Genomic DNA, 112,635 nt, shown 5'->3' with positions numbered 1-112,635 from the left:
CGGTCGATAACCGACGAGGAGGAGTTCTCGGACCTCGTCGCCAAGCACGGCCTCGACGTGACCAGCCTGAACCGGCTCCGGCGCACTCTGAAGGACCAGCTCGGCGAGCAGGAACTGGAGGACGCGGTGTACGGCCGGAACCCCTACCGCGACCCGAACCTGCCGAGCCTCGACGCTCGCCGGGCGGACGAACCGCACGAGAAGTGAGGACTGGCGGAGAAGAGTCCGCGAGAACGGGAGAAGACGGCGAACGCAGCGCGGAGAAAACTTCCTCGTATCTACCCGTTATCGCTAGAGGCACTTAAAGAGCGCTCGCCACTTGCCCGACTTCCGTCGCATGCCGAGCGCAGTTTCGACTGACAAGCGGACCCACTACGGTCGAACCGTTCGGAGCAGAGACCGACGGCTCACGAATCGAGTTCCGTCAGAACGAGGCCGCCTTCCCTCGTATCTACCCCTTGTCGCCAGAGCTACTTAAACGAGGTCCGCAGCGGTGGCGGGCCCTCGTCGACGGCACTCGCTCCCCTCGCGAAGACCTGATCCACTCCCACGATTCATCCGGTTCTGGTCGCCTTCTCGATGTACTTCATCTCGGTTCCGTGATTACTCGTCTCCGCTCGAACTCCGGGCGCCAACCACACAATCAAGTCCCCCCGGCGAACACTGGCCAATATTCCGATGATAGAAGTGAAGAATCTGCGGAAGGTGTACGGCGGATTCACCGCCGTCGAGGGGAGCAGCTTCTCGGTCCCCGAAGGCGAGGTGTTCGGCGTCATCGGCCCGAACGGCGCGGGCAAGACCACGACGCTCAAGATGCTGTCGGGGCTCGTCGAGCCCACCTCTGGCTCGGCGACCGTCGCGGGCTACGACGCCCAGGACCCCGAGATGCGCGAGCACCTCGGCTTCCTCCCCGAGGAGTCGCCGCTGTACGAGGACATGACCGCGGTCTCCTACCTGGAGTTCTTCGCCGACCTCTACGACGTACCCGGCGACGTCGCGAGCGAGCGCATCCACGACACGCTCGACCGCCTCGACCTGGCCCACCGCGACCGGAAGATCGGCGACATGTCGAAGGGGATGACCCGGAAGGTCGCCATCGCGCGCTCGCTGGTCAACGACCCAGACGTGCTGATCTACGACGAGCCGGCGAGCGGCCTCGACCCCCTGACCACGAACTACATCATCGAGTTCACCCGCGACCTCGCCGAGTCGGGCAAGACGGTGGTGTTCAGCGCGCACAACCTCTTCCACGTCGAGAGCATCTGCGACCGCGTCGCGGTGATGAACGACGGCCGCATCGTCGCCCGCGGCAGCGTCGAGACCATCCGCGAGGAGCACGGCCGGACCGAGTACCGCGTCTACACGACGGTCGAGGTGGAGGACGCGACGCCGGTCGAGGACGACGCCGGGGTCGGCGGAGCGCGAGCGAAGCCCGGAGCGAGTACCGCGACGGCGAGCGCGGAGTCGGCGGGCGCGGTCCGGGAGGACGAACTCACTCGGTACTGTCGGGTCGTCGAGAGCATGGACGCCGTCGAGGAGACCCGGGAACTCGCCGAGGCCGCGGGCGGCGAGGTGGCCGACATCCAGACCCACACGCCGAGCCTGGAGGACATCTTCCTCGACCTGGCGAAGGAGTCGCCGGGCGTGGAGGGCCGGCCGTGAAGCCGCGCAAGACCCTCCGGATCGCGCGCTGGGAGGTCTCGAGGAACGTCGGTCAGTTCGACCGGCGAACCGTGGCTGTCGCCGCGGTCGTCTTGCTGGCAGTGGGCGCGCTCACCCCGATGGTCGCCAGTCAGGGTATCACCCTCGACGATGGCATCTACCGCGTCGGCGTCTCGCAAGACAGCCCGTATTACGACCCGGTGGCGCAGGACCCGACCTTCGTCGCGGTCGAACCGAACGCCCAGCGGTTCCCCGAACGAATGGACGTCCTCGTCCAACGGGGTCAGCCGATAGTCGCGGCCGACTCGTCGAAGGGGAAGGCCGCGCTCGCGGAGTTCCGGAAGACGGTCAAGCGGTACAACGACGCGCTCATGGCCGACGAGGACGACCGGGCCGCCGCCTTCCCCGTGGAGGTGTCGGTGCGCTACCGGGCCCAGGACCTGGCCGGCGCGTCCGGCGGTTCCGGCGCGGGCGGCGCCGACTCGGCCGCCACGCGCACGACTCGCGAGGGCGAGATGCGACTCGGCGGGGGCTCGGGCGGCGGAACCGGAAGCGGCGACTCCGACAGCGAGGGGTCCGCGACCGCATCACCCGGCGCAGGTGGCGACGCGGGCGACACCGACGGCGCCGTGCAGGCGCCCTCGGTCGGGAGCGGCGGGTCGCTGTTCGGCGGGAACGCCCGGGCAGGCACGCCCTCGGACATCGCGCCGCCGTTCCCCTTCGAGTCGCTGGTGCTCGCGTTCGCGTTCATCCTGCCGATGAACTTCGTCATCCAGGCGTACGCGTCGACCATCCTCGACGAGCGGATCAACGAGCGCGGCGAGCTCCTGCTGGTCTCGCCGGTCTCGCGGGGCGACATCATCGCCGGCAAGACCCTGCCGTACCTCCTCGGGATGGTCGCCATCGCGTCGGTCACGGCGGTCGGCATCGCGGTGCTGACGCCCGCGGCAGACGGCGCGCTCGCGGTCGCCGAGACCGCCGCCGCGTCGGTCGCGGCCGTGGTCCCCATCGCGCTGCTGTTCCTGGCGTCGGCGTTCGTCGGCGGGATGTTCGCCCGGTCGTTCAAGGAGCTCACCTTCGTCACGGTGACGCTGTCGGTGTTCCTGACCTCCTACGCGTTCATCCCGGCCATCTTCACCAACGTCCACCCCATCGCGGCCATCTCGCCGCTGACCCTCGTGGTCGAGGCCCTGCAAGGCAGCGGCTTCTCGGCGGGCGACTACGCGTTCTCGACCGGCCCGCTCTACCTCTCGGCCGGCGTGCTGTTCGCGCTCGGCGCGGGCGTCTACCGCGAGGAGGACATGTTCACCCAGCGGTCGGTCCCGCTGAAGTTCCTCGACGCGCTCGACGGCCAGATAACCGGGCGGCGCTCGGTCGCCAAACTGAGCGCGCTCTCAATCCCGTTCGTCTTCGTCGGCGAACTCCTCGTGGTGGCGGTGCTGTTCGCGCTTCCCGTCTCGCTGTCGATGCCCGTGCTGCTGGTCGCCATCGCCCTGGTCGAGGAGATCGCCAAGAGCGTCCACGTCTACGCCGGCTTCGCCCACTCGCGGTTCGAGCGGACGTTCCGGTCGGCCGCGACGCTCGGCTTCCTGTCCGGGCTGGGCTTCTTCGTCGGCGAGAAGGCGACCGCGGTCGCCCAGCTGGTCGGCCTGCCGAACCAGGAGCTCGGCAAGGCGGCGTTCGGCACCGTGACGAGCCTCGGCATCGAGGCCTCGCCGGCGGTGCTGGTCGCGCTCTTCCTCGCGCCGCTGGCGCTCCACACCGTGACGGCGACGATGACCGCGGCCGGCGCGACTCGCGACCGCAACTGGTACGTCGGGACGCTGGCGGCGGCGACGCTCGTTCACGCCGCCTACAACCTAACGGTGGTGAGCTACCTTGGGTAAGCGCCTGACGGTCGCCGGACGGGAGCTCTCGTCGCTCCGGAGCGAGAAGACCATCGTGCTCGCCATCCTGATCCAGCTGTTCGTGGCGGCGTTCTCGTCGTTCCTCGCGGTCGGGCTGGTGTCGCTGTACGACCCCGGCTCGGTGTCGAACCAGTTCGTCGTCGAGTTCGGCGTCACCGGGGACGCGGGCGACGACCTCGCGCCCGTCATCGAGCGCGAGGACGGCTGGCGCGCGCTGGAGTACGGCACCCAGGAGGCCGCGATGACCGACTTCCGACGGGGGGAGATCCACGCCGTCCTCCGGATCGACCGCCTCCCGGACGGGAGAGCGAGGGTGCGTGCAATCGCGCCCGACGGCAACGTCCGGACGACGCTGGTGGTCACCCAGATAAAGGGCGTGATGGAGGCGTTCGAGCGCCACGAGCGCGGTCGGCTCTCCAGTCGGCTGGAGCGCCAGCCGGTCGAACTGCCGCCCGACTCGTCGTCGAGCCCCTACTTCGGGTTCACCTACACCGTGCTGGTGCCGCTGCTGACGTTCCTGCCGGTGTTCCTCAGCGGGAGCGTCGCGGTCGACGCCATCGCCGAGGAGTTCGACCGGGGCACCCTCGAACTGCTCCGGGTGACGCCGCTGACACCGACCGACATCGTCGACGGCAAGATGCTGGCGATGGGTGCGCTCGCGCCGGTCCAGGCGGGCGCGTGGCTGGCGCTGCTGTCGTTCAACGGGACGGCGGTCGCCAACCCGGTCGAGATTCTCGTGCTGGTGACCGGGCTGTCGGTCGGCGTGGTCACGCTCGGCGCGACCGTCGCGCTGGCGGTCCGCGAGCGCAAGCAGGCCCAGTTCCTCTTCTCGATGGGCGTGCTGGTCGCGTTCAGCGCGACCTACCTGCTGCCCGAATCGCCGCCGAACGCGGTGGCGAAGCTCGCCATCGGGAGCCCGACCGGGCTGACCCACCTCTCGGTGGTCGCCTACGTGCTCGTCGCGCTGGTCGCGTTCGTCGGCCTCCGGCGGGCGGTCGCGGCGCGCGGGCTGGGAGAGTAAGTAGTCGGCTCTCGTCGTCGCAGGGATTCTCTCCTCACTTCTCGTCGCGGTCGCTTCCCCAGTGATTCCCGCGTTCGGCGTTCCCCGAAGCGTCGAGGTCGTTGTTCGGGGGTGCGCTGGGGTCGGTCTCATCGCTGCCGCGAGTGTCGGTATCGCGGCGGGCGACCCGTTCGGCCGATTCGCGGTCCATGACCCGGCGCTCGTTCTTCTCGGCGTCGACCATGGCGTACAGCAGCAGGCCGCCGCCGACCGTCAGCAGCAGCATCAGCGCGACGACGAACAGCTCGAACATCGGCGGAGCCGGGTCAGCCGAGGAACACGTCGACGACGTCGCTGCCCGCCGACCCGGTGTCGCGGTACAGTTCGGAGTAGCCGCAGTTCAGGCACGAGACGACCTGGAACTGGTTGGTCTGGATGTCGAACATCTTCGAGAGGCCGCCGCCGGTGGTCGAGATGGTGCCGACGTCGGTGTCGGTGTGGCCGCACTTCGGGCAACCTTCCTCGTCGCTCGCGGGGTCAGGGCTTTCGTCGAAGGGCATGTTCTGAAGTTCTTGCGGTGCTGTCAAGAACTTTGTGGAGAACCGGGTCGGGGGCTCGGAATGGTCCGTACATCGGACGCGTTGTGAACCCGAGATGGGTTGGAAATCGTTGCTAGCGCCGGCTACTTGGCACTGTAGCGCCTACCGGCAAGCATGACTCAGCGAGCGCGCGGTCGGGCCCCTCCCGGTCCCGACGGTCTCCCGTTCATCGGCAGCCTCCCGGCGTTCGCGCGCGACCAGTTCGGCTTCGAGCGCCGGATGCACCGCGAGTACGGCGACGTGGTCCGGTGGAAGTTCCCCGGCGGGTGGACGTACCACCTCTCGAACCCCGACCACATCGAGCACGTGCTGGTCCGGAACAACCAGAACTACGTGAAGGGCGAGGCGTTCCAGGAGACGCTCGGCCCGGTACTGGGCAACGGCCTGCTCAACAGCGAGGGGGAGTTCTGGCGGCGCCAGCGCCACCTGGTCGAGCCCTCGTTCCACCCCGACCGCATCGCGACGTACGCCGAGATGATGGTCGACGCCACCGAGCGCACGACCGAGACGTGGCGCGACGCGGAGACCCGGGACGTCCACTCGGAGATGACCGCGCTGACGCTCGAGATCGTCGGACGGACGCTGTTCGGCGTCGACCTCAGCGACGAGTCCGAGCGGGTCGGCGCGGCCCTGGAGGTCGTGATGGCGGCCTCGGAGTTCTCGATGACCGACCTGCTGCCCGAGCAGGTGCCGACCCCGCAGCGCCGCCGCTTCGAGAAGGCGGTCGAGACCCTCGACCGGGTCGTCGCCCGCATCGTCGCCGAGCGCCGGCGGAACCCGACCGACGAGGACGTGGTGTCGATGCTGCTCTCGGCCCGCGACGAGTCGGGCGAGGCGATGTCCGACCGGCAGGTCCGCGACGAGGTGATGACCCTGCTGCTGGCGGGCCACGAGACCACCGCGCTCGCGCTCACGTTCACCTTCTTCCTGCTCGCCCAGCACGGCGGCGTCGAGCGCAAGCTTGTCGCGGAACTCGACGAGGAACTGGGCGGCGAGCCCCCGACGGTCGCGGACCTCGACGACCTAACATACCTCGAGCAGGTGGTCACCGAGTCGATGCGGCTCTATCCGCCCGTCCCGGGCATCGTCCGCGAACCGGTCGAGGACGACCAGGTCGGCGACTACCGGATTCCCGCTGGCGTGACCGTGAGCATGAGCCAGCACGTCGTCCACCGCGACCCGCGGTGGTACGACGACCCGATGGCGTTCCGCCCCGAGCGCTGGACCGACGAGTTCCGCGAGTCGCTGCCCCGGCTGGCGTACTTCCCGTTCGCGGCCGGGCCGCGCCGGTGCGTCGGCGACCGGTTCGCGCTGCTGGAGGCCCGGATGGTGCTCGCGGCCATCCTGCAGGAGTACCACCTCGAACTGATTTCGTCGCCCGCGCTCGACCTGCGACCCAGCATCACCGCCCGGCCGCGGAACCCCGTGGAGATGAAGATCCACGAGCGGGCTGGGAGCCGGTGGGACGTCTCGGCGGGCGAGCGCGACGCCGAGGTTCCGATGGACTGAGCCGGTCGCGCGAACTGGACGGACGCTGACCGGTCAAACGTTTAAGCCGCCGCCGAACCACGGTAGCGTATGGCACACGACTGCTCGTTCCTCGCGGACCTCGCCCTCGACGGCGAGGCGTCGTTCGGCGACTCGGCCCGCGAGAACCACGCGACCGACTTCGGCGCCGAGGAGCGCGACCAGGGCGTCACCCCCGACGCCGTGGTCTGGCCGGAATCGACCGCCGACGTGTCGGCCGTCCTCGCGGCCGCGAACGACCGGCGGGTCCCCGTCACGCCCTACGCGGCGGGGACGAGCCTGGAGGGCAACGCCGTGCCCGCCCGCGGCGGCATCAGCCTCGATCTGTCCCGGATGGATTCGGTGCTCGAGGTCCGCCCGGACGACTTCCAGGTCGACGTCGAACCCGGCGTCTACGGCGCGGCGGTCGACGAGGCGGTGGCCTCGGAGGGGCTGTTCTTCCCGCCGCTGCCCTCGTCGGGCGACATCTCGACAATCGGCGGGATGATAGCCAACGACGCCTCCGGCATGAAGACCGTCAAGTACGGCGAGGTGAGCGACTGGGTGTTGGAGGTGGAGGCGGTCCTCGCCGACGGCTCGGTGATAACGGCGGGTAGCAGGGCGGTCAAGACCTCCAGCGGCTACAACCTCAAGGACGTGCTCGTCGGGAGCGAGGGTACCCTCGGGGTCGTGACGCGCGCGACCCTCGAACTCGCGGGCCGGCCGGAGCAGATACGGGGCGCCCGCGCGCTCTTCCCGACGCTGGACGACGCGGCCGCGGCCGTCTTCGACGCGGTGCGCTCGGGCGTGGACGTGGCGAAGATCGAGCTCATGGACGCCGACTCGGCCCGGATGGCCAACGCGTACACGGGTACCGACCTGCCCGACGTGCCCGCGGTCTACCTGGAGTTCCACGCCAACCACGGCGTCGAGCGCGAGATCGAGTTCTGCCGCGGCGTGTTCGGCGACCACGACGCCGAGCGGTTCGACGTGGCCGACGAAGACGAGATGGACGACCTCTGGGCGGCCCGCAAGGAGCTGGCCTACGCGGTCCAGCTCTGGGACCCCGACCTGTCGGCGCTCCACCCCGGCGACGTGACCGTCCCCGTCAGCGACTACCCCGAGATGGTGTCGTACGTCAAGGAACTCGCCGACGACCGCGACCTGGTGGTCCCGTGCTTCGGCCACGCGGGTGACGGCAACCTCCACTACACGGTGCTGGTCGACGAGGACGACGAGGCCCAGGTCGAAGCCGGCGCCGAGGTGTACGCGGCCACCGTCGAGAAGGCCATCGAGATGGGCGGCACCGCGACCGGCGAGCACGGCATCGGGCTCGGCAAGCGGAAGTTCCTGGAGGCCGAGCACGGCGCCGCGTCGGTCGAGGCGATGCGCCGGCTCAAGCGCGCGTTCGACCCGCGAGACACGCTGAATCCGGGCAAGATGTTCCCCGAGACCGCGGACGGCGGTCGGGTTCGCCTCGCAGACAACGCGGAAGTGGGTGGGAATACGTCGGCGCGCGGGGTCGGGGACGAGTCCGCGGAAGCCGACTCGGTCGCCGACCCCGGCGGCCCCGCCGAGGACTGAGAACCGGTCGCTGCGAGCGACCGGCGTATCGCCGATTCCCGGCTATCGCCCGCGGTTCCTCGCGACCCGCCACAGCACCCACGCCGCCAGCGCCGCGCCCGCGAGGCCGGCCACCGCGGGCCCGGCCGGATGTCGCTCGGTCGCGCCGCGGTACTCCGCCGGGAGCTCCTCGGCGCGGTCCATCCGGAGGTACTGGTCGGCGCCGGCGCGCTCGATGAGCCGCCGTTGCCACGCAGGGAACACCCCCGAGACGGCGGCCGGAGCCGCGAGTCGGGGCGATTCCGCGCGGTAGGCGTGCCCGCCGTAGATTACGACGCACTCGTCGGCCGCCCGGACGTTCCGGTACCAGTCCGTGTCGGTCCCGTACGGCAGGGGGACGACGAACCGGTCGCCGCGGGTCCCCACCAGCACGGGCGTGTCGTAGCGCTCCCCCGACCGCCGGCCGACGTGGCGGACGATGCCGTACGGCATCCCGCGCCGGCCGGCGAGTCGCATCGCCGCAGGGTTCAGATATCGCTTGTTGACGTCGCGGACGCGGTCCCGGGCCTGTCGGTCGCGTGCTTCGGTCTCTCCCGCCATGATGACTCGTCCCTACGGAAGGACGCTGACCGACTTAACCGTGTTCGCGGATTCTGGTGACGGTCGCGAACTTTGCAGACAGCGGGAGGACGTGCCCTACCGGCTGACCTTCGCGGTGTGCCAGGCGTTCGCGGCCAGCGCGTCGAACGCCTCGGCGGCGGCGTCGGCCATGGGGTACTCGCCGTGGTACGGGTCGGGGTCGTCCTCGACGCCGGTCACGGTGCGGACGGCGTCGGCTATCGACTCGTAGTTGTCGCCGACGATGTCCCGGACCAGCACCGGCATCCCGGCGCGGTCGCAGAGTTCGCGGGCCGCCTCCCGGCCGACGTAGACGCGCTGCTCGCGCTCGTCGGCGAACGCCAGCGCGAACGGCGCCTCGCCGAACTGGGCCTCGAGGAACGCCTGGGCCGGGTCGTCCGCCCACTCGATGGCGCCGACGCCCTCGACGCGCCGGAGCGCGGTGGCGGCCGCCGAGCAGAACGGGCACTCCCCGTCGTACACGAGCACGCCGTGGTAGTCGCTCATACCCGGCTGTACGGCGGGAAATCGTAAAACTGCGGTGGGGTGGACGGGAGGACGTCCGGCAGAAGAGAGTAGAGCTACGGGGGTCGGTCAGCGCTTCGACCGACCCGGCGGCCTGTCGTGGGCCGCGCGGTGGTCGAGCATCTCCTCGTACTGGCAGGCCCGAATCCGGAGGTCGGACTCGGGTTTGGCGGTGCAGGGCAGTATCATGCCGGCCTCCTCGTCCTCCTCGAAGTACCGCTGGGCGTCCGACTGGTCGACCTCGCCCTCCAGCAGTTCGGCGGCGCAGGTGGTGCACCACCCCTGCTGGCAGTCGGCCGGGAGCCAGACGCCCTCGCTCCGGGCGGCCGCGAGGACGTACTCGGTCTCGGGCACTTCGATCTCGACGGTCTCGCCGGCCTGCTCGACGTCGCAGTCGTCCGGAATCTCGATGGCGACGCTGTAGCTGCTCACGGACTCGCGTAGTGGTCACCGAGGGATGAACGTGTTGGGGCCCGGCCGAAAAAAGCGGCCACGACGCGAGTCGCGTGTCGGCCGTTACGCCGAGTGCGCTACCGCGTCGGTTACGCGGAGTCGTTGATGCGGCGGTTGGTCGAGTACGGCGCCTCGCCGGGTTCGCCGCGGACGAAGTGGCCCGCGGGGTTGGCCTCGCCGTCGCGCTCCATCGAGAGGAGCTCGACGAACCACGCCTCGTGCTCGATCTCCTCCTGGAGGATGCGGCTGGCCATGTCGTAGGTCCGCGGGTCCTTGCCGTGGGTCATGTCGCAGATCTCCGACCAGGTCCGGATGGCGCACCGCTCGGCCTCGAGGAGCGTCTCCAGGATCAGTTCGGCGTCGGCGTCCTCGCCGATCTCGTCGGGCTCATCGCCCTCGTAGGCCGTCGGAAGCTCCGCGTGCGGGCACGACGCCCGCCCCATGAAGTCGCCGATGTCGCCGGGGAGCGAGCCGCCGAGCTCGTACACCCGCGGCGCGACGAGCTCGAAGTGCGCGCGGTCCTCCAGTCGCGCGTCCTCGGTTATCTCCTTGTAGTCCTCGTGGCCGGCGAGGTGCATCCGGAGGTTGGTGTAGTAGTAGTACGTGCTGAACTCCGCGCCGATGGCGTCGATGAGTCGCTCCCGGAGCTCCTCCGGGTCGAGGCCGCGCTCCTTGAGTGCCTCCATTCCCACTCGCTTACTCGTATCGCCCGGTTCGACGCTGCCTGAGCCGTGTCGTCGTTCGTCGTCTGCCATTCGTGTCTCCCCCGGACGAACGGACGGCTCTCAATCCCTTAATATTTCATTCCAGATTACGAACACACGTTCCGAATCCGGAAACTCCGTTCGAGTCGCCGAGAGGTGGAGTCGGACGCGCCGACCGCTGGCCGACCGTCGCTCGCCAGACCGGGCCGATCAGCCGTCACCGCCGGTGTCGCCTGCCGGCGAGCGTCGCCCGTCCCGGACGACGTCAGAATCGCCACCGCCGGTGGTACCCCGGGAGGCGGTCTCGGGGACCACCTCGACGGTCGTCTCCCGGTCGCCCGCGACCGAATCGAGCCCGAGGCGCACCCGCTCGGCGTCGGGCGAGTCCGGCGCGTCGACGGTCCACGTCCGCTCGCGTCGCTCGCCCGCGGGAACAGCCACCGACGTCCGATGGGGGCCGTGCTCCGGCCCGAGTTCGTTCAGACTGGCCCGGAAGACGCCGTCGCCCTCGCCGACGTTCTCGACCCCGACGGACACGTCGAACGACGCGCCGCGGGCGACTCGCTCCGGCGCGTCGAACCCGGTCAGTTCGAGGTCGGCGGGCGGCGCGCGCAGGGCCGACACCACCGACGCGCCGAGCGACCGGTCCCGGCCGTCGTAGGTCAGCGCGACCGCGTCGGCGTCGAGCGGGTTCGGCACCTCGAAGGCGACCCAGCCCGCCGACGCCTCGGCGGCCCGGTAGACCGACCCCAGGTCGGTGAGTCGCCGGGGACCGCCGACGTCGCCCGGCGCCAGGGTCCCCCAGAAGTGACGCCCGTCGGCGACCAGCGCGAGGTCGCTGGGTCGGGGCGAGTCGGTCCGCGGGCGGACCCGGACGAACGCGAACTGGACCCCATCGTCGGCCTCGACGCCGACGGCGTCCGGGCTCTCGAGGTAGAAGAACGACGACCGGACCCCGACCGGGTCGAGTTCGACCGCCGGCGCCTCGGCGGTCGGCGTGTCCGTCGTCCGCCGCGTGCCCTGCCCCTCGGTGGTATTGTCGGGCCGATGGCTCTCGGTCCCGGTCCCGTCCGGCCAGCCGTCGAGACCGCCGAGGCACCCGGCGACGCCGGTCATCGCGAGCGCACCGGCTCGGAGGAGGGCCCGCCGACTCCGACGTCCTGTCATTCGAACCTAAATTAGAGAATCGCCAAGATAAGTTTTGTGACATCCCAATTCGGTCGAACGCGACGCCGCCGCGCCGGAGAGGTCGGACGCTGGCCCCGCACGAACCTTGAAATGCGAAGGCGCGACCAACCCCGGCCGTGACGTGAGATTCGCCGCGAGGAGAACAGCGGGAGCACGGCACGACTCCTCGCGCAGATGGGTGCAGGTGCCGTCTGTTCGCCAGGAGAAGTTCTCGCTGAGCCCTGTCGCCCATTCGGAGGCGAGTCGCGACCGTCTCGATTATGCGCTCGGCGCGTCGGCCTCGTCGTTCGCCGCCGGTCGTTCACTTTCGCTCCGCGGCGAAAGCGGTTAGGTACCCCGACCCTATCGCGGAGGCGTGGACGAGACTATCGACTGGCTCCGGGGTCGGCCCTACTACGACGGGCAGGTCGAGGCCCGCCGGACGCTGCCCGGCCGGAACGGCGACTTCCGCGATATCGACCTCGAGCCGCGACTGGAGGGCGCGCTCGAATCGCGGGGCATCGACGCGCTCTACCGCCACCAGGCCGAGGCGGTCGAGGCGGTCCGCGAGGGGCGGAACGCCGTCCTCGCCACGCCGACCGCGAGCGGGAAGAGCCTCGCGTACACGGTGCCGGCGTTCGAGCGTGCGATGGACCACGGCGGCCGGACCCTCTACGTCGCGCCCCAGAACGCGCTCATCAACGACCAGGAGGAGACGCTCTCGGAACTCGAACGCGACCTGGGATTCGGGAGTCGGGTCTCGGTCGCCCAGTACACGGGACGACTCGACAAGGGCGAGAAGCGGGCCGTCAGGGACCGTCAGCCGACGGTGGTCCTGACGAATCCCGACATGCTCCACTACGCGCTGTTGCCCCACGCCCACCGGCTCTGGGACTGGTTCTTCGGCGGGCTCGAGACGGTCGTGCTCGACGAGGTTCACGAGTACCGGGGGGTGTTCGGCAGTCACGTCGCGCTGGTACTCCGACGACTCCGACGGGTCTGCGACCGATTCGACGCCGACCCCCAGTTCGTCTGCTGCTCGGCGACCATCGGCAACCCCGTCGAGCACGCCGCGACCGTGACCGGAACCGCCGAATCGAGCTACGAACTGATCGACGAGGACGTGAGCGACACCGGTCCGACTCACTGGCTGCTCTGGAACCCGCCGGAGTACGAGAATCCGCAGGCGGGCACCTCGGGTCGCCGGAAGTCGAACCACGCCGAGACCAAGCGCCTGTTCGCCGACCTCGTCTCGAAGGACCACCAGACGCTGACGTTCACCCGGGCCCGGCAGGCCGCCGAGCAGTGGGCGATGGAGAGCGCCAGCGCGCTCCGCGAGCGCGGCCGGGGCGACCTCGCGCCCGACGTGACCGCGTACCAGGCCGCGCTCGGCAACGACCGGCGCAAGGAGATCGAGGAGGGACTCAACGACGGCGAGGTCCGGGGCGTCTGGAGCACCAACGCGCTCGAGCTCGGCGTCGACATCGGCGGCCTCGACGCCGTGTTGCTCGACGGCTACCCAGGCACGCGGATGGCGGCGTTCCAGCAGGCCGGCCGCGCGGGCCGGGGCGACGATCCGAGCCTCGTCGCGCTCGTGGCCGGTGAAGACCAGCTCGACCAGTATTTGATGGCCAACCCCGGGGACCTCTTCGAAGGCAACCCCGAGCGCGCGGTCGTCAACCCGGCGAACGACCAGCTGCTGCCGGACCACGTGCTGTCGGCCGCCCGCGAGACGTGGCTCTCGCCCGACGACGAGGAGTACTTCGGGGCGACGTTTCCGGATCTGGTCGCCAACCTCGAAGAACGGGGACTGCTGGAGCGCCGGACCACCTCCGGGGGAGTCCGCTGGACCTACGACGGTGACGGGAGTCCCCAGCACGAGATGAGCCTGCGGTCCATCGACGACCGCGAGGTGAACCTGGTCGACCGCCGAAGCGGCAGAGCCGCTTCGAGCCCACCTTCACAGAGTTCAGGCGGACGCTCCAACGGCGAGACCATCGCCAGCCTCCCCTTCGAGGACGCGCTGACCGACGCCCACCCGGGCGCCATCTACCACCACCAGGGCCAGTCCTACGAGGTGGTCGACCTCGACCTCGGCAAGGAGGTGGCCGAACTCTCGCCGACGTGGGCCGACTACCACACCAGGGTGCTCCACGAGAAGCAGATCACCGTGGAGGAGGACCTCCGGGAGAAGCGGCTCTCGACCCGCGATGACGTGCCGGTCCGGTTCGCCGACGTGACGATGCGCAAGCAGATCACCGGCTTCGAGCGCCGCGACCGGTCGGGCGAGACGCTGGCCCGCGAGTCACTGGACCTCCCGGAGCTGTCGCTCCGGACGAAGGCGCTGTACTTCACGGTGCCCGGTGACGTCGAGAGCGCGATGCGCGAGGCCGGGGACTTCGACGGCGGCATCCACGCCGCCGAGCACGGGATGATCTCGCTGTTCCCGCTCGAACTGCTCTGCGACCGCGGCGACATCGGCGGCCTGTCGACGCCGCTGCACCCCCACACGGGACGGAGCACGATCTTCATCTACGACGGCTACCCCGGCGGCGTCGGCCTGGTCCGGGAGGGCTACGAGACGGTCGAGGCCCTGATGGCCAACACGGCCGAGATGATCGCGGCCTGCGACTGCGAGTCGACCGGCGGCTGTCCGGCCTGCGTCCAGTCGCCGCACTGCGGGAACGCCAACGATCCGCTGGACAAGGAGCAGGCGCAGTTCCTGCTGGAGGAACTGACCGGAACTGACGGCGATTCGAGCGCCAGCAGGGACCGAGCGAAGCACCGTCAGGACTGACAGGCGCGGTCGGCCGTCTGCGAGCACGGTCCGCGCGGTGCTGCTGGTCAGCGACGGATTATCGGGGCTGAGAAGCGGACCGCAGAACTAAGTCACCCCCTTCACAACCCCCGAACACCGATGGACGAGGAGTTCGAATCGGTCCGGGAGAAGAAGAAGCGCGAGCTCATGCGGGAGCAGGGCCTCGGCGCGCCCCCGGCGCCGGTCTACGTCGACGGCTCGACGAACTTCGAGCAGACCGTGGCGGCCCACGAGGTCGTGCTGGTCCACTACTACGCCGACCGCGGGGCCGGCCAGCGCCTCCACCCGGTCGTGGAGTCGGTCGCGCGCGAGACGTTCGCCGCGGTGGCGAAGGTGAACGTCGTCCACCACCAGAAGCTGGCGCTGGAGCAGGGGGTCGAGGGAACGCCGACGTTCGACGTGTACGCCGACGGCGAGCGCGCCGAGCGCCTCGAAGGCGCGGTCGAGAAGGCCGAGCTGGTCGCGCTGCTCGACGAGTACACGCCGTTCTGACCGCGCCGTCCCGGATTACGGCCCGCGTCACCGCCTCCGATAGCGACGGCAACACCCGGGCCGAACCGCCCCGACCGAAACCTCTTTTAGGCCCACCTAACATAGATTAGGCCAGCCTAAACCATGGTCGACGCCCTCGAAACCATCCGCCGGAACATCGGCGAGCTAGCCGACGACGACGGCGACTTCTACGTCGCGTGCGCCGAGACCGACGAGTGCCCTGCGCCGCTGACCGGCAGGCGGTTCCCGACCGAGGACGCCGCGCGCGAGGCCGCCGCCCTCGCCCGGACCTACCGCGAGACGCTCCGGGAATCGGACCCCTCCCTCCCCGAGTACTGCCTCTCGGTGTACGAGCGCTCGGGCGACCCGCTCACCCTGGTCTCGACCCGGGAGCGGGCGGCGGGCCAGCGCGCGAACGGGCTGCCCCGGACCTCCCGGTCGGTGACCCTCTCGGGCGCCGGCGAGCGCGAGTGGCTCCGGATGGACAACGCCCCGCTGGTCCACGTCCGCCGGAACGGCGAACCGCTCCCGGACGACGCGGTCGAGCGCCAGCTCGACTCGAAGCTATGACCGTCGACGTCCCGGCGGCCGCCGAGGGGGTGGTCGACCTGCGGACGCCCGAGGCGGTCGAGCGGGCGGCGGCCGAGCGCGACCGGATCGAGGAGAAGGTCGAGGCCTTCGACGCGTTCGGCGACCGGGTGGCCGGCGTGTCCGCCGAGGCCGGCCGGCAGGCCGGGACCGCGAACACGGCGGCCGCGAGGGCGACCGAGACCGCCGTCGTCGCGTCCGGGACGCCGGCGCGGTCGGCCGGCGCCGCCGAGAGCGTCCGCGAGGCGTTCCGCGAGACGGTGGTGCCCTACGCCGAACCCGAGTCGCTCCAGCAGGCGATGGCCGACGAGCTGTCGCCGGAGCTGACGACCGCGCTCTCGCCGGCGGCGGGCGGGCTCACGCCGGGGCTGAAGTCCCAGCTGGTCTCGCGGGCCGAGCAGCGGCGCCGGGAGTGCCGGCTGCTCGCGGACGCCATCGAGTCCGAGCGCGAGCGGCTGGCCGAACTGGGCGACGAGCTCGAGCGGATCGTCGACGAAGTAGTCGGCGCCGACGAGACGCCGCTGCTCCAGCTGGGCTTCGAGGAGCTGCGCGAGCGCCACGACCGGCTCGCCGAACTCCGGGCGACGTGCGACCGGCTCGCGGCCGACCGCCAGGCCGCGATCCGCGGCGCGCGCCACGACGGGTTGACCGGAATCCGCCAGTCGGAGCTGCTCGATCACCTCTACGTCGACCTCCCGGACGACCACCCGGGGCTGGCGGACCTCGCCCGGCTCGACGCGGTCCTCGCCGACTGCCAGCGCGCGGTCCGCGACCACCTCTGCTCGCGGGTCTGAACGGGACGAACGTCGGGTCGGACGTTCCTGTCAGTATCGCGGCCGATGCCGATTCCGAAACCTCTTAGCTGCTGGTCGGCAGTGTCGCACCCGAACCGCCATGCCGGACCGCCTTGAACCCCTCCGCAGCCGGATCGACGAGCTGACCGACCCCGACGGCGACTTCGCGGTCGTCTGTCCGCTCTCGGACAAGCGCCCCGTGCCCGTCCGCGGCGCCTCGTTCCCCTCCGCCGACGCGGCCGAGACCGCTGTCGGACTCGTCCGCGAGTACCGCGAGGTGCTGCGCGAGGTCGACCCGCACCTCGAGGCCATCCCCATCGTCGCGTCCGAGGTCGGCGCCGACCCGCTGACTCTCGACGGCGCGTCCGAATGTCTCGGCAGATCCTCGGGATCGGTGACCGTCTCGGGCGAGGGCGACGGCGAGTGGCTCCGGATGGACGACGCGCCGGTGGTCCACGTCCGTCGGGACGGCGAACTCCTCGACGACGACGCCGTCACCCGGCAGCTCCGCGCGAAGCTGAAACGCTGAGGGCCGGGCCGCCCGCCGGGACTCCTGCTACGAGCCCCCATCGTCGACGGCTCTCGAAGCCTACCTACCGGAACCGACTGGTCCCCGAGCTCCCGCCCTCGCGCACGTCTCGCCGGAGCTCGGGAATCAGGTCGAGGTCCGGCTCGACGTCGCCGAGGACGAACAGCGAGTGGTACCGGAGGAACGTCTGGACCGGCACGAACGCCACCGCGATGGCGGCGGTCACGAGCGCGACGTAGACGAGCAGGGCGCCGACGCCGACCGCCAGCGCGGCCGGGTTCGCCAGGACCGCCTCCGGACCGCCGAGCAGGGGGACCGACACGAGTCCCAGTATCGCGAGCGGCACCGCGAGCAGCACGCCGACGACGGCGCCGGCCATCGAGGCCAGCGCGCCCGCGAGGAACGAGAGGCCGATCCGGACGAGGAGGTAGACGCCGAACTCGTCGAGGTGGTCGGTCAGCGCGGGCCGGAACTGCCGCCACCCCTCGACGACGCCGACGTTCCGGAGGACCATCACCGGGACGACGAAGTTGACCGTGAACCCGTCGACCAAGGCGACGAGGACGCCCGCGACGACCAGCAGGGGTACCAGTAGCAGGACCAGGCCGTCGCCGACCCCCTGGCCGGCGGTCGCGAGCGACACCGCGCCGAGCACCAGTCCGAGCGCGGGCACCGCGACGACCAGCCCCAGCAGGGCCCGGAACGCGAACAGCCGCACGGCCCGCCCGAAGTGCTGGCTGGCGTACCGGCGGATGCCGACGCGCCGGCGGCGGAGCGACTCCACGAACACGAACTCCATCGTCGACCCGACCAGCGCGTACAGCAGGCCCACGACCAGCGCGAGCGCGACGGCGACCGCGAGCACGGGCAGCACCTCCTGGAAGGTGAACGGCAGGTCCGGCTCGACACCGGGCGGGACGGGCAGGTCGCCGCTCCCGCCCGACGACGCGCTGGTCGAACTCCCGGCCGACGCCGAGCCCCCGCCGCCGCCACCGGTGCCCAGGAAGAAGACGACGACCGCGAGCGTGAGCCACTGGCGGGCGTCCACCGGTAACAACAGCTCCTTCGTCGCATCGAGCGCGTCGTCCAGCGCCGCCACCGCGAGCCACGACATGCGGTGGGGTACGCGGTCGACCGAGAAAACTGTCGGGGTATCGATGGGAAGTCGACCCCGGGAGAGGGGACGGTCCTACAGGTCGCGCTCAGGCCCGTTCTCCCGGACGCAGTCGACGAACGCGGCGGGCGCCGGCTCGGTCGAGACCGCGCCCACGATGTCGCCCGGACCCTCGTCGTCGAGCCCGCGGACCGGGAGCGTCGTCTCCGTTCGGACGTCGGTAGGGCGTCGAGCGAGGTGAATTCCGAAAATGGGGGAACGGATTGGCACGTCGCGGGGCGTTCTCGTCCCGGCGCTCGACTTCGACGGAATCGGGGGCGTCAGCGAGCGTCGTCCGCCAGCAGGTGGGCGTCGATGTAGTCGTCGAGTTCGCGCCGGGTCGCCCGGAGCACCTCGGCGTCGTCGTCGGTGGTGACCCGGCCGAGCATCGACCCGTTGACGGTCGTCACCAGGAGCGCGGCGGTCCGTTCGGGGTCGACCTCGCGGAAGACGCCTCGGTCGACGCCGTCCCGGACGACGTCGGCGATCTTCTCGCGGAGGTACCGGTCGGTCCGGGTGAAGTGGTCGCGGTAGGCCTCGTCGTGGGACGCCTGCGCCCGGAGTTCCATCATCGCGCCCGTGAACTCGTAGTGCTCGTCCTCGATCGCCGGGTCGAGGATCTGGTCGAGCATCGTCCGGAGGTGCTCCTCCGGGTCGTCGTGATCCTCCCTCGGGACGTTGGCCTGGAAGTCCTCCAGCATGTACTCCAGGAACTCCACGAGCAGTTCGTCCTTGCCGTCGTAGTGGTGGTAGAGCAGCGACTTGCTCTTCGCGAACTCGTCGCCGATGCGCTGGATGGTGAGGTTGGCGTAGCCGTGCTCGCAGAGGGCGAGGAACGTCGCCTTCATGATGGCGGTCCGGGTGTCGTCGGGGGCGTCCTCGAAGAGGTGGGCCGGCGGCATGTGATTGAATATTCAATCACGGCATTTAGGGGTTCGCATCCGCTCGTCCCGAAGCGGCCGTCAGTGGGTCGCAGACCGCTCGACGACGTATGATTGAATGTTCATTCAAAAGGTATTTGTGGGTCAGTCTGCTCTTCGGTACTGTGAACGCAATCGACGCTCAGCACCTCGCGCTGACGTACGCCGACGGGACGGAGGCCGTCAGGGACGTCTCGTTCTCCATCCCCGAGGGCGAGTTCTTCGGCTTCCTCGGCGCGAACGGCGCGGGAAAGACCACGACGATAAAGATGCTCGTGACGCTGTTGCACCCGACCGAGGGGAGCGTGACCGTCAACGGGTACGACGTCGAGGACGAGCCCCGGGCGGTCAGGGAGTCGATCGGGTACATGGCCCAGGAGACGAGCATCGACCCCGAGCTCACCGCGCGCGAGAACATCGAGTTCGCGTGCGGCGCCTACGGAGTTCCCCGGGGCGAGCGGGGCGACCGCATCGACCGCCTGCTGGACCTCGTCGACCTCGCGGACGTCGCCGACAAGCAGGCCAAGGGCTTCTCCGGCGGGATGAAGAAGCGCCTCGACGTCGCCACCGCGCTGGCCCACGAGCCGCCCGTCGTGTTCCTCGACGAGCCCACGACCGGGCTCGACCCGAAGGCGCGCAACCGGCTCTGGGACTACTTCGAGCGCATCAACGACCGGGGGACGACCATCTTCCTCACCACCCAGTACCTCGAGGAGGCCGACCACCTCTGCGAGCGCATCAGCGTCATCAAGGACGGCGAAATCGCGATCACCGGGTCGCCGAGCGAGCTCAAGTCGCAGGTCGGCGGAGACGTCCTCGAGATCGAACTCGACGAGCCCACGGACGAGGACGTCGAGCGCGCCCGCGACATCGCCGTCGAGTCCCGCCTCGTCGACGACGAGGAGGCGGTCGAGCCGACCGACGACGGCATCCTCGTCACGTCCTCGGAGGCCCGTCGGCACGGCACCGACCTGCTGGTCGCGCTCCGGGACGCCGGCCTCACCATCGTCGGGTTCAACGTCCGGAGCCCGACGCTCGACGACGTGTTCCTCGCGATCACCGGCGAGGAGTACGACCCCGAGGCCGACGCGGACGATGGGGACGCCGGGGCCGAGCGGAGCGCGCGGTCCCCGGGGGTATCGCAATGAGTGCGGACACCGAGACGGACGGTGGGACCGCCGCCGCCGGTGCCGAGCGCGGCCGGAAGACCACCGGGAACGGCTTCCTGACCGACACCTGGGTCAACCTCAAGCGCTGGCTCCGCAAGACGGTCCGGAACCCGTTCGTGATGACGTTCTCGCTACTGAACCCCATCATGTTCCTGGTGCTGTTCACCGAGGTGTTCGGCCAGATCACCGGCGGCGCCATCGGTCGGAGCGTCGGCGCCGACGTGAGCTACGTCACCTACCTGGTGCCGGCCATCGCGATCCAGGTGTCGCTCATCGCTGCGACCACCTCCGGCATCGGGCTGGTCGAGGACATCGAGTCGGGGATGTTCGAGAAGGCGCTCGTCTCGCCGATGCACCGCGGGGCGGTGTTCCTCGGCAAGTCGCTCTCGGAGGTGATGCGCATCGTCGTCCAGGTCTGCATCATCCTGACGTTCGGCTACGTCCTGCTGTGGTTCGACGCGGGCGGGAACCCCGGCGAGTACATCGCGACCGGGTTGCTCGGCGGCGCCGGCATCGTGCTCGTCGGCATCTTCTTCTCGATCTGGTTCACGGCGTTCTCCAACATCATGGCGCTGGTCACCCGCGACCAGGAGTCGACGATGATCTCGGTCAACATCCTCCAGTTCCCGCTGCTGTTCCTGTCGAGCGCGTTCCTGCCGCTCGAAACCCTCCCGGGATGGGTCCAGACCGTCGCCGCGCTCAACCCCATCACGTACGGCGTCGACGCCGCCCGCGCGCTGATGTTCGGCCAGGACGTGATGACGGTCATCGACGTGACGGCGTTCGGCGGCATCTGGAACACGCTCGTGCCGGCGTTCGCCGTGCTCGGCGTCCTCGACCTCGTGCTCGGCGGCGTCGCGGTCTACTACATGGCCCGGGCCACGAGCGCGGAGGCGCGCTGAATCGCCGGCGTCACACTCCGAACGCCCTCCTCCTCCTCCTGCCCGTCCTTTGAGCAGTCGGGACCGTCCGCGCTCCGCGAATGCCGACTGCCGTCGCAGTCCGTCCGGAATCCGGTTCGGATCCGCCGGAGTCCGTTCTCCGACAAGGAAGTAACGACCGCGTCGGAAGTCCGTCCTCTCGGACGACAGGGGCGCGCAGTTCGCGCGAACGGCCATCACATTTAGCGAGCGCAAGCCGCTATCTCTTCGGAAATGCAGTCTAACGCTTCCCCGCAGTGGGAATACCGCACCGTCCAGCCGCCGCGCGAACCCTCGATGAAGGAGGCCCGCGATCCGACGACCGCGCTCAACGAGGCCGCGGCCGACGGCTGGGAGCTCGACGAGACCATCGACTACGTCGGCGGCGGGACCAAGTTCCTGGTGTTCAGACGACCCGTTTCCGAGTCCGACGCGGGGACCGCCGATGAGTGAGACCGGCGAGTCCGAGGAGATCCGGTCGCCCAACACGCTCGAGGAACGGATCGACCTGAACCGATTCTACGACTGGTTCCTGCTCGGGGGCAACCGGTTCGCCGCGACCGGCCTGCTGGCGGGGGCGGTCTTCGGCGGGTTCATCCTGACCAGTACCGTCATGTTCCCGTCGCTGCAGTCCGAGATCCGGTCGGCCGACACCGTCGAGACCATGTTCTCGACCATGATCGGGACCGTCATCACCGGGACCACGCTGGTCGTGACAATCAGCCAGCTCGTCATCTCCCAGGAGAACGGACCCCTGGGCGATCAGCGCCAGCGGATGAGCGACGCGATGGACTTCCGGACCTACGCCACCAACCTCTTCGAGGCGGCGCCCGAAGCCGACCCCGGTCAGTTCCTGAGCCAGATCCTGGAGGCCAACAAGCGCCGCGCCGACGATCTCGAAGTGGACCTCGAGGACAACGACGACGAGAACCTCCGCCGGCAAGTCGGCGAACTCGTCGACAGCCTCCGGAACAACGCCGACACGGCACTCGACGGACTCGAGGGGGCGCAGTTCGGCACCTTCGACGTGCTGAGTGCCGCCCTCGACTACAACTACGCGTGGAAGATATACCAGGTCGAACGACTGACCCGGGAGTTCGCCGACAGCCTCGACGAGGACGACCGGGAAGCGTTCCACGACCTGGAGACGGCGCTGACCATGTTCGGCCCGGCCCGCGAGCAAATCAAGACGCTGTACTTCCAGTGGGAGCTCATCGACCTCTCGCGGTACATCCTGTACGCCGCGGTTCCGGCGCTGCTCGTGGCCGGGTCGATGCTCGCGTTCGTCGGCGCGGAGACGTTTCCGAACGCGACGCTCGGCGTGCCGAACGTCACGTGGGTCGTCGGGGGCGCGTTCACCGTCACGCTCGTCCCGTTCCTGCTCTTCCTGACCTACATCCTGCGCATCGTGGTCGTCGCCAAGCACACCCTCGCGATCGGTCCGTTCGTGCTCCGACAGTCGTACTCCTGAAGACGCATGATGGTCACTCGCTCCGTCCGACGCCGGTTTCGGCCCGCAACCGATGGGCCCGGAAACGGTCGAATGAACGCAGGCTATTCCGCGGAGGCGATACGAACGTGAGTTCGGACTGGGACACGGCGGGGAACACGGTGACCCAGTCCGAGGACCCGGGCCGGAGGCGGGTCGTCCACGAGTGGGTCTTCCTCACCGGGAACCGGATGCGGCTGGCCGGCGGGCTCGTGCTCGCGGCGCTGGTCGCCTTCGGCCTCCTCGAACTCTGGGTCGCGTTCGACCGGTACGACGTGACGGCGTTCCTCTACCTGACGGCGGCGGTCATCGGCGGGAACTTCACCCTGATTACCATCGTGCTCTCGATCAACCAGCTCGTCATCTCCCAGCAGCTGAGCGCGCCCGGCGAACTCGAGGCCGAGATTAAGGCGAGCACCGACTACCGGGACACCGTCACCGGCATCCTCGACCGGGATACGACCCCGGCGACGCCCGCGGCCTTCCTCGAAGTGCTGTTCAACGGCGTCAACCACTCCCTGAGGACGCTCGCCGAATACGGGGACGCGAGCACCGACGCCGAAGCTGAAGGCGAAATCGACGACGTGGTGACCTCGCTCGGCTCCCACATCGACACCATGATAGCGAAGCTGGAAGAGTCGAACCAGACCGTGTTCAGCGCGCTCGTCCTCACTCTGAACACCAACTACTCCGAGGAGATCACCGAGATCGCGCGACTGAAGGCGGGACTCCGGGACGCGGGCGGTGCTCCGCCGGAAGTGCGGGACGAACTCGACACGCTGGTCACGCGACTCAAGCAGATCGACGTGGCCCGCCAGTACCTGAAGACCCTGTACATGCAGCAGGAGCTCGCGCGACTGTCCAGGCGACTGCTGTACGTCGGCGGCCCGACGATATTCGCGTCGATATCGCTCCTGGCACTCGCGATTCTCGGCGACACCGGTCCCCTCGACGCCGCCCAACTGGCGTGGCTGTTCCCGTTCTTCGTGGCGCTCAGCGTCGCTCCGCTGGCGGTCCTGGTGTCGTTCATCCTCCGGCTGTCGGTGGTGGCCGAGCGGACCGTGGCGGTGACGCCGTTCACGACGTCGACCCAGGAGGACCCGTCGGTCGTCGACATCACGCAGGACTGACGAGGCGGCGCACCGTTCCGGTCGACCCGCTCGGCGAACGGGTTCCGTGGGCGCAAATAACGTCGGTGAGAATTGGTTAGCCTACTCTGCGGCGACCATCTGCGAACCCGCGCTCCCCCTGAGCGCTGGCGCCTGCGGCCCTATGACCGCAGACGCGTTCCCCCGCTCGACTACCGTGGCGTCGAGGTCGGCGTTCAGCACAGAGTGTTCGAAGTACGTCCGGTCGTACGTGGTCGAGTCGTACCCGCCGTAGAGGTCGAGCGCCAGGCGCTCCCGACCGTCGGCGAGCGACGCGAGTTCGGCGTCGTCGAACCGGACCAGCAGCGAGTCGGTGCCGGGCACGTACCTGACGTTCTCGGCGGCGACCGACCGCGTGCCGGGCGCGGACATCCGGAAGGTGCCGGGGACGAAGCCGTCGTAGTCCTCGGGCGCAGGCACCTTGAGGACGAGCTTGCCGTTCCCGTCGAGGCGGACGTCCGCGCGCCCGACGTGGACGTCGACGCGCTGCATCCGGCCCTCGACGGCGGGCGAGATAGTGCCCTTCGCCTGCATGTAGTCGATGACGATCTCGGCGAGCAGCCTGTCGGTCTCACCGACGACCGGCGCGTCTTCGAGCGGGTAGCCGTCACCGCCGCCCTTCATGAAGGAGTTGACCGCCACCTCGTAGGTCTCGTCGTCCTCCAGTCGGACCCACTCGGCGGGGTCGTCGGGGCCGGCCGCGTTGACGTACACGTCCCGAATCTGGCGGGTCCCGTTGTGGGCCGCCCACTCGAAGCGGACGCCGCTGACCTGCTGGCCGATCTGGGCGCCCGACTGCCGGCCGGCGTCGCTCTCCAGCGTGACGACCTGGCTCGCCAGCGCCTCCTCCAGCTCCGCGCCGGTCAGGTTCACGGTGACGACCGTGTTGCCGAACGGCAGGGTGTTGAACACGTCGCCGCCGGTGATGTTCCCGGGACCGTAGACGCTGTCCGAGCGGATGCCGCCGGCGTTGGTGATGGCGACGGTCGCGCCGGTGGCGTTCCGCATCGCGTCGGTGACGAAGTTGCCGTAGTTGGTCTCGCCGTGGTAGTTCGCGTCGAAGGTAGCGTTCAGTTCGACCTCGCTTCTGGCGACTACCGTGTCCAGCTGGGCCTCCGCCCGATACTCGTTGATGATGCGCGAGGCCGTCTCGTTCTTCGGGATCGCGTCGGTCACCTCGATGAGCCGCCCGTTCCAGGCGACGACCTCACCGCCGCTGACGGTGAGGTTGATCTCGCTGAGGTACTGGGCGCGAGCGACGCTCTCGGTGATTATCGTGCCCGACGTCTCCTTCGGCGGGTACCTGATCTCGTCGTCGCCGACCGCGATGACGTCGACCGCGCCGCTCGCGTTCGCGAGGTGCTTTGCCTGCGGGACGCCGGTGTGGGCGAGCGCGACGACCACGTCGACGTCGCGCTCCTCTTTCAGCATCTCGGCGGTCCGCGCGCCGACCCGGGTGAAGTTCCCGAGTTCGAGCCCCTCCGCCGCGAAGTCGATGTTGGTCTTCCCGTAGGTGGCGTCCCTGTCGAGGAGCCCGATAACGCCGATTCTGGTTCCGTTCCGCTCGACTATCTCGTAGGACTCGGTGCCGTCGAACGCCTCGCCGGTCGAGGCGTTCACGAGGTTGGTCGCCAGCCACGGGAACTCGGAGGCCGCGGTGAAGTTATCGACCTCCGCGAGGCCGTAGTCGAACTCGTGGTTCCCGATGACCTCCGCCGCCGGGTCGAGTTCGTTCAACACCGCGACGGGCGCGCGCCACTGGCTCACCGGGCCGAGCGCGTGCGGGCCCACCTCGTCGCCCGCGCCGACGAGGACAGTCGGGTTCTCGTGGGCGGCCCGCCGACGGTCGATGAGCGTCGCCAGCCGCGAGAAGTTGCGGTCCTCGGCGGCCGCGGTCTGGATGTCGTTGTACGAGAGGATCGTGACGGTGGTGTTGTTCTCGGCCTGGGCGCCGACCGACGCCGGACCGGACGGGTCGTCGCCCGCGGCGCTGATTTCCGCGCTCGTCGCCGAGTCCGCCCCAGCGTCGACCGACGCCGCGACTCCGACGCCGGCCGTCGCGCCGGCGACGACTAGCAGTAGCGTTACGACGGTCGCGATGCTCGCACTGGATGGTCTGTGTCGCACTGTGTTCCCCCCGACTGGACTGCTACGCGGTAGCTGTTAACGTTGACTATGAGGCGAATCCAGTCGACCGGACGGGACCGTAGGCCGACAGTTGGCGACCGGACGGGAACATACTTCGATAGAAAGCTGCCGAATCGAGGACGAAAACGGACGGACCGCCGACGACCGCCTCAGATCGACGCGGCGTCGCCGAGTCCGCCGTCGACGAGCTGGATGAGCACCGCGGCGATGCCCGTGCCGGACGACCAGATGGCGGTCTCCTCGGCGAGCGGGGAGTCGCCCCGCCGGTCCCGGACGCTCAGCAGCACCGTCTCGCGGTCGACCACGAGGACCTTCCCCACCGGGGCGCCCTCGTGGGGATGGTCGTCCGGAAACCGGGGAACCTCGACGTCGGTCTCGGCGAACAGTTCGGCGGCCCCGTCGCCGGCGACGGTCACCGCGACGCCCGCCTCGGCGCGCTCCACGAGGTGGGCCGCCACCTCGTCGGGCAGGTCGTCGGCGTTCCGACCGACCGCGAGGAACACGCTGTCCTCGGCCTCCTCGACGAGCTGCGCGACCCGGTCGTCGATGGCGGTCCGGCCGTGGACCGTCCAGATGTCCTCGCGCTGCTCGTCGGCGTCGCCGGCCTGCTGACGGGCGGCCTCGAGGAAGTCGAACGCCCGCTCCTGGGTCCGCTCGAACTCGCCGCGGAGGTGCGACCGGGCCGCCTCCAGGCTGACCGGCCGGTACTGGATGGGCTTGGACTGCTGGACCTCGACCAGCCCGCGCTCCTGGAGCGACTCGGCCGCGCCGTACACCTGCGACCGGGGCACGTCGGTCGTCCGGTGGACGTCCCGGGCGGTCGCGACGCCGAGTCGCTGGAGCGCGGCGAACACCTTCGCCTCGTAGTTCGACAGTCCCAGGTTCTCGAGGGCTCCGATGGCGTCGTCCTCGTCCATCAGTCCTCGGTGGCACCTCCGTTCGCGACCGCGGCGCCCCGCTCCGTCGCCGCCTCGCCGGTCTCGCCCGGCCCGAGGTAGCGCGTCCACAGCACCAGCATGCTGGGCAGCACCAGCACGCTCGCGAGGAACGCGTAGATGATGGTCAGCCCGGTGATGATGCCGAACTGCTGGAGCGCGGGCAGGATGGCGAACGCGAGTACGCCGAAGCCGCCGACCGTGGTCGCCGCGCTGCCGAGCAGCGCGCCGCCGGTGCCGGTGACGCTCTCGCGCATCGCCGCCCAGATGGTGTCCCGGCGGCCGAGTTCCATCGTGTAGCGCTCGCTGAGGTGGATGCTGTAGGCCACCCCCAGCCCGACGGTCAGGCTGGTGATCATCCCCGTCAGGACGTTGAACGGCATCCCGAGCAGGTACATCGTCCCGAGGATCCACGAGACACTGAACGCCACCGGGAGCAGGGTGATGGCTCCCAACGTCGCGCTGCCGTGGGCCAGCCGGTAGGCCAGCATGAGGAACGCGAACGTCGCCGCCAGCGTGATGAGCAGGCTCTCGATGACCGTGTCCAGGAGCTGATCCTGAACGATCTCGAAGACGATGGGCTGGCCGGTCGCGGTGGCGTCCAGGCCGTCGCCCGCGATGCCGTCGGCGATGCTCCGCATCTCCTCGGTCACCGTCGACGAGGAGGCGCCGCCCTTGACGGAGACGACCATCCGGGCCGCGGCGTACTCGTCGTCCTCGCGGTTGACGACGCCGGCAGCCTCCTGCGGAGCGACCTCGAACAACTCGTCGTACACCCGCTCGACGTTGCGGTCGGGCACGCCGTCGCCGTCGGTGTCGGCCGCGGTGAACGTCGCGTTGAACGTCTCGTTCTGCGCGGCGACCGACTCCATCACCGAGAGCGGACTCCGGATCTGGGGTTCGCCGTTCGAGAGCACGACCACCACGTCCTCCTTCTGGGCCGCGGTCTCCGTGGCGGCCTCAAGCTTCCGGAGCGCTTGCGGGGTGGCGACGTCGCCCTCGACCAGTATCTGGGCCTGCGAGTCCTGGCGCAGGAAGTTCTGGTTCACGAACTCGAGGTTCGCCTTCGCCGAGTAGTCGCCGGGGACCATCGGTCCCGGCAAGCGCTCCGTCCAGGCCGGCGGGTCCTCGGCCAGGAAGTCGGTCTGGTCGAAGGTGGTGTCGACCTGGGTCGCGCCGTACGCGCCGCCGGCCGACAGCACCAGCGTGACCGCCAGCACGACGTACGGCGCCCGCCGGGCGGCGACCGCGCCGACCGACAGCACCGACCCGAGCACGCCGCCGCTGGTGCCGAACGCGCGCTTCTTGCGGTCCCAGCCCCGGGATTCGAGGAAGCCGTCTATCTCGACCTTCAGGGCCGGAATCAGGCCGCCGAAGACCACGAGCGCGGCCGCGATGCCGACCGAGCTCACGATGCCGAAGTCCTGGATGGGCGGTAGGGGGCTGACCAGGTTCGAGAGGAAGCCGATGACCGTGGTCGCGGTCACCCAGACCAGCGCCACGCCGACGCTCGCGAGCGCGACCGACATCCCCTCGCGGACGCTCTCGCCGTCGTGTTCCTCGCGCTCCTCGCGGTGGCGCATGAACACGTGGATCGCGTAGTCGATCGACAGCCCGATGAGCAGCACCGGCACCGCGATGAAGATCTGGTTGAACGTGATGTCGGCCCAGCCCATGAAGCCGAACGTCCAGACGAGCACCGCGCCGATGCCGAACACGCCGAGCGCGATGTCGAGCAGGTCGCGGTAGGCCACGAGCAGGGTCAACACGACGAACAGCAGCGCCAGCGGACCGACGATGGCGATGCTGTCGGTCATCGACTGCTCGGTCTCCTGGCTGATGATGCCCGCCCCGAATACCATGACCTCCCGGTCCATCGACTGGTGGGCGAGATCCTGGATGGCGATCTGGGTCTCGACGAGGGCGTCCGAGGAGCTCATTCCGCCCATGCCGCCGCTCCCCAGGTCCTGGAACACGACGAGCATCGTGGCGTTGGCCTCGGTGCTCCCCGGCTCGTAGGAGGTGGGCATGAACGCGAACGCCTGGCTCGCCACGCCCTCGCCGCCCTCACTCAGTACCGTCTCGACGGTCGACTCGACTTCGGACCGGTTCATCGACCGGAGCTGCTCGATCTGGTCCTCCAGCGAGGGCGCGGAGGCGTTCTGGAGCTGCTGGCGCTGGGCCTGCAGCGCCTCGGCGTCCCCCCTGAGCTGCTGACCGCGCTCGCGCAACTGCTGGCCCTGCTGCTGGAGCTGCTGGTACTGGCTCGCCAGCACGCCCCGCGTCCCGAGCCGGTAGACCTGCTCGAACTGCGATCGGATCTCGGTCGCTCGCTCGCGGTAGGTCGACTGGTCGACCTCGCCCCGCTGGTACGAGGCGTTCAGCCGGTCGAGCCGGAACTGGAGCCCGCGGACCTGCTCGTACGCGCGCACGAACGTCGTCGACTGGTTCTCGTTCAGGCTCGCGATGGCCGCGGCCCGGACCTGCTGGAGTTCGGTCTCTATCTGCGCGGACCGCTGCCGGTACGACGAGTTGTTGACCTGGCCCTGCTGGTACGAGGCGTTGAGCCGGTCGTATCGAGCCTGCAGCCCGCGCGTCTGGTTCAGCGCGTCGCTCAACCGGGCCGCGGTGAGGTTGAGTTCCCGGCTCTGCCGCTGGAGCTCGGCCCGCGACTCGTTGAGCGACTGGCGGCGCTGCTGGAGCTCCGCGCCCGACTGCCGGAGCTCGGCCGCCTGCTCCTGGCGGATGGCGACCGTCGCGACGATGTTGGCCACGCCCGTCGTGGGGGTGTCGTTCGCCAGACTCGCCCGTATCGTCCCGTTGGCGCGCAGCGCCTGCTGGAGTTCGAGGGTCTCGACCAGCCCGCCCTTCGAGAGGACGTTGCCGTTCCGGTCCCGGACGATCACCTGGACGGTCGTCGTGTTCTGCTGGCCGGTGTCGAAGTTGGACTCGATGTAATCGAGCTTCTGGGCGGCCGTGCTATCGCTCTGGAACTGGTCGAGCGACGACGACTGCTCGACCATCGGCGCGCCCGCCCCGACCAGCACGGTCAGGACGAGCAGCACCACGATGACTTTGCGACTGTGCTCGGTGATGACGGCGAAGAGATCGCTCGCGTTCACGACGCGACCCTCCGCGCGGCTGACTGCCTGAACATGTGTTCAACGCTGTTGTTAGAATGGTACTAACAGCACGTCCATAAAGGCCTTGATTCGAAGACGGCCGTTCGGCGGGCGTCGGACCGCGACAGCGCCGCGATGCCGGGCGAGCCGCGACCGTCCGCCGGAATTTGACGGCTACGGAAGCTATTAGGCGTCCGGGGGACAGTGACGGAGTATGCGAACGCCGCGGACCGATTCCGGCGTCGACCGACGGGTCAGCACCGCAGTGGTGACCGCGGTGGCGGAGGCGGAGGGTCGCTCGCCGACCGACCTCGTGCCGCCGCTGCACGACGCCGTCGACCCCGAGGCGCTGGACCGACTGTTCGAAGACGACCGGCCCCGATCCGAGAGCGAGCCCCGCGTCTCCTTCACGTACTGCGGCTACGATGTGCGCGTGGGCGGTCCCAACGACGTCGTCGTCCGCCCCGCGGACGAGTCCGGCGCCAGCCGGGTCGTCTGACTCCCGCCGGCGCGCCCGGTCCGACGCCCGACCGAGAGGTCAGACCGCTCCGGCATCGTCAGATCGTTCCGAGATTGTCGGACGGGTCCGCGAGTTGAGTCGACGGGTCCCGGAAGACGGTCAGTAGCGACAACCTTTTCGGGATTTCGCGGGGAAATCTAGTCGATGGTAGAACTCGCGACGCTCGCACAGGTAGCCGGCGGCCTGGTGCTCCTGTTCGGCAACGCCTACTTCGTGACCATCGAGTTCGCGATGACTCGCGTCAGGCAGTTCACCGAGGGCGAGTTCCAGGGGTCGTCCGGCCTCGAACGGGCGTGGGAGATGACCGACCGCCTGGAGATCTTCCTGTCGGGGTGCCAGCTCGGTATCACCGTCTGCAGCGTCGGCCTCGGCGTGGTGGCCGAACCCGCGCTGGCAACGCTGCTGACGCCCGTTGTCGAACTGACCGGCGTCGGCTCCCACGCGCTGGCGGCCATCGTGGCGCTGGGTATCATCAATATGCTGCACGTCGTCGTCGGCGAGCAGGCGCCGACGTACCTCGGTATCGAGCGGACGAAGACCGTCGCCGCGTACGGGTCGGCCCCGCTGTACTACTGGACGAAGATCCTGTCGCCGGTCATCATCCTCGCGGACAAGACCGCGAAGTGGCTGCTGTCGCTGTTCGGCGTCGAGATAACCCGGTCGTGGACCGAGGCCGAGACCGAGGAGGGCGCCCGCGAAGTGTCGAGCCGAGGCGACGCCCGCCGGGAGATGGGCGACATCCTGAGCCAGGCCGGTCTCGACGACGAGCGCGAGGAGGAGGTCATCGCGGCGCTCGACATCGACACGATCCCCGTCCGCGACATCATGGTCCCGCGCGAGGAGATCGTCGCCCTCTCGACCGCGGACGCCATCGAGGAGAGCCTCCGGCGGGTCCGGAACGAGCCCCACACCCGGTTCCCGCTGATCGGCGAGACGCTCGAGGAGTTCGTCGGCATCGTCTACACGCCGCCGCTGCTCGGTCGCGGGGAGGAGTTCCGCGACGGGTCGCTGACGTGGGAGGACGTTGCGACCGAGCCATTGACGGTGGACGCCGAACTCGCCGTGAGCGACCTCGTCGACCGATTCCAGGAGCGGCAGCACGAGCTGGCGCTCGTCACCGAGGACGGGGAGGTCGTCGGGATGGTCACGGCGACCGACGCGTTCGAGGCGATGATGGGCGAACTCGAGGACCCCTACGACGAGGAACCGCCCGACGCGCAGGTGTGAATCCGGGTTCACACCTCCGGGACCGCGGCCGTGAGCTATCCCTGCACCGTGCCGGCCGTCAGGTCCTGTAGCTTCCCCTCGACCGTGTAGCCCGGCGTCTCGACTTCGATGGTCGAGTCCGAATCGACGCCGTGGAACTTGAGGTGGAGCTCGTAGCTGCCGTCGGCGGCGATGTCGGTCGACTCGACCTGCTCGGTCGGTCGGTGGCGCGCCCACGCGTTCTCGCCGGCGAGGTCGGCGGCGGTCTCGCCCCGGATGGTCCACTTCTTCGGCGGGTTCCCCACGTCGGTGCCGGCCATCGCGTACCCCTGTGACCGCCATTCGCCGAACCCCTCGTCGATGACGTAGACGTTCTCGTACCCCTCGTTGATGAGCTGAGAGGCCCGGATGGACGAGAGGTGGTGGGGACACCCGCAGTAACAGACGATGCGGTCGTCCTTCGGCCACTCGTTCAACGGGTCGTTCGACGTCCGGTAGCGCTCCGGCGCCGGGCTCAGCACCGCGCCGTAGACGTGGGCCGCCTCGTACGAGCCCGGACCCCGGGCGTCCGCGAACCGGGCCTCGCCCCGCCGGTACCAGTAACCGGTGGCCTCTATCGGGGCCAGCGGAACCTGAACGCCGCCCTCTTCGACGGTCTCGAACGAATCGGTGTCGATGCTGCGCTCCGAGGGCTGTTGGTCGAACGCCGGCGGGTAGCCGTCGGTGTTCCCGTCGGTCGGCGTGTACTGACCGTACCCCGACCACGGCGTGGTGGTGTCGTCGCCGCCACCGCCGCCGCCCTGCCCCAGACACCCCGCGACCGGGGCGAGCGACGCCGCCCCGGTCGCCAGGAACGTTCGGCGTTTCATCTCTGGCTGTTCGTAGCGAATCGGCGCGTAAGAATGTTTCCTTGGATATTACCCGCGAAATCGGCGGAAATGAACGGAGCGACCCCCGGATACTCGACCGCGACGACCCGTTTCACTCGACCGCGAGGGCCCGGTCGCAGCAGTCCCTGAGTCGGGCGTACGTCTCGTCGGTGACCGCGTCCCGGACCGTGCAGTAGGCCCCGCAGGCCTCTCGCTCGCGGGCGGTCGAGACGACCGAGTTCAACAGCCGGAACACTTGGTCCTCCCGGCCGTACATCAGCAGGACGTTGACGTTGTCGACGACGACCCACCCGCCGCGGGAGACGTACTCCAGCGCGTTCGAGACCCGGATGCTGATGCCGGTCAGGTCGCTGGGATCGACCGGGTCGGTCGTCCAGAGCGGCCCGTCGTACTCGCCGGGCGACCCCGTGACCGGGACCACGCCGACCTTCCGGGGGTCGCCCCCGCGGCGCTCGACCAGCGACTCGATCTTCTCTGGTGATGCGGTCGCCGACAGCACCAGCAGGTTCTCGAACGCCGCGTCGGGCAGCAGGTCGAGCGGCGACCCCATCGACGGCACCGACACCAGCGCCTGCTCGCCCGGCGACAGGTCGAACCTGCGGTCGTCAGTCGTCTCCGGCACTCTCGAACCCTCCGGTCGGGTCGCCGACGGTCGGCGCCTCGACTCCCGCGTCGTCGAACCGGACGTACGGTCGGGCGAAGTGCCACGTACCCGCGGCGGCCAGCAGCGCGGCCACCAGGTCGAGCGCCTCCGAGACGAGCGAACTCTCGAACAGGAATCCCGCCGTGTACGCGCCGGTCACCAGGAAGAACGCGCTCGCCAGCAGGAGCAGCCCGCGGGTGTACGCGACGTTCCGGGCGTAGGCCACGACGGGATAGACCAGCAGGAGGGAGGCGGCGACGAGCGTCGCGGTCTGGGCGATGAAGACGAACGAGAGGAGGCCCCTCATAGCTTCCTCCGTTCGGTGAGCAGGACGAGCGCGTGGGCGGCCGCGACGAGCGTTCCCGCGACGGCGGCCGTCGAGAGGACGAGGTAGAGCCCGGCCGAGATCTCGACGCCGAGCGCCTCCGGCGCGTTCAGCGCGGCGAACGCGAGCACGACGACCGGGATCGGCCGGAGCACTCGTCCGAACGGCGCGCCGCGGAAGCCCCGCGACGCGATGACGGCCACCGGGAACGTCCCGGCGAGTACGAGCGCGGTCGACAGCGCGAGCATGCGTTCGAGTAACATTCGACAGGGGGTTCTCGCTTCCGGATTAAATAACCCCCGCCGAACTCGGACGAGAACGGGCGAACCCCGGGAATCGAAGCGGGACCGATTTCGCCCGCTACTCGCTTTCGAGCACGCGGAAGTACCGCACGTCGACGTGCTCGCCGCCAGTGAACGCCCGGTCGCGGTGGACGCCCTCCTCGGCGAAGCCGAGTTTCTCCCAGGTGCGAGCCGACGCCGGGTTGGTGGCGAGCAGGCGGGCCTGGTCCCGGGGTCGATCCCGCCGCAGAGCCGATTTACGTCTCGCCGACAAAGGGCCGTCTATGCGCACCGCAGTATTGACCGAACCCGGCCGACTGGTCGTCGAGGACCGACCCCGGCCCGAGCCCGCGCCCGACGAGGCGCTGGTCGCGGTCGGCGAGGTCGGCATCTGCGGGTCGGACCTCCACTACTACGAGCGCGGCCGCATCGGCGACTACGTGGTCGAGAAGCCCCTGGTGCTGGGCCACGAGAGCGCGGGCGAGGTGGTCGCGGTCGGCGACGCAGTGCCCGACCTCGAGGCGGGTGACCGAGTCGCGCTCGAACCGGGCGTCCCCTGCCGGCGGTGCGACCACTGCAAGCGCGGCGAGTACAACCTCTGTCCGGACGTGACGTTCATGGCGACCCCGCCGGACGACGGCGCGCTCGCCGAGTACGTGGCCTGGCCCGCCGACTTCGCCCACCGACTGCCCGACGAGGTGTCCGTCCGCGAGGGCGCGCTCTGCGAGCCCCTCAGCGTGGGCGTCCACGCGGCCCGCCGCGGCGAGGTCGGCGCGGGCGACTCGGTGCTCGTGACCGGCGCGGGTCCCATCGGGCTGCTGGCGATGGCCGCGGCGCGGGCCGCCGGCGCGACCGAAGTCGTCGTCGCGGACGTGGTCGACGCCAAACTCCGGCGGGCGAGCGAGCGCGGCGCGGACGCGGTCGTCGATTCCGGCGAGCGGGACCTGGCGGCGGCGGTCGCGGCCGAGACCGACGGCGAGGGCGTCGACGTCGTCGTCGAGGCCTCGGGCGCCGAATCTGCCATCGCCGGTTCGCTCGACGCGGTCCGGCGCGGCGGAACCGTGGTCTTCGTCGGTCTCGCCTCCGCGTCGGAGATTCCGCTCGACGTGGTGGGCATCGTGGACAGCGAACTCGACGTCCGCGGGTCGTTCCGCTACCGGAACACGTACCCCGCGGCCGTCGGCCTTATCGCCGACGGCGCGGTGGACGTCGCCGGCATCGTGGACTTCGAGATGGACCTGGACGAAGTCGAGGCGGCGTTCGAGCGCGCGACGAATCCGGAGACCGTGAAGGGGATGGTGACGGTCGGCAAGTGAACGATAACAGACCGCTCAATTAGGAAAATTTGAATCAGCACTTCTCGTCGAACTCTGACTGGCGAAGGGCGAATGTTTAAGTATTATTTGAAATAAAACATGTCGGTGGAATACACCACCGGGAGAAAACGAGAATGAGTCAAAAAACGGACCTTCAACGAGAGATTCTCTTGACGGCGCATCAGAACCCGGATCTGACGAACAAGGAAATCGCCGACCGATGTGATTGCTCTAGTTCGTACGTCAGTACGGTTCTCAACAGATACGAAGACTACGGCGTGTTGGAAGCGATGGATGACCAGATGATTCAGGATCAGCGCGAACTCGACCGGATGCTCGACGGGATGGGCTTAGGTGCCGGAGCGAATGACCAGCAGAGTGGCTCGAAGAGGGGCGGAGGAAACACGACTCCAGCTGTCGAAGACTTCTCTTTGAAAGAACCGGAAACGACTGTGGATTGGATCGTTCAGATCGGATCTGCGCTTTTTGCACTACTGATTGTCGGATACGTACTAATTGAAGTTATTCAGACTCTCTACCTGTAGCCCTCTATTGACTCTCGAAACACTCGAGATCGTTTATTCGTCACTGCCGTTCTGCTCCCTGTCGCCCACGATGGCCTCGACGTCGGCGTGGTCGTGGAGCAGGTCCCCCATCACCGCGACCGTTTCGGCGTCCCGGGTGCGCCCGCTCCGGACCACATCCTCGGCGCGCTCGATGGTCGTCAGGGTGTCCGACTGGACCAGCAGGACCGGGACGCCCTTCTCCTCGGCGGCGCCGACGACGGCGCCCGGCGGCCGGAACCCGCCGGTCAGGATGAGGCACTTCACGCCCGGAGCTTCGAGCGCGACCCGCTGGAGGTCGGGCCGGTCGCCCCCCGTGACCAGCGCGGCGTCCTTCGTCCGCCGGAGGTGCCGGAGCGCCGAGTCTCCCGACATCGCGCCGACGAGGAACCGCTCGACGAAGGCGTCGCCGGGCGCGTCGTTGAGCTGCTCGGCCGACAGCTCCGCGGCGAGGTCGTCGACGGTCACGCCCGCCAGTTGCTGCTCGCGCGGAAGGACGCCCAGCACCGGGACGCCCCGGCCTTCGAGGAAGGGGACCACCTCGGTCTCGAGCCCGTCGAAGTTGCCGTCCTGGACCGCGTTGAACAGCACGCCGAGCAGCCGGTCGCCCACGTCGTCGACCGCCGCCAGCACGTCGTCGACGTCGCCGGCCCTGGCGTACTTCGAGAGCAGCAGCACCTCGGCGTCGAGCAGGTCGGCCACCTCGGGGTCGGTGAGGTCGACGATGCCGCCGGTGGTGAGCTTCCCGCCGCCCTCGACCACCATCAGGTCCTTGCCCTCGGCCAGGCTGTCGAAGCTCTCGCGGACCTGCTCGCGGAGCTCGTCGGGGTCCTCCCGACCCCGGATCGCCTGCTCGATGAACGTCGGCGAGTAGACGATTGGCTCCAGGTTGTGCATCTCGGCGTCGAGGCCGAGCACCTCGCGGGCCAGCATCGGGTCCTCGTCGAGGGTCTTCCCGACGTTGCTCTGGAGGCGGGTCCCCTTCGGTTTCATGTAGCCGACCGAGAGGCCGCGCTCGGCGGCCAGTTCGGCCAGCGCGAGCGCGACCGCGGTCTTGCCTGTGCTCTCCTCGGTCGCGGTGACGAGTATCGTTCTCATTGGGTATCAGTACTCATAGTTCGTCGGTGTCCACGGTCAGCCGCACGTCGACGGCCTGGACGCCGTCCGGGCCGGCGACGAGGGGGTTCACGTCGAGTTCGAGGATGGCCGGGAAGTCGGTCACGAGCTGGGAGAGCCGCTGGAGGCTCTCGACGATGGCGTCGCGGTCGGCCGGCTCGCGGCCCCGGGCGCCCCGGAGCAGCGGCGCCGACCGGATGCCGTCGACCATCTCGGTCGCCTCCCGTTCGCTGACGGGCGCGACCCGGGTCTCGGTGTCCTCCAGGACCTCGACGAAGATGCCGCCCAGGCCGAACAGCAGCAGCGGGCCGAACTGCGGGTCGCGGTTCACCCCGATGATGGTCTCGGTGCCCGCGTCGAGGTCGACCATCTCCTGGACCTGGACGCCCAGGATGTCGGCGTCGGGCTGGTAGTTCCGCGCGCGGGTCACCAGGTCCTCGAAGGCGTCGTACACCTCCTCGGGCGGGACGCCGACCTTCACGCCGCCGATGTCGGACTTGTGGAGGATGTCGGGCGAGACGATCTTCATCACGACGTCGCCCTCGATGCTCTGGGCGGCGGCGACCGCGTCCTCGGGCTTCTCGGCGACGGTGCCCTCGGGCGTCGGAATCCCGTAGGCGTCGAGCAGTCCCATCGCTTCGACGCCGAGCCGGTTGTCGCCGCGCTCCTCGGCGGTTTCCAGGATTCCGCGTGCGCGCTCGCGGTCCACGTCGAACGTCTCGGGCGCCTCGTACTCGCGCTCGCTGATCTCGCGGTAGCGCGAGAGGGCGTCGAGGCTCCGGACCGCCCGGGCCGGGTCGAAGTAGTTGGGGATGCCGCCCTCCCGCAGGCGCTCGGCCGCCGCCTCGGTGCGCTCGCCGCCCATCAGCACCGCCGCGACCGGCTTGCCGTGCTCGGCCTGGAGGTCCGTGACGGCGTCGGCGAGTTCGCCGTAGTCGAGAACGGCCGTCGGCGCCGAGAGGACGACCGCACAGCCCACGTTGTCGTCGGCCAGCGCGAGGTCGATGGCGGTCCTGAACCGCTCGATGTCGGCGTCGCCGATGGCGTCGATGGGGTTGTAGATGTTGGCCTCCTCGGGCATCGCCTCGGCGAGCGCCTCCAGGGTTTCCTCGGAGAACGAGGCCAGCGAGAGCCGGGAGTCGCCCACCGCGTCGGTGGTCATCACGCCCGGACCGCCGGCGTTGGTCACGATGGCCACGTCGTCGGTCTCGGGCAGGGGCTGGCCCGACAGTATCTGGGCGAAGTCGAACAGCTCCTGGACGTTCTCGACCCGGAGGACGCCGGCCTGTTCGAGGCCGGCCTCGTAGGCCTGCTCGCTGCCCGCGAGGGTGCCGGTGTGCGAGGAGACCGCCTGCGCGCCGGCCTCGGTCCGCCCCGACTTGACCATCACGATGGGGGTGTCGTCGGTCGCCTCGCGCGCGGACCGGATGAACTGCCCGCCGTCCTCGACGCCCTCCAGATAGCCCAGGATGACGTCGGTGTCGGGGTCGTCGCCCCACGCTTCGACGAAGTCGGTCTCGTCGAGGACGGCCTTGTTGCCGAGCGACACCACGTCCTTGAACCCGATGCCCTGGTCGTTGGCCCAGTCGAGCACCGCGGTGATGAACGCGCCCGACTGGCTCATGAACGAGATGGAGCCGGCGAGCGCGTTGTCCGGCCCGAACGTGGCGTTGAGCCCGGTCGGCGTGCTCATCACGCCGAGGCTGTTCGGGCCGACCAGGTTGAGATCGTACTCCTCGGCGACCTCGGTGAGTTCGCGCTCGCGGCTCGCGCCCTCGCTGCCGGTCTCGCCGAAGCCCGCGGTGATGACCACCACGTTCCGGACGCCGGCCTCGCCGCACTGCCGCACCGCGTCGACCGCGATCTTCGGCGGCACGACGATCACCGCGAGGTCCAGTTCGCCCGGGACGTCGCCGATGTCGGGGTAGCAGTCCAGCCCCAGCACGTCGTCGTAGTTCGGGTTCACCGGGACGGTCTCGCCCGCGAAGTCGGCCCGCAGGTTTGCCGTTATCGCGCGGCCGACCGAGCCCTCGCTCTCGGTCGCGCCGACGACGGCGACCCGCTCGGGCGCGAACAGTCCCGACAACTCTCCGGTGTTCTCGTCCACGTTCGTGGGTTCGCCCGAGTCGCGCTTAAAAGTGGTGTCCCGTTTTCCGGCGGCGGGAATCGGCGGCGTCGACCGGTCTCGGCCGGCTTCCGTGCGAGACCGGTTCGGCCGTCCCCTCCGGTCGTCGGTTGGAATAACCGGCGCCTACTCGGATACAATCCTCGCCATCCGCGACGAATTCCAAAGTATTTACTCGGATGTGAAATCAAAAATCGGAGATAGCGGCCCCGAGACGCCGAGTAAATGGTGCATAATTATACGCCAGGGTACTCTCGAACTACACGATGTCAGAATCCGGGAAGACGGTCCGCTCGCTGGAGACTGCGCTTCCAGACCCGACGACGGCCGACAACGTGGTGTACGGCCCGTCGGTGGAACGGCTCCGCGAGTTCTCCGAGCACTTAGAGACCACGACCGAGTTCGGCGCCCCGTCGTACGTCAGCGACGAGCGGTCGCGCAACGCCGACCTGACGGAGAACGCGGTCGACGCCGACTTCGGCGCGGACGACTTCGCGCACGTCGAAGACGCGTTCGAGGCGGCCCGCGAGCGCGAGATGGTCTGCGTCGACCGCCGGATGGGTCGCCACGACGACCACTCGTACGTCTGCCGGCTCTACGTCCCGAAGGAGTACGGTCGAATCGCGCTGGCCTGGGCGAAGCTCTTCGAGCCGGTGGCCGACGACGACCCCGACCCCGACTTCGTGACGGTCCAGATTCCGGACGCCGACGAGATCGCCATCCGCATCCTGCCCGACGAGGGGGTCACCGCCGTCCTCGGCAGCGACTACACCGGCGAGGCCAAGAAGTCGTTCCTCCGGCTGTTCATGTACTACGCCAAGCGGGAGGGCGGGCTGGGCCTCCACGCCGGGAGCAAGCGCGTCCGCCTGAAGAACGAGGACGGCGACCTCGAGACGGTCGGCCAGGCGTTCCTCGGGCTCTCGGCCACCGGCAAGTCCACGCTGACCGCCCACGGGCTCCGGCTCGACGACCCCGAGGAAGCCACGATGCTCCAGGACGACGTCTGCGCGCTGCTGCCCGACGGGACCGTCGCCGGCAGCGAGGGCAACGGCCTGTTCGTCAAGACCATCGGCCTCGACTCCGACGAGCAGCCCGCCCTCTACGACGCGGTGACCCACGAGTCGGCCGTGCTCGACAACGTCGACGTGGCCGACGACGGGACGGTCGACTTCGATTCAGACCGCTACACCACCAACGGCCGGGCGGTCATCGAGCGCGACCAGCTCTCGTCGGCGGGCGATGACATCGATCTCGACGGGGTCGACCAGGTGTTCTTCATCACGCGCAACCCCGTGATGCCGCCGGTCGCGAAGCTCTCGGCCCGGGAGGCCGCCGCGGCGTTCATGCTCGGCGAGTCCATCCAGACCAGCGCGGGCGACCCCTCGAAGGCCGGCGAGTCCATCCGCGTGGTCGGCACCAACCCGTTCATCATCGGCTCGAAGGGCGAAGAGGGCAACCGCTTCCGCGACCTCGTGGCCGACCTCGACGTCGACTGCTTCGTACTCAACACCGGCCACCTCGGCGGCCGCGACGTCGGCGTCGAGGAGTCGGTGACCATCCTCCGGGAGCTCGCCCGCGGCACCGTCGAGTGGACCGACGACGACGCGACCGGGCTGACGGTCCCGAGCGAGGTGCCGGGAATGGACGTCTCGGCGTACGACGTCGCCGACAACGTCGAGAACCTAGATGAGAAACTGGCCCGACTCCGGACCGAGCGCCGGACCCACCTCGACACCTTCGAGGACCTCGACGAGGAGATCCGGGACGCGGTGTACTGACGGCGGGACTTTTCTTTCCTCTCACTTCCGCAAGCAGGTGTCGATGCCCAGCAGCGCGTTCACGACGCAGAACCGCGTCGCGGCGTTGAACAGGAGCGCCCCACCCAGGACGGCCGCGGCGAGGCCGACTCCGGTGTGACCGCCGATGAGGGCGCCGCCCGCCGCCGCGACCAGCGCGACGCCGAGGACCCCGCGAGCGAGTCTGTCGCGGCCGCCGACGTTCGGTTCGTGCGCCATGCTCGGAGTCCGGAGCGCCGGACAGTTAGTTCTACGCCCCGTCTGCCGCAGCGTCGTGGGCTCGACGGACCGCCCGCGCCAGCGACTGGTGGTCCGGCGCGAACTGGAGGTGGGAGTCGCAGTTGCAGTCCGACGCTCCGAGACCGGCGACCGCCTCGGTCTTCGCCCGCTCGTCGGCCTCGATGCCCCGGTTCACGGCGCACTCGATGTCTTCGTCTCGGGTCTTCACGACGTCTGCAATCCGTGACGCGGGGTGACCCAGCAGGTAGTCGACGTGCCAGCGGCGGGCGTCGCGTTCGCCCGCGGCGAGTTCGCGGTGGCGCTCGACCCGGGCGAACCCGCCGGTCCCGAACGCGCTGCCGGTGTAGGCGTACCACCCCGCGACCAGGTCGCGCTCGCCGGCCGCGCCGAACGCGACGGTCGCGTCCTCGGCGAGTTGCACGAGCAGCGTGTAGGTTCCCTTCGCCATGGTCGGAGTTCGTCGTTCTTCTTGCGACTGCGTCTACAGGTGCGACACCACCAGCGCCGCGGCGACCGCGAGCATCGTCACGCCGTTGAGCGCGACCGACTGCCTGTGGTACTGCGCGAAGGCGTCGTCGCCCGCCCGGTCCATCTTCGGGATGAGGACCTGCCGGGCGTAGAGGTCGAGGACGACGCCGACCAGCACGAGCAGCGTCAGCGCGTTCCCGTCGAGCGGGCCGCCGGTCTCGACGACGAACGAGGTGCCGAGCGCCAGCCAGCCGAGGATCTCGCCGAACGCGTAGTACTTCGGGAAGATTGCGTTGACCACCCGGACCGCCTCGCCCCCCAGCACGTCGAACGTCGTAGGCGCCCCGACGAACGAGAAGAAGACGATGCTCCCGAGCCAGACGCCGAGGGCGGCGTCGAGGACGACCGCGGCGCCGGTCTGGAGGAAGCTCATGTCCGACGGTTGGAACCCTCGCAAAATCAATGGTTCGGATGCGCCACCGCCGGGAGACCGAAGTCGCGCCCCGCGACAGCCTCGACGCTCCTCACGACCGGTCCGGGAGCCGACACGCCTCCCGGCCGGCGACCATCACTGGGACCGTGGCCGTCCGGACCACGCGCTCGGCGACGCTGCCGGCGCGGACCAACCGTTCGAAGCCGGTCCGGCCGGCCGTGCCCATCATCACGAGGTCGACGTCGTGGTCGGCGACGTAGTCGAGTATCTCCTCGGTCGGGTCGCCGTACCGGAGCGCCTTGACGACCGGCACGCCGCGCTCGGACGCGCGTCTTTCGACCGCCTCGACCGCCGCTTCGCCCTCCGATTCCATGCGCTCGACGTTGAAGTCGACGTGTCCCATCTCGGAGTCGGTCTCGACGACGTAGAGGGCGTGGACCTCCGCGTCGTGCTTCGCGGCGAGTTCGACGCCGTTCGTGACTGCGCACTCGGAGGCGGGCGTGCCGTCCGTGGGAACGAGGATGCGGTCGAACATGGCTGACGAGAGGGAACGCCGACGGCGCGATGCGGCGTTCCTCGTGAGTTATTCTCTCACCCCCGACAAAAGTGTTCCCGACCGTTCACTCCGCTACGTCGACGGCCTTCGCGCCCGAGAGCTCCTGGAGTCTGTCGGGGTCGATGGGGAACACCGCTTCCGGGGTGCCCGCGGCGGCCCACACCGTCCCGAACTCCGCGAGCGTCTCGTCCAGGAACACCGGGACGTCGGCGTCGTGGCAGAACGGCGGTACCCCGCCGATGGACCAGCCGAGCGCGGCCTTGATCTCGCCGGCGTCGGCCATCTCCACGTCGGCCTCGTCGAGGTCGAGCAGGTCGGCGAGCTTGGCCTCGCTGACCCGGTTCGCGCCGCTGGTCACGACCACGACGAGCCGGTCGTCGGCGCGCATCGCGATGCTGCTGGCGATCTGGGCGACGTCGCAGCCGACGGCGTCGGCGGCGTCCGCGGCGGTCTTCGTCCCCTCCGGGAACTCCTCGACGTCGACCTCGAAGTCGTACTCGCGCGCGGCGCGGTCGGCGAACTCCTGCGCTCTCCGATGCATGCCCGTGGGTAGCGTCGGCGCGGCTCAAATAGGTCGGGGTCGAGCCGGGCGCCCGACGGTGCCCATGCCGACCGGCGGTCACCAGCTGCGTACAGTCTCGTCGCGTCGTAACTCGGACCCGGTGCCCGCAACGGCGGCGTACACTACGCCGAGCAGCGTCCCGTAGACGAGGTGCGCGACCCCGAGCACTACCGGGAACGCGAGTTCCCCGACGAGGCCAGGAACCGGCAGGAGCGGTACCGGCAGTTCGGTCGCACCCGTCGCGTTGAGTCCCAGCGGGAGCAGGACCCCGCCGGTCAGGACGCCGAGCGCCGCGCCGTACCCCGCGCCGACGCCCGCGAGCGCGGCCGTGTTCGACGCGTAGTCGCCCAGGAGCGGTTGCGATACCACGGCGACGAAGAGCAGCGCGAACACCACGCTGTTGACCAGGTGGGCGACCCACCCCGCGAGGACGGTCGGTCGCCCGTAGAGCGCGCCGACGAGCGCCATCGTGCCCGCGCCGAAGTGGAGCACGAGACCCATGCCGACGCCGGCGACCAGGCCAGCGACGACCCCGGCGGCCCACCGGCGGCGCCGCGCCCGGCCCACTGCGGTCGATTCTGTCGTTTTCGCTGTCACTTCCCCACCGCGCCTACCATCGGCCCGCTCCGATATAGGTACTCGCCGACCCCTCCGGAAACTGTCCTCTCGGCCCGACGAGGGTCAGTCGGTCGTGTCCTCCCGTCCGGTCGCTTCCGCGTTCGTCCCGCCGGGCGTCGAGAGCCCCCGGAGCCCGGCGACAACGCCCGCGCCCGCCGCGACCAGTCCGCCAGCGACCGCGAAGGCGGTCGGGTAGCCGAACTGCGCGGTCCAGCCGCCGAGCAGGCCGCCGACGCCGCCGGCCGCCGCCACCAGCGCGGCGTGGACGCCCAGCGCCTCGCCCCGGACCGCGGCGGGCGCGTGACGGGTCACCAGTCCCGTGCCGGTCACCGCGATGACGGCCCACGTCGCGCCGAGGACGAGGAAGACGCCGACCGCGCCGGTCAACGCGGGGAGGCCGACCAGCGCGCCGACGACCGCGACGGCGGGGAACGCGACCGCCCTGACGCCGAGCGCCCCGCTCTGGAACAGTCGCGCGTCGACCCGGTCGACGAGGTCGCCGACCGGTCCGTAGCAGGCCACCGACGCGACGCTCGTGGCGAGGTACAGCCCGAACGTCGCGTCGCCGCCGTGGCCCGCGGCCGAGAGGTACGCCGGCAGCGGCGCCCAGAACGCCGCGAATCCGGTCGAGAACAGCGCGACCGCGGCGAAGTAGCCGGCGAGCCGGGGCGTGAACCGCCGGCCCACCTGCCGGGGGCGGATCCCCAGCGTGGTCCAGTAGAGCCGGTTCGGCGAGAAGGCGAACGTCGCGGTCCTGACGTGGCGGTTGGTCCGGGAGAGGAACCGGGCGATTCGTCGGCGGTCACTCCGCCGGAGGTCGGCCGCGGCGGGCGAGGGCACCCACGCCGCGGCCGCGACAGCCGAGACCGCGGTCAGCCCCGCGCCGACGGCGAACAGCCAGCGGCGGGCGGCAAGCGGCGATGCGAACCGCGGCGCGAGGACGCCGAGCCACGCGGTCCCGAGCACCAGGCCGCCGGCCCAGCCGAACCCCTGGTACCGGTTGAGCGCCGCGATCCGCCGCGACCACTCGCGCTCGGGCGCGTCGGCCACGACGAGCAGCGTCAGGACCGGTCCCGCGGCGGCCGAGACGAACCAGAGGACGGCGTTGACCGCCAGGACCGCGGTCACGGACTCGAGGAACGGCAGCGCGGCGAGCGCGGCCGCCGACCCGAGCAGACTCCCCACGACGACCGCCCGGCGGTCGCGGGTCCGGTCGGCCAGCCGGCCCCACAGCAGCGCGCCCGGCGTGCCGAGCAGCGCGACGCTCCCCGCGAGCAGGCCGAGCGCGGTCGGGTCTCCGCCGAGCGCGACGACGTACAGCGGGACGAGCAGCGACGCCGCGCCGAGCGCGACCGACCCGAGCCCCCACGCGTACAGCCACCGTTCTGTCATCGACGCGACTGACGCAGGACCGACACGTAAATGTCCTGAATCGCTCGGAGCCGACCGACGCTCGAACGCCCCGGATCAGTCCGACTCGGTGGGGTCGTCGCGGAGGGCCGCGGCGGTCTCGAAGATGTCGTCCATCCAGGCGTCGAGGTCGTAGGCCGTGACGAGCTGGCGCATGTGTCGCATGCGCTCGCGACGCTTCCCCGGGTCGTCGGTGATCGCCCGGTGGATGGACTCGGCGAACTCCTTGGTCGCGTACGGGTTGATGGTGTAGGCGTAGTCGCCGAGCGTCTCGTCGACGCCGGCGAAGTCCGACAGCACCAGCGCGCCCCCGTTGTCGAGCTGTGCCGCGACGTACTCCTCGGCGACGAGGTTCATCCCGTCCCGGACCGAGCTCACGAGCGCGAGGTCGGCGTGGCGGTAGAGGCCGTACAGCGACTCGGCGGGGAGCATCTCCGTGACGCCGACCACCGGTTCCCAGTCGTCCGTGCCGAACCGGTCGTTGACCCGCTCGGCGGTCTCGGAGACCTCGTCCTGTATCTCCTGGTACGCCGGGATCTCGCTCCGGCTCTCGCTGGCCTTCTGGACGTAGACGAACTCGCCGCGGAACTCGGGGTGCGAGTCGAGGAAGTACTCGATGGCCCGGATGCGCTCGGGGATGCCCTTCGTGTAGTCGAGGCGGTCGACGCCGACCGCGACCACGGCGTCGTCGGCGATGCCCCGCTCTTCGCGGAAGCGGTCCCAGAACGCCTCGGCCCCGTCGCTGCCGGCCAGCCGCTCGATGCGCTCGGTGTCGACGCCCATCGGGAACGACTTGACCAGCGTGGTCGAGTCGCCCCGGTGGACCTCCCCGCTGTCCCAGTCGATGGCGGCGTCGTCGAAGCAGGCGTCGACCCCCTCGAGGAACTGGGCGCAGAACCGGTCGACGTGGAAACCGATCAGGTCGTTGGCGAGCAGGCCCTCCATCAGTTGGCGGCTCTGGGGGCACACCCGGAAGTCGTCCCACGTCGGCCACGGGATGTGCCAGAAGTGCGCCAGCGTGGCGTCGTCGCCGAGTTCGCGTCGGACCATCCGGGGCGCGAGGCCGAAGTGGTAGTCCTGGAACCAGATGAGCGACCCCGGGTCGGCCTCCTCCGCGGCCGCCTCGGCGAACCGCCGGTTGACCGCCTCGTAGCGGTCCCAGAACCGCGGCTCGTAGGTGATGCGGCCCCGGTCGCTGTGACACAGCGGCCACAGCACCTGGTTGCTGTAGCCGTAGTAGTACTCCTCGATTTCGTCGTCGTCGAGCCAGATGCGCCGGAGGGTGTAGGCCGGGTCCTCGGGCGGCACCCCGACCCGGTCGTGCTCGTCGACGACCTCGCGGTCGGCGTCGCCGTCGCCCCAGGCGACCCAGGTCCCTTTCGCCCGCTGCATCACCGGGTCGAGGCCTGCCGTCAGCCCGCCGACCGGGCGGTCGACGGTGATCTCGTCGCCGTCGTACGAGTGGCTGTACGGTTCGCGGTTCGAGACGACGACCAGGCCCTCGGTCGGCGCGGACCCGTCGGCGTCGGGGGACGACTCGCCCGTCATCCCTCCGGTGCGAGGTCGGATGCGTTCGGGGCGGCGTCGCCGCGCTGCAGAGTCGCGTCCCGGTCGGAGGAGCGGCGCCCATCAGGGTGAGGCCGGACCACGGTCGATAGACTCATGTCCATCTAGAGAAGGCGTACACCCTCTTTTTGTTTGGGGTGGCGCGCGGCGTTCGATTTACTCCCGGAGCGCCCGGACCTGCTCGCGGGTCGGCAGCGCGGTCATCGCGCCAGCCGCGGTGGTCGTGACCGCCGCCACCGCGTTCGCGAAGCCGAGCACCGCCGAGAGCGAGCGGTCGGCCGCCCCGGCGCCGTCCCCGTCGGCGAGCGCCGCGAGCGCGCCCGCGGTGAACGCGTCGCCCGCGCCCGTGGTGTCGACCGCGTCGACGCCGTAGCCGCCGTGGGAGGCCGCGCCGGCGCCCCACGGCGCCCGGTCGGTCGCGGCGGCGAAGGCGCCGGCGTCGCCGAGCGTCAGCAGCACGGTGTGGGGGCCGTCGTCGGCGACGGCCGACGCCAGGCCCTCGGGCGACTCGCCCTCGAACCCGGCCGCGTCCAGGTCCTCCGGGGTCGCCTTCACCACGTCGGCGTGACCGAGCATCTCCGCGATCAGGTCCGAGTACGCCCGGTCGCTCGTCGCCCAGAGCTCCGGCCGGTAGTTGGGGTCGAAGACGACGGTCGCGCCGCGCTCGCCGGCGCGCTCGGCCAGGTCCAGGGTGGCGGTCCGGCCGGGGTCGGCCGCGAGCATCACGCCGCCGACGTACACCCACTCGACCGACTCGAGGGTCTCGTCGGGGACGCCGCCGGGTTCGACCCGGGTGTCGGCGGTGCCGTCGCGGTAGAAGGTGAACGCCCGGTCGGCGTCCTCGTCGTGGCTCACGAACGCCAGCGCGGTCTTCGCCGCGGGGTCGCGCTCGACGAACCGGTCGGGGACGCCGAACGACGCCAATGTCCCGGCGAGGTGGTCGCCGAAGGGATCCTCGCCCACGCGGGTCCAGAACCACGGGGTCGCGTCGAGGCGGGCCAGGCCGACCGCGACGTTGGCGGGTGCGCCGCCCGCACGCCGCGAGAACTCCGCCACCTGGGCGAGCAGGCCCGGGCTGTCGGGCAGGAAGTCGACGAGGGCTTCGCCGGCGACCAGAACGTCGGGGTCGCGCTCGGAGTCGGTCATCGGTTGTGACAATCGGCGGGCCGCCGGAAAAGGATTTACCGACGGGCCTGTCGACTCGCCGCCGGAACGCCGCCGTCGGCCGCCCACGGCGCCGAACGTTCGGTCAGGTGGCCCGTGGACTCTTACCCCTCCCCGACCAATCCCGAGGGGGAACGAAGATGACGGGGGACGCGACACCTGCCGAGAGTACGGAGTCGACGCGAGGAGAGACCGGTGGCCCGACGGAGGACCAGCAGACCGCGGACCGACGATCCGGGGACCGGCTGGCGGGAGACTCGGGGACCGACAATCCGGAGCCAGGAGACCCGCAGGCCGGGGATCGGGAGACCGCCGGCGAGGGCGGCGGGATGACTCGCCGGTCGTTCGTCCGGGCGGCCGGCGGCACCGCCGCGGCGGCCGGGGCGGCCGCTGCGGTCGGCGCCGACGAGGCGGCGGCGCAGTCCGAGACCTACCGGTTCGGCGGCGAGGTGGCGGCGTGGCACGGCCGGGCGCCGGCGGCCATCGAGGGCCAGGACAACCCGACCATCGAACTGGAGGCCGGCACCGAGTACGAGTTCTGGTTCGAGAACATCGACGGCGCGCCCCACAACATCACGATGCAGGACTCGGAGGGCAACACCATCGCCCAGAGCTCGCTCGTCTCCAGCGAGGGGGCCACCGCGTCGGTGACGTTCACGGCGACGCCCCAGATGACCCAGTACATCTGCACCATCCACCCGACGACGATGGTGGGCGACGTCGAGGTGACCGGCGAACTCGAGGGCGGCGGTGGCGGCATCCCGACCCGGATGCTGGTGCTGGCCGCCGGGGTCGTGCTCGCGTTCATCTCGCCGCTGCTGTTCGCGCTCTTCCTGTTCTCGCGGGACCGCGAGGCGGGCGGGGAAACGACGGCCCGACCGTAGTCAATCCGCGGTTGTCGCGATTCAACGACCGCCGACCCCGCGTGGCATTATTGCGCTCCGGGACGCACCCGGACCCATGAGAGTCACCGCGCTCGCAGTCGTGGCGGCGGCGATGCTCGCCGCGACCGCGGCGACCCCCTCCGCCCCCGCGCTCGCCCAGGAGCAGGAGGGGACGGTCGTCGGTCGCCCCGACCTGGAGCTCTCGGCGACCGACAACCGGTTCGGCGCGGGCGAGCAGGCTACCCTCGAGGTGTTCGTCTCGAACAGCGGCGACCTCGACCGGGGCGGACCCGCCGAGTACGAACGGCGGGTGACGACCGCCCGGAACGTGCGCCTCGACGTCGACGAGTCGCGGATGAGCGGCCGGCTCGCGCGGAACGTCGAGGTCCAGACGGGTACGGTCTTCGCCGGCTCGGTCCCCGAAGGCGTCTCCGGCCCGTACGCGTTCAATCTGGAGATCGCCGACTCGCTCTCGCCCGGCACGTACGAGCTCCCGGTCGAGGTGAGCTACGACTACACCAACTTCGTGCGCTACGGCCCGGGGCGGGCCCCCGAGTACGGCGACGCCTCGCGCTCGACCACGGCATACGTCACCGTCGTCGTCGAGGACCAGCCCCGGTTCGCGATTCGAGCGCAGAACCTCACGCGCGTGACCGCGGGCGACACGACGACCTACCGGCTGAACCTGACGAACACCGGGACCCAGCCCGCCGTCGACGCCCAGGTGACCCTCTCGGCGGCGAACTCGTCGGTGTTCTTCGGCGGGGGCGAGGCGCCCCAGCAGCGGACCAGCGTCTTCGTCGACCGGCTCGACCCCGGCGCTTCTCGGACCTTCGAGGTCACCGTTGGCGCGTCCGCCGACACCGCGCCGGGGACGTACCTCGCCAACGCGGTGGTGGCCTACGAGACCCCCAACGGCGTGTCCGGGCGGTCGAAGGGGCTCACCTTCGGGGTCGCGGTCGGCACCGAGCAGACGTTCGCGCTCCGGGGCGTCGACGGCTCGCTCCGGGTCGGCGACGCGGGGCTGGTCACCGGCCGGGTGGAAAACACGGGCGATACGAACGTCTCGGACGCCGTGGTGGTTCTCGCGAGCAACGAGACCGACCTCCGGCCGCGCTCGACCGAGGTCGCGGTCGGCCGGCTCGCTCCGGGCGAGTCCGCCGACTTCAGCTTCCGCATCGACACCGCGAACACGACCGACCCCGGCCCGAGGCAGGTGTCGTTCCGGGTCCGGTACCGGAACGCCGAGGGCGAGACCCGGCGGAGCGACCCCATCGACGCCCGCGTCGCGGTCGCCCGCGAGCAGAGCTTCGCGGTGAACGCGACCGCGACCGGCCTACAGGTCGGCGACCGGGGGACCGTCTCGGGCACCGTGGTCAACACCGGCGAGACGAACGCTTCCGACGCGGTGGTCGTCCTGCGAACCGAGGGGACGACGCTCCAGCCCCGGACCACCGAGTTCGCGGTCGGGACGCTCGCGCCCGGCGAGTCCGCCGACTTCAGCTTCGACGCCGCGGTGCCGAACGACACGGATCCGGGCGTCCGGCAGGTGTCGTTCCGGATTCGGTACCGGAACGACCAGGGCGAGACCCGGGTCAGCGACTCGCTGCCGGCCAGCGTCCGGGTCGGCGCCGAACAGACGTTCCGGGTCGAGGACGTGACCGGCGACCTCCGGGTCGGCGACGCGGGCGACCTCGTCGGCGAGGTGGTCAACGCCGGCGACCGCCCGGTCTCGAACGCGGTCGTGGTGCTCCGGACGAACAACCCGACGCTCGACCCGCGCGAGACCGAGTACGCGGTCGGCAGGCTCGCCGCCGGCGAGTCGGCTCCCTTCGAGTTCACGGTGGACGTGACCGGCGACGCCGAGGCCGGACCGCGCCAGGTGTCGTTCCGGGTCCGGTACCGGAACCGGGAGGGCGACCTGCGGCTGAGTGACAGCGCGGACGCCCGGGTCGAGGTCGCCGAGGACGTCGACGAGTTCCGGGTCGAGCCGGTCGAGGCGACCCTCCCGGCCGGCGACTCGACGGTCGTCGCGTTCCGGGTGACCAACGCCGCGAACGAGACGCTCCGGGACGTGGAGGCGAAGCTGTTCGCCAGCGATCCGCTGTCGACCGACAACGACGAGGCGTTCGTCTCGCGACTCGAACCCGACGAGTCGACGGTCCTCCGGTTCGGCCTCGGCGCCGCCGGCGGCGCGATCCCCAAGACCTACCCGGTGTCGGTCGACTTCACGTACGAGAACGCGCGGGGCGATACGGTGCTGTCGGACACGTATCGGGTGCCGATAGAGGTGGTCGAACCCGAGGGCCGGGGGCTCCCGCTGCCGACCGGGGGCGTCGCGCCGGTCCTGCTCGGCCTCGGGGCCGTGGTCGTTCTCGGCGCGGTGGTCTGGTGGAAGCACGAGGCCATCGCCCGACTGCTGTCCTGAGTCGGCGTCGACCGATAGGGGTGCGGAGGTTCAGACGACGGCCCTCCCGCTCGGGCCGCCGCGAACACTCTTGTCGGTCGCGACCGAACGTCCGGCCCGGATGGGGGATTCGAACGCGCGGCTGACGCACCGAGAGCGGACGGCTCTCGCCGTCGGCGTCGCACTGTTCGTGGCAGCATCGTCTCTAACGGCGGCGTCGCTCGGGGCGGTAACGTCGCTCGCGACGGAGAAACCGACGAGGACGGTGGAATCAGCGGCCGCCTTCGATCCGGTTCCGGCGTCGCAGGCGGCGGACGACAACCGGTCGTCGCCTGAGTACGACGCGACCGTCTACCGGGACGTCGCCGGACAGGTGGCGACCGAGGACGGCACCGTGACCGTCCGAGGGAACGCGACCGGAACCGACGCGGTGCTGGCCGTCCTCGTCGACCGCCGCGGCCGGGTCGTGACGGAACTCGTCTCGGTCGACGACAGGGCGTTCGAGGAGGACGACCTCGCGCTCGTCACCGACGACGGGACGCCGCTCAGCGAGGGCCGCGTCGTGGCGACGGTCCTCTCGCCGGGCCGTGACGGGCTGGTCGGGGACGGCGAGATATCGGGTGTCACCCGGGCGGACCTCGGGGACTTCGAGACGGCGTTCCGCGACATCGTGGGCCAGCGGGTGGCGAATCGGACTATCTCGCGGACCCAGCGACAGGTGGTGGAGCTCTTCTACGACCAGACCGTCGAGGACGCCGGCAGCGACGACCTCCTGCTGGCCGAGGAGTTCGTCTACACCGACGGACGGACCACCATCGAGCGCGTCCTCCCGGCGTCGGCGCTCGACGGGACCGGGCCGGTCGAACCGATCAGGGCCGGCGACACGGTGGTCGTCCGGGGGCTCACGAACCTCCGGCCCGACGACAACACGATATTTGTCGAGGTGACCGAGGGGCCGAGCGCCGACGCGTTCGACTTCGGTGCGACCGACACGTGGGGGACCGACGGCGTCTGGCAGGTCGAACTGAACGCCACCGGTGTCGAACCCGGGACCTACACGGTCGAGGCCGATGACGGCGACGACTCGGACAGCTTCGTTGTCCGCGTCCTTCCGCGGGAGGGCGAATCGGCAGCGAACCGCACGGCAGGCGTGCGTTCGCAGAGCGACGTCCGCGGTTGAACGCGACAGTACGCTCGTCGTCTGTCCGCGCGCGAGCACGGGAACCGGCAAACGTAGTTGTGTGATTATTCGGGTGAATCTTCTGCCCCAGCAGCGGCCGTAATTCCCGATGTCGATTCCGGTAACGAACGCCCGACTACGTGATGTGGTCAGTTACCCGCGCTACCCGCTGACCATCGCCCCGCTAGCCGGAGCGTCCGCTGACAATCGACTGATAACGGCCTATAAGTGGTTGCGAGCGAGCGTCTGTTCCGGCCGGGAACCGATAATTCGGGAAATTTTACAGTTCAGTTGGCTTACCCTAACCTGACGTTCACCGTACAGTTATATTTCCGATATATCTGGCAGGTCCCACTGCGCCGAAATCGGCCGTAACGGGGAGTCCTGTCCGTATTTCTCCGTCGGAGAGTGACGTAGAGACAGCGAGTGACCGAATCCCGGAGTGAGCAAATTCCGACACTACTCTCGGCCTATCTCCGGTCCAGTTCGCATATATTCTCGGCCTATGGGGGTAATCGGGGTTACTCAGAGTCAGTCAGCCGTGGACCCGTCGTATTAGGGCATACCTAGGACCTCCGCTCGAAAACGTTCAACCCGCTTTATACCCGATTCTGGCGTCCACTTTCCCCGAGGTGAAACACGCGAGCAAGCAGGAGGCGGTGAGTACGATTTGACGAACACGGACGGCAGGATGGGGGGTACCGTCAGCAGAACAGCGATGCGGTACGGAATTTCGCACTAGCGAAACGAGACAAACAAAATGAATACACGATTAACGAGAAATAAATCGAGTGCGCTCGTACTTACGGCACTGATGGTGCTCTCGACGATCGCGATGTCGGGGGCGGTCCTAGGTGCCGACGTACAGCGCGGGGGCGAGCAGCCGACGTTCGATCCGGGGGTCGGCGGACCGAACGACGTCGTCGTCTCCCAGCAGAAACCGGTCGTCTTCCAGGGTGAGGACGACATCGACTTCATAACCGAGAACGGCCAGGAGATCAATCCCTCGAACCTCATCGGGGTCTCCGGGAACGCGGAGGGCATCCCGCTCGAATCGCCCATCCCGGAAGACCAGGAGCTCGGTCAGTACGCCATCGACGGTCGGGCCGCGAACATCGGCGTCACGGTCCAGACGCCGCGCGTGACCGACCTCGAGGTGTTCAACGAGCGCGGCGTCGACGTCGAGGGGTCGACCGTCCAGGAGGACGAGACCCTCCTCATCAGCGCCGAGTGGAACTTCCAGCGCGCTGAGGACCTCTCGCTCGAGGTCACCGACGAGGACGGCAACGAGATCACGGGCGACGTGCTCACCGAGGTCGGCCAGCTCTCGGACCAGCAGCGCGAGCGCCTCCAGGGCCCCTACGCCCAGAACCCCGCGCTGGTCGCCAACCCGGGTCAGCGCGGTACCGAGACCGGTATCGAGTACCTGCAGGGACTCGGTCAGCTCAACGAGACCGAAGGACCCACGCAGGACCTCGACGCGGCCTACTGGGCCATCGACCTGAGCGACCAGAACGCCGGTGACTACACCATCACGGTCGAGGGCTGGGACAACCTCGACTACGGGGCCGCGACCCGGTCGACGGTCGTCTCGGTGACCGGCGACGAGAACGTCGTCCTCGACCTCGAGACTGACGACGCGACGCGCGGCGAGAACGTCCGCTACACCATCCGCGGCTCGGCCGCCGGCGCGACCCACTTCGTCACCATCGAGGACACCGACTTCCGGAACAACCAGGTCGACGAGCGCGTCTTCCGCGACGTGGAGGACACCATCGACCGCGGTAGCCTCGACACCAACGACGACGGGAACGCCGACCTCGCGTGGGCGCAGGTCGAGGTCGACGACGACACCGGCCTCGGCGTCGGACAGATAGACACGACGTACCTCGACGACACGAGCGTGGACGTCAACCTCTACGAGGCCGACCAGAACCTCTCGGAGATCGCCGACGACGTCGGCGACACGGAGGACGACCTCTCGCTCGACATCTCCGAGGGCGAGCTCAACGTCGACAGTCCGGCCGGCACCTACATCGCCGGGCAGGAAATCGACGTGCGGGGGACGGCCGCACCCGGCGTGGACGACGTCGCGGTCTACGTCCGCGACCAGGGCGACTGGGAACTCGTCGACATCAACGAGGACGGCGAGCTCAGCCAGCAGGACTTCATCAGCGTCGACGCCGACGGCGAGTGGGAGGAGCGCGACGTCACCCTCTCGCAGGCCAACGACATCCTGAGCATCCCCGGTCGCTACCGGCTCGGGGTCGTCGAGGCTGTCGACGTGGCCCAGAACGGGAACGTCGCCGAGACGCTGTCGACGTCCGACTTCAGCAGTGCGACCAGCGAGCAGACTTCCATCATCGTCACCGAGCCGACGCTCGGCGGCGGCGGTAACGCCTCGCTGGCGGCGACCTTCGGCGCGGGTTCGCCGATGGCGCTCCAGGACCAGGAGAACAACACGACCCAGCCGGAGGCCGAGCCCACCCGGAACCCGACGTGGGTCTTCCGCACCTACAACGAACAGGTCGCCGTCGAGGACGGCACCGTCGAGGTCACGGGCGTCGCGCCCGGTCTCGACGAGGTGCTGGTCGTGATGATCGACTCGCGCGGCCGCACCGTCACCGAGACGGTGAGCGTCGACGACAACGACGTCTTCGAGGAGGACGACATCGAGCTGGTCACCCGCGAGGGCCGGCAGCTCAACGAGGGACAGATCAGAGGCATGGTCATCGGCCTCGGTCGGGACACCGTCGTCGGTGACGGCGTCCTGCCCGGCGTCGACGACGCCGACCTCGCCTCGCTCGAGTCGTGGATCGCGAGCTTCGGCGCCGGTCTGACCCAGGAACAGGTCAGCGAGCGGATCACGGACGAGACGACCGACGAGGCGGGCAGCGACGACCTGACGCTCACCCAGACGTTCCGGTACGCCGACGCGGCGACGTCGGTGTCGGCCATCCTGCCGCAGGCCCAGGCCGACCAGCCGGTGACGCCCGGGTTCCAGACGCAGGTCCAGCCCATCGAGGTCGGCCAGGACATCGCCGTCCGGGGGCTGACCAACCGGCGGCCCGACGACAACACCATCACTGTCGAGGTCATCGACGGCCCGAGCGCGAGCGAGTTCGACTCGGCCGCGACCGACGAGTGGGGCCGGAACGGCGTCTGGTCGGTCAACCTGAGCGCTCAGAACGTCGAGCCCGGTACCTACACCCTCGAGGTGGACGACGGTGACAACACCGACATCGTCCAGTTCGAGGTCGTACCGGCGGGCCAGCAGGACGAGACGACTACGACCACTACGACCGAACAGACAGACCAGGCAGGTAACGAGACGACCACGACGACCGCAGAGGGAAATGAGACGACCGCGGCGGGGCAAGATGACGGCGACGTAGGCGAGGAGACGACCGCCGCCGCGGGTAACCAGACCCAGGACGTAGCACAGGCAGGACACACGCTCGAGATCCGGACCGAGGGTGAGTCGCTGAACTACACCATCTCGTTCGCCGGCAACGTTCAGGCCGTCGACGACCAGGTCGAGGAGACCGACGAGGTCCGGGACGACGGCACCGTGACCGGTCAGGTCACCGGTGACGACGCCGACGTCTACGAGTTCGTCGGCCAGGTCCTCGACGTGTCGGCCGAGGGCGACCTCACCAACGCGGTGTTCGTCCTCGACGGCGAGGAGATCGAGCCCGGAGAGCTCACGAACACCACCGCGAGCAGTTCCGCGGCGGTCGCTCCGGCGGTCGGCGGTTCGGCGTAACCCCGCCGGCTCTCGAGCAGAATCGACGCAGTTCTTTTTTGCTACTCCGCCTCTCGAGCGACGGCTCCGTCGGCCGCGTCGAGCGACGCGCCCGGGCCGAGGTACCGCGCCCAGACGGCGAGCACCGACGGGAGGACCGCGAGCGACGCGACGTAGGAGTAGACCACGCTCAGCGCGGTGAGCAGGCCGAACTGGCCGATAGCCGGGAACACTGCGAGCACGAGCACCCCGATGCCGAAGACGGTCGTGAGGACGCTGCCGGTCAGCGCGCCGCCCGTGCCGGTGATGGTCCGCGAGAGCGCGGCACGGGGGTCGCTTCCGCCGGGCGAGTCGGACCGGCCTGCGGACGCCGGCGATTCGTCCGACCCGGCTCCTGCTTCCAGTTCGTCGACGAACCGGTGGACGACGTGGACCGAGTAGTCGATGCCGAGTCCGATGGTGATGGCCAGGACGGTCGCGGTGAAGGCGTTGAGCGAGATGCCGACCGCGCGCATGGTGGCCGCGAGCGCCGCGACCGTCACCACGATGGGAATCAGGTTCGCGACGCCGAGCGAGGGCCGGCCCACGAGGATACCGTAGACCAGGACCAGGAAGACCGCGGTGCCGGCGAGCGCGACCGCGAGGCTGACGATGGCCGACTCGAAGATGAGGTCCGCGATGGCCTGGAACACCACGATGTCGCCCGTGGCGACGGCCTCGTACCGGTAGCGGTCGGCGACCGTTCGGGCGTCCTCGGTGACCTCGGCGGGGTCGGCGTCGGCCTCGACCGCGTAGACCACGCGGGCGCTCCGGCGGTCCTCTGCCAGGTACTGACTCGCGAGCGCGGCGTACTCCGAGTCGAACAGCGCGTCGTAGATCGCTCCGAGGTCGTCGTCGGGGACCCCGTTGCCGTCCCGGTCGTTGCGCGCGACCAGCCGGGCGAACTCGGGGTCGGTGGCGGCCAGCGACCGGACGACGGTCACGATGCTCCGCTCGCTGGCGCGGCCGTCCTCGACGACGAACGTGTCCGGCGGGTCCGCGCCGGCCCGGTGGACGGTCTCCAGGGCGGTGTCGCGGGTCATCGGCGCCTCGACGTAGACGACGACCTGCTCGTCCTCCCCGGTCTCGAAGTTGTCCCGGAGGAAATTGATATCCCGCGTGACGGTGTACTCGTTCGGCCTGAACGGTTCGGGCAGCGCCCGGAGGTAGCCGGGCGTCTCCGCGGGCGGGAGGAACTGCTCCTCGCTGAAGGAGGTGTCCACCCCGGTCGCGTAGCCGGTCGCGCCGGCCGTGAGCGCCGCGGTCACCACGAGGAAGACGATCGGCGCGCGCCGGGCGACGACGACCCCGCCGGTCAGCGCCCGACCCAGCGCCGAGTCTTCGGAGCCGAGCGGTCGCTGGCTGAACGTCGGGATCGGGTAGCGCTCTCGGGCGCGGTCGAGCAGGACCTTGGCCGCCGGGACGGAGACGCCGAAGATGAGCGCCGTGAAGACGATGCCGACGCTGGCGACGACGCCGAAGTCCCGGATGGGTCCGATCGCGCTGGTGAGGTTCGAGGCGAACCCGATGACCGAGGTGGCGGTGACGATGAAGAAGGCGACGAGCAACTGGTCGGTCGCGCGCCGCATCGCGGCCCCGACGAGGTCGTCGCCGGGTCCGGCGGCCGTTTCGCCCGCGACCAGCGCCTCGCGGTCCTCCCGGTAGCGGTTGACCGCGTGGATACCGAAGTCGATGCCGACCGCGAGCAGGAGCGGCGGGACCGCGATGAGCAACTGGTTGAACGCGATGCCCGCGAACCCCATGAAGCCGAACGTCCAGATGATGGCCATCACGAGCGCGGCGACGCCGACCAGCAGGTCCGCGAGGTCGCGGTACGCGACGAGGAGGAAGACGACGATGAGAATCGCGGCGGCCGGGACCACGATGACGAGCGTGTCGCCGATGACGCTCCCGAACTCGTCGGCGATTATGCCCGCGCCGAACACCCGGACGTCGCCGCCGACCGAGGCCGCAACTCGCTGCATCTGGCGCTGGATGGGCGTCAGCGGGTCGGTTCCGGTCGACCCCTCGTCGGCGAGCGCCGGGACGGCGTGCTCGACGAGCGAGACCGACGCGGACGCGCGAGCCGACACGGGATTGAAGTCCTCGCTCAGCAGGGTCCGGAAGGCCGGATTATCGCGGGCGGCGGCCCGGACCGCGGCATCGACGCGCGCGGGCGAAGCACGCTCGACCGCGCGGAGTTGCTCCTCGGGGGTGGTGGCGTTCGGGTCGAGCGTGCGCGCGACGACGCTCGCGGGGCTCGTCGTCCCGACGATCCGGAGTTCGGTCCGGTCGTCGAGTCGGGAGAGCAGCGTCAGCATCCGGGTCAGGCCGCGCTTCGAGACGACGTTCTCGCCGGTGTGGACGAGCTGGGTCGTGGTCGTGGCCGGGCCGAAGGGCGACTCGAACTCCCGGTCGACCGCCTCCAGCGCGGTCTGCTCGGGCACGTCCTCGGCGAAGCTCTCGGTGCCCGACTCAGTGGAGACCTGGAACGCGCCCACCGCGAAGACCGCGGTCACGATGAGGAAGGCGGCGACAACCCGGCCCGGTCGCTCCACGATGCGGTCGTCCAGCCAGTCGATGACGCGCTGGTAGTCGAGTGCCACTGTCGAGTCCCCGTCCCCGTTCTGCACTACCCGACCGGCGGAGTACGGGGAGCGTAGGACGCCGAGCAGGAAATAGCCGAGGGTGGGTAGCGACGGAGCGTCGAGGATGTCTCGGACTGTCGTTCCTACGTGCTCTCTCAGGAACGGAGATCGCGTTCCGCGGGAGGCGGTAGCGTTCGAACCCTCGCTAGAAGAACCGCCGGACGTTCCAGTACATCCCGGACAAGAGGTTCCGAGCGTCCCTGACCGGCGAGAGGCCGGCGTCGGGGTCGTCCGCCGGCTCGAACTCCGAATCGAGCGTTTCGGGAGCGACGTGCCGGAGTTCCCCGGTGTGCGCGCGCCGACCGTCCTCGTCGGTGACCCGGAGCAGTACAACTCCCCTGGTCGCACCCACGACGCGGTAGACGCCGGGAGTGAGGGGCACTCCTTCGGCGTCGCGGATTCTGTCTGCCGGCCGGTAGTGTTCGCCGACTTCGACCATCTGTGGTTCCTCGTGGGGCGTCGGTATTCTGTCGAGTACCGAATAGATGCGGATTTTGGGGTGAGTGAGCTTCGGAGTCGGGGTTGTGGAAGCCGCTCTGGTTACAGTCCAAACCAGTTGCAGTACCGCGAGCGAACGCAGTGAGCGAGCGGGGTTTTTTGGTCCAGATTTTTTCGAGGAGGGTGACCGCAGCGAGCGACTGAAAGGAGCGAGCGAGGACACCCGACGAAGAAAAAGGTGGTCTCTAGAGGTAGTCCTTCACGCTCGCGTGGACGCCCATCGACTCGAACGTCTCCTCGAGCGCGTCGAGCACGACCGCGAGGTCCTGCTGGAGGTCGTACTCCCGGTACTTGCCGCCGGCCGACCCCTCGTTTATCTCGGTGACGTTGAGGATGCCGAGCATGGCGAGGTCGTCGAGGTGCTCGCGGAGCCAGCGGGCCGTGAGCGGACTCTTACCGGCGGCGTCGGCCAGCGACTTGTAGCGGGTGTAGATCTCGCGAGAGCGGGCCGGGGTGTCGCCCTCGGCTTCGAGCGTGGCGAGGGCGTAGACGACGAGCCGCTCGTGGTCGTTGAGGTCCGCGATGCCGCGGGCGACCTGCTCGCGCTCTAACAGTTCGCGGCCGCGGCGGACGTGCTGCTCGGTGACCTCCTCGTCGTTCTCCTCGCGGGCGAGGTCGCCGGCCTTCAGCAGGAGGTCGAGCGCCTTCCGGGCGTCGCCCGACTCCTGGGCGCCGAACGCGGCGCAGAGCGGGACCACGTCGTCGGTCAGCACGTCGTCCTTGAACGCGACGTTCTTGCGCTGTTCGAGCACCGCCCGGAGTTCGTTGGCGTCGTACGTCGAGAACGAGATGGCCCGTTCGCAGAGCGAGGAGCGGACCTTCGGCGAGAGCGAGTCGCGGAACGTGAGATCGTTGCTGATGCCGATGAGGCCGATGCGGGCCTCGGTGAGGTTCTCGTTCTCGCGGGCCCGCGAGAGCTGGTAGAGAATGGAGTCGTCCTTGAGGTGGTCGATCTCGTCGAGCACGATGAGGATGATGCCGCCGTAGTCGTCGAGCTCCTCCCACATCAGGTCGTACACCTGCGAGCGCGAGTAGCCCGTCTCGCTGATGTGGTTCGAGGGGTTCCGCATCGTGTTGACCAGGTTGCTGGCGACCCGGTACGAGGAGTTGAGCCCGTCGCAGTTGATGATCTCGGTCCGGACGTCGAGGTCGTCGTACTGCTCGGCGTTGTCCTCGAGCTTGTTCAGGAGAAAGCGCGTGGCCGCGGTCTTGCCCACCCCGGCCTTGCCGTAGAGGAAGATGTTGTCGGGCTGCTCGCCGTAGATGGCCGGCTGGAGCGCGCCGTGATACTCGTCCAGTTCGTCGTCGCGGCCCACCAGCGTGTCGGGCGTGTAGTCGTCCAGCAGCGCCTCGCGGTTGGTGTAGGGTGAGTACTCCCTGACGAAGTCGAAAGAGCCCATCGTGTTCGGGGCGGAATCGAGGCGGAGGTATGAAGCTGTCGAAACCACCCGTTCCGCTGATTCCGCTGTTTCATCTGAGCGAATCGTTTATGAAACACCCCCACCCCGCCGTTCCGCTGAATCCGCCGCGCGGTGGGGAGGGGTGGCCACGAGACCGCTCTAGAAGAGGAAGCTTCTTGTCCTAGTCCTCGAAACCACATCCGCATACCCGTCAAAATAGTCTATTTCGACTCGACAGTCCGAGAAGGAATCCGGTTCGCGCGACCGGACGACACCCACCCACCCGCCCCGAATGCCGGTTCAGCGGAACCGTGGGGTGGGGGAATTTATAAAGGAATCCGGACAGATGAAACAGCGGAAATGGTGGTTGGCGGTGGCACGGGTGTTGGTCACGTCCGGTGACGCCGCATCTCCGTACCGGCTGTTTCAAAACGGTCGTGTTAAGTTTGGCATGAGTTGTGCCAGACGGCGAAGGCTTGCAACCACGATTCAGCTGTTTCTATCTCAGTGTTGCGGAATGCATTCGCAAACGATGAGGTTCGTCGTTTTACCTCGCGGAAGACACGTTCAGCGCGGTTCCGATTTCCATGGCGAACATACTGAAATCGGAGCCCTAGCCGGGTCAGCGCCGTGTGAAGATGCTGCGCTCCATCGACCAGAAACGTGGCTTGCTCGACCTGCTGTTTCTCGCGGAGTTCTCTCAAGAACAGCACCGTGAGTTGAGTCGTAAGTGTCTGAAACAACCGTACATGGAGGAATTCGTTCGTTGCGGGATTGACCGCGGCGTACAGCCAACACCGTTCACCATTGACCCGAATCACCGTCTCGTCTACTGCAATCTGATTCGGAACTGAATCGCTAGTCGGCTGTAGATCGGCTTTCTGCACCCAGTTGTGGATCACGGTGCGACTCCGTTCGACACCCAACTTTTCAAGTTCTCGTTTGGTATTCGAGAGTGAAAGTCCCGCCAAGTGGAGGCGAATACCTACTTCAATCGCAGGCTGGGGTGTCCGTTCTCGCTCCACAAACGCCAAGTCGATCCACGGACTAGAACCACTGAGGCGGTCGTTTTTGGTCATAGGACAACCGAAGCACGACCGCCTCACTCTTAACTGAACACGGCCTTCAAAACGACCCGAATATTTTTATCGAATCGCTCGCTCCACCTGCCTGTGGACGAGGACCTCCGAGGCGTCAGCGGGGCGGTGTACCTCCCCCAGAAGGACTGGAACGCCTACCAGATGTGGGCCGACTACCGGAACGACGTCGTCGAGCGCGACCTGGGATACGCGTCCGGAATCGGACTGAACAGCCTCCGCGTCCTCGCGTCCTACGAGTACTGGCGGGAAGACGGCCCCTCCTTCTTCGCGCACGTCGAACACTTCCTCACCGCCTGCGAGGCGCGGGACATCCGCCCGCTCGTCGTCCTGTTCGAGGCCCCGCCCGAGGACCCGCCGAGCGAGGAGAACCTCCGCGCCACCGACCCGAAGCGCGCGTTCGGCGTCCACTCGCCCTCCCGGCCGGAGATACTCCAGCCGCGCAACTGGAAGGGGTACGACCGGTCGCCGATCCACTTCGCCCGCCGGTGGGCCCAGGAGTACGCCGGCGACGGCCGACTGCTCGCCACCGAGATCATGAACGAACCCGGAGACGTCCAGCCTCGGCGGGACTTCGTGACCGACGCGCTCCGAACCGTCAGGACGGCGGCGCCAGACGCCCCGCTCACGATGGGAACCAGGGACGTGCGGTACGCCCGGTACTACGACTGCGAGGCGCTCGACGACCTCCCCGGCCTCGACGCCTACCAGTTCCACATGAACCTCCCGAAGCGACCGGCCGAGGCCTACGAGTACGTGACCGAGCAGCGCGCGCTCGCCGACGAGATCGCCGCGGAGGCCCGAGCAGAGCGGAGTGACAGTTCAGAATCGCATGTCCCCCTCTGGTGCACCGAGTGGCAGCGCACCCTGGAGGAGCCGCCCTCTCGGTTCGCGCCGAACCTCGCCAGCCTCGCGCCGACCGTCCGGAAGGCCCACGCCGAGGGGAAGATCGACGGCGACTACTTCTGGAGCCTGATGCTCCGGCCGGCCTACCTGCGGAGACCCCGCGAGAAGGGCCGGGTCAACGGGCTGTTCCACGCCGACGGCGCGGTCTACTCCCGGGCCGACGCGGAGGTGCTGGCCGGCCGCCCGCTCGCGGTCCCGGACCGCCACGCCCTGCCGGCGTCGTGGAACGCCCACCGGTTCCCGTATCCGGGACCGATGGCCGACGGGCCGATCCGGTCGGCGGACGCGACTCAGTCCGACGGGGGCGCCCCCGACGGCTCACTCCGGTCCGGCCTCCGGCCGGACGACGCCGAGACCGCCGACGCCCCCGCACCGGTCGCGGACGGTCCGACCCTCATCCGCGACCTCCACGAGACGATGGTCGACCGTCTCAAGGACGCGCTCGGACTCGACTCGCGCAGTAAGTAGGGGACGACCGAGGAACGGGCCACTCCAGCAAAAATCGAAAACGGAGAATACGGAGAATCGAAAGCGGAAAACCGAAACCTGAGGACGGAATCCGCGAGCGCCGGCCTCAGAGGATGATGCTCTTCTGGCGAACCATCTCCTGGATGGTGTCGTGAAGGCCCTGGCGGCCGATGCCGGAGGCCTTGTTGCCGCCGAACGGGATGTCGCCGAGACCGTGGCTCGGCGCGCCGTTGATGCGGACCGCGCCCGCGTCCAGCCGGTCGCTCAGGTCCATCGCGCGGTCGTAGTCCTTGGTGAACACGGCGGCGTCGAGCGCGAGTTCGCCGCGGTTGGCGATCTCGACCGCCTCGTCCTCGGTCTCGAAGGTCGTGACCGCCGCGACCGGGCCGAACTGCTCCTCGTGGACGATGCGGGCGTCGTGGGGGACGTTCGCCAGCAGCGTCGGCTCGAAGTGGATGCCGTCGCGCTCGCCCCCGCGCACGAGGTCGGCGCCCTTCTCGACCGCGTCCTCGACCAGTTCCTCGACCCACTCGGCCTGGCCCTCGTTGATGAGCGGCCCCATCGTGGTGTCCTCGTCGAAGAGGTCGCCGGGCTGCCAGCCGTCCATCTCGGCCTCCAGTCGGTCGACGATCTCGTCGTGGACCGACTCGTGGGCCAGCACCCGGCTGACCGCCGAGCACCGCTGGCCGGCGTACTTGAACGAGCCCTTGGCGCACGCGCCGGCCACCTCCGAGAGGTCCGCGTCGGGGAAGACGACCGCGGGCGCGTTCCCGCCGAGCTCCATGTGGAGCTCGACCATCCCGCTCTCCTTGGCGACGTGCTTGCCGGCCGCGCTGGAGCCGGTCATCGCCACCATGTTGATGCGGTCGTCGCCCGCCAGGACGTCGCCGATCCGGCTCGCGCTCCCGGAGACGAAGTTGAACGCGCCGCTCGGAATCTCCTCGACCTCAGAAATTATGTCCGCCAGGATAGCCGCACTGACCGGCGTGTCGCTGGCGGGCTTGAGGATGACCGAGTTACCGGTCGCGAGCGCGGGCGCGACCTCCAGCGCCGTGGTCGCGAGGGGGTAGTTGTACGGCGTGATGGCCAGCACGGTCCCGATGGGCTCGTGCTTGACGATGGCGTTCCAGCCCTCGTGGCCCGCCGTGGTGCCCTCGCGGAACTCGCCCTTCATCGCGCGGATCTCCTCCTTCGCCCGGCGGAACCGCTCGGCCGCGCTCTCGACCTCGCCGCGGGCCGACGAGACGGGCTTGCCGGCCTCCCGGACGACGACCTCCGCGAGCTCCTCCTTGCGGTCGAGCAGCCCGTCGGCGATCTGGTCCATCCACGCGGCGCGCTGGGGGATGGTCGTCTCGCGCATCGCCGCCTGGGCCGCCTGTGACGCCGCGAGCGCCCGGTCGGCCAGTTCGGGGCTGGCGGCCGCGACCTGCGCGAACGTGCCGCCGTCCGCGAGGTCGGTGACTTCGAGCACGTCGTCGGCGTCGAGCCATTCGCCGTCGATGTAGAGACGTTCCCGACGCTGGAGTGGTTGTTGGGACATACGCAACCCTTTGCGCTCCGCGGATAAAATATTTACTCACGATTGGATTAACGATGATTCCGATACCCGGCCCTGCGCGAATCGGCGACTTCGTCCTCCCCGAGCCACTCCGGCGACGTCCTCCCCGAACCCCTCCGGCGACCGGACCGCTTTTCTCCCGGGGCTCCGAGCCTGCTGACGTGACTGACGCCGAGTCCTCGGTCGGACCGCCGACCGTCGCGGCCTGCCAGATGGCGGTCACCGACCTCGACGTGCCGGCGAACGTCGACGCCGTCTGCGAGCGCGTCCGCGACCTCCCGCCGGCGGTCGACGTCGCCCTGTTCCCCGAGTACGCGCTGACCGGCTTCGTCGCCGACGGGCGCGTTCGCGAGGCCGCTCTCTCGCGCGACGGCGACGCACTCGCCCGGCTGGGCGACCTCGCGGCCGACGCCGGCTGCGGCCTCCTCGTCGGGTTCGTCGAGGAGGCGAGTGGGTGTGAATCGACCTGCTACAACGCCGTCGCCTACCTTCACCCTGACGGCGACCGGACGGTGTACCGGAAGCGCCACCTCTGGGCCGACGAGCGCGAGGTGCTCGCTCCGGGCCGCGAGCGCGTCACGGTCGAGACGCCGGTCGGCACGACCGGACTGCTCACCTGCTACGACCTCAACTTCGTCGGCGAGAGCGCGGCCTTCGCCGTTTCGGAGGTGGACGCCCTCTTCGTAGTGGGCGCGTGGCCCGCCGCCCACAGCCAGAACTGGAAGCTCCTGCTCCGCGCCCGGGCGCTCGACGGGGTCCGCTGGGTCGTCGGCGCGGGCCGGACCGGTCGGAAAACGGTCGGCGACCCCACCGCGTACGCCGGGCGCTCGCGGGTCGTCAGACCGGACGGGAGCGTCCAGGCCGGCCTGAACCGCGGCGAGCGCGACCTGGTGGCCGACCTCGACCCCGCGGTGCTCGCGGAGTGTCGGGAGTTCATCCCGGTGTTCGAGTGAAGCAGAATATCGGTTCTGTCCGCTCGACTACTTCGGGTGTTTTCCCGATTGAGGCTAGCTACTGCCGTTACCAGTGAATTTCCGCACAGCACCGCAACCGCCGACCTCACCCCTCCCCAGCCTCGGCGGCCGCCTGACCGCGGCCGCCTCCCTCGCGCGCATTGGCGGACCACGAGGGTCCGCCAGCGCGCGCCGTTTCTGGAACGACGAGCAGGCGCACATCTTTCCGACAGACGACACCCCGCGAACAGCCTTAAGCGGCCGCCGGTGGTACCCGGTTGCGGGTGACCACGAACGTGAGCGAACAGCGGCAGGTACTCCAGCGGGCGGGCACCGTCGAGGACAACCCGGTCCGGTTCGACGCCCAGAAGGCCGGCCAGATGGTCGAGGCGCTGAACGCCGACCTCGCGGCGACCTACGTCCTCTACCACCAGCTCCGCAAGCACTCCTGGAGCGTAAACGGACTCCGGGCCGCCGACCTCCGGCGGTTCTTCGACGACGCGGCCGTCGAGGCCGAGCGCCACGCCGACGCGCTGGCCCGCCGCATCGGCGCCGTCGGCGGCGTGCCCGTGAGCGGGCCGGCGGCGTTCGAGCGCCACAGCCCCGTCCCCTTCGAGGGCGAGGACGTCTACGACGTCCGGTCCTCGCTGTCGAGCGACCTCGACGCGTACGGCGACCTCATCGAGAGCGTGAGCAGCCACATCGAACTCGCCGAGAGCCTCGGCGATCACGCCACCGGAACCGTCCTCCGCGAGCAACTGGTCGACCTCGAAGCCCGCGCCCACGCCATCCACGGCTTCCTCGCGCCCGACGCGGCGGCGCGTCGGTGAGTCGCCGAGTCCGGTCCGCTACCCCCGTACCGCCGCCCGATTTTCGCAGGTGATAACGCGCGAGAGGTTTATTACGCGAGGGTCGGTCAGTTCGAACCAGCGCCGATGGTGTCGAAAGCGTTCTTCACGGGCTCGAAGTACCTCGTCGAAGAGAACGACGGGCGACACGACTACGTCCGGTACGACGGAGAGCGATTTCTGGCGGCACTGTCGGCGACTGGTCAGAAGGTCGTCCGAGCGCCGTTCGGTTCCGAGGAACTCTCCTCGGGCGGTCAGGCCGAGTCTGCCGCGGCCGAGGCCGCCGACGAGGCGAAGGCCGCGTATCTGAAGGCGCTCGTCCGGGTCAACGAACGCTACTTCGCGGCCCGGGAGTACGAGGACGACGCCAAGGGGAAGTATCTCAAGCACGACGAGCGCGCGGAGCGACGGTTCCGGATCCAGACCGCCGAGCGACTGGGCGACTGCGTGGACGACCTCCGCGCGGTACTCTCGGCCCACGACCGGCTGGTCGAGACCGCCGACGAGGCGGTGGGCCGAACGACGTCCGAGTCCGACCGCGACCGGGCCCGCTCGGCGGTGCAGTCGACGCTGCTCGCCTGCACCGACCGGGTCGTCAGCGACGGCTGGTTCCCGATCATCGAGTCGTACTACTACAGCCTCAGCCCCGGCGAACTGGTGGCCGAGGACAGGGAACGACGCAAGCAGCGCATCGAGGGCACCGAGGAGTCCCGGGGCATCCGGGAACTGCTCGCCAAGCCGCACTTCACGCGGCTCGGGAGGCGCGACCTGCGCCGGATCCGGCGGATAAACCGGGAGTCGCCCGGTTCCGACGCCCGGGTCTGGAAGCGCCTGCTCGACACGTACCCGTGGTACGTCGGTCGAGAGACCGAGCAGGCCGTCACCGCCCGCAGCGAAGCGGAGGGGTAGCGACGCCTCCGGGGGCGAGGGCGTTGCGACACCTCGGGCGACGATATCGACAGGGAGAGCAGTCGCAACGCCGGCGGACGTCGCGGCTACCGAGGAACTGCGACCACGGCAGAACAGTCGCGATTACAGGGGAAGCCAGTCGGTCGTGATGTCGGGGTCGGCGAGGTGCCAGCGCTGTTCGAGCCCCTCCTCGCCGTACTGGACCTCGACCACCGCGTCGAACAGCGCCTCGACGGACTCGACCGCCTCCGAGTCGTACGCGACCGGCAGGTGGTAGTGGGCCATCCCGTCGAACCGCTCGACGGTCTCGGTCATCCCGAGCAGGAACCGGCGGACGTCCCTGTCGTCGTAGTCGGCGATCAGCGGCGTTATCGAGTCGAAGCAGAGCCGGAGCTCCGCGGGCGAGAACCCCTCGACCCCGGGATCGAACCGCTCGACGGCGGCCTCGACGGTCTCGCCGAGTTCCCGGAGGTCGCCGCCGTCGACGCGAACCCATTGAATCGACCGGTCGTCGGCGTTCGGTCGGTCGCCGGTACTCCGGGCGACGCCGGCCGCGCTCCCCCGCACGTCGGCCGGCCAGTCCACGACGACGGCTTCCTCGTCGGCCTGCCCAGATTCGATTCCGCCGAGTTTCGACCGGACCGTCGCCGGTCCGGCGTCGGTCGTCACGAACAGTCGGTACCGTCGGCCGGCGCTCGACTCGCCCAGCAGGCGGACGCAGGCCGCGTCGAGTCCCTCGGCGCCGACGAGCAGGATGTTGCTCCCGTTGCGCTTCAGGTCGGCCAGCCGATGGCGAAACCGCGCCGCCGACCTGTTCCCCCTTCGTTCCTCCCCGGACATTGATTCACCAATAACGTCTATCTGTACAATAAGTGTTTCGAACATGTGAAAGGCCGACTCCGAGGCCTCGGCAAGAACCGTGGGCGAGCCGAGGCCTTTCGGGTCCGCGGTGCCGAGTGGGAGGCGATGACCGACCACCTGTTCAGTCCGCTGGAGATCCGAGGGACGACGGTCCGGAACCGGGTCGCCGTATCGCCGATGTGCCAGTACTCCTGCGACCGGGACGGCCTGGCCACCGACTGGCACGAGGTCCACCTCGGGAGCCGGGCCACCGGCGGCGCTGGCGTCGTGATGACCGAGGCGACCGCCGTGGAACCGCGAGGTCGCATCACGCCGAACGACCTGGGCATCTGGAGCGACGACCACGCCGGGGCGCTCGCTCCGATCGCGGAGTTCATCGCGGAGCGCGGCGCGACGCCCGGCATCCAGCTCGCCCACGCCGGCCGGAAGGCCAGCAAGACCCGACCGTGGGAGGGGAGCCGCCCACTCGGCCCCGACGACGGCGGCTGGGAGACCGTCGCGCCGAGCGCGAACCCCTATCCGTACGGCGAAGCGGCCGACGACGGCGAGACCGTCGAACCGGCCGCGACCCGGAAGATGGACCGCGAGGACATCGAGGCCGTCAAAGGGAGCTTCGTCGCGGCGGCCGAGCGCGCGCTCGACGCCGGCTTCGAGATCGCGGAGGTCCACGCCGCCCACGGCTACCTGCTCCACGAGTTCCTGTCGCCGGTCACGAACCGCCGCGACGACGAGTACGGCGGCGACTTCGAGGGCCGGACCCGGCTGGTCCGGGAGGTCGTCGCGGCGGTCCGGGAGGTCTGGCCCGGCGACCGCCCCGTCTTCGTCCGGGTCTCGGCGAGCGACTGGCTGCCCGACCGCGAGTCGTGGACCGTCGAGGACACCGCCCGCCTCGCGCCGCTGCTCGCCGAGGCCGGCGCGGACCTCGTGGACGTGAGTTCGGGCGGTATCCATCCCGACCAGCAGATTCCCCAGACGGGACCGAACTACCAGGTGCGGTACGCCGAGCGCGTGGGCGAGGCGACCGAGGCGCTCGTCGGCGCGGTCGGCGGCATCACCGAATCCGCGCAGGCCGACGCCCTGATTCGCAACGACCGCGCGGATCTCGCCATCGTGGGCCGGGAGCACCTCCGGGACCCCTACTTCGCGCTCCACGCCGCCGAGGAACTCGGGATGCAGGACGAGGTCGAGTGGCCGGTCCAGTACCGGCGGGCGGCGGAGTGAACGGCCAGCGCTCCCCGACCCGCTCGGCCGCCCCGCCGAAGGGTTGAGGGGGCGAGCGCTCCACCTCCGAGACATGGGAGAGCCAGGGTTCGAGGAACTGCAGGAGCGGGCGGCCGACGCGGTCGCCGACGACGAGCTCGTCTCGGTGTACGCCGGACTCGTCGGCGAGGACGGCGGGCGCGAGTACTACTTCGGCAACGACACCGAGGACGGCGAGAAGCTCCGGGAGACGGCCGCGGTCCAGTTGGGGATGATGGTCCGGGTGCTCGCGGACCGCTCGGAGAGCACCGTCGAGGAGCTCACCGACCTCGCGGCGGAACGCGCCGAGCAGATGGAACTTCGGTAGACGGCGACGCCGCCGGCGCCCGTGGCGAGCGGCCGAGGCGCGAACACCTGACCGCCGGCCCGAAGCGATAACACCGGTCGAACGGCAAGCCCGCACGTGTCAGACCAACCCATGGAGCCGACCCGCGGCCGGACCCTCGGCGCGGCGGCGGTCCTGCTCGCGGCAGTCGGCGGCGTACTGTTCTGGCAGTGGCGCAGGCGAGCGCCGCTCGCTCGGTGGTATCGACGCAGGAAGCGCAAGGCCGACGCGGAGCGCGACGGCCCGAATCCCCAGCGCGAACCCGGGACCGACCCGCTGTAACCGAGCGTACGGTACGCTGTGAACGGGAGACGGAGACGAGATCGGCCCACAACGGTTTCCGGTCTTCTGCCGAACGAACGTCCGTGAGTAGGACGGAACCCTCCGGCCGCGACTCGTCTCTCGTCCGCGTCACGGTCGGCGGCTTCGAGTCGCAGTCGGCGACCGAGTGGCCGGCCGACGACCGGACGTCGCCCGCGAGGCGGGACCGACGGACGCTGGAGACCGCGAGCGACGCCGCCGACGGGGTCGACGTGCTCGAAGTGGGCTCGACCGGCGCTCGGGCGCTCGAACCGCTCGTGCTGGTCACCCGCGAGGGCCGGACCGCGTACCACCCCCGACCGTCGGCCGAGCGAACGCGGGCGCTCGTCGAGGCGGCCGAGTCGGGCGGCGTCGGCGCCGACGACGCGGCGTGGGTCGTCGAACACGACCCCGGCGTCGAGACGCTGCCGAGACCGCCGGACGGGCCGCTCTCGGTCGGCACTCGCCGCGCGCTCGGCGGGTGCGGGTGGACCGACCCCGAAGGCCGCGTGGCCGCCTACGCGGACGCGACGGCGCTCGCGCGCGACGACCCGGACGCGGCGCTCGACCGGCTCCGGGAGATCGGCGTCCTCGGTCGCGGCCGGGGCGATGCCAGCGCAGACGCTCCCGTCGCCGACGACCTATCGACGGTGCGCGAGACGCCGGGCGACCCGGTCGTGGTCGTGAACGCCAACGAGAGCGACCGGCGCAACGAGACCGACCGGACGCTGCTCGGCGGGGCGCCGGCGTCGGTCCTCGACGGGGCGCTGGCCGTCGCCGCCGTCGTGGGGGCCGACCCGGGCGACGTCGTCGTGTACACGAACGAGGCCGACGACCTCGCCCGGGACCGGACGCGCCGGGCGGCGCGCGCGATCGCCGAGCGCGTCGGTGGCGGTGCGGATGACGACGCGGAGACGCCCCAAGTGGTCGCCGGGCCGGACGAGTTCATCGCCGGCGAACCCACCATGGCGCTCGAGGCGCTGGAGGGCAACGACCGGCTGGAAGCGCGCCTGCGCCCGCCCGGCCCCGCCAGGCACGGCCTGTACGGTCGGCCGACCGTCGTCCACACGCCCCGGACGCTCGCCCAGATCCGCGCCGCGCTGCTCGACCCCGACAGCTTCGACGCCGGCCCCGACCCGGGGACGCGGCTGTTCACGGTCACCGGCGACGTCGAGGCGCCCGCGACCGTCGAACTGCCGACCGGCGAATCGCTCGCCCGCGTTCGGGACGCCGTCGAGCCGGAGGGCCGGGTCGCGACGGCGTGCGTCGGCGGCCAGTTCGGCGGATTCGCCCGGTCGCTCGACCTGTCGGCGAGTTCGCCCGCGCTGACGGACGCCGACCTCGGGACCGAGGGCGCGGTCGAACTGTTCGGCGAGGACCGCTGCCCGGTGGCGACGACCGGCCGGCGGGTGCGATTCGCCACCGAGGAGAACTGCGGGCGGTGCTTCCCCTGCCGCGAGGGGTCCAAGCAGCTCCTCGACCTCCTGCGGGACGTCTACGACGGCAGCTACGACGACGACATGATACGCGAACTCGCCCGGACGATGGGTGCGTCGAGCCTCTGTCTCTTCGGCGAGTCGGCCGGCCGGACCGTCGGCACCGCACTCGACCGGTTCGAGACCGAGTTCGAGGCGCACGCCGACGGCCGCTGTCCCAGCGGCGTCTGCGAGGTATCTCGCTCATGAGCAAGGACGAATCCGACACCCCCGGACCGACCGAGCACAGCCCGACAGAAGCGACCCCCGGCGTCCCGAACGTCGACGACCCGCGGTCGAGCACGCCGCTGACCGAGGACTTCCGGACCGGGACGGCCAACGACCCGGACGTCGGGACCGACGACGGCGGGATGACCAGCCTCACGGTCGACGGCGACCGCGTCGCGGTCGCGCCCGGCTCGACGCTCATCGACGCCGTCGAGGCGGTCGACGCCGAGTCGGACGTGCCGGCGCTGTGTTACTACGACCGCGACACCGAGCAGGGCGACGAGATCGGGCCGCGGGGCACGTGTCGGACCTGCATGGTCGAGACGGCCGAGCACGGGGTCGTCCCGGCCTGCAGCTTCCCGGCCGAGGACGGCCTCGACGTGCGCACCGACGCCACCGACGCCGCGGAGGCACGCGACGTGAACCTCGATCTCGTCCTCGCGAACCACAACCTGCGGTGCACGACCTGCGGGCAGAACGGCCGGTGCGAGCTCCAGGACACCGCCATCGACCACGGGGTGAACCGACCCCGGTACGGCGTCTTCGACGAGCGCGACGCCTACGCCCCCATCGACGACACGTCGGTCATCCAGATCGACCGCAACAAGTGCATCCTCTGCAACCGGTGCGTCGAGGCCTGTAACGACGTGCAGAACGCGGGCGTCCTCCGGATGTCCGGCCAGGGCGACGACATCCACGTCGACTTCCAGAAGCACGAGGCCGAGACGATGGCGGAGTCGACCTGCATCTCCTGCGGGCACTGCGTCACCGTCTGTCCGACCGGGTCGCTGGTCGAGGACGGCCTCACGGACGCGACGACGATTCCGCTCCCCGGCTTCACCCAGAAGAACTCCATCGGCGAGGTCCAAGAGCGCCCGGCGGTCGAGACGGCCGACACCGCCGAGGCGCCCAACCGCGACGTGCCCGAGACCGCCAGAGCCGGCGGGGCGACGGGGCCGGATTCGGCGACCGACGACCGGTCGACTCCGGCGACCGACACTCGGGCGCACCAGGCGGACGACCGGTCGGGCGTCGCGGGGTTCATGGCGAAGGCGAAGCAGCAGGCGACGGAGGCGTCGGAGCGGGCCAAACGGCGTGCGACCGACGCCTCCAAGGCGGCCGCCGACGATGCGCTGGAGAGCGTCGAACACGCCGCCGAGAGCGTCGCCGAGGAGACGCTCACCGTCGGGCAGCTGTTCGACGCGGCGGAGGTCGTCAGCCGCGGCCGGAAGCGGAGCCTCACGGTGGCAGACACGACCTGCACCTACTGCGGGGTCGGCTGTCGGTTCGAGCTCTACGGGCGGGGCGAGGAAGTGCTGGGCGCCCGTCCCGCCGACCCCGACCAGGCGCCGGCGAACGACTTCTCGACCTGCGTGAAGGGGAAGTTCGGCTACGACTTCGTCGACTCCGACGACCGGCTGCGGACGCCGCTGGTCAAGGAGGACGGGGAGTTCCGCGAGGCGTCGTGGGAGGAGGCGCTCGACCGCGTCGCCGGGCGGCTCTCGGAGATCCGCGACGAGCACGGGGCGGAGTCGCTGGCGGTCACGTCCTCCTCGAAGGCGACCAACGAGGAGAACTTCCTCGCCCAGAAGTTCGCCCGCCAGGTGCTCGGGACGCCCCACGTCGACAACTGCACGCGGCTCTGTCACTCCTCGACCGTCGCCGCGCTCAAGGAGACCGTCGGCTACGGCGCGATGACCAACCGCATCAACGAGGACATCGGCGAGACCGACTGCTACCTCATCACCGGGTCGAACACGACCGAGAGCCACCCGGTGCTGGCGACCCGCATCGTCCAGAACGTCCGGGACGGCGCGGACCTGTTCGTCTTCGACCCGCGGGAGACGACCGTCGCCGAGCACGCCGACCAGTACTCCCGGACCCAGCCCGGCGCGGACATCGCGTGGCTCAACGGGATGATGCGTCACATCGTCGCGGAGGACCTCTACGACGAGGCGTTCGTCGACGAGCGCACCAGGCACTTCGACGAACTGGTCGAGGCCGTCGAGCCGTACACGCCCGAGGTGGTCGAGGAGCTGACCGACGTGCCGCCCGTCGAACTGAAGCACGCCGCCGAGACCATCGCGACCGCCGACACCTGCGTCTACGGGTGGGCGATGGGGCTGACCCAGCACACCCACGGGACGCGCAACGCGCTCGCCATCGCCAACCTGGCGCTGCTGTGCGGCCACGTCGGCGAGCCCCGCTCGGGACTGTCGCCGTTCCGCGGCCAGAACAACGTGCAGGGCGGGGGCGGCGACATGGGACCGATTCCCAACAACCTGCCGGGGTACCAGTCGGTCGAAGACGACGAGGTCCTCGACAAGTTCGAGGCGGAGTGGGGCGTCCGCCCGCCGGACGAGGTCGGCCTCCGCGTCACCGATATGTTCAGCGCCATCCCGGGCGTCGAGGAGACCGTCACGGGCGGGGACGGCGACGACGCCTACGGCGGTGACGACGCGAACCACGGCGCTGGTGACGAAGCCGGGTCGACCGGCGCGGGCGCTGTCGGCGACGAGGGAGAGCCGACCGATGCGGGCGCTTCCGGCGAGCGGGAGACGGAGGCGTCCGACGAACAGCGCCGGGGGACCGACGACCCGAGCGCCGAGGAGGGCTACACCCCGGAGAACACCGACCTGCGCGGGATGTACATCGTCGGCGAGAACCCAGCCGTCTCGGAGCCGGACCTCGACCACGTCGAGGAGGCGCTGGCGGCGCTCGACTTCCTCGTGGTCCAGGAGCTGTTCATGACCGAGACCGCCAAGCACGCCGACGTGGTGCTGCCGGCGGCCTCGCTCGCCGAGAAGTACGGCACCATCACGAACACCGAGCGGCGGGTCCAGTTAGTCCGGCCGGCCGTCGAGTCGCCGGGCGAGGCCCGGACCGACGCCGCCATCCTCCAGGACCTCGCGGGTCGCATGGGCTTCGACTGGGACTACGGGAGCGCCGCCGACGTGATGGACGAGATCAACGACCTCGCGCCCATCTACGGCGGCGTCACCCACGAGCGACTGGAGGAGAAGGAGGACGGCCTCCAGTGGCCCTGCTGGGACGAGGACCACCCTGGGACGCCGTATCTCTACGAGGACGAGTTCAACTTCGACGACGGGAGGGCCCGGTTCGTCCCGTCGGAACTGCCCGAGGAGCGACTCCCGGCTCCGACCGAGGAGTACCCGTTCACGCTCTCGACGGGGCGGGTCCTCTACCACTGGCACACGGGGTCGATGACCCGCCGGGTCGAGACGTCGATGCAGCACGTCCCCGAGAGCTTCGTCACCGTCCACCCGGACGCCGCCGACCGCCTCGGCATCGACGACGGGGAGTACGTCGCCGTCGAGTCCGCGCAGGGCGAGATCGTGGTGCGGGCCAACGTCGAGGAGACCTCGGGGCCGGACGTCCTGTTCATCCCGATGCACTTCGTCAACGGTGCCGTCAACAGGCTGACCGAGGAGCAGTTCGACCCGACCAGCAGGATCCCCCGGTACAAGGTGACGAACGTCCGGGTCCGGCCGCTCGGGCCGGACCCCGAGGAGGAGCCGACCTCGCCCGACGAACTGACCGGCGACGACTCGACCATCGCTGGCGATTGAAGACCACGACGACTCGATTAATGCGGGCGATTGAGGGCCGCGGCAACCCGACCATCGCTGGCGACCGAGAGCCGGCTCGGCAGGTCCGCCGCGGCACGCCGACCGCGACTCCGGGACGCTCGCTCGTCGTCCCGCTGTGACCCGTTCGCACACCGAACCAACCTATTTATCCCGTCCAGACGCGGTTGGGACATGGAGTACCGGGAGCTTCCCGAGGACCGGAGCGAGCAGTTCCAGGAGTACGTCCACTACGCCTTCAGCCTCGAAGACGGCCCGCAGGAGGAGTTCGACTGGGACGTCGACGACCAGCCGGGCGAGCCGCGGGCGCTGTTCGACGGCGACCGGATGCTCTGCGTCTGTCGCCACTACTGGTTCCGGACCCGCCTGCGAGGCAGGCACATCGAGATGCCTGGTCTCTCCGCCGTCGCCACCCCGCCGGAACACCGCCGGCAGGGCAACGTCGCCCGGCTGCTCGCGGAGTCGCTGGCGGAGTACCGCGACCGCGGCGACGTCCTGACCGCGCTCTGGGCGTTCGAGCACGCCTTCTACGAGCGACAGGGCTGGGGCACCGCGAACAAGTGGACCCGCTACGAGTGTCCCCCCGACGCCCTGGCGTGGACCCGCGACGACCCCCTCGCAGGCGGCGAGTTCCGCCCCGTCGACGCCGACGACCACGAGCGGCTCGGCCGGGTCCTGCGGGCCGCCGACGAGGGGTACGAACTGAACATCGAGCGCACCGAGAAGTGGTGGCGCAAGCGCATCTTCGACAGCTGGCGGGGCGAGCCCTACGCCTACGGCTGGGAGTCTCCCGACGGCGACCTCAGGGGGTACGTCGTCTATCGGGTCGAGGAGGAGGACGAGGGCAAGGTCCTCACCGTCCCGGAGTTCGCGGCCGCCGACCACGCCGCGCGGGTCAACTGCCTGCGCTTCCTGGCCGACCACGACTCGCAGGTCGAGCGCGTGCGGCTCAGGGGGCCGCCGGGCACGGACCTGCTCGACCTGTCGCCCGACCCCGCGGCCGTCGACTGCGAGGTCGAGGCCGGGCCGATGGTCCGACTCGTCGACGTGCCGGCGGCCATCGAGGCGATGGAGTACCCGGACGGGCCCGACGCCGCGTTCACCCTCGCGGTCTCGGACCCGCTGGTCGACCGGAACGACGCGACGTTCCGGGTCGCCGTCGAGGACGGCCGGGCCACCTGCGAGCGGATCGGCGACGGGGTGGCGACGACGGACGCCGACGCGACCGCCGGCGTCGGCGCGCTCTCGCAGGTGTACGTGGGCTACCACTCGGTCGCCGACGCCGAGCGACTCGCCGACCTCGACGTCCGGACGGCCGCGGCGCGCGAGGCGCTGGCAGCGATGTTCCCCGAGCGCGAGGTCTTCCTGCGCGAGGGGTTCTGAACGTCGACCCGGCGTCTCGCGCCGCGCCGAGGAGGCGCCGACCGCGCTCCGGAACGCGGGCCAACTTCTTTACGCCGCGACACGTACGGCCGCCCATGAGAGACGACCCCGACGACCGGCGCGACCGGGACGACCCCCGCGACCCCGAGCGACTCGACGACCGCGTCGAGGAACTCGAGACTCGCGTGCGCGAACTCCGGACGGAGCTCGGCCGCCCGCCGGAGGGACCGCTCGGCCTGCCCCGGCCGCCGACCCCCCGCGAGGTACTGTCGTTCACCGGCGAGTACGCCATCCCGACCGCCATCGCGATGCTGGAGGCCAACGTCCGGGCGCTGAAGGCGCTCCAGCAGGTCATCCGGCTGGTCGACCCCGAGCGCAGCGTCGTCGACGAGGAGCGCGACCGGCTCCAGTCGCGGGCCGCCGACGCGAGCCGGCTCACCCTCGACCGGCTGGAGTCGGCGCTGGAGGACGTCGAGACCACCATCCGGGAGAGCGACCTGCCCCGCGACGACGAGGCGCGTGGCATCCTCGACGACGCCCGGCGCATCAACCGCGAGATCCGCGACCGCATCGAGCGCGAGCGCCGGGAAGTCGACGAGGAGCGCCGGCGCGAGCGGGACATCAATCGCGAGCGCGGCCGGACCGACCCCGAGCGCGACGATTCCACCGGACTCGACGGCGGGACGACCATCGAACTCACCGACGAGAGCGACCGCGAGGACGAAGAGGAGGACGGCGAGCAGGACGCAGCGGACGACGACAGCGCCGAGGTCGACGTGGAGGCCGAGCTCGAATCCATCAAGGACGAGATGGAGAACCGGCAGCGCGAGGACCGCTCCGCGGCGGACGACGCCGACGAAGACGCCAGCGACGAAACGGACGAAGCAGCGGCCGGCGAGGACGCCGAGACCGAGGGCAGCGACGCAGATACCGGAGATGACGGCGGTTCCGACGACGCCGACGGGTCGCACGACTCGACCGGCGCGTAACTACTCGGTCGCTCCCTTCTGATTCGGTCGCTGCTCGGTCGAGATCGCTTCGAGAGGGGTCACTCCGCCACCGTCGCCCGGTCGCGGACCCGGCGGTAGAGCCGGCGAGCGAGCGACGGGCGGGGGCGTCCCGGTCGGCCAGCCAGCCACGCGGCCGTCGCGACCGCGGCCCCGCCGGCCAGCATGGCGTAGTTGGCGGCGTCGCTGGTCGCCCGGACGAGGTCCAGCGAGTAGAGCGCGGGCGAGACGGGATAGATCGGCATCACGCCCCAGGGGTTGATGACGTCGGCGAGCAGGTGAGCGACGACCGCGAACGAGCCGAGGAAGAACGCCCAGAGCGCTCCGCGGACCGCCTCGCGGCGCGGGCGCCCCCGGAGGGACGTCGCCACGGCCAGCACGCAGAGCGCCCCGACGGCGGCCGCGAACCAGAGGGTGTGGGTCACGCCGCGGTGGACGAGGAAGTCGAACCGACCGTCCAGGTCCGGGAACAGGGTGTACGCCAGGACGATGCCGCCGCCCGAGAGCGCGTCCCTGACGTAGCCCCGCCTGAGCAGCGCGTACCCGACCACCGCGTAGAGCGCGAGCGCCATCCCGTAGTGGCCCGGCGGGAACATGGTGGGACGAGGCGAGTGATTCAATGTCAATCTACCGGTTTATGAGGTGTTGGCGGGACAACACGCCGGAAGCACGGTCGGCCAAGAACGCGTTCGGGACCGGCCGTACCCTCCGGCCGCTCGCACCGACGACGCGTCAGACTACTTCCAGATCAGTCCCTCGACCGCCCCGGTCAGCACCGTCTCGCCGCCCTCCTTCTCGCAGATGACCGACGAAGTCAGTTCGTAGCGGTCCTCGCGCTCCTCGACCTTCTCGGTCGCCATCTCGCAGACGACGGTCTCGCCGGTGTAGACGGGCCGGCGGAACTCGAACTCCATCGAGTGCGCCAGCACTTCGAGGTCGCCGCCGATCTTCGTCGGGAGCGTGGCGGTGAGCAGACCGTGGACCATCAGTCGCCCCTCGTCGTCGGGTTCGAGGTGGCGGGGCTGTTCGTCGCCCGAGACGTCGGCGAACTGCCGGACGTCCTCGGGCGTGAACGTGCGCTCGACGGTCCGCGTGTCGCCTTCTTCCGGTGGCGTCATCGTTCACCACGACGCGGCGGTCCGCAAAAGATGGTCCGATTCCGGAGCGGCTGGCCGGACTGCGCTACTCCGTAGCGGTCTCCGTCCGGACCTCCCCGCTGCCCGACCGCGGGGACATGGCCCGGAGATAGGCCGCGCCGAGCGCGAGACTGACCGCCGTGACGAAGCCGAACAGCGCCATCTCGCCGAGTCCGCCGCCCTGCCCGGTGGCTCGGAGCCACGCCGCCATCGCGAGGACGGCCAGGCCGAGCGCGGCGAACTTCACCAGCAGGACGCCCGCGAGCGCGTAACCCCACGCCCGGTCGCGCCGGAGCCAGACCGCCGTCAGGAGCGTGCCGGGGAGGAGGACCGCGAGGTCGAGGACGTGGATCACGTTCGCCGGGACCGCGGCGAGTCGGACGCCCTCGGGTGCCCTCCCCGCGAGCGTGGCGGGGACGATCTCGGAGAGCCACCCCGCGGCGAAGAACAGCGCAATCGCCGCGAGGAACCCGGCGGTGAGCCGGACGGGGAGCCGGCCCCCGAGGCCGTCGCGCACGTCGGTCGGGTCGAGACGGATCACGCCGCCGACGAACGCGAACAGCGAGAGGCCGAACAGCGCCACGTACGCCAGAAACAGCTCGTTGAAGTAGAGCATCAAGGCGTACGAGGCCCAGGTGTAGAGCATGTAGCCGAGCGCACCGAGCCAGACGACGTACCCCCGGAGCGATCCGCGGGCGGCGTACCAGGTGCCGACCGCGAGCAGCGGAACGGCAAACCCGAGTGTCACCGCGTCCTGGCCGTAGAGCTGGGGGAGCGTGATCGCGGCGTCGCGGTAGTGGCCCGGTCGGAGGAGCCCGACCAGCGTCGCGACGACCGAGAGGACGAGGATGGCTATCGTCGAGCGGACCTGCCACTTCGGAAGGGAGATGGACACGTCGGTCACCGAGTGACCGTACGACGGCGGGCGTCAAGGCGTCGTTGGTGGTTCTCCCGATACGAGAATCGCGATTCCGGTCGCTCGCTTAGGTCGACTCGAAACCTCAGATGTGAATCCGATCGTTCACACAGGCGTTCGCTCAGACGGATTCAAATCTGTACCCGTCCCACTTCTGGCTCTCTGCCTCCCGGATGCCGGCGTCGGGGTCGCGCAGTTCCTCGGCGTACACCGGCCGGACCTCGTCGCCGATTTCCACTTCGGTGTCCTCGGTCAACTGGCCGATGGCGCGCACCGACTCGCCGGCGACGGTGAACTCCACGATGGCTAGCGAGTTGGGCTGGCGGACGCCCGGCGGCGTGGCAGTGCTGGTCGTCCACGTCACGACCTCGGCGGTCTCGTCGCTCAGGTCGACGGTTTCGGTCTGTTCCTCGCCGCACTCCGGGCAGAGTTCGTGGCCCGGGTAGGTCAGGTGGTCGTTCGGACAACGGTGTGCGTCAAGTGTCATCTCAGGGCTCCTCCAGGATAGTGGTGGTCACGCAGTTGCCGAACCCGCCGACGTTGCAGGCCAGGCCGACCTCGGCCTCGACCTGCCGGTCGCCGGCGTCGCCGAGCAACTGCTGGTGGATCTCGTATGCCTGTGCCACGCCGCTCGCGCCGAGGGGGTGGCCCTTGGACTTCAGGCCGCCCGAGGTGTTGATGGGGAGATCGCCGTCGCGGTCGGTGACGCCCTCCTCGACCGCCTTCCAGCCCTCGCCCCGCTCGAAGAAGCCGACCGCCTCGCTCTGGAGGAACTCCAGGATGGTGAACATGTCGTGGAGCTCGGCCACGTCGACGTCGTCCGGGCCCAGGCCGGACATCTCGTAGGCGTCGTCGGAGCTCTCGACCGCGCCGCCCATCACGGTCGGGTCGTCGCGCTCGTGGACGACGTGGGTGTCGGTCGCGCCGCCGATGCCCGAGACGACCGTGTACTCGTCCTCGGGGACGTGCTCCTCGGCCACCGACTCGGGGCAGAACAGCAGGCCGGCGCTCCCGTCGGTGATGGGACAGAAGTCGTAGAGCCGGAGGGGATCGGCCACGACGGGCGACTCCATCACGGTCTCGAGGTCGACCTCCTTCCGGAACTGGGCGTGGGGGTTGTCGAGGCCGTTCCGGTGGTTCTTCACCGCGACCTTCGCGAGGCTCTCGCGCGGCGCGTCGTACTCGTGGAGGTAGCGCCGCGCGGTCAGCCCCGCGAAACTCGGCAGGGTCACGCCGTGCTTGTACTCGACCGGGTGGGTGAGCGACGCGATGATGTCCGTCGATTCGGCGGTCGTCTTGTGGGTCATCTTCTCCCCGCCGACCAGCAGGGTCATCTCCGACGCCCCGGAGGCGACCGACTGCCACGCGGCGTAGATGCCCGCCCCGCCCGAGGCCGAGGTCTGGTCGACGCGCTGGGTGTAGGCCGGCATCGCCCCGAGGTCGTGGGCCAGCGCGTTCGGCGCGCCGGTCTGGCCCTCGAACTCGCCGCTGGCCATGTTCGAGACGTACAGGTGCTCGACGTCGTCGGGGCCGACGCCGGCGTCGGCGAGGCACTCGCGGCCGGCCTGCGCGAGCAGGTCCCGGAGCCACGCCTCGCGCTCGCCGAACCGGGTCATCGACGCCCCGATGATCGCTACGCGGTCCATGCCTGCCAGATAGCGGAGAAGGGGTTTATAGGTCGGGGATGGCGATGCCGGCGGCCGCTACCGTCGCTCCGCCGGGTCCGGGGGCATCCGTTTACCCAGCGGCGTGGCCGAGAGGCCGTGCGCGAGCAGCGAGGCGACGATCAGCAGCGACGCGATCGACCAGATCCGGCGCGACCCCGTCCGCTGAACCGCGAGCATCGCGTAGAACAGCGTCGAGATGCCGATGGGGCCGAACCAGGCCGTGAAGCCGACGTCCTTCCGCGTCTGCAGGGGACGGAGCCACCGCGCGAGCGCCAGCACGACCGGCGGTCGGCGGACGACCAGCACGAGGACGGCCAGCAGGAGGCCGCGCCAGCCGAGGGACGCCCACCCGGCCCAGGGGATCGCGACGCCGACGAGCACGAACGTCGGGAGGACGAAGAACTTCGTCATCGCCTTCTGGACGTCCCGCTCCGTCGACGGCTGTTGCCTGCCGGGGGCCATCCGGTAGGCGATCCCCGCCACGAACGACGCCAGAATGGCGTCCACGGTCAGCAGTCGGGCCGCGCCCAGCACCGTGAAGGTGAGCGCGAGCGTGTACGCGACGAACCCCTGCTGTTCGACGATGTCGTCCATGTCGGCCCGCTGGAACAGCCGCGCGGCAGCGTACCCGAGCGCCGCCCCGAGGACGACGGCGCCGCCGACCTGCCACCCGATGACGTACGTGACCCAGCGCCAGAGCGCCTCGCTCGTCGGTCGAGCGAGCAGCAGAATCGGCAGGAGGACCAGCGGGTACACCGCGCCGTCGTTGGCGCCGGACTCGGCCGAGATGAAGTGTCGAATCCGTCCCGGGATGTTCCGCTTGGCGACCGGGCCCGTGACGATGGTCGTGGCGACGATGGGGTCGGTCGACGTGACGGTCGCGCCGACCAGCATCGCCATCCAGAACGAGACGCCCAGCAGGCTCCAGACGAGCAGCCCGCTGATCAGTCCCATCAGCACCATGCCGGCGCCGAGGATGGTCGCGAGCGACCGCCAGTGGTCGACCGGGTACCCCCGCGGAAGTCGCAGGGCCACGCCCATGTCCGCCACGGCGAGCGTCACCCGCGAGACCTGGGTGAGCACGCGGGGCGAGTCCGCGGCCGGCGGGAGGTTGAGCAGTTGTAACCCCACCGGTCCGGCGACGATGCCGAGCGCGAGCGCCGTCAGCGGTTCCGTGAGCCACCACCGCTCCTGGAACCACTTCTGGAGCAGTCCGAGGAGCAGGACGAGCACGCCCGCGACGAACAGCCAGCGAAAGAGAGCCGACATGGTCGCATTCGTATCACTACACCTGTCCGCCGTTCAACGTTTCGGGCGTGACACTCCCGTTTAGGCGTGTCACATCCTTCGACCGGCGCGGCACCCTTCGACCGGTACTCTCCGTGTCCTCGGCTCCGCACCGGTGCTCGTTACGAATCTCGGCGAGCGACGACTGGCACCCCGCCGAAACCTCAAGAGTGCACAGCCCCTATCCGGACCCATGGGGGATGACAAAGACATCAGCGACGTGTCCGGGCTGCCTGACGAACTCGGCATCGACGAGGACCTCGGACGCGCCGAGCAGCGGCTCTCGATCCGCGTCGACGAGCGCACCTACGGCAAGGCGATGACCATCGTGGAGGGGTTCGACGACGCGTCGGTCGACGTTGGCGACCTCGCCTCGACGCTCAAGAGCCAGCTGGCGACCGGTGGCACCGTCGACGACGGGAGCATCGAGCTACAGGGGGACCACCGCGAGCGCGTCGCCGAGATTCTCCGCGACGAGGGGTTCCAGGTGGAGTAGCACGTCCCCGCCGGCGGGCGGTCGAACGTCCGTGGAGACCAGCGCGTCGGCCGGGAGCCCGACCGCGGGAAACTGCACGTCCGGTAACAGTCGGCCCGTCGTGGGCAACCGCACGCCCGAGGAAACGAATCGCGGAAGCTCGACGTCCGACGGAACTTCCCGCGGGAACCGGACGCCCTCGGGGACGTAGGGGTCCGAGACGTAGGGGTAGAGGTACCGACTCCAGACCGAGTCCATCGGCGTCCACCAGCCGAAGGCGTGGCTGACCGCGTCGTCCCACGCCAGAAACAGGCCGGCCGTGAGCACTCCGCGGGACACCGGACCGTAGCGCCACCAGAACGGTCGAAACAGCGACAGCGTCGTCGCGAGCGCGAGCAGAACCAGCACCCCGGCCGCGCCCACCACGGGGTAGTAGGGCCACGTGAGCGCGAACGAGAACACCGACAGCAGGGTGAGCCCCGCCACGCCCCACGGCGCCGCCTCCGACTCGGGGTCGCGGGCCAGCCAGCAGACCAGCAGTATCAGCAGGACGCCCAGGTAGAAGTGGTGCGGCCCGAACACCGCTCCATCCGGCTCCGCTTCCGCGGGAAAGATACCGAACACACGACAGCTACGACGGATTGAAATATAAATCTCGGGGCAGCTTTGACATCGGTCGGGGAGCCGTCTCGTGCCGCGTCTAGTCCTACTTTTGACACTTATATATCCGGGTTGAGCGGCTCCGCCGGCCGCTCGCTTCGACCGTCGCGCGGTCCGCACCCGTCACCTCTAACATCCGGCGGCGACGACCTCCGGTCGTCATGCTCCCGCACGTACGCGTCGTCGCGACCGGCGGCACCATCGCGAGCACGCCCGGCGAGGACGGGGCGGCTCCGAGTCTCGACGGGTCGGACCTGCTCGAAGCGGTCCCGGACCTCGACTCGCACGTCGAACTGAGCGCCGAGTCGGTCTCGCAGGTGCCGGGGTTCGACGTCGACTTCGAGGTCATGGCCGCGGTCGCCGACCGGGCCCGCGCCGCGGCCGAGGCGGAGGCCGACGCCGTCGTGGTGACCCACGGCACCGACACCATGGCCGAGACCGCCTACTTCCTCGACCTGACCTGCTCGCTCCCGGTGCCGGTGGTCCTCGCGGGCGCCCAGCGCCGGCTGGACGAACCCAGCTCCGACGCGCCGGCGAACCTCCTCGCGGCGGTCCGGGCGGCCACCCACCCGCGGGTCGACTCGGGCGTCTTCCTGGCGTTCGACGACCAGCTCCACCCCGCCCGCGACGTCCGGAAGGTCGACACCCACCGGCTCGCGGCGTTCGCCTCGCCGAACGACGGTCCGGTCGCCACGCTGACGCGCGACGAGATCAGGTTCCACCGCGAGCCGACGAGCGAATCGGTCTCGATTCCGAACACGGGCGAGAGCGGGAGCGTAGAGGCACCGGACGCCCGCGTCGAACTCGTCCTCTCGGCCGCCGGCGTCGACGGAGCGCAGGTCGCCCGGGCGGTCGACGCAGGTGCGGACGGCGTCGTCGTCGCCGGGACGGGCCTCGGGAACGCGACGAGCGAACTCGGCGAGGCCGTCGTCGACGCCATCGACGCCGACGTGCCGGTCGTCCTGACCTCCCGGTGCGCCAGGGGCGCGACCGGCGCGGTGTACGGCACCCCCGGCGGCGGGAAGACGCTGCGGGACGCCGGCGCGATACCGGGCGGCGACCTCCCGGCCTGGAAGGCGCGGGTGAGGCTCGCGCTGGCGCTGGCGGCCGCAGAGAACGCGACCGGTTCGGACCGCACCGTCGACGAGGTACGGCGCTACTTCGACGACGGGTGATCTCGACCGAGCCGTCGGTGATTCGCCGGCGATCGGTCCGTCAGTATCGGAAACGGTGGGTCGGTCAGTCCGTGAGACGCGGGCTACCCTCTCCGGCGCGGTCGCATCGGCTACGGCCCTCGTCTCGGTCGTTGCCGCTGGCGGCGTTCCCGCCTCGGAGGCGGTCGCGGGGTCGGTCGTCCCGACCCGCAGCGATGGACTCGGTTGCCAGCGAATCGTCGGCCGGCGGGTCGGCCGTCGGCAGTTCGACGGTGAACCGGCTCCCGTCGGGACCCGTCTCGGCCAGCTCGACGGTGCCGCCGTAGCGCTCGACCAGCGTTCGGACGAGGTAGAGTCCGAGCCCGTGTGAGCTACCGGTGTTGTCGCTCCGCTCGAACAGGCTCGCGCGCTCGCTCTCGGGGATTCCCGGTCCGTCGTCGTCGACGCTGACGGTCACCGTCTCGGCGTCCCGTTCGACCGTCACCTCCACTCGCGGCCGGTCGCCGTCGTTGTGCTCGACCGCGTTCCGGAGCAGGTTCGAGAACACCCGCGGGAGCAGGTCGTCGGCCCGCACGAACACGCCGTCGGGTATCGAGGCGTCGACGGTCACGGACCCGGCAACGTCGCGGAGCTGGTCGAGTTCGTCGTCGAGCAGCGCGGACAGGTTCCTGGGTCCCAGTCGGTCGGCGTCGCTCGCCGACTCGATCAGCACCTGGACGTCGCGGATGACCTGGGTCATGTCCTCGCCCTGTCGGGAGATCCGCTCGAGGTGTTTCCTGGCCTCGTCGTCGAGGTCGTCGTCTTCGAGCAGGAGCTCCGCGTACCCGGTGATGACGTTCGCGCTGTTCAGCACCTCGTGGCGGAGGAGCCCGTTCAGGTAGTCGAGCCACTGCTGCTGGTTCTCGGCCGCCTCGGCCCGAATCGAGGCCCGCTGGGCGTCGAGTTCGCGCTGAATCGCCCGTGCTTCGACGATACCCAGCACCATGCCGCCGGCGGCTCCGAAGTTCGCCGCCCACCGGCCCCAGCCGAACGCCGCCGCGAACCCGCCCAGGTTCCAGACCGCAATCATCGGGACGTTGATGAGGAGGAAGCCGACCAGTCCTCCCGCGACCCAGTTCGCGATGCGCGGATACCGCTCGGGCGGAAGGCCGCTCCGAGAGAGCCAGTACCCGCCGGCCACGAGCGGCATGGCCGCGACCAGCAAGAGGAAGAGGCTGACGACGAAGTCCTCGGAGCGAACGAACCCGTTCTCGTAGAGGAGGAACGTCTCGACGGAGAACGACAGCGTGAAGACGACTCCGGACCCGGCGATGAGAGCCGGTATCCACTCCGGCGACCGCGGTCGGACCGGCGGCGAGTCCCGAAGCATAATGTAACGAGACCCCCGACACGGTATAACAATTTGTAACGTTATCGCAGATGAGAACTGCCGGCAAAAGTCGGGGGAACACGTTCCCGTGGCCGGCATTCATCCGGACGCACAACGTATTTGCTTGAATAATCAAGTCCGCGAACGGCCGCTCACTCGCCGAACTTCTCCCGCTCTTCCTCCCGAAGCTCGATCCGGCGGATCTTCCCGCTGGACGTGGTCGGGAGCTCGTCGACGTACTCGATGCGGCGCGGGTACTTGTACGGCGCCGTCTCCTCCTTCATGTACGACTGGAGCTCGTCGGTCAGCGTCTCGCTCCCCTCGCGGTCGTCGGCGAGGACGACGTAGGCCTTCACGACGTTACCCCGCTCGTCGTGGGGGCTGGCGACCGCCGCGGCCTCGGCGACCGCGTCGTGGCCGACCAGCGCGTCCTCGACCTCGAACGGGCCGATGCGGTAGCCCGACGAGATGATGATGTCGTCGGCCCGGCCCTCGAAGAAGAAGTAGCCGTCCTCGTCCTTCCGGGCGAGGTCGCCGGTCCGGTAGTAGTCGCCGTGGAACGTCTCCGCGTCGAGGTCGGGCTTCTCGTAGTAGCCGTCGAAGATGGCCGGGCTGTCGACCGGCACGCCGACCTCGCCGGTCTCGCCCGGGCCGACCTCCTCCTCGTCCTGCGTGTCGAGCAGGGTGACGTCGATGCCCGGCACGGGTTTGCCCATGCTGCCGGGCTTGACGTCGATGCCGGGGTAGTTGGTCACCAGCGCGACCGTCTCGGTCTGGCCGTAGCCGTCCCGCGGCGTGACGCCGAACGCCTCGTCGAACTCCTGGATGGGCTCGCGATTGAGCGGCTCGCCAGCCGAGACGGCCTCGGTCAGCGCGAGGTCGTAGTCGGCCAGGTCGTCGACCTGCGTGAACATCCGGTACTGGGTCGGGACGGCGCAGAGCCGCGTGACGTCCTCCTCGGCCATCAGGTCGAGGAAGGTCTCGGCATCGAAGTCGCCGTCGTAGATGAACTGGGGCGCGCCGGTCGTCAGCGCCGCGCCCACCGGGCTCCAGAACCACTTGGCCCACCCGGTGCCGGTCGTCGCCCAGAGCAGTTCGTCCGAGAAGTCGGTGTCCCGGGTGACGCCCCACCAGTAGGGCGCGTTGATGAGCTCGAAGCACCGGAGCCACCGGTGACGGTGGAGCACCGGCTTGGGCTGGCCGGTCGTCCCGCTGGTGTAGTTGATGGACATTGGATCCTCGGCCGACAGCGCGGGCCCGTCGTGGTCGGTCGACCGCCCGTCCATCAGGTCGCCGAAGGAGTGCCAGCCGTCGCCCTCCGGCTCGCCGTCCGCGTCCATCACGATGACGCGCTCCAGGGGCGTCTCGTCGAGGATGGGCTCGACCATGTCGGTCAGGCTCTCGTGGACGACGACGGTCTCGGCCTCGCAGTCGTTCGCCCGGAACGAGAGGTCCTTGGGCTTGAGCATGGCCGAGCAGGGGACCAGCAGCGCGCCGCGCGCCAGCGCGCCCAGCTGCACGGCGAAGGCGTCGGGGTGGCGGGGGAACAGGTGCATCACCCGGTCGCCCTCGCCGACGCCGAGGTCCGCCAGCGCGTTCGCGAACCGGTTCTCGTCGTCCCGGAGGTCGGCGTAGGTCCGCTCGGCCTCGCGGCCCTCGTCGTCGCGGAACCTGACCGCCAGCCGGTCGCCGAACGAGTCGGCGTGGTCCTCGATGACCGACGGGAGGTTGTAGTCGTCCGGAATCGCCCACTCGAAGCTCGCCCGCTCGCGCTCGTAATCGACGGACATGGTCAATACTTTCGTGTGACGATGACTTGATTGTACCGCCGCTCGCGGAATCGCAGAGTGGCCGGGTCGACGTCGCCGCGGTCGGTGCGCTCGTCGCCGGACCTCAGACCGCCCGGCCGCGCCGCGACAGCCCGATGAGGAGCGACCCTGCGGCCAGCACGAGCACCGCCGCCGACAGCAACAGCGTGGTGTAGGTCAGCTCCAGCACCAGCGGCGCGAACAGGACGAGCGCTCCGAGGACGATGAGTCCGGCACCGCCCCAGAGCTGCGTGTCGTCGTCCATACACCGCGCATCACCGCGGAGGAACTTAGCTCCGGTTGCCGTCGGACCCTCGCACAGCGGTACCGGGTCGTCCCGTCAGACCGGCCGACCGTCGTCCGCGGTGCCGACCAGCACCGCGCCGGCCGCGAGCCCGAGGACCGAGATCGCACCCGCCTCGTGGGCGATGGACAGGCCGAGCGCGACCGGGGCGACCAGCAGGACGCCGGCCAAGACGAGCAGTACGACGCCGACCGCGGTCTGTCTGTCAGTCATGGCTGTACCGGCTGTTACGACGCCTTCCCCCGTGAGTTCGATTCCGGACATGTTCGCCGACTGGCCGACAACCGCTCAAAAGGACCGCGGGTCCGGAACGCCCCCGCGGTCCCGGAACGACGCCACAGCCGGTCGGACGCGGATAGACATCTTTTTAGGCCTGCCTAAATCATTGGTGGACAACGAATGAGTCCGAGCGAGGACATCTGCGTCGTCGTCCCGACGATCCGGGAGTACGAGTGCGTGCGGGCATACCTCGAGAACGCCCGCCACCACGGCTTCGACGTCGACCGGTTGCACGTCCTGCTGGTCACCGAGGACTTCTGCGACACCCGCGAGATGCGGGCGATGCTCGACGACGAGGGCGTCTCGGGCGCGGTGTTCGACGGCAGCAGCCGCGAGCGGTGGTACGACGACCGCGGCATCGCCGAGTACGCCCACCTCGTGCCCGCGGCCAGCCACGCCCAGACGAGCTTCGGCCTGCTGTACGTCTGGGCCAACGACTTCGACTACGTCGTCTTCCTCGACGACGACACCCTACCCCACGACGACGTCGACTTCTTCGGCCGTCACCTCGCGAACCTCGACTTCGAGGGCGAGATCGAGGCGGTCTCCTCCGACGAGAACTGGGTCAACGTCCTCTACCAGAACGCCGACGAGCACGGCCTCTACCCCCGCGGCTACCCCTACTCGGCGATGGACGAGACCGTCGAGACCGAGACCGCCCGGGTCTCGGACGTGGTGGCCTCCCAGGGGCTCTGGACCAACGTGCCGGACCTCGACGCGGTCCGCATCCTGATGGACGGCGACCTGCAGGGACAGTCCCGGACCCGGACGACGAAGGCCGACTACGACCGGGACTTCGTGGCGGCCCCGGGCAACTACCTCACCGTCTGCTCGATGAACCTCGCGTTCGAGCGCGAGGTGATCCCGGCGTTCTACCAGCTCCCGATGGACGACAACCGGTGGGACGTCGGCCGGTTCGACGACATCTGGTCGGGCGTGTTCCTCAAGCGCGCCTGCGACGTCCTCGGCAAGACCATCTACAACGGCGCGCCGCTGTGCGAGCACAACAAGGCGCCGCGCTCGACGTTCGGCGACCTGACCAACGAGGTGCCCGGGCTCGAACTCAACGAGCACCTCTGGGAGCTCGTCGACGATGCGGGCGGCGGCGCCGACTCCTACGCCGGCGTCTTCGAGGCGATGGGGCGCCGGCTCGCCGAGGGCGACTACGAGCGGTACGAGAACGGCGGCTTCCTCAACTACGTCGGCGAGTACATGCTCGACTGGCTCGCAGCCCTCGACGAACTCCGACCGCTGGAGGCCGACCTCGCTCCGGCCGACGACTGAAGGAATAAACCAGTAGCTATAAGAGTTTTAGGCTGGCCTAATCTAGGCAGAGATGGCTGACAGAGACAGCGCCACTCGGCGCCGGTTCCTGGCGCTGAGCGCGGTCGCGGCGACGGGGCTCGCGGGCTGTACCGGCGGGTCGAGCCAGGAGACCCAGACCACGACGAACGCGACGACGACCGGATCGGGCAACGAGACCGGCGTGGACCTGTTCCAGGGGTCGGGGCCGCTCGCGGAGAACCGCCCCGAGCTGTCGGGCACGCGCATCGAGGAGCTGCCCGCGCTGTCGGGCACGCTCAACGTCTACCTCGGCGGCGGCGAGGGCGGCCTCTACCGAAACCTCCTCGACCGGCTCGGCAACATCTACTCCGACTTCACGCCGAAGGTGCGGTCGGCGCCGTCCGCACAGCTCGCCAACACCATCGTCGAGGAGTCGCGGGGCGGGTCGAGCCCGGCCGACGTGTTCTGGGCCGTCGACGCCGGCTCGCTGGCCTACGTGTCCCAGAACGGGCTGACGACCGAGCTCCCGACGGATGTGACCGACCCCGTCCCGGACACCTTCCACCCGAACGACCAGTGGGTCGGCGTCGCCGGCCGAGCGCGCAGCGTCCCGTACAACACCGACCAGTTCTCTGCCGACGACATCCCGAACAAGGTCGCCGAGTTCACCGGGAACGACGGCCTCTCCGGGTCGATGGGCTGGGCGCCGACGTACGGCGCGTTCCAGTCGTTCGTGACCGCGATGCGGCTGCTCCGGGGCGAGCAGACCACCAAGCAGTGGCTCCGCGGGATGTTAGAGCAGAACGTCACCGAGTACCCCAACGAGTTCCTGGTCTCGAACGCGGTCGCCGACGGCGAGATCGGCGCCGGGTTCGCGAACCACTACTACGCGCTCCGGGTGAAGGCCGCCCGGCCGAACGCGCCCATCGACCTGGCGTTCACCCGGAACGACGCCGCGTCGCTCATCAACGTCAGCGGCGCCGAGATCCTGAAGGGCTCGGACGACCAGGAGCTGGCGGCCAACTTCATCGACCACCTGCTGACCGTCGAGGCCCAGGAGTTCTTCGCGACGACGACGTTCGCCTACCCCATGATCCCGGGCGTCCCGCCGGTCGGCGGCCTGCCCTCCATCGACGAGCTCAACCCGCCCGAACTCGACCTCCAGAAGCTCTCGAACCTCGAACCGACGCTCCGACTGATGCGGGAAGTCGGCGTGCTCTGAGATGTCGGCCGGCGATCGACTGCGCCGCGCCGGACGCCGAGCGGGGGTCGGCGCCGCCGAAGGCGACTCGCCCCCGGTGAGCGTGACGCTCGCGAGCGCCGCGGTCGCCGTCGCGGTGCTCTCGCCCGTGCTGTGGATACTGCTCCGGGCGGCCGACGTCGGCGTCGACTCCTCGCTCGCGCTGCTCGCCCGGCCCTCGATGGTCGACATCCTGCTGAACAGCGTCGGGCTCGTGACGGTCGTCACGGTCGCGTGCGTGCTGCTCGGCGTCCCGCTCGCGGTGCTGACCGTCCAGACCGACCTCCCGTTCCGACGGTTCTGGACCGTCGCGCTCGCGCTCCCGCTCGTCGTCCCGAGCTACATCGGCGCGTTCGCGTTCGTCTCGGCGTTCGGCCCCCGCGGCGCGCTCGCCGACGCGCTCGCGCCGCTGGGCGTCGAGTCGATTCCCCAGATCTACGGCTTTGCTGGCACCGCCCTCGTCCTCACGCTGTACGTCTATCCCTACGTCTTCCTGACGACCCGGGCGGCGCTGCTGTCGTTCGACGGGACGCTGGTCGAGGCCGCCAGGACCCTCAACCACTCGCGCCGCGAGGCGTTCCGGCGCGTCACGCTCCCCCAGATCGCACCCGGTATCGCGGCCGGCGCACTGCTGGTCGCGCTCTACACCCTCTCGGACTTCGGGACGCCCTCCATCATGCACTTCGGGGTGTTCACGCGGGCGATCTACGTCGAGTTCAACACCTTCGGTCGGGACACCGCCGCCCTGCTGTCGCTCGAACTGCTGGCGGTCACGGCCGTCATCGTGGCGCTCGAGTCCCGAGTCGGCGGCCGAGACAGCGGGAGCTACGCCGGGGGCGGCGGCAGTGCGGCGCGAACTCCCCTCGGCGCGTGGAAACTGCCCGCGCTGGTGTTCTGCGCGGCGGTCGTCCTGCTCGCGCTCGTGGTTCCGCTCGGCGTGCTGGCGATGTGGCTTGTCCGCAGCGGCCCGGGCTACGCCGGCGGCGGGTTCGCGTTCGACTGGACGTACGGCTGGAACTCGGCGTCCGTTTCGGCGCTGGCGGCCGCGGTCGCGACCCTCGCTGCGGTCCCGGTCGCCTACCTCGCGGCGCGCTACCGGTCGGCGCTGACGTCGCTGTTCGACCGGGCGACCTACGTCGGCTACGCGACCCCCGGCATCGTGCTGGGCATCTCGCTGGTCTACTTCGGGTCGTCGTACGCGCCCGCGCTCTACCAGACCATCCCGCTGCTGGTGTTTGCCTACGTCGTCCGGTTCCTCCCGCAGGCGGTCGGGACCACCCGTTCGTCGGTGCTGCAGGTCGACGCCGAACTCCTGGAGGCCGCCCGGACGCTCGGCCGGCCGCCAGGCGAGGCGTTCCGGCGGGTCACGCTGCCGCTCATCGCGCCGGGGGTGGTCGCGGGCGCGGCGCTGGTCTTCCTCACGACGATGAAGGAACTGCCCGCGACGCTGCTCCTCCGTCCGACAGGTTTTGAAACCCTGGTCACCTACATCTGGCGCGTACAGGAGGCCGGCTACTACGGGCAGGCCGCGGTGCCGGCGCTCGCCCTGGTGGGCGTCTCCGCGCTCTCGATGCTGGTCCTGCTCAAGCAGGACGGCAGCCTCGTCCGGCAGGAGGGAGGAACCGATGACTAGCGAACCAGTACACGACGACGTCGAGACGATGGACGGAACCGACCTCGAATTCGGGACGGCGACCGGACCCGACCGCAGGAGCGGTGCCGACGCCGACCGCGAGACGGTGCTGGAACTCGACGGCGTGGTCAAGGAGTACGCCGCCGAGACGGCGGTCGACTCGCTGTCGCTGTCGGTCCGCGCGGGCGAACTGCTCACCCTGCTCGGCCCCTCGGGCTGTGGCAAGACCACGACGCTCCGGATGATGGCCGGGCTCGAGCGCCCCGACGCCGGTGAGGTCCGGCTCGGCGGCGAGGTGGTCTCGGGCGCCGACCGCCACGTCGACCCCGAGCGCCGCGACGTCGGGCTCGTCTTCCAGGACTTCGCGCTGTTCCCCCACCTCACCGTGGCCGAGAACATCGCCTTCGGGCTCGCGGACGTCGGCGACGAGGAGACCGAGCGCCGGGTGTCCGACCTGCTCGACCTGGTGGACCTCGCGGGCCACCGCGACGCCACGCCCGGCGAGCTCTCGGGCGGCCAACAGCAGCGGGTCGCCCTGGCGCGGTCGCTCGCGCCCGAGCCCGACATTCTACTGCTCGACGAGCCGTTCTCGAACCTCGACGTCCGACTCCGGGTCGAGATGCGCGAGGAGGTCCGGCGCATCCTCAAGGAGGCGGGGGTCACCGCGGTGTCGGTCACCCACGACCAGGAGGAGGCCCTCTCGATTTCCGACCGGGTGGCCGTGATGAACGACGGCCGGGTCGAGCAGGTCGGCCGGCCCGAGCGCGTCTTCGAGCACCCCGAGTCGCGGTTCGTCGCATCGTTCCTCGGCCAGGCCGGGTTCCTCTCGGCGTGGCACGAGGAGGGGTCGGTCGTCACGCCCATCGGCACCTTCGCGCCCCAGCGCCTCGACGGCCTCACCGACGACTACGCGGGCACCGACCTCGACGTGCTCGTCCGGCCCGACGACCTCCGGGCGACCGTCGTCGCCGAGTCGGAGGCCGACGGCTACATCCGCCAGCGCCAGTACACCGGCCCGTCGTTCGTCTACCGGGTCGAACTCGACAACGGCGACGTGGTCCACTGCCAGCACAACCACGCCGAGGAGCTCGACGTCGGCGAACCGGTCCGGGTGGAACTCGACGCCGACCACACGCTCGCGTGGTATCCGCCCGAGGAGGACGGGGACGCCGAATCGCTGGCCGACCGGGTCTCCGGGTCGTCGGTCTGACCGCATGGACCGCCGTCGCTTCCGACTGCTCGTCACGGCGCTCGCGGCGCTCGCCGGCGCCGTCGTGTTCCTCGTCGCCACCGAGCTGTTTCCGTACCACACCGTCAACCACGACGAGGGCGTCTACCTCCAGCAGGCCGCGATGCTGCTGGAGGGCCAGCTCTCGCTGTCCCCGCCGGTCCCGGAGTCGTTCCGACCCTGGTTCTTCGTCCGGGACGGCGGCCGGCTCTACCCCAAGTACGCGCCGGTGGCCGCCGCGATGTTCGCGGTCGGGGAGCTGCTCGGCGGCTACCGGCTCTCGCTGGCGCTCATCGCAGCGGGGAGCGTGGCGCTGACGGCGGCCGTCGCCGCCGAAGCGTTCGACCGCCGGACGGGCCTCCTTGCGGGCGCGTTCCTGCTGGCCTCGCCGCTGTTCCTGATAGACGCGTCGGTGTTCCTCCCGTACGCGCCGATGACGTTCTGGAACCTGGTGTTCGCGCTGGCGTACTTCAAGTCGGCCCGGTCCGAAACCTGGGACGCGGGCAACCGCCGGACCCACGGCTACGCGCTCCTGGCAGGCCTCGCTATCGGCGCGGCGTTCTTCGCGCGGCCCTACACCGCGGTCCTGTTCGCGGCGCCGTTCGTCGTCCACGCACTCTTTGCGCTGTGGACCGGTCCCTCGGCCGACCGGCTGACCCGGCTCTCGCTGACCGCGCTCGGTGGACTGGCGGGCGTGGGGGCCGCGCTCGGCTACAACGCCGCGATGACGGGGTCCGCGCTGACGTTCCCCTACCAGGCGTTCGCGCCGGAGGACGGCCTGGGCTTCGGCCACCGCCAACTGTTGGGCTACGAGCGGACCTACACGCCGGCGCTGGCGCTCCGGGCGAACGCCGAGGTGGTTCGGCTGCTGTTCACCGAGTGGGTGGTCGGCGGCGCGGTCGGCACGCTGCTCGCGGCGGTCGGAGTCGGCGTCTTCCTCGGGCGCGTCGACTTCGACCGAACCCCCGATTTCACCGACGCGCAGGCCCGGGCGGTGCTGGCCGGGCTGTTCTTCACGGTCGTCGCCGGCAACGTCTACTTCTGGGGCAACCTCAACGTGCTCGGCGACCTGTCGGCCCCCGGCGACGGGCTGGTCGCCACGCTCGGGCCCTACTACCACTTCGATCTGCTCGTGCCGACCGCGGCGTTCGCGGCCCGCGGCGCGCTTCTGGCCCTCGACGGCGTGGATTCGGTCGCCGTTCGGCGGTTTGGCGATCCGAATCGCGCTCGATGGCTGACCGCTGGCGCCGCGCTCGTCGGCGTCGTCCTGCTCGCGGCGGCGACCGCGGGGGTCCTCGCCCCGACCGTTTCGGAGAACGCCGACATCACCCGCGAGTATCGGCAGGCCTACCAGCCGTTCGATGACCGGCAGCTCTCGGACGCGGTGGTGTTCCTGCCGACGCCGTACGGCGACTGGCTCAACCACCCGTTCCAGCACCTCCGGAACGAGCCGGGCTTCGGCGGCGAGACGGTGTACGCCGCCTCCGACGGACCCGACGACCTCGCGGTGGTCGCGGCGTACCCCGACCGGACCCACTACCGCTACGTCTACCGCGGCGAGTGGGCGCCCGGCTCCGGCGATCCGGTCGAACCGGCGCTCCGAAGGGTCCGGGCCGTCCGGGGCGAGCGCGTGACCGCGAACGCCACGCTCGGGATACCCGACTACGCCACCGACGTGTCGGCACGGCTCTCGACGGGCGACGAGGTCGCCTACTACGCGTTCGATGGCACGCCGTCGAACCTCTCGGTGTCGCTCCGCGTCGCCAACGGGACCGCCCGACTCGCGGGACCGAGCGTCGCACCAGTCGGCGAGAACGCCTCCGTCCCGGTCGCCCGCGAGGACACCGTCGTCGCGCAGGTGTTCGTCGGCCGGACCGCGGGCGGGTTCTCCTACCGGCTCGAACTCCCGGTCCGGCGGGCGAACGGGACGGTCGCCGCGCTCTCGCCCGTCCGGGAGGCCTGCGTCGTCCCGGCCAACTGCAACGGCGCGGCCGCCTACGTGGCCAACGCGGTACCCGAGGGGGTCCGGATGGAGACGTCGCTCCGCGCGGCGTCGTCGCCGACCGCCGTCGAGTCGGTGGACGGGAACGCGACCGCTCGGACCGGTTCGGGGCGCCCGAGCGTTCCGCGCGTCGAAACGCAGGAGCGAATCTCTGCGGAGTTTTCGGACAGATGACGGACCTCGAACGACTCGCCGACCGGGACGGCGTGGTCCGCAGCGAGCAGACGATTCCGCTCGACGCCGGGGCGTTCGAGACTGTGCGCGAGAACGTCGCCGCGGGCGCGGACCGGTGGGTCGGGGCGCTCGTCCGCGACGGCGACGGCCGCGTCGCGCTCGTCAGCAACCGCTGGAGCGACGGCTGGGTGCTCCCCGGCGGGGACGTCGAGTCCGACGAGACGCTGCGGGAGGCGGTCGTCCGCGAGGTCCGCGAGGAGACCGGCGTCGACGCGACCGTCGAGCGACCGCTGGAGGTCGTCGAGCAGACGTTCGTGAGCGAGGGGTCCGACACGCGGGACGAGGGCCCCGTCTCCGGTCACTTCGCGGTCTTCGAGGTGCGGGCCGACGACCCGGCGCTCGGCGACGACCTCGGCGTGGACGACGACGAGATCGAGGCCGCGGGGTGGTTCGAGTCGGTGCCCGAAGAGTGCGAATACGCCGACCTCGTGGCTCGACATCTGTGAACTGGAGTGTTAGACTCGTCACTACCGACCAGCTACTCCGGATATGAGGCTCGGCCCTGGCGGGCTACCCGGACTGGCGGTCGCGCTCGGCTCGAATTCAGACCGTGATCTGCGGTTCGGATTCCGGACGACCGCACGAGGCGTCCGGCCGGGAGTCATCCCGGCTTCGTACTTGAAGGTTCGGCCGCGGCCCTGCTCCGACGACTACTCGCTGGACAGGTCCGCCAGGCCCGCCTCGATCTCGCCGCGGCGGTCCTCCAGCCACTCCGGGAGGACGAGTCGCTCGCCGAGTTCGTCGAGGTCCTCGTCGACCGTGTACCCCGGCGACTTGGTGGCGAACTCGAAGAGGACGCCGCCCTCGGTGCGGGCGTACACCGACCTGAACCACTTCCGGTCGATGATCTCGGTCGGCCTGAGCCCGTGATCCATCAGCACCTCGCGCCAGTCCGCCTGGTCCTCGTCGGTCACCTGGAACGCGACGTGGTGGACGGTGCCCGCCCCGGGCTGGCCGCGGGCCGCCTGCGGGTCTTCGAGGACGTCGACGACGTATCCGAGGTCGCCGTCGGCCTCGAACCGCCGGCGGGTGCGTTCGCGCTCGGTCTCGCGGAACCCCATCGCCTCCAGGAGGTCGACGGTCGGTCCCGCCGACGCCAGCGAGAGCGTCACTCCAAAGAACCCCCGGACGGCGTGCTCCTCCGGGACCGGCCCCTCCGGCGGGTCACCGTCGGGGGCGTCCCCGCGGGCCACCAGTTCCAGCTGGAGGCCGTCGGGGTCCCGGAACGGAATCACCGTGTCGCCGAACCGCTCGCGGGGGTCGTCGGCGTCGACGCCCGCTTCGTCCAGGCGGTCGACCCAGTAGTCGACCGAGCCGGCCGGAATCAGGAAGGCGGTCGTGCTGACCTGCCCGGTGCCGACGCGACCTTGCCGAGCGCCGGGGTACGGGAAGAACGTCATGCTCGTCCCCGGAGAGCCCGAGCGGTCGCCGTAGAACAGGTGGTAGACCGACACGTCGTCCTGGTTCACGCTCCGCTTGACGAGTCGGAGCCCGAGGGTCTCCGTGTAGAACTCGAGGTTCCTCGCGGGGTCGCTGCCGATGGCGGTCACGTGGTGGATACCGGGGATGTCGGCTGGCATATCGGGAGGTACGGCGGCGGTCGGATTAACTCTGCGGGCGTTTGCCGGGGGAGGCGATTCTCGGCCCGTCTCGTCGGTGCTATCGCCGTCGCTCCTCCAGGGCAACCGTCACGATGGACTTCGCGATGGCCGCGCCGCCGGCGAACGGGTCGAGCTTGGTCTCGCCGGCTCGCTCGTCGTACTCGATGGGAATCTCGCGCACGTCGTAGCCCCGCAGCAGCGGGCGTATCAGCAGCTCGGCCGAGAGACCGGTGTTCTCGGTCCACGCGATATCCTCGACGACGCGCCGGCGGTACGCCCGCATCCCGGTCGTGGTGTCGCGGACGAGTTCGCCGGTCAGCAGGCTCGCGAGCCCCGCGAACGCGTAGTTGCCCCACCGGTTGAGGTCCGGCATCGCTTCGGCGCCCCAGTAGAGCCGGTCGCCGCTCACCACGTCGTACCCCCGGTTCACCCAGTCGAGGAACTCGGGAAGCTGCTCCATGGGGTACGTGTCGTCGCAGTCGGTCGTCACGATCACCGGCCGGTCGGGGGTCAGCAGCGCCTCGCGGACCGCGACGCCGTACCCCTGCGGTTCCTGTTCGACCACGCGAGCGCCACGCTCGCGGGCGATGTCGGGCGTCCGGTCCGACGACCCGTCGACGCAGACCACCTCGGCCCGGCCGTCCGTGACGCGCGCGATGTCGTCCAGCACCGTCCCCACCGCGGCCTCCTCGTTGTAGGTGCCCATGACGACGCTCACGTCGTCGAAGGTGTACGCGTCGGCGTCCGGGGGGGAGCCGGAACTGGCGCGGGAGACGTCCGTATCCATGCTGTTCGGCAGTTACGGTGGCGCGTATTTGAACTTTTAGGTTCGCCAAAACCCCGGCGCAGTGTCCACTCGTGGGCGGGATCAGTCGTCGTCGCTCGGCTCGCCCCGGCGTTGCTCCAGTCGGCGCTCGAACCACTGCCACTCCCGGCTGAACTGCCCGGTCTCCTTGAGGTTCCACACGTCGGCGTCCTCGACCTCCGGGCCGACCCGGAGCGATTGGAAGACGTTGTACACCCAGAGGACGACGCCCGCGCCGATGAGGTACGCACCGAGCGTCGACACCTGGTTGAGCAGCGCGTACTCCGGCGGGTACTGGGCGTAGCGCCGCGGGAGGCCGTCGGCGCCGACGACCAGCATCGGAACGAACGCGACGAACCCGCCGACGACGGTGAGCACCGCCTGGATCCTGGCCAGTCGCGGGTCGTACATCCGACCGGTGAGCAGGGGGTACCAGTAGTAGCTCGCCGCGAACATGGTGAACGGGATGATGCCCATCAGGATGAGGTGGAAGTGGCCGACGACGTAGTAGGTGCCGTGGAAGACCATGTCGACCGGGACCGACGCGAGGAAGACCCCCGTGACCCCGCCGACGATGAAGACGGCGATGCCCCCGAGCAGGAAGATGGCGGGCGCCGACAACCGGATGCGGCTGTACCAGAGGGTCGCGATCCAGTTGAACACCTTGACCGCGCTCGGCACCGCGATGGCGATGGAGACCGCCATGAAGCTCCCCCGGATGCGCGGGTCCATCCCGGTGGCGAACATGTGGTGGGCCCAGACGCCGAACGAGAGCACGCCGATGGCCAGCGTCGAGTAGACGAGGAACTTGAACCCGAACAGCCGGCGCCCGACGAGTCGGGGCAGCATGAAACTGATCAGTCCGAACGCCGGGAGGACGATGACGTACACCTCGGGGTGGCCGAAGAACCAGAACAGGTGCTGGTAGAGCAGCGCTCCGCCGCCCTCCGCGAGGAAGAACGTGGTGCCGAAGTTCCGGTCCATCAGCAGCATCACCAGGACGCTGCCCAGCACCGGGAACGAGAACAGGATGAGTCCCGACATGGTCAGCAGCGCCCACGAGAGGATGTCGAGGTTCTCCCAGCCGACCTCCTCGCCGCGCTCGGTGAAGATGGTGACGATGATGTTTATCGCGCCGATGGTCGTCGCGATGCCCGAGAGGTGGAGTCCCAGCAGGAACACGTCTATCTGGGGATTGAGCGCCTCGATCGACATCGGCGTGTACAGCGTCCACCCGATGCCGGGCGGTTCGAGCGCGAACAGCGCCTCCACCACCACGCCGAAGGCCTCGAGGACCTTCGCCAGCACCTCGGTCACGAGGCCGGCCCGGATGAAGACGAGCGAGGGCGGCAGCAGCCAGAACGCGATGGCGTTGATGCGCGGGAACGCCATGTCGTCGGCGTCGACGAGCAGGGGGATGAAGTAGTTCGCGATGCCCGTGAACACGGGCGTGACGAACAGGAACAGCATCGTGATGCCGTGGGTCGTGAACAGCTCGTTGTACGTCCTCGTGTCCCACACGTCGGTCGGCGGCGTCGCGAGTTCGGTCCGGATCATCATCGCGTCGACGCCGCCCCACAGCCCCGCGACGACGCCGAGCGCGATGTACAGCAGGCCGATGTCCTTGTGGTCGACCGTGGTGAGCCACCGAGAGAGGCCGAACGCCTTGCCGTAGCTCGACCCCCGGTCGGCGAGCAGGCCGCCGTCGGCCGCGATCCGGCTTCCGCCGCCTCCGCGGAGCGCGAGTCCGGCGGCGATGAGCACGAACGCGGCACCGAGAAGCCCCAGCAGGTACAGCCACATGAGGACTCGCGGCAAGATTCAACTCCGACCTTTGTATCTCTACGGGCTACCGTCTGTTCCCGCTCCCGACGACCTGCCCCGTGCTACGCCACGCGGCTGGCCAGCCGACCGAGCCCGGGACCCGTCACCGCGGGTTCCGTCTCTCCCTGACCTCGGCCAGCGAGAAGTCGGGCCTGACGTGGCCGTACACCGCGCCGAGGATGAACCCGTATGCGAGGTGCCCGACCAGCGTCAGCGTTGCGTAGATGAGCAGTGTCGCCCCGGTCACGTTGCCGGCGGCTGTGAGCATGAACAGCACCCAGAGCACGGTCGCGAACGCCAGGCCGCGTCGTCCCGGGTCGGGCCCGCCCGGGATGTGCTCCTCGACGAACACGAACAGCAGAGGCCAGACGATAGCCCCGAAGAGAACGAACACCAGAAAGCCCAGCGCGAGGTTGCCCGGCACCATGACGAACCGGGCGATGCCGGCGAAGATGCCCACCTCGTAGCGGGTCTCGACCTCTAGCAGCGCGAACGCGATCGACATCGCGGCCATCCCCGCGACGCCGCCCGCTATCGCCCCGAGGACCCGCCTGGTCCGGTTCTCGTCGGCGAGCGCCATCTCGGTTCGAGACACGTGGGCCCGAGTAAAAACGCTGACCCCTCCGGCGGCGCCCCGGGTCCCGACGGACAGTACGGGATCCGAGCCGGGACTCGGCCGATCTCAGTCCCCGTAGCCCTGTAGCTGCAACTCCGCCTGGGCCACGTACCCCGACACGCCGGCCGGGTGGGGCACCTCGTCCATCGACGCCTCCATGACGAGCCACGCGATGACCCGCTGGTCCTGTATCGCGTCCCCGTCGACGTACTGGGCGGGGTGGTAGAACGCGAGCTCCGCCTCCATGTCCTCGACCCGCGTCTTCTGGGACTCCGCCGGGCCGATTTCGCTGGGCCTGCGTCTCACCACGACGACCTCTAGGTCGCGGTCCAGCGGAACGTCTATCGTCTCGGTTCCGTTCGGGTTCGAGAACCGGATCTTCCGGCCGGGTTCGCCCTCGACGTAGAACTCCGTCTCGGGGGTGACCCACCTGTCGCCGTCGAATATCCGCGTCCGGACCCCCTCGGTCGTCCCGGGCGTGACGTCGAGCGCGGTCAGGTGGAGGTACTGCTGGACGACCGTCTCCTCGCCGTCCCAGTCCTCGGGGACGCCGTAGTTGCGGAGCGACTCGACCACGTACCCGGGGCCGTGGCGCCGCCAGATCGGGACGAGCCGACCGTCCGCGAAGAACTCGTAGGAGATGTTGTAGTTGTACGGTCCGAACTGCGCGCCCGAATGGAAGTCGGTGCTCCCGCGGCCCTGCGCGCCGGTGTGGTAGTGCGTCCGGAACTGGAACCCGGACGGGTGGCCCCGGCGCTCGGGGTAGTCAATCTTCCCGAGGTGGCCCGGTCCCCCGAACGGAACGCTGTGGATGTCCCAGAACAGGTGGTGGCCGTTGAAGACGGGCTGGTGGTCCGGGAAGAACCAGTCGAGCGAGCTTCGACCCTCCCGAGGCGGGAGGCCGTAGCCGGTGGGCGTCGCCATGGCGTTCATCGTCTGGAAGACCGGCTTGCCCCTGTACCGGCCCGTGAAGGTCACGCCCATCGTCACGGGCGGCTCCCACTCGATGCGCCAGCTGTCCTGCTCGAACGTCCGTTCCGGCACGAGCTCGAACCGGTGGAATCCGTTGTTGGCCGTCTTGAGCGGCCGCTTTTCCCGGGGGACCCGCGGCAGGATTCCCAGCAGGGTCCCGCTCGTGGGCGATATTTGGCGGGCCATCTGCTGGACGGGGTACCGCGTGAAGTCCTCGACGAAGTGGACGTCGACAAGCTCGGGATTCCCCGCGTCCGTGACGTCGACGTAGCCGGACGCGACCTCGACGCCGTCGTCGTCGACCGCGTAGAGGATGACTATCGAGACCGACCCGTGGGGCGTGTCCTTCCACGCGGTGATGCTCTCGGCGACCTTCTCCATCGGCCACCAGTCCTTGCCCTGCAGGAAGTCCGCCACGTCCGGATCGTCGAGCATGGTCTGCGTCCGACGGCTCGCCTGTTCGTCGTACTCCTCGACCCACGACACGTCGATGGGATCGTTGATCTGGAGTGCGACCAGTTCGTTGCGGCGACGGTCCACGAGTCCGTATACCGTCTGTCGGTTCCTCGCCGTGATCTCGAAACGTCCGGTGTCGTGGCCGCCTTCGACGGCGTAGTCCGTCGGCCCCTGGATGCTGATGGAGTCGAGGTGGTTCGACAGCGGTTCATACCCGATGAAGTGCGCAATCCACCTCTGTGCGACCTCGTTGACCGCCGGGTCGTTCAGGAGGGTCCTGATCGCCTCCTTGCGGCGGTGGACGTGGACGATCTCGTAGTTCTCCTCGTGGAAGTCGCGCGCCGAGACGCGCTCGGAACCCGTGATGCGGGCCTCCGGGTCGGGCAGTTCCTGGCCGGCGTCCTCTGCGGTCGACACTCGTTCGTCGCGCGCCGCGGCGGCAGGGACTCCCGCGAGTGCGCCCGCGACCAGCGCCCCTTTCACGAAGCTCCGACGAAACCATCCCGTTTCGTGTCCATCGTTATCATTGGACATATAACGGACCACCGTACTATGAACCGTCGGAAATAGATATTGTCGGACTCCAGAGCCAAAGATATCAAGTATTACCGCAGTTACGGCAGTAAACCATCGTCCCGATCATGTGCGTTCCAGTGTGCGCGAGTGCGACTCTCCAGCGGACGTCGGGGATAACCTTAACCCGGTCAGCGTCGACACTGTGAATAGATAGCGTTCCACACGACGCCCCCACCATGACCGACCGAATCGACCTCGACGAACGCGATGCGGGCGACGACGAGGACGAGGACGGCCCGAACCCCGGCGACTGGTTCTGGCGCGGGACGAGCGACCCAGCCGAGGAACCGGCGACCGCGAGCGACGGCCGGACCGCCTCGGAAACGCACGACGACACCGGCGACGCTGCGGTGGACTCGGGGGACCCGACGAACGAGATTCCGGACTCGGAGAGCGAGACGCCAGACTCGACGAGCGCGCCCACGGGCGACCCCATCCCCCGCGTCCCCCGCGAGAACGATGACCGGCCGGCGGGCATCCCCGTGGAGTCCGGCGGTTCCGGTACCGGCGCGGGCGCCGCCGACGCTGGTGACGGGGACGAACGGAGCGCGAGCGACGCGGGCGGTGACTCTGAGCAGTCTACGGCCACGGGGCCGCACGGCGGCGGCGCCGACGACATGACCCTGGCGTTCACCTACCAGGCGGCGACCCGCCTCGCGAACTTCGGCGCGGCCGCGGCCGACGCCGACGGGTGGGCCGACTGGGTCGGGGTGGTCGGCCGGGTGCCGGCCCACGTCCTCAACAAGTTCCAGCGCGACCGCAACGTCGACCTCGACTTCTTCAACGGCAGCGCGCGCGGGCCGGGCGAGCGCCTCGCGGACGTCGACCGCCACTCGATGTTCTACGCCGAGCGCATGGTCGTCGTGGGCGTCGAGGGCGAGGACGAGGCCATCGCCGACGAGGCCGACTGGGAGTTCGTCCCGCTCGCGGAGGCCGCCGAGAAGGCCGACTGGGGGCTCGACGAGGACGGACCCGAGGAGGTCGACGACGCCGCGGCCGAGAGCGACGACGCTCCGGACGGCACTGACGACGCGGCGGAGTAGTTTTTTGGTCCGCGACGTGGTACCGTGGCCCACGGAGGGGCAAAATGAGCTTACGAACCGCGGGGCGCCAGTCGCCGGTGCTGCTGGCTGCCGTCCTGCTCTTCGGCGCGTGGGTCGGGGTGAACCTGTTCCGAGTGTTCGACGCGATACCGTCGTTCTGGACCGGCGGGGGCGAGGTCGGCCAGACGTGGCTCGGCGGTCTGGTCGGCCTGCTGGTCATGCTGGTCGCGGTCGGCCTGCTGATCACGCTGTACAGCGCGCTCTCGGAGTCGTCGCCCGCACCGGACACGTTCCCGCCCCGGGAGGGCGGTGCCCGGACCGAGCGATGACCTACTACGAGTGCGGAGCGTGCGGCCAGTTGGCAGACTTCGCCGACGCCCACGGCAGGACGCTGCGCCGCGAGTGTCCGGTCTGCGAGTCCGAGACCACCTGGGAGACCGCCTTCACCGACGAGCGAACGGGGGTGTCGTTCTGACCGTCGAGTTCTCGGTCGGCGACCGCTTCGTCGAGGCGGCCGAGGAGTGGGGCGACAACCGGCTGATGGACCGCGAGGACGCCCTCGAGACCAAGGTCGAGCAGGCGCTGCTCGAGGTCGAACATCTCGTATCGGGCGCGACCGAGGTGGAGTTCGAGGTCGAGGGCCTGACCGTCCGCCACGAGGCGAGCGACGAACTCGCCGCGCTCCTGGCCGGTCAGGCCGAGGAGACGGGGCTCGACGAGTCCGAACTGCTCGGCCTCCACGTCGACCTGTTCTCCGGCGCGTTCCGCGAGGACGACGCGGTCCGGCCGCCGAACGCTCCGCCGGAGTGACGCCGTCGCGCGCGATTCGGTTCCGATCCGCTGCCGGCGTCAGCGCCGATCGTCGTCGACCGCGTCCATCGTCTCGGCCCGGCGCCGGACGTCCCCCAGCGCCCGCTCCTGCTCGTCCCGGGTGAACCCGCCGGATTCGACGTGCAGGCCGGTGTACTGCCACGAGGGGATCGCGTCCCAGACGGAGCCGTCGTCCGCGCCCGAGTCGTCTCCACCCGAGTCGTCACCGTATCGGTCCCTTCCGTCCCCGGCTCTCGTCCGGAACCGGGCCCGCAGCCGCGCGAGCAGGCGGGAGAGCATAGCGATATGGTATGAATTCTAACAACATAACTGTTCGTCCCGCCGGAACGGGGGAACGCCTAAGTCGTTCCTCGTTGCACGGTATCGTATGACGCACAGGGACAGGGGCTGGCGTCCGGACCTCGGACTCGAGGAGTTCGGCGGTGCCGAACTGTGGGACCACTGCATCGGCCCGCACGAGATCAACACCGGCGAGGTCGACGGCGACGTCGAGTTCCCCGCGGAGCTGAAAGAGGGACTCTCGACGCTGGACGACGGGTAGCCGAGTTCGGCTCGCCGGACACGACGACGGGTTCGGCAGTAGAGACTCGGACGGCGTTCTCGCCGCAGCGTCGAAGCGGAACGAGCTATTCTGACGAAGTGGAGGCTGAGGCGAACCGGGGATAGGTAGGCGAAGACGGTACTCAGAACTCGCCCCGAACGATGTCGGCGACGCGCTGACGGTCGAAGAGCCGTTCGTCCGCGGAGATCTCGGGATACGCTCCCTCGACGTACGTCGGCCACTCGCCGAAGGTGTCGGGATAGAGCTGTTTCGCGGTCATCTCCAACTGGAAGAGGTTGAGGATGGGACCCTGATAGCGCGCGCCCTGGGCGTAGATGCGGTCGTTCCGCACCGCGGTGAGTTGCTTGCCGACCGGATCGTTTCTGAGCGTCGTTCGGACGTTCGCCATGTCGGTCCCGGGGTGCATCCCGCCGAAGACGAGGAGAACGTCCGGATCGGCTTCCAGTAGCGTCTCCATGTCGATCTGGGAACCCGAGGAAACGTCGTCCGCGAGCGCGTCGACGGGCCGGAAGGGGCGGACGTGCTCGGTGAGGAATCCAGGTGTATCCACGTTGTAGACGTACGGCGCCGCCGGATCGCTGAATCCACCCATGACGACGTCCGGGCGCTCGGACGCACTCGGGAGATCCGCCTCGACGGTGCCGAGCACGTCGTCGTGAATCGCCGCCAGGGCGTCGTACCGCTCTCGCTCCCGGAACACCTCCGCGACCTTGTCGAACTGCTCCCAGAGCGTGTAATACCGGTACTGCCCGTCGTACTCCTCGGGCGGCGAGATGTGTCTGTTGCTGAAGTGGTTCCCGAACCACGGCGCGACGTTCTCGCGAATCTCCTCGACGTCGGCCGCATCCCAACCGTCGAGCGCGAGCATGCTCGCGGGGTCGGCGAGGTGGACGTCGCTGTCGAGCTCGTAGAGCTTCTCCTTGCTGGGTTCCCACGAGGAGTACAGGCCGCTCCAGTCGAGCGCGACGCCCGGGAGGCGCGGGGTGAACTGGTTCCAGAGCGCGTCGTAGTAGTCCGGCGCGTGGAGCGCGTTCACGTCGTCGCCGCGGCCGAGCGCGAACGCCATCCCGGCGAGGTGCGTCAGCCGCGTGAAGATGGTCTCCGGGACCGCCTCGAACTCGACCTCGCCCATCGGCGACATCGATACCGTGTACGACTCGTCCGCGGTCGTGGTAGTGGTCGACCTCGACGCCGACGTCGTCGAGTCTGACTCGCCACTGCTCGCACACCCGGCGAGGATACCGACGCCGAGCACGGCCCCGCTGTACTTCACGTAGTCGCGTCGCGTCGGCGTTCTCCGCCTCGCGTCGTCTCGAACCATATGAATTAGGCAAGCCTAAAAATATAAAACGGTTCCGGAATTTAGGCGGGCCTAAACTGGGCGCGTCAGCGGGAGTCGCGGCGTGGGCACGTCGACGGCGCGGCGCCGAGGAAGCCGGCGAGCCGTGTCGGATGTGACGACCGACCGACTCAGAGCCGCGGGAACGCCCGCTTCGGCCGCGGCGGGACGTAGAAGTTGGCCCGCGAGCGGACGCTCACGAAGTTCAGGATGCCGTTGTTCTCCCGGTCGGTGATCTGCGGGCTGTCGTCCCTGACGTACCAGCCGTTCATCGCCTTCCGGGTGCGCTCGAACCCCGACAGCGACTTCTGGAGCGAGAGGAAGTGGACCCCGGCGTGGCCCCCGTCGACCGTGTTGAAATCCCGGCGGAGCAGCAGGGGCTCGCCGTCCCGCCTGGTCTGGGCCACCTTCTCCTGGTGGCCGACCACGTCGAACTCGCGGGCGTGGCGGGTGACCTCGTCGCTGAAGGGCACGCTGTCGGTGAACCCCTCGACGTCGTCGGCCCCGAACTCCGGGGAGAACATCCGGGCGACCCGCTCGTCCGGGCCGAACGCCTCGAACCACTGGCCCAGCGACTGCCGGAGGTGGCTGAGGTGCATCGTCGTCCCGCCGGCGTACGCGCCCGAGTCGATGGTGACCCGGTCCTCGCTCGCCTGGGTCCCCCGCAGGCCCGACCGGAAGCCCATGAACATCCGGTCGCCCTCCGACAGCGGCGGACTCTCCGGCACGCCTTCGGCGTCGGTGTGCTCGACCGGGAGGCCGGACCCGCGGAACCCCGTCCGCCGGGCCGACACCTCGAAGACGTCGCCGAGACGGGCGTCGACCGATGCGCCGGCGATGGAATCCCGGTTCCCGAACATCGCGGCCTCGGCCGCCCGGAGATGGGAGGCGGCGTCGGTGGCCAGCACCAGCGCGGCGTCGAAGTCGAGCAGCTCGGGGTCGTCGGTCCGCGAGAGCACCCGCGGTTTCCGAACCGGCGAGGCGTCGAGTTCGCCGACGCGCTCGAAGTACCGGGTGCCCCACGCGAGCGAGTGGAGCAGGCCGTCGGCCGACCAGTCGTAGGCCGACTCCAGGGTCCGCATCGCGCGCTCGACGCGCTCGGCGGCCTCGACCGAGGGCGACTCCGTCAGGTCGAGCAGCAACACGAGGTGGTGGCGCGGCAGCAGCGGGTTGCCGTGCTCGTCGCGCCGCGTCGCGGCGTTCCAAGCGTGCTGCCTGCTCGGCACGTCGTTCGAGTTCTTCGGCAGGTCCAGGGCTGTCGCCCCGTCGTCCGAGCGCCGGAACTGCGAGCACCCCGCGAGTCCCCCCGCGACCGCCGCGCCCGCGAGCTTCCCGAGCAGGCGGCGTCGTCGGCCCATCGTGGTAATCGAGGTGGCTAGCGCGGGCACGGCCAAAAGGGTTGCTCCCGTCGCGTCGGCGCGCCGAGCGGATGCTGTGGTGGTCAGTGTCGCTGCAAGTGTTGGAGACATTCAATGCCGCCGCAAGCGTTTATTGTGAAGCACCCCCATAGCTCCAGTAGTGCTCGCAATCGGCCCGCTCCACGGCGGGGCAGGAATGAGCCTGCCGCTGGCCGCCGACACGGCGAGCGCGGTGCTCGCAGTCGGCGCGCTCGTCTTCGGCCTCGTCGTCTACGACGCCTACCGGACCTACTGGGGGTAGCACATGCAGGGAGACCACCGCACGCACGACTCGCGGCCCGACCGGTCCGCGGCCGACCGCTCGGGCACCGACCGGCCGTACCGGCGCCGAGCCCTCGGCCTCCTCCGGGGGTCGGTGTACGCGCTGACCGGGCTGCTCGGCCTGTCGCTGCTGATAATCGGGACCATCGCCATCATCGCCGAGGTGAAGGGGACGTGGCACTGGGCCATCCACCTCGAATCGACCCTGAGCTTCGTCGGCCTGTTCGTCCAGTACCTCCTCGCGGCGCTCGTACCGCTGTTCGGCCTGTTCGTCGCGGTCCGCGGGCGGTGGTCCGATGCGTGACGTGCGGGACCTCTCGGTTCGGAATCTGAGCGCCAGACGCCTGCTGCAGATCGCGCCCTTCGTCCTGGTCGGCGCGCTGCTGGTCGTGGTCGCGGGCGTCGGACTGGTCGCGGCCGTCGCCGAGACCCAGCAGACATGGCGGTGGTACTTCCGGATGGAGGAGGCCGTGGCGACGGCGACGCCGGTCGCGCTCGCGCTCTCGGGGGCGTCGGTGCTCGCGCTGTTCGGCGCGGTGCTGTTGACGGGCGACGAGTAGCGGACGTACTCTCGCTTGCCGGTCACGCCATCTGGGCGACCAGTTCGTCCTCGAACTCGACCAGTCCCGCGACCACCTTCGCGCCCGCCCGGTAGAACGGCTCGTCGGTCTCCTCGATCACGTCCGCGGCGAAGGCGTCGATCCAGCGGAGGAGGTGCTCGTCGAGGAACACCCGCTCGTAGCCGAACGTCTCCTCGTCGCCCCGGCGCTGGCGGTCCACGAGGTGGCGCACGAACGCGAGCTCGACAGCGAGGTGGTCGTCCTCCTCGGGGTACGCCTCGGGCGGGGACCACCCCGCGGCGGCGTAGCTCGCCGACACCGCCGCGAGCCCCTCGCCCAGGAAGTCCTCGTCCTCCCGGTAGTACGTCTCGTGGGCCAGCACCGGCGGGCGCGGACCGACGAAGACCCGGGTGTACTCGGTCGTCAGTTCGTCGCGCACCGTCTCGACGTCCCGGCCCTCGTTTTCCTCGACGAACCGCTCCAGTTCCGCGAACCCCTCGTCGAGGTCGGGCGAGACAGCCTCGCCCGGCGTCCGGACCTCCCCGGCCAGGAGGTTCGACACGAACGACTCTCCGGGCGCGTCCCAGAACGTGTCGATGGCGTAGTCGACGAGTTCGATGCGCGCGTCGTAGAGTGCCGTCTCGTCCATCCTTACCCCCCGCCCTCGAACAGTAGTCCGGCGCGGCAGTCGCCGCAGTACTCGAAGACGCTGTGCTCGGAGTCCGGCGCGAGACCGGCGACCATCCCGCCGACCTCGCCCTCGATCTTCGCGGCCGACGCCTCGCTGGCGAACGGGTCGCCGCAGCGGACGCACTCGCGCATCTCGCCCGCCATCACCGTGGTCCACGCCGGGTCGTCGGGTTCGCCGTCCGCGCCGGCGACCTCCCCGCGGTTCTCGGGCAGCAACGACAGGTCGAGGCCGTCCCGCATCGTGATGGCGGTCTCGGGACACCCCTCCTCGCAGAGCCCGCAGTCGACGCACCGCTGGTGGTTGAACTCCAGGTTCCCCTCGCGCCGGCGGACGGCGTCGGTCGGGCAGAGGTTGGTGCAGGTCGGCGTCAGCGCGCAGTCGTCGCTCACCGCCATCCGGCCGAAGTCCGACAGGCCGCGGATCACCTCGCGCTCGGGGTCGGCGTGCTCCAGGATCGCCCGGACGCTCTCCAGCGCCCAGGCGTGGTTGTCGAACGCGGGGTTCGTCCGGTCCTCGCCCGGAATCTCGCCGGTCGCCTCGTGATCGCCCGCCGGGACCGGCGACTCCGCAAGCGACCCGACGAACGCGTCGAGCGCGTCGGCGAACCCCTCGGGGTCGCCGGGTTCGGGCGCGAGGAAGGCCGCGCGCTCGCCCAGTCCGAGGTCTGCGGTCGCCCGATTGACGCGCTCGACCAGGTCGGCCTTTGGGTCCGGCCCGGAGTGCCGGCAGTCGCCGCCGCACCCGACCACCGCCACGCCGTCGGCGCCGGCCGCCAGCGCGTGCATCGCGTGGGCCTCGCCCACCGTGTCGGCGCAGGACACCGACACCGGCAGCATCGGATGGTACTCGAAATCCTCGCCGTCGGCGGTGGCGTCGCGACCGTACCGCCGGAGCGCCCGGCCGGCCCGCTCCGAGCAGACGAACGCCACGACCTGCTCGCCGATGGGGTCGCTCCCGCCGAACAGCCAGCCGCCCGACTCGGGCGGTTCGAGTAGCGCCTCGACCTCCCGGGCGATGCGGCGGTTCGAGGGCTCTCTGAGCCAGGTCGCGCCGGTCGGGCACGCGCTGGTGCAGGCCCCGCAGTCCTGACAGGCCACCTCGTCGAACGCGACGTCGTCGATGCGCGGGCGCTCGACCGCGCCGTGGGGGCAGGCCTCGACGCACTCGTTGCACCCCATCTGGCTCGATTCGCCCGACGCGCAGACGTCCATGTCGAGGTCGAGGTGCTTGGGCTTCTCGACGCCGCCGAGCAGGTCCTCGACCGCCGCGACGGTTCCGGCGTCGACCGGACCGGTGTAGAACCCCAGGCGGCCGCCCCGCGTCTCTGGGTCGGCGTCGGGGTAGACCACCTGGTCGGCGGCGATGGTGCGTTCGACGCCCGCCAGGTCGATGGCGTCGGTCGGACAGCACTCGACCCACGCCTCCTCTCCCGACGCCTCGTCGGCCGCCTCGGGCGTGACGTCGACCGGGCGCCGGGTGACGCCCTCGTCGGGGCCGCGCCGGACGCAGTCCATGCAGCCGATGCAGTCGTCCGTGACGCGACTTTCGAGGACCAACTCGAAGTCGCCGTACCGGCCGTCGACGTCGCCGACGCGACCGCGCTCGACGGTCACGTCGTCGAGGTCCGCGTCGACGTCGGCGAGCTCCCGGCCCTGCGCGACCAGGGTCACGTCGGCGGTGTCGGCCAGCGCGGCCGCGGTCCCGGGGTCGCCGACGACCGCGACCGACTCGCCCGCCTCCCGGGAGACCGACCGCGAGACCGCCCCTTCCTCCAACCCGGCGACCCGGGCGTCGAGGAGCCGAGCGGTCTTCTCGGTCGCCGCGGGCTCGTCGTGGACCCAGCCGGCGCCCTCGCGGTGGTCGACGAACGCGGCCGCCTCCGGGTGGAGCCCCTTCTCGACCGCGAGGTCGCGGAACCGGCGCTTGCAGCGGTCCTCCGCCGCGGTCACGACCAGCTGGTCGAGGTCGTACTCGTCGACCACCTCCGCCATGGCCGGCAGGCCGTCCTCGCAGAGCAGTTCCGAACTCGCCACCACGTCCACCTCGTCGACGCCCTCTCGAACCCCTTCGAGGTCCACGTCGCACGACTCGCCGCACGAGCAGACGAACGCCCCCGTCTTCATGCCCGTACTGATACACTACTCTCTGTCAAAGGTCTTGCGCAGCGTCAACATCCGGCACGGCAGTCCCACCGTCGACGACGTGTCCGGAAACTGTCCCTACCACCCGAACTTTAATAATTGTTTGAATTGAATACGGTCTAGGTATTGGCGGGTGCTGACAATGCACACGCCACGGGGGTACCATGAGCACCGAACCTACGGAGCCAGTTTCACTCGACCTCGACCGCCGCTCGTTCGTGAAGGCGAGCGCGCTGGCGGGTGCGGTCGCACTCGGAGGCAGCGCAGCGGGACAAGTACTCGCGCAGGACGAGGGAGGTGAGGAGGACCCCGAGGGGTCGCTTGGCCAGACCGAGACGGTCAAGACGATCTGCAACTTCTGCGCGGTGGGCTGCGGCTTCAAGGGCGAGCGCAAGGGCGACGCGTTCGTCGGCCAGGAGCCGTGGCACGAGCACCCCGTCAACAACGGGTCGCTCTGCTCGAAGGGCGCGGGCATCTACGGCAGCGAGCACTCGCCCAAGCGGCTCAAGCACCCGCTGAAGCTGGTGAACGGCGAGTGGCGGAAGGTGT

109 protein-coding genes (2 of these 109 running past the window's edge) are annotated in these 112,635 nt (G+C 69.8%); 53 read left to right on the top strand and 56 right to left on the bottom strand.

The window, feature by feature from the left end:
• The 4 genes from DVR07_RS06705 to DVR07_RS06690 all read left to right on the top strand — a co-directional run.
• A protein-coding gene (locus DVR07_RS06705; RefSeq protein WP_205254493.1) for a DNA-directed RNA polymerase subunit epsilon crosses the window boundary here: on the top strand, positions 1 to 207 show its 3' portion. 540 nt of this gene lie to the left of the window's left edge; only the last 207 of its 747 coding nucleotides appear in the window; its start codon lies off the left edge, out of view; the stop codon is at positions 205 to 207.
• Positions 208 to 678: 471 nt separating this feature from the next.
• Positions 679 to 1,662: an ABC transporter ATP-binding protein gene (locus DVR07_RS06700; RefSeq protein ID WP_115795963.1), complete on the top strand. Its 984-nt coding sequence runs from the start codon at positions 679 to 681 to the stop codon at positions 1,660 to 1,662.
• The gene (locus DVR07_RS06695; RefSeq protein WP_115795962.1) at positions 1,659 to 3,548 is read left to right on the top strand and encodes an ABC transporter permease subunit; all 1,890 of its coding nucleotides are present in this window, start codon (positions 1,659 to 1,661) and stop codon (positions 3,546 to 3,548) included. Before DVR07_RS06700 ends, DVR07_RS06695 begins: the two co-directional genes overlap by 4 nt.
• Positions 3,541 to 4,590, top strand: coding sequence for an ABC transporter permease (locus DVR07_RS06690; protein ID WP_115795961.1), 1,050 nt, complete (start codon positions 3,541 to 3,543; stop codon positions 4,588 to 4,590). Before DVR07_RS06695 ends, DVR07_RS06690 begins: the two co-directional genes overlap by 8 nt.
• 34 nt (positions 4,591 to 4,624) lie before the next feature.
• On the opposite strand, the gene DVR07_RS06685 is transcribed toward DVR07_RS06690, so the two are convergent.
• Together DVR07_RS06685 and DVR07_RS06680 are read right to left on the bottom strand one after the other, a co-directional pair.
• The gene (locus DVR07_RS06685) at positions 4,625 to 4,882 is read right to left on the bottom strand and encodes a hypothetical protein (RefSeq protein ID WP_115795960.1); all 258 of its coding nucleotides are present in this window, start codon (positions 4,880 to 4,882) and stop codon (positions 4,625 to 4,627) included.
• A 13-nt stretch (positions 4,883 to 4,895) separates the two neighbouring features.
• Positions 4,896 to 5,129: a zinc ribbon domain-containing protein gene (locus DVR07_RS06680; protein WP_115795959.1), complete on the bottom strand. Its 234-nt coding sequence runs from the start codon at positions 5,127 to 5,129 to the stop codon at positions 4,896 to 4,898.
• Positions 5,130 to 5,282: 153 nt separating this feature from the next.
• Between DVR07_RS06680 and DVR07_RS06675 the strand changes: the two genes are divergently transcribed.
• A complete protein-coding gene (locus DVR07_RS06675; RefSeq protein WP_115795958.1) occupies positions 5,283 to 6,677 on the top strand; it encodes a cytochrome P450 in 1,395 nt (464 codons plus the stop codon).
• A 69-nt stretch (positions 6,678 to 6,746) separates the two neighbouring features.
• The gene (locus tag DVR07_RS06670; protein ID WP_115795957.1) at positions 6,747 to 8,258 is read left to right on the top strand and encodes an FAD-binding oxidoreductase; all 1,512 of its coding nucleotides are present in this window, start codon (positions 6,747 to 6,749) and stop codon (positions 8,256 to 8,258) included.
• Between the two features lie 42 nt (positions 8,259 to 8,300).
• Here the strand turns inward: DVR07_RS06670 and DVR07_RS06665 are convergent, their stop codons facing one another.
• The 5 genes from DVR07_RS06665 to DVR07_RS06645 form a co-directional block, all read right to left on the bottom strand.
• On the bottom strand, positions 8,301 to 8,837 hold the full coding sequence (locus DVR07_RS06665; protein ID WP_115795956.1) for a nitroreductase family deazaflavin-dependent oxidoreductase: 537 nt from the start codon (positions 8,835 to 8,837) through the stop codon (positions 8,301 to 8,303).
• Between the two features lie 96 nt (positions 8,838 to 8,933).
• Positions 8,934 to 9,362 carry a DCC1-like thiol-disulfide oxidoreductase family protein gene (locus tag DVR07_RS06660; RefSeq protein WP_115795955.1) on the bottom strand — a complete coding sequence of 143 codons (429 nt, stop codon included), beginning with the start codon at positions 9,360 to 9,362 and terminating at the stop codon, positions 8,934 to 8,936.
• An 87-nt stretch (positions 9,363 to 9,449) separates the two neighbouring features.
• On the bottom strand, positions 9,450 to 9,812 hold the full coding sequence (locus DVR07_RS06655) for a 2Fe-2S iron-sulfur cluster-binding protein (RefSeq protein ID WP_115795954.1): 363 nt from the start codon (positions 9,810 to 9,812) through the stop codon (positions 9,450 to 9,452).
• Positions 9,813 to 9,922: 110 nt separating this feature from the next.
• On the bottom strand, positions 9,923 to 10,588 hold the full coding sequence (dps, locus tag DVR07_RS06650) for a DNA protection during starvation protein (protein ID WP_115795953.1): 666 nt from the start codon (positions 10,586 to 10,588) through the stop codon (positions 9,923 to 9,925).
• A 159-nt stretch (positions 10,589 to 10,747) separates the two neighbouring features.
• Entirely contained in the window at positions 10,748 to 11,704 is a 957-nt protein-coding gene (locus DVR07_RS06645; protein WP_115795952.1) for a hypothetical protein, read from the bottom strand.
• A 376-nt stretch (positions 11,705 to 12,080) separates the two neighbouring features.
• Here DVR07_RS06645 and DVR07_RS06640 point away from each other — a divergent pair, with 376 nt between their 5' ends.
• From DVR07_RS06640 to DVR07_RS06620, 5 genes are all read left to right on the top strand, one after another.
• Positions 12,081 to 14,501, top strand: coding sequence for a DEAD/DEAH box helicase (locus DVR07_RS06640; protein ID WP_115795951.1), 2,421 nt, complete (start codon positions 12,081 to 12,083; stop codon positions 14,499 to 14,501).
• Positions 14,502 to 14,621: 120 nt separating this feature from the next.
• Positions 14,622 to 15,014: a thioredoxin family protein gene (locus DVR07_RS06635; protein ID WP_115795950.1), complete on the top strand. Its 393-nt coding sequence runs from the start codon at positions 14,622 to 14,624 to the stop codon at positions 15,012 to 15,014.
• Positions 15,015 to 15,137: 123 nt separating this feature from the next.
• Positions 15,138 to 15,584, top strand: coding sequence for a DUF7552 domain-containing protein (locus DVR07_RS06630; protein ID WP_115795949.1), 447 nt, complete (start codon positions 15,138 to 15,140; stop codon positions 15,582 to 15,584).
• Complete coding sequence (locus tag DVR07_RS21415) at positions 15,581 to 16,396, top strand: DUF7260 family protein (protein ID WP_162829463.1); 816 nt, start codon at positions 15,581 to 15,583, stop codon at positions 16,394 to 16,396. Before DVR07_RS06630 ends, DVR07_RS21415 begins: the two co-directional genes overlap by 4 nt.
• A 100-nt stretch (positions 16,397 to 16,496) precedes the next feature.
• Positions 16,497 to 16,925 carry a DUF7552 domain-containing protein gene (locus tag DVR07_RS06620; RefSeq protein ID WP_115795948.1) on the top strand — a complete coding sequence of 143 codons (429 nt, stop codon included), beginning with the start codon at positions 16,497 to 16,499 and terminating at the stop codon, positions 16,923 to 16,925.
• A 64-nt stretch (positions 16,926 to 16,989) separates the two neighbouring features.
• Here DVR07_RS06620 and DVR07_RS06615 read toward each other — a convergent pair whose 3' ends face one another.
• From DVR07_RS06615 to DVR07_RS06605, 3 genes are all read right to left on the bottom strand, one after another.
• The gene (locus DVR07_RS06615) at positions 16,990 to 18,039 is read right to left on the bottom strand and encodes a DUF7544 domain-containing protein (RefSeq protein WP_115795947.1); all 1,050 of its coding nucleotides are present in this window, start codon (positions 18,037 to 18,039) and stop codon (positions 16,990 to 16,992) included.
• 75 nt (positions 18,040 to 18,114) lie between these two features.
• A complete protein-coding gene (locus DVR07_RS06610) occupies positions 18,115 to 18,309 on the bottom strand; it encodes a hypothetical protein (RefSeq protein ID WP_115795946.1) in 195 nt (64 codons plus the stop codon).
• A gap of 50 nt (positions 18,310 to 18,359) precedes the next feature.
• Positions 18,360 to 18,980 carry a TetR/AcrR family transcriptional regulator gene (locus DVR07_RS06605; protein ID WP_115795945.1) on the bottom strand — a complete coding sequence of 207 codons (621 nt, stop codon included), beginning with the start codon at positions 18,978 to 18,980 and terminating at the stop codon, positions 18,360 to 18,362.
• Between the two features lie 143 nt (positions 18,981 to 19,123).
• Between DVR07_RS06605 and DVR07_RS06600 the strand changes: the two genes are divergently transcribed.
• The 5 genes from DVR07_RS06600 to DVR07_RS06580 all read left to right on the top strand — a co-directional run bounded on the left by DVR07_RS06600 (position 19,124) and on the right by DVR07_RS06580 (position 23,706).
• Positions 19,124 to 20,146, top strand: a complete 1,023-nt coding sequence (locus DVR07_RS06600) for an ATP-binding cassette domain-containing protein (RefSeq protein ID WP_115795944.1) — start codon at positions 19,124 to 19,126, stop codon at positions 20,144 to 20,146.
• Positions 20,143 to 21,069 (top strand): ABC transporter permease, encoded by a 927-nt coding sequence (locus DVR07_RS06595; RefSeq protein ID WP_115795943.1) that lies wholly within the window; start codon positions 20,143 to 20,145, stop codon positions 21,067 to 21,069. The genes DVR07_RS06600 and DVR07_RS06595 overlap by 4 nt, the downstream gene beginning before the upstream one ends.
• Before the next feature lie 252 nt (positions 21,070 to 21,321).
• Positions 21,322 to 21,540 (top strand): hypothetical protein, encoded by a 219-nt coding sequence (locus DVR07_RS06590; protein WP_115795942.1) that lies wholly within the window; start codon positions 21,322 to 21,324, stop codon positions 21,538 to 21,540.
• A complete protein-coding gene (locus tag DVR07_RS06585) occupies positions 21,533 to 22,558 on the top strand; it encodes a hypothetical protein (protein WP_115795941.1) in 1,026 nt (341 codons plus the stop codon). Before DVR07_RS06590 ends, DVR07_RS06585 begins: the two co-directional genes overlap by 8 nt.
• Positions 22,559 to 22,665: 107 nt before the next feature.
• A complete protein-coding gene (locus DVR07_RS06580; protein WP_115795940.1) occupies positions 22,666 to 23,706 on the top strand; it encodes a hypothetical protein in 1,041 nt (346 codons plus the stop codon).
• A gap of 81 nt (positions 23,707 to 23,787) precedes the next feature.
• Here DVR07_RS06580 and DVR07_RS06575 read toward each other — a convergent pair whose 3' ends face one another.
• The 3 genes from DVR07_RS06575 to DVR07_RS06565 form a co-directional block, all read right to left on the bottom strand.
• Positions 23,788 to 25,851 (bottom strand): bifunctional metallophosphatase/5'-nucleotidase, encoded by a 2,064-nt coding sequence (locus DVR07_RS06575; protein WP_205254492.1) that lies wholly within the window; start codon positions 25,849 to 25,851, stop codon positions 23,788 to 23,790.
• 170 nt (positions 25,852 to 26,021) lie between these two features.
• The gene (locus DVR07_RS06570) at positions 26,022 to 26,789 is read right to left on the bottom strand and encodes a TrmB family transcriptional regulator (RefSeq protein WP_115795939.1); all 768 of its coding nucleotides are present in this window, start codon (positions 26,787 to 26,789) and stop codon (positions 26,022 to 26,024) included.
• Complete coding sequence (locus tag DVR07_RS06565) at positions 26,789 to 29,830, bottom strand: efflux RND transporter permease subunit (protein WP_115796319.1); 3,042 nt, start codon at positions 29,828 to 29,830, stop codon at positions 26,789 to 26,791. Before DVR07_RS06565 ends, DVR07_RS06570 begins: the two co-directional genes overlap by 1 nt.
• 313 nt (positions 29,831 to 30,143) lie before the next feature.
• Between DVR07_RS06565 and DVR07_RS06560 the strand changes: the two genes are divergently transcribed.
• Both DVR07_RS06560 and DVR07_RS06555 read left to right on the top strand, forming a co-directional pair.
• A complete protein-coding gene (locus tag DVR07_RS06560; RefSeq protein ID WP_115795938.1) occupies positions 30,144 to 30,428 on the top strand; it encodes a HalOD1 output domain-containing protein in 285 nt (94 codons plus the stop codon).
• Positions 30,429 to 30,593: 165 nt separating this feature from the next.
• Complete coding sequence (locus DVR07_RS06555; protein ID WP_115795937.1) at positions 30,594 to 31,676, top strand: hemolysin family protein; 1,083 nt, start codon at positions 30,594 to 30,596, stop codon at positions 31,674 to 31,676.
• 35 nt (positions 31,677 to 31,711) lie between these two features.
• Here DVR07_RS06555 and DVR07_RS06550 read toward each other — a convergent pair whose 3' ends face one another.
• The 5 genes from DVR07_RS06550 to DVR07_RS06530 all read right to left on the bottom strand — a co-directional run bounded on the left by DVR07_RS06550 (position 31,712) and on the right by DVR07_RS06530 (position 34,068).
• Positions 31,712 to 32,524, bottom strand: a complete 813-nt coding sequence (locus tag DVR07_RS06550) for a rhodanese-like domain-containing protein (protein WP_115795936.1) — start codon at positions 32,522 to 32,524, stop codon at positions 31,712 to 31,714.
• 112 nt (positions 32,525 to 32,636) lie between these two features.
• Entirely contained in the window at positions 32,637 to 33,167 is a 531-nt protein-coding gene (locus tag DVR07_RS06545) for a DUF7504 family protein (protein WP_115795935.1), read from the bottom strand.
• A complete protein-coding gene (locus DVR07_RS06540; protein WP_115795934.1) occupies positions 33,151 to 33,495 on the bottom strand; it encodes a hypothetical protein in 345 nt (114 codons plus the stop codon). The genes DVR07_RS06545 and DVR07_RS06540 overlap by 17 nt, the downstream gene beginning before the upstream one ends.
• Positions 33,492 to 33,776, bottom strand: a complete 285-nt coding sequence (locus DVR07_RS06535) for a hypothetical protein (RefSeq protein ID WP_115795933.1) — start codon at positions 33,774 to 33,776, stop codon at positions 33,492 to 33,494. The genes DVR07_RS06540 and DVR07_RS06535 overlap by 4 nt, the downstream gene beginning before the upstream one ends.
• A gap of 97 nt (positions 33,777 to 33,873) precedes the next feature.
• Positions 33,874 to 34,068, bottom strand: a complete 195-nt coding sequence (locus tag DVR07_RS06530; protein ID WP_115795932.1) for a GNAT family N-acetyltransferase — start codon at positions 34,066 to 34,068, stop codon at positions 33,874 to 33,876.
• A gap of 10 nt (positions 34,069 to 34,078) precedes the next feature.
• On the opposite strand from DVR07_RS06530, the gene DVR07_RS06525 reads away from it, so the two are divergent.
• Positions 34,079 to 35,110 (top strand): NAD(P)-dependent alcohol dehydrogenase, encoded by a 1,032-nt coding sequence (locus tag DVR07_RS06525; protein ID WP_115795931.1) that lies wholly within the window; start codon positions 34,079 to 34,081, stop codon positions 35,108 to 35,110.
• A 134-nt stretch (positions 35,111 to 35,244) separates the two neighbouring features.
• Positions 35,245 to 35,655, top strand: coding sequence for a winged helix-turn-helix domain-containing protein (locus tag DVR07_RS06520; protein ID WP_115795930.1), 411 nt, complete (start codon positions 35,245 to 35,247; stop codon positions 35,653 to 35,655).
• A gap of 33 nt (positions 35,656 to 35,688) precedes the next feature.
• Here the strand turns inward: DVR07_RS06520 and DVR07_RS06515 are convergent, their stop codons facing one another.
• Complete coding sequence (locus DVR07_RS06515) at positions 35,689 to 36,771, bottom strand: phosphotransacetylase family protein (RefSeq protein WP_115795929.1); 1,083 nt, start codon at positions 36,769 to 36,771, stop codon at positions 35,689 to 35,691.
• Between the two features lie 13 nt (positions 36,772 to 36,784).
• Positions 36,785 to 38,896: an acetate--CoA ligase alpha subunit gene (gene acs / locus DVR07_RS06510; RefSeq protein WP_115795928.1), complete on the bottom strand. Its 2,112-nt coding sequence runs from the start codon at positions 38,894 to 38,896 to the stop codon at positions 36,785 to 36,787.
• 284 nt (positions 38,897 to 39,180) lie between these two features.
• Between acs and DVR07_RS06505 the strand changes: the two genes are divergently transcribed.
• On the top strand, positions 39,181 to 40,692 hold the full coding sequence (locus tag DVR07_RS06505; protein WP_115795927.1) for a phosphoenolpyruvate carboxykinase (ATP): 1,512 nt from the start codon (positions 39,181 to 39,183) through the stop codon (positions 40,690 to 40,692).
• A gap of 21 nt (positions 40,693 to 40,713) precedes the next feature.
• Here DVR07_RS06505 and DVR07_RS06500 read toward each other — a convergent pair whose 3' ends face one another.
• From DVR07_RS06500 to DVR07_RS06460, 9 genes are all read right to left on the bottom strand, one after another.
• The gene (locus tag DVR07_RS06500; RefSeq protein ID WP_115795926.1) at positions 40,714 to 40,929 is read right to left on the bottom strand and encodes a YgaP family membrane protein; all 216 of its coding nucleotides are present in this window, start codon (positions 40,927 to 40,929) and stop codon (positions 40,714 to 40,716) included.
• 31 nt (positions 40,930 to 40,960) lie between these two features.
• A complete protein-coding gene (locus DVR07_RS06495; protein ID WP_115795925.1) occupies positions 40,961 to 41,398 on the bottom strand; it encodes a GIY-YIG nuclease family protein in 438 nt (145 codons plus the stop codon).
• A gap of 33 nt (positions 41,399 to 41,431) precedes the next feature.
• The gene (locus tag DVR07_RS06490; protein ID WP_115795924.1) at positions 41,432 to 41,851 is read right to left on the bottom strand and encodes a DUF4149 domain-containing protein; all 420 of its coding nucleotides are present in this window, start codon (positions 41,849 to 41,851) and stop codon (positions 41,432 to 41,434) included.
• 91 nt (positions 41,852 to 41,942) lie between these two features.
• The gene (locus tag DVR07_RS06485) at positions 41,943 to 42,386 is read right to left on the bottom strand and encodes a universal stress protein (protein WP_115795923.1); all 444 of its coding nucleotides are present in this window, start codon (positions 42,384 to 42,386) and stop codon (positions 41,943 to 41,945) included.
• A gap of 85 nt (positions 42,387 to 42,471) precedes the next feature.
• Positions 42,472 to 42,948 carry a YbaK/EbsC family protein gene (locus DVR07_RS06480; RefSeq protein WP_115795922.1) on the bottom strand — a complete coding sequence of 159 codons (477 nt, stop codon included), beginning with the start codon at positions 42,946 to 42,948 and terminating at the stop codon, positions 42,472 to 42,474.
• Positions 42,949 to 43,026: 78 nt separating this feature from the next.
• The gene (locus tag DVR07_RS06475) at positions 43,027 to 43,566 is read right to left on the bottom strand and encodes a hypothetical protein (protein ID WP_115795921.1); all 540 of its coding nucleotides are present in this window, start codon (positions 43,564 to 43,566) and stop codon (positions 43,027 to 43,029) included.
• Positions 43,567 to 43,650: 84 nt separating this feature from the next.
• A complete protein-coding gene (locus DVR07_RS06470; protein ID WP_115795920.1) occupies positions 43,651 to 44,979 on the bottom strand; it encodes an MFS transporter in 1,329 nt (442 codons plus the stop codon).
• 75 nt (positions 44,980 to 45,054) lie between these two features.
• Complete coding sequence (locus DVR07_RS06465) at positions 45,055 to 46,545, bottom strand: alpha,alpha-trehalose-phosphate synthase (UDP-forming) (protein ID WP_115795919.1); 1,491 nt, start codon at positions 46,543 to 46,545, stop codon at positions 45,055 to 45,057.
• Positions 46,546 to 46,719: 174 nt separating this feature from the next.
• Positions 46,720 to 47,709, bottom strand: coding sequence for a carbohydrate kinase family protein (locus DVR07_RS06460; protein WP_115795918.1), 990 nt, complete (start codon positions 47,707 to 47,709; stop codon positions 46,720 to 46,722).
• Positions 47,710 to 47,867: 158 nt separating this feature from the next.
• On the opposite strand from DVR07_RS06460, the gene DVR07_RS06455 reads away from it, so the two are divergent.
• The 4 genes from DVR07_RS06455 to DVR07_RS06440 all read left to right on the top strand — a co-directional run bounded on the left by DVR07_RS06455 (position 47,868) and on the right by DVR07_RS06440 (position 55,964).
• Positions 47,868 to 48,611, top strand: a complete 744-nt coding sequence (locus DVR07_RS06455) for a cupredoxin domain-containing protein (RefSeq protein ID WP_115795917.1) — start codon at positions 47,868 to 47,870, stop codon at positions 48,609 to 48,611.
• Positions 48,612 to 48,687: 76 nt separating this feature from the next.
• Positions 48,688 to 51,039, top strand: coding sequence for a COG1361 S-layer family protein (locus tag DVR07_RS06450; protein ID WP_115795916.1), 2,352 nt, complete (start codon positions 48,688 to 48,690; stop codon positions 51,037 to 51,039).
• 244 nt (positions 51,040 to 51,283) lie between these two features.
• Positions 51,284 to 52,198, top strand: coding sequence for a hypothetical protein (locus tag DVR07_RS06445; protein ID WP_162829462.1), 915 nt, complete (start codon positions 51,284 to 51,286; stop codon positions 52,196 to 52,198).
• Between the two features lie 814 nt (positions 52,199 to 53,012).
• Entirely contained in the window at positions 53,013 to 55,964 is a 2,952-nt protein-coding gene (locus DVR07_RS06440; RefSeq protein ID WP_115795914.1) for a hypothetical protein, read from the top strand.
• 41 nt (positions 55,965 to 56,005) lie between these two features.
• Here DVR07_RS06440 and DVR07_RS06435 read toward each other — a convergent pair whose 3' ends face one another.
• From DVR07_RS06435 to DVR07_RS06420, 4 genes are all read right to left on the bottom strand, one after another.
• Positions 56,006 to 58,588, bottom strand: coding sequence for an efflux RND transporter permease subunit (locus DVR07_RS06435; protein WP_115796318.1), 2,583 nt, complete (start codon positions 58,586 to 58,588; stop codon positions 56,006 to 56,008).
• A gap of 187 nt (positions 58,589 to 58,775) precedes the next feature.
• Positions 58,776 to 59,069, bottom strand: a complete 294-nt coding sequence (locus DVR07_RS06430; RefSeq protein WP_115795913.1) for a hypothetical protein — start codon at positions 59,067 to 59,069, stop codon at positions 58,776 to 58,778.
• Positions 59,070 to 59,313: 244 nt separating this feature from the next.
• Positions 59,314 to 60,528, bottom strand: coding sequence for a Cdc6/Cdc18 family protein (locus DVR07_RS06425; RefSeq protein WP_115795912.1), 1,215 nt, complete (start codon positions 60,526 to 60,528; stop codon positions 59,314 to 59,316).
• Between the two features lie 440 nt (positions 60,529 to 60,968).
• Positions 60,969 to 61,607, bottom strand: a complete 639-nt coding sequence (locus DVR07_RS06420) for an IS6 family transposase (RefSeq protein WP_115795911.1) — start codon at positions 61,605 to 61,607, stop codon at positions 60,969 to 60,971.
• 93 nt (positions 61,608 to 61,700) lie between these two features.
• Between DVR07_RS06420 and DVR07_RS06415 the strand changes: the two genes are divergently transcribed.
• Complete coding sequence (locus DVR07_RS06415; protein WP_115795910.1) at positions 61,701 to 62,999, top strand: cellulase family glycosylhydrolase; 1,299 nt, start codon at positions 61,701 to 61,703, stop codon at positions 62,997 to 62,999.
• 106 nt (positions 63,000 to 63,105) lie between these two features.
• Here the strand turns inward: DVR07_RS06415 and DVR07_RS06410 are convergent, their stop codons facing one another.
• Positions 63,106 to 64,539 (bottom strand): aldehyde dehydrogenase family protein, encoded by a 1,434-nt coding sequence (locus DVR07_RS06410; protein WP_115795909.1) that lies wholly within the window; start codon positions 64,537 to 64,539, stop codon positions 63,106 to 63,108.
• A gap of 179 nt (positions 64,540 to 64,718) precedes the next feature.
• Between DVR07_RS06410 and DVR07_RS06405 the strand changes: the two genes are divergently transcribed.
• The 3 genes from DVR07_RS06405 to DVR07_RS06395 all read left to right on the top strand — a co-directional run bounded on the left by DVR07_RS06405 (position 64,719) and on the right by DVR07_RS06395 (position 67,267).
• Positions 64,719 to 65,510 carry a carbon-nitrogen hydrolase family protein gene (locus DVR07_RS06405; RefSeq protein ID WP_240318856.1) on the top strand — a complete coding sequence of 264 codons (792 nt, stop codon included), beginning with the start codon at positions 64,719 to 64,721 and terminating at the stop codon, positions 65,508 to 65,510.
• A gap of 296 nt (positions 65,511 to 65,806) precedes the next feature.
• Entirely contained in the window at positions 65,807 to 66,340 is a 534-nt protein-coding gene (gene dpsA / locus DVR07_RS06400) for a DNA starvation/stationary phase protection protein DpsA (RefSeq protein WP_115796317.1), read from the top strand.
• A gap of 105 nt (positions 66,341 to 66,445) precedes the next feature.
• A complete protein-coding gene (locus tag DVR07_RS06395) occupies positions 66,446 to 67,267 on the top strand; it encodes a hypothetical protein (protein WP_115795907.1) in 822 nt (273 codons plus the stop codon).
• A gap of 123 nt (positions 67,268 to 67,390) precedes the next feature.
• Here the strand turns inward: DVR07_RS06395 and DVR07_RS06390 are convergent, their stop codons facing one another.
• Positions 67,391 to 68,107 carry a DUF7504 family protein gene (locus DVR07_RS06390; RefSeq protein WP_115795906.1) on the bottom strand — a complete coding sequence of 239 codons (717 nt, stop codon included), beginning with the start codon at positions 68,105 to 68,107 and terminating at the stop codon, positions 67,391 to 67,393.
• Between the two features lie 126 nt (positions 68,108 to 68,233).
• On the opposite strand from DVR07_RS06390, the gene DVR07_RS06385 reads away from it, so the two are divergent.
• The 7 genes from DVR07_RS06385 (at position 68,234) to DVR07_RS06355 (ending at position 77,696) form a co-directional block, all read left to right on the top strand.
• Complete coding sequence (locus DVR07_RS06385; RefSeq protein ID WP_115795905.1) at positions 68,234 to 69,349, top strand: NADH:flavin oxidoreductase/NADH oxidase; 1,116 nt, start codon at positions 68,234 to 68,236, stop codon at positions 69,347 to 69,349.
• A 73-nt stretch (positions 69,350 to 69,422) separates the two neighbouring features.
• A complete protein-coding gene (locus DVR07_RS06380) occupies positions 69,423 to 69,695 on the top strand; it encodes a hypothetical protein (protein WP_115795904.1) in 273 nt (90 codons plus the stop codon).
• Positions 69,696 to 69,791: 96 nt separating this feature from the next.
• A complete protein-coding gene (locus DVR07_RS06375) occupies positions 69,792 to 69,995 on the top strand; it encodes a hypothetical protein (RefSeq protein WP_162829461.1) in 204 nt (67 codons plus the stop codon).
• 83 nt (positions 69,996 to 70,078) lie between these two features.
• The gene (locus tag DVR07_RS06370; protein ID WP_115795902.1) at positions 70,079 to 71,698 is read left to right on the top strand and encodes an NADH-ubiquinone oxidoreductase-F iron-sulfur binding region domain-containing protein; all 1,620 of its coding nucleotides are present in this window, start codon (positions 70,079 to 70,081) and stop codon (positions 71,696 to 71,698) included.
• Entirely contained in the window at positions 71,695 to 75,306 is a 3,612-nt protein-coding gene (locus tag DVR07_RS06365) for a molybdopterin-dependent oxidoreductase (RefSeq protein ID WP_115795901.1), read from the top strand. The genes DVR07_RS06370 and DVR07_RS06365 overlap by 4 nt, the downstream gene beginning before the upstream one ends.
• A gap of 192 nt (positions 75,307 to 75,498) precedes the next feature.
• Positions 75,499 to 76,707: a GNAT family N-acetyltransferase gene (locus tag DVR07_RS06360; RefSeq protein WP_115795900.1), complete on the top strand. Its 1,209-nt coding sequence runs from the start codon at positions 75,499 to 75,501 to the stop codon at positions 76,705 to 76,707.
• A 95-nt stretch (positions 76,708 to 76,802) separates the two neighbouring features.
• Entirely contained in the window at positions 76,803 to 77,696 is an 894-nt protein-coding gene (locus tag DVR07_RS06355; protein WP_193570019.1) for a DUF7547 family protein, read from the top strand.
• Positions 77,697 to 77,755: 59 nt separating this feature from the next.
• On the opposite strand, the gene DVR07_RS06350 is transcribed toward DVR07_RS06355, so the two are convergent.
• The 6 genes from DVR07_RS06350 to DVR07_RS06325 form a co-directional block, all read right to left on the bottom strand.
• Positions 77,756 to 78,310, bottom strand: a complete 555-nt coding sequence (locus DVR07_RS06350) for a metal-dependent hydrolase (protein WP_115795899.1) — start codon at positions 78,308 to 78,310, stop codon at positions 77,756 to 77,758.
• Between the two features lie 141 nt (positions 78,311 to 78,451).
• Positions 78,452 to 78,832, bottom strand: coding sequence for a MaoC/PaaZ C-terminal domain-containing protein (locus DVR07_RS06345; protein ID WP_115795898.1), 381 nt, complete (start codon positions 78,830 to 78,832; stop codon positions 78,452 to 78,454).
• A gap of 64 nt (positions 78,833 to 78,896) precedes the next feature.
• On the bottom strand, positions 78,897 to 79,754 hold the full coding sequence (locus DVR07_RS06340; RefSeq protein ID WP_115795897.1) for a hypothetical protein: 858 nt from the start codon (positions 79,752 to 79,754) through the stop codon (positions 78,897 to 78,899).
• Positions 79,755 to 79,887: 133 nt separating this feature from the next.
• The gene (locus DVR07_RS06335) at positions 79,888 to 80,253 is read right to left on the bottom strand and encodes a Zn-ribbon domain-containing OB-fold protein (RefSeq protein WP_115795896.1); all 366 of its coding nucleotides are present in this window, start codon (positions 80,251 to 80,253) and stop codon (positions 79,888 to 79,890) included.
• 1 nt (position 80,254) lies between these two features.
• On the bottom strand, positions 80,255 to 81,412 hold the full coding sequence (locus tag DVR07_RS06330; RefSeq protein ID WP_115795895.1) for a thiolase family protein: 1,158 nt from the start codon (positions 81,410 to 81,412) through the stop codon (positions 80,255 to 80,257).
• Between the two features lie 57 nt (positions 81,413 to 81,469).
• The gene (locus tag DVR07_RS06325; protein WP_115795894.1) at positions 81,470 to 82,702 is read right to left on the bottom strand and encodes a cation:proton antiporter domain-containing protein; all 1,233 of its coding nucleotides are present in this window, start codon (positions 82,700 to 82,702) and stop codon (positions 81,470 to 81,472) included.
• A gap of 211 nt (positions 82,703 to 82,913) precedes the next feature.
• Between DVR07_RS06325 and yciH the strand changes: the two genes are divergently transcribed.
• Positions 82,914 to 83,216 carry a stress response translation initiation inhibitor YciH gene (gene yciH, locus DVR07_RS06320; protein WP_115795893.1) on the top strand — a complete coding sequence of 101 codons (303 nt, stop codon included), beginning with the start codon at positions 82,914 to 82,916 and terminating at the stop codon, positions 83,214 to 83,216.
• Here the strand turns inward: yciH and DVR07_RS06315 are convergent.
• On the bottom strand, positions 83,151 to 83,819 hold the full coding sequence (locus DVR07_RS06315; protein WP_162829460.1) for a hypothetical protein: 669 nt from the start codon (positions 83,817 to 83,819) through the stop codon (positions 83,151 to 83,153). The genes yciH and DVR07_RS06315 overlap by 66 nt on opposite strands.
• A 197-nt stretch (positions 83,820 to 84,016) precedes the next feature.
• Between DVR07_RS06315 and DVR07_RS06310 the strand changes: the two genes are divergently transcribed.
• Positions 84,017 to 85,030 (top strand): asparaginase, encoded by a 1,014-nt coding sequence (locus tag DVR07_RS06310; RefSeq protein ID WP_115795891.1) that lies wholly within the window; start codon positions 84,017 to 84,019, stop codon positions 85,028 to 85,030.
• 64 nt (positions 85,031 to 85,094) lie between these two features.
• Here DVR07_RS06310 and DVR07_RS06305 read toward each other — a convergent pair whose 3' ends face one another.
• The 4 genes from DVR07_RS06305 to DVR07_RS22030 form a co-directional block, all read right to left on the bottom strand.
• A complete protein-coding gene (locus DVR07_RS06305; protein WP_115795890.1) occupies positions 85,095 to 86,378 on the bottom strand; it encodes a sensor histidine kinase in 1,284 nt (427 codons plus the stop codon).
• A 152-nt stretch (positions 86,379 to 86,530) separates the two neighbouring features.
• On the bottom strand, positions 86,531 to 88,168 hold the full coding sequence (locus DVR07_RS06300) for an acyl-CoA synthetase (RefSeq protein ID WP_115795889.1): 1,638 nt from the start codon (positions 88,166 to 88,168) through the stop codon (positions 86,531 to 86,533).
• Between the two features lie 103 nt (positions 88,169 to 88,271).
• Positions 88,272 to 88,451, bottom strand: a complete 180-nt coding sequence (locus DVR07_RS06295) for a hypothetical protein (protein ID WP_115795888.1) — start codon at positions 88,449 to 88,451, stop codon at positions 88,272 to 88,274.
• Between the two features lie 75 nt (positions 88,452 to 88,526).
• Positions 88,527 to 88,703 carry a hypothetical protein gene (locus DVR07_RS22030; RefSeq protein ID WP_165881736.1) on the bottom strand — a complete coding sequence of 59 codons (177 nt, stop codon included), beginning with the start codon at positions 88,701 to 88,703 and terminating at the stop codon, positions 88,527 to 88,529.
• Positions 88,704 to 88,889: 186 nt separating this feature from the next.
• Here DVR07_RS22030 and DVR07_RS06290 point away from each other — a divergent pair, with 186 nt between their 5' ends.
• From DVR07_RS06290 to DVR07_RS06265, 6 genes are read left to right on the top strand one after another with little or no spacing between them, the layout of a single operon-like run.
• Positions 88,890 to 90,053: an alpha-1 4-glucan-protein synthase gene (locus DVR07_RS06290; protein WP_115795887.1), complete on the top strand. Its 1,164-nt coding sequence runs from the start codon at positions 88,890 to 88,892 to the stop codon at positions 90,051 to 90,053.
• 52 nt (positions 90,054 to 90,105) lie between these two features.
• Positions 90,106 to 91,275, top strand: coding sequence for an extracellular solute-binding protein (locus tag DVR07_RS06285; protein ID WP_115795886.1), 1,170 nt, complete (start codon positions 90,106 to 90,108; stop codon positions 91,273 to 91,275).
• 1 nt (position 91,276) lies between these two features.
• A complete protein-coding gene (locus DVR07_RS06280; RefSeq protein WP_115795885.1) occupies positions 91,277 to 92,926 on the top strand; it encodes an ABC transporter permease in 1,650 nt (549 codons plus the stop codon).
• A 28-nt stretch (positions 92,927 to 92,954) separates the two neighbouring features.
• Positions 92,955 to 94,136, top strand: coding sequence for an ABC transporter ATP-binding protein (locus tag DVR07_RS06275; RefSeq protein WP_115795884.1), 1,182 nt, complete (start codon positions 92,955 to 92,957; stop codon positions 94,134 to 94,136).
• A gap of 4 nt (positions 94,137 to 94,140) precedes the next feature.
• The gene (locus DVR07_RS06270; protein ID WP_115795883.1) at positions 94,141 to 96,330 is read left to right on the top strand and encodes a DUF7846 domain-containing protein; all 2,190 of its coding nucleotides are present in this window, start codon (positions 94,141 to 94,143) and stop codon (positions 96,328 to 96,330) included.
• A complete protein-coding gene (locus DVR07_RS06265) occupies positions 96,327 to 96,836 on the top strand; it encodes an NUDIX hydrolase (protein ID WP_115795882.1) in 510 nt (169 codons plus the stop codon). Before DVR07_RS06270 ends, DVR07_RS06265 begins: the two co-directional genes overlap by 4 nt.
• A gap of 204 nt (positions 96,837 to 97,040) precedes the next feature.
• Here the strand turns inward: DVR07_RS06265 and DVR07_RS06260 are convergent, their stop codons facing one another.
• From DVR07_RS06260 to DVR07_RS06240, 5 genes are all read right to left on the bottom strand, one after another.
• Positions 97,041 to 97,970: a VOC family protein gene (locus DVR07_RS06260; RefSeq protein WP_115795881.1), complete on the bottom strand. Its 930-nt coding sequence runs from the start codon at positions 97,968 to 97,970 to the stop codon at positions 97,041 to 97,043.
• Between the two features lie 79 nt (positions 97,971 to 98,049).
• The gene (locus tag DVR07_RS06255; RefSeq protein WP_115795880.1) at positions 98,050 to 98,778 is read right to left on the bottom strand and encodes a dolichyl-phosphate hexose transferase; all 729 of its coding nucleotides are present in this window, start codon (positions 98,776 to 98,778) and stop codon (positions 98,050 to 98,052) included.
• An 81-nt stretch (positions 98,779 to 98,859) separates the two neighbouring features.
• A complete protein-coding gene (locus DVR07_RS06250; protein WP_115795879.1) occupies positions 98,860 to 100,599 on the bottom strand; it encodes a cbb3-type cytochrome c oxidase subunit I in 1,740 nt (579 codons plus the stop codon).
• Between the two features lie 124 nt (positions 100,600 to 100,723).
• Positions 100,724 to 101,200 (bottom strand): DUF6789 family protein, encoded by a 477-nt coding sequence (locus DVR07_RS06245; RefSeq protein ID WP_115795878.1) that lies wholly within the window; start codon positions 101,198 to 101,200, stop codon positions 100,724 to 100,726.
• 102 nt (positions 101,201 to 101,302) lie between these two features.
• Complete coding sequence (locus DVR07_RS06240) at positions 101,303 to 103,081, bottom strand: hypothetical protein (RefSeq protein ID WP_205254491.1); 1,779 nt, start codon at positions 103,079 to 103,081, stop codon at positions 101,303 to 101,305.
• Positions 103,082 to 103,416: 335 nt separating this feature from the next.
• Here DVR07_RS06240 and DVR07_RS06235 point away from each other — a divergent pair, with 335 nt between their 5' ends.
• The 4 genes from DVR07_RS06235 (at position 103,417) to DVR07_RS06225 (ending at position 105,093) form a co-directional block, all read left to right on the top strand.
• Positions 103,417 to 104,283 carry a DUF7124 domain-containing protein gene (locus DVR07_RS06235; protein WP_240147446.1) on the top strand — a complete coding sequence of 289 codons (867 nt, stop codon included), beginning with the start codon at positions 103,417 to 103,419 and terminating at the stop codon, positions 104,281 to 104,283.
• A 44-nt stretch (positions 104,284 to 104,327) separates the two neighbouring features.
• Positions 104,328 to 104,612 carry a hypothetical protein gene (locus tag DVR07_RS06230; protein WP_162829459.1) on the top strand — a complete coding sequence of 95 codons (285 nt, stop codon included), beginning with the start codon at positions 104,328 to 104,330 and terminating at the stop codon, positions 104,610 to 104,612.
• The gene (locus DVR07_RS22025) at positions 104,609 to 104,758 is read left to right on the top strand and encodes a hypothetical protein (RefSeq protein ID WP_165881735.1); all 150 of its coding nucleotides are present in this window, start codon (positions 104,609 to 104,611) and stop codon (positions 104,756 to 104,758) included. Before DVR07_RS06230 ends, DVR07_RS22025 begins: the two co-directional genes overlap by 4 nt.
• Before the next feature lie 65 nt (positions 104,759 to 104,823).
• The gene (locus DVR07_RS06225) at positions 104,824 to 105,093 is read left to right on the top strand and encodes a hypothetical protein (RefSeq protein WP_240147495.1); all 270 of its coding nucleotides are present in this window, start codon (positions 104,824 to 104,826) and stop codon (positions 105,091 to 105,093) included.
• Positions 105,094 to 105,132: 39 nt separating this feature from the next.
• Here the strand turns inward: DVR07_RS06225 and DVR07_RS06220 are convergent, their stop codons facing one another.
• The gene (locus DVR07_RS06220; protein WP_115795876.1) at positions 105,133 to 105,393 is read right to left on the bottom strand and encodes a hypothetical protein; all 261 of its coding nucleotides are present in this window, start codon (positions 105,391 to 105,393) and stop codon (positions 105,133 to 105,135) included.
• A gap of 88 nt (positions 105,394 to 105,481) precedes the next feature.
• Between DVR07_RS06220 and DVR07_RS22020 the strand changes: the two genes are divergently transcribed.
• Positions 105,482 to 105,655: a hypothetical protein gene (locus tag DVR07_RS22020; protein WP_165881734.1), complete on the top strand. Its 174-nt coding sequence runs from the start codon at positions 105,482 to 105,484 to the stop codon at positions 105,653 to 105,655.
• Between the two features lie 142 nt (positions 105,656 to 105,797).
• Here DVR07_RS22020 and DVR07_RS06215 read toward each other — a convergent pair whose 3' ends face one another.
• Positions 105,798 to 106,997 carry an ABC transporter substrate-binding protein gene (locus DVR07_RS06215; protein WP_115795875.1) on the bottom strand — a complete coding sequence of 400 codons (1,200 nt, stop codon included), beginning with the start codon at positions 106,995 to 106,997 and terminating at the stop codon, positions 105,798 to 105,800.
• 149 nt (positions 106,998 to 107,146) lie between these two features.
• Entirely contained in the window at positions 107,147 to 108,403 is a 1,257-nt protein-coding gene (locus tag DVR07_RS06210; protein ID WP_240318855.1) for a DUF7405 family protein, read from the bottom strand.
• 130 nt (positions 108,404 to 108,533) lie between these two features.
• Here DVR07_RS06210 and DVR07_RS21410 point away from each other — a divergent pair, with 130 nt between their 5' ends.
• From DVR07_RS21410 to DVR07_RS06200, 3 genes are read left to right on the top strand one after another with little or no spacing between them, the layout of a single operon-like run.
• Positions 108,534 to 108,674, top strand: a complete 141-nt coding sequence (locus DVR07_RS21410; RefSeq protein WP_162829458.1) for a hypothetical protein — start codon at positions 108,534 to 108,536, stop codon at positions 108,672 to 108,674.
• Between the two features lie 3 nt (positions 108,675 to 108,677).
• Entirely contained in the window at positions 108,678 to 108,998 is a 321-nt protein-coding gene (locus DVR07_RS06205; RefSeq protein ID WP_240147445.1) for a hypothetical protein, read from the top strand.
• Entirely contained in the window at positions 108,991 to 109,254 is a 264-nt protein-coding gene (locus tag DVR07_RS06200; RefSeq protein WP_115795873.1) for a hypothetical protein, read from the top strand. The genes DVR07_RS06205 and DVR07_RS06200 overlap by 8 nt, the downstream gene beginning before the upstream one ends.
• 22 nt (positions 109,255 to 109,276) lie before the next feature.
• Here the strand turns inward: DVR07_RS06200 and DVR07_RS06195 are convergent, their stop codons facing one another.
• Both DVR07_RS06195 and DVR07_RS06190 read right to left on the bottom strand, forming a co-directional pair.
• Positions 109,277 to 109,903, bottom strand: coding sequence for a TorD/DmsD family molecular chaperone (locus tag DVR07_RS06195; protein WP_115795872.1), 627 nt, complete (start codon positions 109,901 to 109,903; stop codon positions 109,277 to 109,279).
• A 2-nt stretch (positions 109,904 to 109,905) separates the two neighbouring features.
• Entirely contained in the window at positions 109,906 to 112,068 is a 2,163-nt protein-coding gene (locus DVR07_RS06190; RefSeq protein WP_115795871.1) for a 4Fe-4S dicluster domain-containing protein, read from the bottom strand.
• Positions 112,069 to 112,250: 182 nt separating this feature from the next.
• Between DVR07_RS06190 and DVR07_RS06185 the strand changes: the two genes are divergently transcribed.
• Positions 112,251 to 112,635 carry the 5' end (the start) of a molybdopterin-dependent oxidoreductase gene (locus tag DVR07_RS06185; RefSeq protein WP_115795870.1) on the top strand. 2,912 nt of this gene lie beyond the right edge of the window, so 385 of the gene's 3,297 nt are visible here — the first part of the coding sequence; the start codon lies at positions 112,251 to 112,253; the stop codon falls past the right edge of the window.

This window comes from Halorussus rarus (assembly GCF_003369835.1).
Classification (GTDB): Archaea; Halobacteriota; Halobacteria; order Halobacteriales; family Haladaptataceae; genus Halorussus; species Halorussus rarus.
Note: the sequence above shows the minus strand (reverse complement) of the source record. Positions and strands in the feature narration are given on the sequence as shown.

Excerpts from the sequence above, each read along its gene's own strand:
- DVR07_RS06680 (WP_115795959.1), bottom strand. The coding sequence starts at position 5,129 with ATGCCCTTCGACGAAAGCCCTGACCCCGCGAGCGACGAGGAAGGTTGC.
- DVR07_RS06490 (WP_115795924.1), bottom strand. The coding sequence starts at position 41,851 with ATGAGCTTCCTCCAGACCGGCGCCGCGGTCGTCCTCGACGCCGCCCTC.
- DVR07_RS06255 (WP_115795880.1), bottom strand. The coding sequence starts at position 98,778 with ATGGATACGGACGTCTCCCGCGCCAGTTCCGGCTCCCCCCCGGACGCC.
- DVR07_RS06540 (WP_115795934.1), bottom strand. The coding sequence starts at position 33,495 with ATGAGGGGCCTCCTCTCGTTCGTCTTCATCGCCCAGACCGCGACGCTC.
- DVR07_RS06260 (WP_115795881.1), bottom strand. The coding sequence starts at position 97,970 with ATGCCAGCCGACATCCCCGGTATCCACCACGTGACCGCCATCGGCAGC.
- DVR07_RS06570 (WP_115795939.1), bottom strand. The coding sequence starts at position 26,789 with ATGGACGAGGACGACGCCATCGGAGCCCTCGAGAACCTGGGACTGTCG.
- DVR07_RS06440 (WP_115795914.1), top strand. The coding sequence starts at position 53,013 with ATGGTGCTCTCGACGATCGCGATGTCGGGGGCGGTCCTAGGTGCCGAC.
- DVR07_RS06500 (WP_115795926.1), bottom strand. The coding sequence starts at position 40,929 with ATGGCGCACGAACCGAACGTCGGCGGCCGCGACAGACTCGCTCGCGGG.
- DVR07_RS06450 (WP_115795916.1), top strand. The coding sequence starts at position 48,688 with ATGAGAGTCACCGCGCTCGCAGTCGTGGCGGCGGCGATGCTCGCCGCG.
- dps (WP_115795953.1), bottom strand. The coding sequence starts at position 10,588 with ATGGCAGACGACGAACGACGACACGGCTCAGGCAGCGTCGAACCGGGC.
- DVR07_RS06365 (WP_115795901.1), top strand. The coding sequence starts at position 71,695 with ATGAGCAAGGACGAATCCGACACCCCCGGACCGACCGAGCACAGCCCG.
- DVR07_RS06300 (WP_115795889.1), bottom strand. The coding sequence starts at position 88,168 with ATGTCCGTCGATTACGAGCGCGAGCGGGCGAGCTTCGAGTGGGCGATT.
- DVR07_RS06420 (WP_115795911.1), bottom strand. The coding sequence starts at position 61,607 with ATGACCAAAAACGACCGCCTCAGTGGTTCTAGTCCGTGGATCGACTTG.
- DVR07_RS06620 (WP_115795948.1), top strand. The coding sequence starts at position 16,497 with ATGCCGGACCGCCTTGAACCCCTCCGCAGCCGGATCGACGAGCTGACC.
- DVR07_RS06265 (WP_115795882.1), top strand. The coding sequence starts at position 96,327 with ATGACGGACCTCGAACGACTCGCCGACCGGGACGGCGTGGTCCGCAGC.
- DVR07_RS21415 (WP_162829463.1), top strand. The coding sequence starts at position 15,581 with ATGACCGTCGACGTCCCGGCGGCCGCCGAGGGGGTGGTCGACCTGCGG.
- DVR07_RS06470 (WP_115795920.1), bottom strand. The coding sequence starts at position 44,979 with ATGACAGAACGGTGGCTGTACGCGTGGGGGCTCGGGTCGGTCGCGCTC.
- DVR07_RS06685 (WP_115795960.1), bottom strand. The coding sequence starts at position 4,882 with ATGTTCGAGCTGTTCGTCGTCGCGCTGATGCTGCTGCTGACGGTCGGC.
- DVR07_RS06660 (WP_115795955.1), bottom strand. The coding sequence starts at position 9,362 with ATGAGCGACTACCACGGCGTGCTCGTGTACGACGGGGAGTGCCCGTTC.
- DVR07_RS06585 (WP_115795941.1), top strand. The coding sequence starts at position 21,533 with ATGAGTGAGACCGGCGAGTCCGAGGAGATCCGGTCGCCCAACACGCTC.
- DVR07_RS06425 (WP_115795912.1), bottom strand. The coding sequence starts at position 60,528 with ATGGGCTCTTTCGACTTCGTCAGGGAGTACTCACCCTACACCAACCGC.
- DVR07_RS06480 (WP_115795922.1), bottom strand. The coding sequence starts at position 42,948 with ATGCATCGGAGAGCGCAGGAGTTCGCCGACCGCGCCGCGCGCGAGTAC.
- DVR07_RS06460 (WP_115795918.1), bottom strand. The coding sequence starts at position 47,709 with ATGACCGACTCCGAGCGCGACCCCGACGTTCTGGTCGCCGGCGAAGCC.
- DVR07_RS06220 (WP_115795876.1), bottom strand. The coding sequence starts at position 105,393 with ATGCTCTCCCGCCTGCTCGCGCGGCTGCGGGCCCGGTTCCGGACGAGA.
- DVR07_RS06205 (WP_240147445.1), top strand. The coding sequence starts at position 108,678 with ATGCAGGGAGACCACCGCACGCACGACTCGCGGCCCGACCGGTCCGCG.
- DVR07_RS06355 (WP_193570019.1), top strand. The coding sequence starts at position 76,803 with ATGAGAGACGACCCCGACGACCGGCGCGACCGGGACGACCCCCGCGAC.
- DVR07_RS06550 (WP_115795936.1), bottom strand. The coding sequence starts at position 32,524 with ATGAAACGCCGAACGTTCCTGGCGACCGGGGCGGCGTCGCTCGCCCCG.
- DVR07_RS06350 (WP_115795899.1), bottom strand. The coding sequence starts at position 78,310 with ATGTTCCCGCCGGGCCACTACGGGATGGCGCTCGCGCTCTACGCGGTG.
- DVR07_RS06390 (WP_115795906.1), bottom strand. The coding sequence starts at position 68,107 with ATGTCCGGGGAGGAACGAAGGGGGAACAGGTCGGCGGCGCGGTTTCGC.
- DVR07_RS06285 (WP_115795886.1), top strand. The coding sequence starts at position 90,106 with ATGGCTGACAGAGACAGCGCCACTCGGCGCCGGTTCCTGGCGCTGAGC.
- DVR07_RS06560 (WP_115795938.1), top strand. The coding sequence starts at position 30,144 with ATGCGAACGCCGCGGACCGATTCCGGCGTCGACCGACGGGTCAGCACC.
- DVR07_RS06225 (WP_240147495.1), top strand. The coding sequence starts at position 104,824 with ATGGACCGCGAGGACGCCCTCGAGACCAAGGTCGAGCAGGCGCTGCTC.
- DVR07_RS06670 (WP_115795957.1), top strand. The coding sequence starts at position 6,747 with ATGGCACACGACTGCTCGTTCCTCGCGGACCTCGCCCTCGACGGCGAG.
- DVR07_RS06665 (WP_115795956.1), bottom strand. The coding sequence starts at position 8,837 with ATGGCGGGAGAGACCGAAGCACGCGACCGACAGGCCCGGGACCGCGTC.
- DVR07_RS06555 (WP_115795937.1), top strand. The coding sequence starts at position 30,594 with ATGGTAGAACTCGCGACGCTCGCACAGGTAGCCGGCGGCCTGGTGCTC.
- DVR07_RS06615 (WP_115795947.1), bottom strand. The coding sequence starts at position 18,039 with ATGTCGTGGCTCGCGGTGGCGGCGCTGGACGACGCGCTCGATGCGACG.
- DVR07_RS06505 (WP_115795927.1), top strand. The coding sequence starts at position 39,181 with ATGTCAGAATCCGGGAAGACGGTCCGCTCGCTGGAGACTGCGCTTCCA.
- DVR07_RS06520 (WP_115795930.1), top strand. The coding sequence starts at position 35,245 with ATGAGTCAAAAAACGGACCTTCAACGAGAGATTCTCTTGACGGCGCAT.
- DVR07_RS06700 (WP_115795963.1), top strand. The coding sequence starts at position 679 with ATGATAGAAGTGAAGAATCTGCGGAAGGTGTACGGCGGATTCACCGCC.
- DVR07_RS06430 (WP_115795913.1), bottom strand. The coding sequence starts at position 59,069 with ATGGTCGAAGTCGGCGAACACTACCGGCCGGCAGACAGAATCCGCGAC.
- DVR07_RS06485 (WP_115795923.1), bottom strand. The coding sequence starts at position 42,386 with ATGTTCGACCGCATCCTCGTTCCCACGGACGGCACGCCCGCCTCCGAG.
- DVR07_RS22025 (WP_165881735.1), top strand. The coding sequence starts at position 104,609 with ATGACCTACTACGAGTGCGGAGCGTGCGGCCAGTTGGCAGACTTCGCC.
- DVR07_RS06335 (WP_115795896.1), bottom strand. The coding sequence starts at position 80,253 with ATGACACTTGACGCACACCGTTGTCCGAACGACCACCTGACCTACCCG.
- DVR07_RS06385 (WP_115795905.1), top strand. The coding sequence starts at position 68,234 with ATGACCGACCACCTGTTCAGTCCGCTGGAGATCCGAGGGACGACGGTC.
- DVR07_RS06635 (WP_115795950.1), top strand. The coding sequence starts at position 14,622 with ATGGACGAGGAGTTCGAATCGGTCCGGGAGAAGAAGAAGCGCGAGCTC.
- DVR07_RS06330 (WP_115795895.1), bottom strand. The coding sequence starts at position 81,412 with ATGGACCGCGTAGCGATCATCGGGGCGTCGATGACCCGGTTCGGCGAG.
- DVR07_RS06395 (WP_115795907.1), top strand. The coding sequence starts at position 66,446 with ATGGTGTCGAAAGCGTTCTTCACGGGCTCGAAGTACCTCGTCGAAGAG.
- DVR07_RS06190 (WP_115795871.1), bottom strand. The coding sequence starts at position 112,068 with ATGAAGACGGGGGCGTTCGTCTGCTCGTGCGGCGAGTCGTGCGACGTG.
- DVR07_RS06525 (WP_115795931.1), top strand. The coding sequence starts at position 34,079 with ATGCGCACCGCAGTATTGACCGAACCCGGCCGACTGGTCGTCGAGGAC.
- yciH (WP_115795893.1), top strand. The coding sequence starts at position 82,914 with ATGGGGGATGACAAAGACATCAGCGACGTGTCCGGGCTGCCTGACGAA.
- DVR07_RS06595 (WP_115795943.1), top strand. The coding sequence starts at position 20,143 with ATGAGTGCGGACACCGAGACGGACGGTGGGACCGCCGCCGCCGGTGCC.
- DVR07_RS06280 (WP_115795885.1), top strand. The coding sequence starts at position 91,277 with ATGTCGGCCGGCGATCGACTGCGCCGCGCCGGACGCCGAGCGGGGGTC.
- DVR07_RS06360 (WP_115795900.1), top strand. The coding sequence starts at position 75,499 with ATGGAGTACCGGGAGCTTCCCGAGGACCGGAGCGAGCAGTTCCAGGAG.
- DVR07_RS06565 (WP_115796319.1), bottom strand. The coding sequence starts at position 29,830 with ATGGTCGAGCAGTCGTCGTCGCTCGACCAGTTCCAGAGCGATAGCACG.
- DVR07_RS06645 (WP_115795952.1), bottom strand. The coding sequence starts at position 11,704 with ATGACAGGACGTCGGAGTCGGCGGGCCCTCCTCCGAGCCGGTGCGCTC.
- DVR07_RS06305 (WP_115795890.1), bottom strand. The coding sequence starts at position 86,378 with ATGCTTCGGGACTCGCCGCCGGTCCGACCGCGGTCGCCGGAGTGGATA.
- DVR07_RS06345 (WP_115795898.1), bottom strand. The coding sequence starts at position 78,832 with ATGACGCCACCGGAAGAAGGCGACACGCGGACCGTCGAGCGCACGTTC.
- DVR07_RS06200 (WP_115795873.1), top strand. The coding sequence starts at position 108,991 with ATGCGTGACGTGCGGGACCTCTCGGTTCGGAATCTGAGCGCCAGACGC.
- DVR07_RS06495 (WP_115795925.1), bottom strand. The coding sequence starts at position 41,398 with ATGGCGAAGGGAACCTACACGCTGCTCGTGCAACTCGCCGAGGACGCG.
- DVR07_RS06515 (WP_115795929.1), bottom strand. The coding sequence starts at position 36,771 with ATGAGAACGATACTCGTCACCGCGACCGAGGAGAGCACAGGCAAGACC.
- DVR07_RS06270 (WP_115795883.1), top strand. The coding sequence starts at position 94,141 with ATGGACCGCCGTCGCTTCCGACTGCTCGTCACGGCGCTCGCGGCGCTC.
- DVR07_RS06235 (WP_240147446.1), top strand. The coding sequence starts at position 103,417 with ATGACCGACCGAATCGACCTCGACGAACGCGATGCGGGCGACGACGAG.
- DVR07_RS06455 (WP_115795917.1), top strand. The coding sequence starts at position 47,868 with ATGACGGGGGACGCGACACCTGCCGAGAGTACGGAGTCGACGCGAGGA.
- DVR07_RS06230 (WP_162829459.1), top strand. The coding sequence starts at position 104,328 with ATGAGCTTACGAACCGCGGGGCGCCAGTCGCCGGTGCTGCTGGCTGCC.
- DVR07_RS06310 (WP_115795891.1), top strand. The coding sequence starts at position 84,017 with ATGCTCCCGCACGTACGCGTCGTCGCGACCGGCGGCACCATCGCGAGC.
- DVR07_RS06590 (WP_115795942.1), top strand. The coding sequence starts at position 21,322 with ATGCAGTCTAACGCTTCCCCGCAGTGGGAATACCGCACCGTCCAGCCG.
- DVR07_RS06275 (WP_115795884.1), top strand. The coding sequence starts at position 92,955 with ATGGACGGAACCGACCTCGAATTCGGGACGGCGACCGGACCCGACCGC.
- DVR07_RS06605 (WP_115795945.1), bottom strand. The coding sequence starts at position 18,980 with ATGCCGCCGGCCCACCTCTTCGAGGACGCCCCCGACGACACCCGGACC.
- DVR07_RS06195 (WP_115795872.1), bottom strand. The coding sequence starts at position 109,903 with ATGGACGAGACGGCACTCTACGACGCGCGCATCGAACTCGTCGACTAC.
- DVR07_RS06215 (WP_115795875.1), bottom strand. The coding sequence starts at position 106,997 with ATGGTTCGAGACGACGCGAGGCGGAGAACGCCGACGCGACGCGACTAC.
- DVR07_RS06410 (WP_115795909.1), bottom strand. The coding sequence starts at position 64,539 with ATGTCCCAACAACCACTCCAGCGTCGGGAACGTCTCTACATCGACGGC.
- DVR07_RS06630 (WP_115795949.1), top strand. The coding sequence starts at position 15,138 with ATGGTCGACGCCCTCGAAACCATCCGCCGGAACATCGGCGAGCTAGCC.
- DVR07_RS06250 (WP_115795879.1), bottom strand. The coding sequence starts at position 100,599 with ATGTGGCTGTACCTGCTGGGGCTTCTCGGTGCCGCGTTCGTGCTCATC.
- DVR07_RS06675 (WP_115795958.1), top strand. The coding sequence starts at position 5,283 with ATGACTCAGCGAGCGCGCGGTCGGGCCCCTCCCGGTCCCGACGGTCTC.
- DVR07_RS06535 (WP_115795933.1), bottom strand. The coding sequence starts at position 33,776 with ATGTTACTCGAACGCATGCTCGCGCTGTCGACCGCGCTCGTACTCGCC.
- DVR07_RS22020 (WP_165881734.1), top strand. The coding sequence starts at position 105,482 with ATGACGCACAGGGACAGGGGCTGGCGTCCGGACCTCGGACTCGAGGAG.
- DVR07_RS06465 (WP_115795919.1), bottom strand. The coding sequence starts at position 46,545 with ATGACGGGCGAGTCGTCCCCCGACGCCGACGGGTCCGCGCCGACCGAG.
- DVR07_RS06245 (WP_115795878.1), bottom strand. The coding sequence starts at position 101,200 with ATGGCGCTCGCCGACGAGAACCGGACCAGGCGGGTCCTCGGGGCGATA.
- DVR07_RS06295 (WP_115795888.1), bottom strand. The coding sequence starts at position 88,451 with ATGGACGACGACACGCAGCTCTGGGGCGGTGCCGGACTCATCGTCCTC.
- DVR07_RS22030 (WP_165881736.1), bottom strand. The coding sequence starts at position 88,703 with ATGACTGACAGACAGACCGCGGTCGGCGTCGTACTGCTCGTCTTGGCC.
- DVR07_RS06380 (WP_115795904.1), top strand. The coding sequence starts at position 69,423 with ATGGGAGAGCCAGGGTTCGAGGAACTGCAGGAGCGGGCGGCCGACGCG.
- DVR07_RS06325 (WP_115795894.1), bottom strand. The coding sequence starts at position 82,702 with ATGTCGGCTCTCTTTCGCTGGCTGTTCGTCGCGGGCGTGCTCGTCCTG.
- DVR07_RS06290 (WP_115795887.1), top strand. The coding sequence starts at position 88,890 with ATGAGTCCGAGCGAGGACATCTGCGTCGTCGTCCCGACGATCCGGGAG.